We start from the raw sequence: 111712 nt of genomic DNA on the forward strand, positions 1-111712 counted from the left end.
CGACGACACCGTGTTCGAGAGCGCGGCGGGGGAGCACTACGACGTCTGGCTCAGCCTGCGCCTCGAGTCGGCGACTGCGCAGGACGTGCTGGCGATGGTCGATCAGAAGACAGCCGCCTACTCGTTCCAGGCACCGCTCACCCTCGCCGCGGTGCTCGCGGGTGCGCCGTCGGATCTCGTGGATGAGTTGACGGTGATCGCGCGTCATATCGGCGTGATCTACCAGTTGCGAGACGATGTCCTCGGCGTGTTCGGCGACGAACGCGAAACCGGCAAGTCCGCCTCCAGTGATCTGCGCGAGGGGAAGGAGACTCTTCTGATCTCCTACGCGCGCTCTGACGCCGCCTGGTCGACGGTGGCACCGTACTTCGGCGATGACGGGATGAGCGCTTCCGAGGGAGACGGCCTCCGTCGAGTCATCGAGGAATCCGGTGCGCTCCTGTTCGTCGAGTCGCTCATCTCCGAGCGCTGCGAGCAGGTGCAGCAGCTGATCGACGAGTCCCACCTGCCCTCCGCGGTTCACGTACTGCTGAGAGACCTGGCATCGACCTGCGGTTCGCGTACCTCATGAAGATGACCGACCTCGATCTCTACACGGCGACAGCGAACGCGAGTGCGCGCGTCGTCATACGTCGCTACTCGACGTCGTTCGGCTGGGCGAGCCGCCTTCTCCCTGCGCCGACGAGGGATCACATCGCTCGCATCTACGCACTCGTCCGGATAGCCGACGAGCTGGTCGACGGTCCGGCAGAGGCGGCCGGAGTCGACAAGGAGAATCGACGTGCTCTGCTCGACGACCTCGAAGCGGAGACGGAGCGCGGGCTGAGGCTGGGGTTCAGCACGAACCTGGTGGTGCACGCCTTCGCCACGACAGCGCGTGCGCATGGAATCGGCATGGAGTTGTGCACACCGTTCTTCACCTCGATGCGCAGAGATCTCGACCAGGCCGTGTTCGATGAATCCCAGCTCGACGAGTACATCTACGGATCCGCGGAAGTGGTCGGACTCATGTGCCTGGCCGTCTTCGATGCCGACAGCAACCGCGAGAGCAGTGAGCGCGAGCGGCTTCACGATGGAGCTCGCCGCCTCGGGGCCGCGTTCCAGAAGGTCAACTTCCTGCGGGACTTCGCGGGTGATCATGACGACCTCGGGCGCACATATCTCCCCGCTGAGACTGTTTCCGCCACCGCGCAGACACTCACGGACGAGTCCAAGAACGCCACCGTCGCATCGATCAGGGAGGATCTCCGCGCGGCGGATGCATCCATCCCGCTCCTGGCCTCCTCGTGCCGGCCGGCGGTATGGGCCGCTCGGGCGATGTTCGGGGAACTCACGGACCGCATCGAATCGACGCCGGCTTCTGTGCTGATGAGTACCAGGGTGCGTGTGCCGGACACTGTCAAGACGCGGATTCTGGTGCGGGCTCTGGCGATGAAGGCGCGACAGTGACGGCTCGGCGGGTCATCGTCATCGGTGGTGGTGTGAGCGGCCTGGCCACTGCATGCCTGCTCGCGCGGGACGGTCACGAGGTGACCCTGCTCGAGAAGAACAGCGAGTTCGGCGGCCGCGCAGGGGTGTGGGAGAGGGACGGTTTCACGTTCGACACCGGGCCGTCCTGGTACCTGATGCCCGAGGTGTTCGAGCACTTCTACCGGATGCTGGGAACGACGACCGCAGAGCAGCTGGACCTCGTGCCGCTGCAGCCCGGCTATCGCATCTACGGCGAGCCGACAGCGGATGAACCCGCAGCGGGTGAACCGAACGCGGCCATCGACGTCCCGTCAGGAGAAGACGCCGTCGCCGCGTTGTTCGAGAGCCGAGAGCAAGGCGCCGGCGGGCGGATCCGCACCTATCTCGCATCGGCGACGAAGACCTATCACGCGGCGGTGCGTTCCTTCCTCTACAACCCGTTCTCGTCCTGGCGCGACTTCGCGTCGACGGACGTGCTGACTTCCGCACCCGCGGTGATCCCGCTGCTGACCCGATCGCTGTGGTCGTTCGCCGCGCGTCGGTTCCGGGATCTGCGTCTCAGGCAGATCCTCGGGTACCCCGCCGTCTTCCTCGGTACTTCGCCGTTCGTCGCACCGGCGCTGTACCACCTCATGAGCCACATGGATCTGGTCGACGGGGTGAAGTACCCGGTCGGAGGCTTCCGTTCATTCGTCGCATCGCTCATCTCCATCTCACGCGAAAGCGGAGTCGAACTGCTCGCCGACTGCGATGTGCATGCGATCTCCACCGCGAGCGGCGCGGTGCGTTCGGTCGAGTTCACTCGAAACGGCGAGGCGCAGCGACTGTATGCCGACATCGTCGTCTCGGCGATCGATGAGCACCACACCGAGACGGTGCTGCTCGAACCCGCCGATCGCTCGTACGCGGACAAGCGCTGGGACGCTCAGATCTCCGGCCCTGGCGCCGTGCTCGTCATGCTCGGCGTCCGCGGAACGCTGCCGCAGCTTCGCCACCACACGCTGTTCTTCTCGAACGACTGGCATGACAACTTCGACGCGATCTTCGCATCGCCCAGTCGCATCCCCGAGGCGCCATCCCTTTACGTGTGCAAACCGAGCGCGACGGATGACGACGTGGCTCCGGCAGGATGCGAGAACCTGTTCGTGCTCGTGCCGCTCCCTGCCGACACGAAGATCGGGCGTGGCGGCATCGATGAAGCCGGTGACGAACTCGTCAGCCTGGTCGCGGATCGGGCCATCGCTCAGATCAGCTCGTGGGCGGGAATCCCCGATCTGAACTCGCGCATCATCGTGCGCCGGACATACGGCCCCGCCGACTTCGCCGAACAGTTCAACACCTTCCGCGGCAGTGCGCTGGGGCCGGCGCACACACTCGCTCAGAGCGCGTTCTTCCGCGGGGTCACGCGATCGCGGCGGGTCGACGGGCTCTACTACACGGGCGCGACCTCGGTTCCAGGAGTCGGCCTGCCCATGTGCCTCATCAGCGCGGAACTCGTGCTCAAGCACGTCAGGGGCGACCACTCGCCCGGACCGCTGGAGGAGCCGTGAACCTGGCGTACGCGGCCGCGCTGCTGGTCAGTCTCGCGTGTCTCGTCCTGCTCGATCTGCGCTTCGCGCTGGTCTTCAGGCGGAGACCGGCGATCGCCGCAGGCGTGCTGCTCATCGGTGTCGTGTTCTTCATCGCCTGGGATGCGGTGGGGATCAGCCTCGGCGTGTTCCGCCATGTCGACTCTCGCTGGGCCACCGGCATACTGCTCTCCTCTCAGTTCCCTCTCGAGGAGATGCTCTTCCTCGTCTTCCTCAGCTACCTCACCCTGGTGCTGCTCAGTGGCTGGCGGCACTTGCGAGCGAAGCGGAGGAGCCGATGACGTATCTGCTCATGTCTGTCCCGTTCATCGTGATCGCCCTCATCGTGTTCGGCCTCGGTGCCCTGCACGCTCGTCGCCGCGATGCGGTCGGGCTCTACCTGTCCGCTTGGGCGGTGGCGACGGCATCCCTCATCGTCCTCACCGTCATCTTCGACAACGTGATGATGGCGGCGGGCTTCTTCGACTACGGCGTCGAGCACATCTCGGGCGTACGACTGGGCCTCATCCCCGTCGAGGACCTGCTGTACCCCGTAGCGGGGGCCCTGCTGCTGAGCGGCACCTGGGAGATGCTCGGTGGCGCAGGCCGACGAGGGGAGACGCGTGATGCGTGAGACCATTTCGACGAGCCGTGCACTGCTCACGGCCTCGCGCCCGTTGAGCTGGATCAACACGGCGTATCCGTTCGCCGCGGTCTACCTGCTCACGACAGGACGCGTGGATGTCGCGCTGGTGGTGGGGACGCTGTTCTTCCTCGTGCCGTACAACCTGGCCATGTACGGCATCAACGACGTCTTCGACTACGAGTCCGACCTCGCAAATCCGCGAAAGGGCGGAGCAGAGGGGGCCAAGCTGCCGCCGCGCCTGCACCGCATCACCCTCCTCGCCTCCGGACTCCTGGCCGCGCCCTTCGTGGTCGCCCTGCTCATCCTCGGTGCGCACCGGCCGATGTCGTGGGTCGTACTCGCGGTGAGCCTGTTCGCCGTCGTCGCGTACTCCGTGCGGGGCCTGCGTTTCAAGGAGATCCCGGTACTCGACTCGATCACCTCGAGCACGCATTTCGTCACGCCGGCGCTCTACGCGATGGCGCTCGCAGGCACGACGATCACTCCGCCGATCGCCGTGACCATGGTCGCGTTCTTCTGCTGGGGCATGGCGAGCCACGCTTTCGGCGCGGTGCAGGACATCGTTCCGGATCGCGAAGCCGGCATCGGGTCGATCGCGACCGCGCTCGGCGCATCGAAGACCGTCTGGTTCTCGGTCCTGCTGTGGGCGGTCGCCGGAATCCTCATGCTCTTCACCCCGTGGCCGGCGAGCCTGGCGGCGTTGGCTGCGCTGCCGTATCTGATCAGCGCGGTGCCGTACCTCGGGGTGGATGACGCGCACTCGGGTGACGCCAACCGGGCCTGGCGGCGCTTTCTGATCATCAACTACGCCGTGGGGTTCGCGATCACGCTGCTGCTCATTCTCTGCGCGACGAGAGGACTGTTCGCATGACTCGCGTGCTCGTCACCGGTGCGACCGGTTACATCGGCGGTCGCCTCGTTCCCCAGCTTCTGGCGGCCGGTCACGAGGTGAGCGTGTACGTGCGATCGCCGTGGAAGCTGCGCGATGTGCCGTGGCGGCAGCAGGTCACGGTGTTCAAGGGCGACTTCGCGGATGCGATCGCCACGCGCCGTGCGCTGAACGCGGTCGATGTGGCCTTCTACCTCGTGCACTCGATGAGCGCCGGAGGCGACTTCGTGGATGCCGAGAAGCGCGACGCCCAGCAGTTCGCCGAGGTCGCGGTCGCGGCGAAGGTGGGCAGGATCGTGTATCTCGGGGGTCTGCACCCCGACGGCGCCGATCTGTCGAAGCATCTCGCATCGAGGGCGGCGGTCGGCCAGACGTTCCTGCACGGCGAAGTGCCCGCAATCGTGTTCCAGGCCGGCATCGTGATCGGTTCGGGTTCTGCGTCCTTCGAGATGATCCGCCACCTCACCGAAGTGCTGCCGTACATGCCGGCGCCGCGCTGGGTGCGCAACCACGTGCAGCCGATCGCGATCCGTGACGTGCTGCGCTATCTGGTTCGTGCCGTCGACCTTCCGGACGGACTCAATCGCACGTTCGACATCGGAGGCCCTGATGTCCTCCGCTACGGGCAGATGATGAACGGGTACGCCGTCGAAGCGGGTCTCCCTCAGCGCGGCATCGCTGCCCTCCCCGTGCTCACGCCGTGGCTCGCCTCTCAATGGGTGAGCCTGGTGAGCCCTGTCCCGCGCCAGATCGCGGTCCCCATCATCGCGTCGCTGCAGAACGACTGCGTCATGAGGGAGCACGACATCGACGAGTACATCGAACCTCCTGACGGCGGCTTGCTCCCGTATCGGACGGCCGTGAGGCTCGCCCTCAAGCGTGAGGAAGAGGGCGAGATCGAGACGAGTTGGCAGAGCGCCACAGTGCCGGGCGCACCGAGCGATCCGCTGCCGAGCGACCCGGACTGGGCAGGTCACACGGTCTTCACCGACCTGCGAGAACGCCGAACCGTCGCCTCGACGACCGCGGTCTGGGACGTCATCGAGTCGATCGGCGGTGAGAAGGGCTGGTACTCCTTCCCGCTGGCGTGGGCCGCGCGAGGCTGGATCGATCGGCTCGTCGGGGGCGTCGGCATGCGCCGCGGCCGTCGGCATCCCACTCGGGTGCACACCGGTGACGTCATCGACGTGTGGCGCGTGGAGGCGGTCGATCGCGGACGCACGCTTCGCCTGCGGGCGGAGATGAGGATGCCTGGGCGAGGCTGGCTCGAACTCGGCGTCCAACCGGCGGGCGGCGGGAGCCTCTACCGCCAGCGTGCGGTCTACTTCCCGAAGGGCCTGACGGGACGGCTGTACTGGGCGATGCTTCTGCCTTTTCACGGCGTGATATTCAACGGGATGGCTGCGAGCATCCTGCGTGAAGCCGAGCGCACCCCCGTGGAGCCACGATGAGGCTCTGGTCGGTGCATCCGATGTACTTCGATCGCCAGGCGCTCACCGCGTGCTGGCGCGAGGGACTGCTCGCGCAGGCCGTGATCGCGGAACCCGGGCGAGGGTACTCTCGTCATCCGCAGCTGCGCCGGTTCCAGGAGACCGACGATCCGCGCGCGGCGATCGGCGACTACCTGAGTGCGGTCGTCGACGAAGCGGACGCGCGGGGGTACCGCTTCAACAGGGACAAGATACGGACCACGGGATATCAGCGGAAGCTGCTCGTCAACAGCGGTCAGCTGGGCTACGAGTGGGGGCACCTGCTGGCCAAGCTCGAGCGACGCAGCCCCGTCGCCTGGCAGCGCTGGCGCGACCTGCGGGTGCCAGATCCGCATCCGAGTTTCACGGTCATCACCGGCCCGATAGCCGAGTGGGAGAAGATCGTGACGGATGACGTCGCGCACGGCAGTCGCAGAATCACCGGTCAACAGGAGGCATGAACATGAGCAGAGAACCAGAGCACCACGACCCCTCCGCCGGGGAGGGCGCGCTCGCAGCCTCCGGTCGTCGCGAGGTCAAACCCCCGAAGGCGTCGGGCGTCCATCTCGAGGACGGCGCGAAGGTGCCATCGGCCACGCCGGCGGCGCAGTCAGGGCCGGAGCATGTCGTCGAACCGGTCGCCTATGACGCCATCCTGCTGTCGGGCTTCGGTGGCCCGGAAGGACAGGACGATGTGCTGCCCTTCCTCCGCAACGTGACGAGAGGCAGGGGCATCCCCGATGAGCGCCTGGAGGAGGTCGCTCACCACTACCGTCGGTTCGGCGGAGTGAGTCCGATCAACGACCAGAACCGCAATCTCCGCCAGGCGCTGAAGTCGGCGCTCGCCGAAGCGGGTCTGGACCTGCCTGTGTACTGGGGCAACCGCAACTGGGCTCCCTATCTCGACGAGGCGCTCGCGAGCGCAGCCGAGGACGGCGTCCGCCGGATGCTCGCGATCCCGACCAGCGCGTACTCCTCGTACTCTTCGTGCCGGCAGTACCGGGAGGACTGGGCGGACGCACTGGAGGCGAGCGCGACGCAGGAGATCATCCAGATCGACAAGGTTCGGCAGTTCTTCTCTCATCCCGGCTTCATCCAGCCCTTCATCGACGGCGTGCGGGAGGCGATCGCAGAAGCGACACAGGCAGGCCACGACCCGTCGAGCATCGAGGTTCTGTTCTCGACGCACAGCATCCCGACTCAGGACGCGGAGCTGTCAGGGGCGGGCCTGTTCGCCGACGTCGAAGGTGGAGGCTATGCGGCACAGCACCTCGCTGTCGCAGAGGAGGTCATGGCCGCAGCGGCGCCCGGGATCTCATGGCAGCTCGTCTACCAGTCGCGGTCCGGCCCCGCATCCCAGCCCTGGCTCGAGCCGGACATCAATGACGCACTCGAGGGGCTCGAGGACCGCAGCGCCGTGCTGATCGTCCCGCTGGGGTTCGTGAGCGACCACATGGAGGTCATCTGGGATCTCGACACCGAAGCGGCCGAGACGGCGGAGCGTCTCGGCCTGTGGAGTCGTCGAACGCCCACACCGGGCACGCACCCGGCGTTCGTCGGCGCGCTCGTGGATCTGGTGCGCGAGCGCATCGCAGGACGTCCGGTCGGGGAGCGTGCGAACGCCACATCACTGGGGCCGTGGTTCGACGTGTGCCGCCCTGGATGCTGCGCGAATCGGCGCCTCGGGTTCGCGCCGGCGATAGCGGGGCTGCAGCCGTAGGGCCGGGCGAGGGGCAGGCGGGGAGGACTGATGATCCGATTGCGTAACATCATCCTCCCGATGGATGCGGATGCCGCGATTGCTACGTATCTTTGGGTTATACGGAGGCTGAACCGGGGGGTTTGGACGATATGTCGTCAATGAGTGCGTTACGTGAACTGGCAGCGTTCTTCCTGCCGTTGGGTCTCGTCGGGGCGAGCATCGCCGTGATCTGCGCGATCGTGGCCGGGGTCGCCCTCGCGCGCGGAGCAGCGGGTCTGTGCGGCGGAGCCACCGCGGTGTGGATCGTCGGCGCGCTGTTGAGCGTCGCCGCAGGATTCTCGGGCCAGTGGATCCCGATCGCCGCCGCTGGCGCGGCGTTGCTCGTGGCGCTCGTGCTCGGAGCGCTCGTCCGGCTGGCGTCGAACAGGCGGCCGGTCCGCCCCGAACGCACAGAGACGGCTCCGGTCGCGACCGTTCGTCCGCGACGTTCCGAGGGACTCGGCGGCGCGAGCCTCGGTACGGTGGTCGTTCAGAGGTAGCAGCGCTGGATCAGCGGTAGTCGCGGTCCAGGTGCTGCCCCGTGGTGTCTCCGCCCGCGACGCGTCCCGCTTCGCGCGCCCGCAACTCGACTCGGCGGATCTTGCCGGAGATGGTCTTGGGCAGCTCGGGTACGAACTCGATGATCCGCACCCACAGGTGCGCCGACAGCCGCTCCCTCGCGAAGTCGTAGATCGCCTTCGCCGCGTCGGCCTCGGTCGGAGCATCCGCCCGCAGGCACACATACGCCTTCGGCACCGCCAGACGGGTGGGGTCGGGGCTCGGAATCACCGCGGCTTCGACGACAAGGTCGTGCTCGAGCAGAACGGATTCGAGTTCGAAGGGCGAGATCTTGTAGTCCGACGCCTTGAACACGTCATCCGCTCGGCCGACGTACGTGAGGTAACCGTCCTCGTCGCGAGAGGCGATGTCACCGGTGTGATGGAAGCCGCCGGCGCGTGATTCGGCGGTCTTCTCCGGGTCCTCGTAGTACCCGGCCATCAGGCCGAGCGGCGATTGTGCGAGGTCAAGCGCGATCTCTCCTTCGCCATCGGTGACCTCGCCGGTGACCGGATCCAGCAGTACGACGGGGTAGCCGGGCAGGGGTCGGCCCATCGAACCGTCCTTGACGATCTGCCCGGGGGAGTTGCCGACGCACGCCGTCATCTCGGTCTGGCCGAAACCATCGCGGATCGTTCCGCCCCATGCGTCGCGCACCCGGCTGATCACCTCGGGGTTGAGGGGCTCGCCTGCGCCGACGAGTTCACGTGGCGGGTGCGCGAGACGTGACAGGTCGGCCTGGATCAGCATCCGCCACACAGTCGGCGGTGCGCAGAAGGTCGAGACGTGATGCGTGTCCATGACCTGCATCAGAGTGGTCGCGTCGAAACGGTCGTAGTTGTAGACGAACACGGTCGCCTCGGCGAGGAACGGCGAGTAGAAGCTCGACCAGGCGTGCTTCGCCCAACCGGGCGAGGAGATGTTCAGGTGCACGTCCCCGGGCTGCACGCCCAGCCACCACATGGTCGACAGGTGCCCGACCGGATATGACACGTGCGTGTGCTGCACGAGCTTCGGCCTGTTCGTGGTGCCAGAGGTGAAGTACAGCAGGCTCGTGTCGCCGGCCGGCGTCGGGCCGTCGGGTTCGAACTCCGTCGATGCGCTCGCCGAAGCCGTGAAGTCGTGCCATCCGGCTGGGATGTCTCCGATCCCGATCCGCTTCACCGAGTCGTCGATCGCGGTGAGGCGATCGTGCAGAGCGCCGAGCGTGACCACTGCGCCGGCATGGCTGTGCTCGACGCGGTACGCGAGGTCGGATGCCGATAGCAGGGTCGATGTGGGAACGGCCACCGCACCGATCTTCGTGATGGCGAGCATGACCTCCCAGAGCTCGATCGTGTTGTTCAGCATCACGATCAGATGGTCGCCTCGGCCGATCCCGAGGCTGCGCAGCCAGTTCGCCACCTGGTCGGAACGGGCGGAGAGCGTGGCGTAGCTCCAACTCGCGACGCTCAGATCCGAGGAGACGATCTGCACGGCAGGGCGATCCGGGTTCTCGCCCGCGACGACGTCGAACCACTCCAGGGCGAAGTTGAACTCGTCGAGTCGGGGCCAGCGGAATCCCGCGATGGCACCGTCATAGTCGGTGGCGTGGATGAAGAGGTGCTCTCGCATCTCCCGGATCGCGACGGTGGCGGCGGTGGCGGTGCGGCTCATCCATCCATCCTGCACCGTCGGACACGGATCCGGTGGGAGGTCTTCCCTTGCCGAATCGATTCGATAAACTGGATGCTTCGCCGGTTCTCGGCATCCGATCCCCCATCCTCCCCGCGTTCCGGAAGCTCTTCTCCGCATGGCCACCTCCCTTACCACGGGCCGCCCCTGGCGTGTCATCCTGTCGTTCTCCGTTCCGTTGCTCATCGGCAACGTCGTGCAGCAGCTCTACCAGGTCGTCGACACGATCGTCGTCGGACGTGAGCTCGGCGTGAACTCGCTCGCCGCCGTCGGCGCGACCGGCAGCCTGCTGTTCCTGCTGCTCGGCTTCGCCTGGGGCATGACGAGCGGATTCGCGATCCCGACGGCGCAGGCGTTCGGCGCACGGGATCAGGGTGCCGTTCGGCGCTCTGTGGCGACCGGAACAGTGCTCGCCGCGATCGCCAGTGTGATCATCACGGTTGCGGGCCCGCTGCTCGCCGAACCCGTGCTGGTGCTCATGCAGACGCCGCCCGAACTGCTCGCAGAAGCGGTGCTGTTCACGCAGATCAGCTTCCTCGGCGGTGGCGCGACGATGTTCTTCAACTACTTCTCGGCGATCATCCGTGCGATCGGAGACTCGAAGACGCCGCTCGTGTTCCTCACGATCGCGTGCGCGCTCAACGTCGTGCTCGTCATCGTGCTCGTCGGCCCCGTGGGCTGGGGCGTGGCAGGGGCCGCGCTGGCGACGGTCGTCTCGCAGGCGATCTCGGTGCTGCTGTGCCTCGTGTTCGTCAAGCTGCGGATGCCGGCACTGCACGTGCACCGCGCCGACTGGCGGATCAGCCGTGCCGATCTCGCCGAGCATCTGCGCCTCGGTCTGCCGATGGGCTTCCAGGCGTCGATCATCGCGATCGGCACACTGGTGGTCCAGGTCGCCCTGAACATGCTCGGCGCTGACGCGGTTGCGGCGTACACCACGGCATCCCGCGTCGACAGTCTCGCCACCGCGCTGCTGGCATCCCTGGGACTCGCCGTCTCGATGTACGTCGCGCAGAACTTCGGCGGGCGGCGCCCCGATCGCATCCGCGCCGGCGTCGTGCAGGCGACATGGATGGCGCTGATCGCGTCGCTCGTGCTGGGTGCGGTACTGATCGCGTTCGGAACCCACGTGGTCCGGCTGTTCGTCGGCGACGGTTCGGACGAGGTCGTGGAGCTCGCCCACCTCATGCTCATCATCAACGGTGCGACGTACATGCTGCTCGGCGTGCTGTTCGTGCTGCGCGGCGCGCTGCAGGGGCTCGGCCAGGCGCTGATCCCCACGATCACCGGCATCGTCGAACTGGTGATGCGCGTGGGTGCGGCAGTCGCGCTGGGAGCCGTGCTCGGCTTCGGGGGTGTCGCCGCGAGCAATCCGCTGGCCTGGGTCGGAGCGGTCGTGATCCTGATCCCGGCGTACATGCGGGCGCACCGTGCCCTGGCGCGCATGCCGATCGACCCGGACGAGCTCACCCTCACCACGCCGATCGCGATCGTCGGCCCCGACAACAGCTCTCTGAACGTGGATGCCGTGGTGACGGCGTCCGTGCCGATCATCGTGCAGCGCCGGTGGAAGAAGCTGCTGCGGCGCTAGTCGTCACGAGTCGTCGAGTGACCGGAGCGAGACGAAGCCGCTGGTACTGGGTCCGCTACCCGAGCACGCCGCGGCCGTCGCGCAGTTCGAAGACCAGCTGCGTCTCGGTGCCGCGCACGACGGGGTGCACGGTGATCTGCTCCAGGACGATGTCGCGGAGGGCCGTGGCATCCTGCACCGCGACATGCACGAGGAAGTCGTCGACACCGGCGACGTGGAACACCTGAAGAACGCGCGGCGTCGCTGCGAGTGCATCGAAGAGCGCGTTGACCTTCTCGCCGGTGTGGTTGGCGAGTCGCACCTTGATGATGGCCGCCAGCGGGTAGCCGAGCGCGGCAGCATCGAGCCTGACACGAGTGTCGCGTACGACTCCGCGATCCCGCAGACTTCGCACCCGATGCGCACACGTGGATTCCGCCAGCCCCAACTGCTGCGCGAGGGCCTTGTTGGTGAGGTCGGCGCGGGCGCTGAGCGCCGCGAGGATCTCCAGGTCGAGCTCGTCGAGTTGTGCTTTCGCCAATGTCGTCCCTCCCGAGTCGATTCCGGTTGCGGAAGAATGCAGATCGCGCCGCATCCGCGGCGGATCCAGTTGAATTCTCCCATTCTGATTGCGAATCCGGCAACGTGGAAGCATGAGCGACTCGAGTCTGCATCCCGACACCATCGCCGTCCACAGCGGCCGAGCAGACCTCGCCGAGCTCGGCGTCCATGCCCTGCCGATCGACCTGTCGACGACCAATCCGCTACCGGACGTCGAACGCGGCGGTGATTCCTATGAGGCGATGGCGACCGGCGGTCGCCCGCCCGCCGACGGCAGCATGGTCTACGCGCGACTGTGGAATCCGACAGTCGCGCGCTTCGAGGACGCGCTCGCCGAGATGGAGCACGCCGAAGCAGCTGTCGCGTTCTCGTCGGGCATGGCGGCGATGACCGCGGTCATCCTCGCGCAGACGGCATCCACCGGCCGTCGCCATGTCGTAGGGGCGCGTCCGCTGTACGGCGGCACCGATCATCTGCTCGGCTCCGGCCTTCTGGGCGTCGAGACCACGTACTGTCACGCATCGGAGGTGCGCTCGGCGATGCGCCACGACACCGGGCTCGTCGTCGTGGAGACTCCGGCCAACCCGACGCTCGAGCTGGTCGACATCGAAGAGATCGTGACTGCGGCTGGGGGTGTTCCTGTGGTGGTCGACAACACGTTCGCAACCCCCGTGCTGCAGAATCCGCTCGACCACGGTGCCGCGATGTCGCTGCACAGCGCGACCAAGTACCTCGGCGGGCACGGGGATGTGATCGCCGGCGTCGTCGCATGCAGCGAAGAGACCGCCGAGGCGCTGCGCCGGGTGCGTGCCGTGACGGGTGGGCTGCTGCATCCGCTCGGGGCATATCTGCTGCACCGCGGCCTCACCACGTTGCCGGTTCGGATGCGGCAGCAGCAGGAGAACGCGCGGCAGATCGTGCAGTGGCTGATCGACCGGCCTGAGGTCGACGAGGTGTTCTTCCCCGGACTCGACGGCGACCCGCAGGGAATCCTTCAACGTCAGATGCGCGGTACAGGCGCGATGATCGCGATGCGCCTCAGCGGCGGGTACGCCGCCGCGAGTGCCGTGGCTTCGACAGTGACGCTGTTCACCCATGCGGTGTCACTGGGCGGCGTCGATTCCCTGATCCAGCATCCGGCTGCGCTCACCCACCGTCCCGTACCGGCCGACGCGCGCCCTGATGCCGATGTGCTGAGACTGTCGATCGGGTTGGAGAACGCGGCTGATCTGATCGCCGACCTGGAGCAGGCGTTCCAAGCCCCGGCCGTTCAGAACCCCTCGCACCTGGTCGCAGCAGGATCCGAAGCCGCCCAACTCTGGTCGATCTGAGCGGTCGGCCCCGCATAACTCCGGAGAATCTGCGCGGTGCGGCATCATCGCCCGCGTTCCAGGCGCTCTACGGCGAATTTCTCCGGAGTTATGCGGCCACGCCCGTCGGTATCCGTCGCCGCAGGCGCTTGCCGATCACACCCTGACGCGGGCTGAACAAGTACACCAGTGCGAACACGCAGCCCTGCACGACGACGACGAGCCCGCCGGATGCCGCGTCGATCCAGTAGCTGAGATAGATCCCGATCACGCTGCACAACGCCGACATGACGGGCGCGATCACCAGCATCCGGCCGAAGCGATCCGTCAGCAGATATGCGGTGGCGCCGGGGATGATGAGCATCGCCACGACCAGAACGACGCCGACCACCTGCAGGGCGACGACCGAGGTCAGCGCGAGTACGCCGAGCAGCAGGGCGCCGAGCATGCGGGGTGAGAGGCCGATCGCGAACGCGTGCGTCGGGTCGAACGCGTACAGGGTGAGGTCGCGGCGCTTGACGATCAGCACACCGAACGCCACTGCGGCGAGGATTCCGATCTGCAGCAGGTCGCCCTCTGAGACGCCGAGGATGTTGCCGAAGATGATGTGGTTGAGGTCGGTCTGACTCGGAGTGACCGAGATCAGGACGAGTCCAAGGGCGAACAGCGTCGTGAAGACGATGCCTATCGCCGCATCCTCCTTGACCCTGCTCGTGCCGCGGATGAGGCCGATGAGCCCGACGGCGAGAAGCCCGAAGACCAGCGCCCCCAACGCGAAGGGCGCTCCGAAGATGTATGCGAGCACTACCCCTGGCAGCACCGCGTGCGATACGGCGTCGCCCATCAGTGACCATCCCACCAGCACCAGCCAGCACGACAGCACCGCGCACACGACTGCCGCGATGGCGGTCGTGATGAGCGCCCGCACCATGAAGTCATACTGCAGCGGCTCGAGGATCCAGTCCCAGATCATGGCGAACCCTCCGAGTCGGGGTCGCTCTCCAGCCCGAACGCGCGCGCGAGATTGCCGGGCTCGAGCGCCTCGGTCACCGAACCGTGGAACAGCACCCGGCGCAGCAGCAGGACCGCCTCGTCCGCGAGAGAGGGCAGCGCATGCAGGTCGTGCGTCGAGACGAGCACCGTGTCACCGGATGCCGCGAGCTCGCGCAGCAGCCTCACGATCGTGGCTTCGCTGCGCTTGTCCACCCCGGCGAACGGCTCGTCGAGCAGCAGGATGCCGGCGCCCTGGGCGATACCGCGGGCGACGAATGCGCGCTTGCGCTGCCCTCCGGAGAGCTGCCCGATCTGCCGCTCGGCGAGGTCGGTGAGCTCCACCCTCTCCAGTGCCTCATCGACTGCGTGCTTGTCCGCAGCCCGCGCTCGCCGCAGCGGGCCCTGAAGGCCGTAGCGGCCCATCATCACGACATCACGCACCGAGACGGGAAAGGTCCAGTCGACGTCCTCGCTCTGCGGCACGTAGCCGATCAGTCCGCGTCGACGAGCGGATGCCGGATCCGCCCCCTCAAGACGCACCTGTCCTGAGGTCGGTCGTACGAGACCGATGATCGTCTTGAACAGCGTCGACTTGCCCGATCCGTTCATGCCGATCAGGCCTGTCACGCGTCCTGGTTGCACTGTGAGGGAGACATCGTCCAGTGCGAGCACGTCCGAGTATCTGACGGTGAGGTCGCTGACGTCGATCGAGCTCACGATCCGCCCCCCGTCAGCCCGGCGACGATCACGTCGGCGTCGTGCCGGATCAGGTCGAGATACGTGGGCACAGGGCCGTCGGCCTCGGACAGCGAGTCCACGTAGAGCGTGCCGCCGAAAGTGACATCCGTCGCCTCGACGACCTGCTGCATCGCCTTGTCCGACACGGTCGATTCGCAGAACACCGCCGGTACCTCGTTGTCGTCCACGAACTCGATCGTCGCCGCGATCTGACGCGGCGTCGCCTGCTGTTCGGCGTTCACGGCCCAGATGTAGGCCTCGGTGAGGCCGGCGTCGCGAGCGAGGTACGAGAAGGCGCCCTCGCAGGTGACGAGTGCCCGTTCGTTCTCCGGCAGAGCGGCGAGATCCGCCGCGAGCTCGTCCTGCACCTGCTGCAGCTCGGCCTTGTACTCCTCGGCGTTCGCGGCGAAGTCATCGGCGTGTGCGGGATCGAGATCGCTGAACGCCGTGACCATGTTGTCCACGTAGACCAGCGCATTCGACGGACTCATCCACGCGTGCGGGTTGGGCTTGCCTTCGTACGCGTCCTCGGTGATGTCGATCACGTCGATGCCGTCCGAGACCACCACGTGCGGCACATCGACCGAGTCGACGAACTGGGCGAACCACACCTCGAGATTCAGCCCGTTGTCGAGGATCAGGTCGGCATCCGCGGCTTTGCGCACGTCGCCGGGCGTCGGCTCGTAGCCATGGATCTCGGCACCCGGTTTCGTGATCGACTCGACGCGCAGGTGTTCGCCAGCGATGTTCTCGGCGATGTCGGACAGCACTGTGAAGGTGGTCAGAACCACAGGGCGGTCATCGCCGATGACGGCATCCGGCCCCGCGCATCCCGAGAGCGCGACCGCGCCAGCGACGAACCCCGCGAGGGCGACGGCCGCGACAGCGCGGAGATTTTTAGGCACACCGAAAACGTACCTTTTAGGCGCACCGAAAACAACCGCTGACGCCGACGTCGGAGCGGAATCGGCGCCGGATGGTTCTGCCGTGGGCAGAGCCGCCGAGAGCAGATTCCCGACCGCCCGCTTCGCAGGCCGCGCAGGCTGAACGCATGAGCGAAGAGAACCCCCTTCCGCAGTTCGGCCCTGAGGCCAGACGCGCACTGTTCCACGACCGCATCCTGGTGCTCGACGGAGCCCTCGACGACGACAACGGCACGTTGCTGATGACGCAGCTGCTGACGTTGTCGGCCGAGGATCCCGTCGCCGACATCGCCTTGTGGATCCACTCGCCCGGCGGCTCGGTGCCCTCGATGCTGGCGATCCGCGACATCATGCGCCTCATCCCGAACGATGTGGCCACCCTCGCACTCGGGACCGCTGCCAGCGCGGGGCAGTTCCTGCTCTCCGCCGGAACGAAGGGCAAGCGCAGAGCTCTGCCTCACGCGCGCATCCTCATGCATCAGGGCTCGGCAGGAATCGGCGGTTCCGCCGTCGAGATCGAGGTGCAGGCCGACGACCTGCGGCAGATGCGCGACACCGTGCTGGGGCTGATCTCCGAAGACACCGGCCAGCCGGCCGAGCGCATCTTCGAGGACTCGCTGCACGACCGCTGGTACACGACCGCACAGGCAGAGGAGTACGGATTCATCGACGCGATCGTCTCGTCGATCGCAGAGGTCATGCCGCGCCGTAGGGCGCGGGTCGGGTTGGGGACGGATGCCACGACATCCGCCCAGGAAGGAGCGAAGTCATGAGCAGCTACACGATCCCGAACGTCATCGCCCAGCATCCGCGCGGTGAGCGCGTCATGGATGTCTACTCGCACCTTCTGGCCGAGAGGGTGATCTACCTCGGCACCGGGATCGACGCCGGCGTCGCGAACGCACTGATCGCGCAGCTGTTGCATCTCGACGCCGACAGCCCGGAGACCGGTATCCAGTTCTACATCAACAGCGAAGGCGGCGACCCCGGTGCGGCGCTGGCGATCTACGACACGCTGCAGCACATTCGCCCGAGCGTCGCGACGACGGTCGTCGGCCAGGCCATCGGGCCTGCGGCCCTCCTCGTCGCCGCCGGCGCGCAAGGCCAGCGAGCGGCGTTGACCCATGCGCGGATCGTGCTGCACCAGCCGGCAGGGCAGTCGCGCGGGGCGATTCCCGACCTCATCCTCGCGGCGGATGAGGTTGTCAGGGTGCGCGCCGACATGGAGGCCGTGCTCGCCCGGCACACCGGCCGTACCGTCGAGGCGCTGCGCGCCGACACCGACAGGGACCGCGTGTTCACGGCATCCGCCGCGTTGGACTACGGCCTGATCGACACCGTGCTGGGTGAGCGGGGCTAAGGCCCTGCTCTACCCCCGGCGCTCGGTGCCGCGCCGCGACCTGAGGCTCGCGATGAGCAGCAGTGTGGCGGGAATCAGCAGCAGCAGGAATCCGCTCGGGCCGACCATCCATATGCACAGGAGTGCCCAGGTGCCGAGTATGAGCGAGACGTAGAGCGGCGCGGTGTCGCCGCGTCGGCCGGCACGCAGGAGGAGAAGCGCGAGGAGCACTCCGGGAACGACGAAGCCGCCTGGGAGTCCCCAGAACTGCACCGCCGCGTCCAACGGCAACTGAGTGGTTCGGAATGGTCCGGCCATCCATGCGCCCCACCATGGGTGCAGAGCGAACGCCACGGTGTGAAGAGCCGAGATCGTCAGCAGCGCGATCGCGGCTGAGACAGTGAGCCGGTCGGGACGGACGGATGCTCCGTCGCGATGCGCGGCGTCGGCGACGGTGTACGAAGCGGAGGACGGGATGGATGCGGCGGTGTCGGGATGTGTCATGCCTCCATCGTGAGGCGGCTCCAGGCCCCGGCCATCCCCCCGAGGGGCGAACCGGCTCGCCCGAGCGGGTGAGGTGCGCGCCGGTTGCGGGACGCGCGTCGTCAGTGAGAACGAGCGTCAGGCGGCGAGGGCGAACGCTCCGCGAGCACCAGCGGACACGACGGCCGATGCCGGTGCCGAGGTCATGCGCAGCTCGTCCGCGACGCTGCTGGCGAGTTCGATGAGCGTCGTGTCGAGAGCCCCGGCCACCGCGGCGATCATCTCGCTCGACGGCTCCTTCAGCCCGCGCTCGATCTCGGAGAGGTACTGCGGTGAGACGCCGGCCTTGTCGGCAGTCTCGGTGAGGGTCTCTTCACGCTCATGCCGGCGGCGACGGAGCTGATCTCCGAGCAGGTGGCGCCAGAGCGGCTCCGGTCCGTTCTGCGGGCGCGGTCCGCGAGGCGGGTGAGGCGTACGGGGGAAGGGGACGATCTCGGCCATGGTTCACGGTAACTCCGCCGTGCGCCGGTGTCACCGTTGTTCTGCTCAGAGCAGAAAGCGACAGCCTCTGCGTGCCCGGCGGATGGGAGCACCGGCGCCGGTGCGGATCCGGAACTCAGGCGGAAGGGAGACTGATCGTTCCGGTGCCGGGGTGCTCGTGCGGCATGCGGTCGCGGTCATAGGTGATGTTCGAGTAGCCATGCGGCACGGGATGCCCGTCTTCACCGAGACTGACGAAGACGATCTTCTCGATCGTGAGGATGCGCTTGCGCGTGATCATGTTGCGCACCACTGCGCGCATCGTCAGGGAGGTGCGCCCGAAATGCGTCGCGGTCAGGCCCATCTCGATGAGATCTCCCTGCAGGGCGGATGCCTCGAAGTTGATCTCCGAGATGAGCTTCGTCACGACGCGGTAGTTGCCGAGCTGCACGATCGCGTAGATCGCCGCCTCCTCGTCGATCCACTTCAGCAGGCTTCCGCCGAACAGCGACCCGTTCGCGTTCAGATCCTCCGGGCGCACCCACTTGCGGGTGTGGAAGTTGATGCCGTCGTCAGAGGGGTTCCAACCGGATGCGTGCTTTGCCATTCCTCAAGCGTAAGAGCCCGATGATTCGGGAATGTTTCGTCCGGGCGCACCGGCACCTCCGCCACCGCATCCGTCGCCGACCAGCCGGCGAGTACCGCGACCACCGCCCGGCTTGCGGCCGGGAACTCACCCACCTAACCCGCGAGCTGCTCGGCGAGGAAGGCGGCCTGCTTCTGCCACTGCACACCCTGCCCGCCCTCGTGCTCGTTGAATGCGTACTCGGCGATCTCCGCCACGCCGCCCCAACTGTTGCGTGCGGCGAAGACCGTCGACGGCGGGCACACCGGATCCATCAGGGCGACCGAGAAGAGCGCAGGGGCGGTGGCCCGACGTGCGAGGTTCACGCCGTCGAAGTACGAAAGGGTCTCGAAAACGCGATCCTCCATCCCGCGGTGGACCGACAGATAGCGGGCGATCTCGTTATACGGGTCGCGCCCGGTGAAGCCCACCGCGCGCTCGAACTGGCACAGGAACGGAACATCGGGCATCGCCGCGATGAGTCCGGCGGAAAGCCCGGCAGCGGCGATCGCGATCCCGCCGCCCTGGCTTCCGCCGCACACGGCGACGCGTGCCGCATCGACCCGATCCAGCGAACGGACCGCGTCGATGGCGAGCACGGCGTCCGTGTAGACGCGTCGGTAGTAGTAGCTGCTCTGGTCTTCGATCCCACGGGTCATGAACCCGGAGACGGCCGGGCCTGAGCCATGCGGATCGGGTGTGACGCCACCAGTGCCGCCGTTGCTGCCCTGCCCGCGGGTGTCCATGAAGAAGTGCGCATACCCGGACGAGGCCCATCCCAACCGTTCATGCGGCAGGCCGCGTCCTCCGCCGTAGCCGTTGAACTCCACCACCGCGGGCAATGGCTCATCGGTGTCGGCCGGTAACAGCAGCCATCCGCCCACCGGGTCGCCGCCGAAGCCGCTGAAGGTCACGTCGTACACCTCGACCGACTGCAAGGGGGAGTCGATGCGGCGCAACTGGATCGGCTCTGCCGCCGCACGCGATTCCTCGAGAGTCTGCTCCCAGAAGTCGTCGAAGTCTGCGGGCTCCGCGACGTCGGGGCGATAGGAGCGGAGCTCCTCCACTGGCAGGTCGAAACGCGGCATCGCGGCATCCTTCTCTCGGGGGTCGGCGGCAGTTTATCCGCGCAGATGGCCGATGCCGCAACGGCGCACCAACGTGCGCGCCCGCATGAGCATCTCGCGGTTCCGCAGGACAGGCGAACTCATTAGGCTGAGTAACGAGTTCGCAGCTCGACTCCCTCCCCCAGAAATTGCAAGCCGTCACCTTTCTTCTCTGACGATCTGCGTCGTGAAGGCCGCCCGGTGAGCACCCTCCAGAAAGGCCCCCCTGTGAGCAACTCCGCCGAGAACAACGTCGACGAGCATGGGGCCGACTTCTTCGATCAACTGGCTCAGGGCCAGCCCAGGGAACAGGGCACCTTCACGATCGGCTTCCGCGGGTACGACCGCGGCGAGGTCGATGCCGCACTCGCCGGATTGCGGATGCAGGTGCAGCGAGCGGATGCGGAACTGGCCGAGGCTCGCGCTGGCGTGAGTCGGGACGTCGAATCGGTGCGATCCGAGGTCGAGTCTGCGCTCGCCGAGAGCGAGGCCCGCATCGCGGAGCTCGAGGCGCAGAACGAAGAGCGCGTCGCCGCGCTGGAAGCAGACCTCGCCGCCGCCCGTGCGCAGGCCGATGACGCAGAGCAGCAGGTCGCGACGCTGACGAGCGAACTCGTCGATGCGCCCAAGACCGGAGCGGACACCGAGGGCTCGCGCCTGCAGTTCGAGGCCGTGCTGAGAGTCGCCGAAGAGCAGGCGACGGTACTGATCCAGAACGCGGCAGTGCAGGCCGAGCGTCTGCTGGAGGCCGCCCGCGAGGAGGCGGAGTCGCGTCGGGTCGAGCTCGCCGCCGAGGTCGATCGCATCACCGCGCAGGCGCAGCATGACGCCGATCAGGTGCGTCTGCGCATCGACACCGAGTACACGGCGCACGAGGCGACCATCCAGCGCGAGGCAGCCCACGCGTCGGAGAAGGTCATCCAGGCCGAGCAGGAGGCCGCGACCGTTCGCACCGAGGCCGAGAAGGGCTCGGCGGCGCTGCGCTCCATGGTCACCCGCGAGACGAGCCAGCAGCGTTCGGATGCTGAGCGCGAGGTGCGCGAGATGAATGCTCGGGTGCTGGAGTTCGAGGAGACCCTGACACGTCGGCAGGACGACGCGCAGCAGGAGTTCCTGCTGCTGCACAACCAGGCCGTCGCCCACGCGGAGCGCATCACGACCGACGCGAACGAGCAGGTCGCGGCATCCCTTGAGCACTCCAAGCGCATCTCCGCGAAGGCCGACGACTACGAGCGTCTGATGCGCTCGCAGGCTCAGGCCATCGAGGCCGACGCGCAGGTGCGCGCCCGCGAGACGCTGGAGCGCGCACGCGTGAAGGCGCAGAAGATCGTCAGCACCGTCACCGGTCACACGACCGAGGTGCTGCGCGACGCCGAGGACCGCACACGTCAGCTGCGCTGGCAGCAGCAGCAGCTCAACAGTTTCATGGCCGAGGTGCGCGAGCTCATCCGCCCCGACGGGGTGCTCGGGTCGGATGCCGCCGACGAGGACGAAGCGGAAGACGCGGACGACATCGATGTGCTCGAAGAGGGCGACGAGGTCATCGAGCTGGTTCCCGACGTCGAAGAGGATGAGCTCGACGACGACGACGACGCATCCGACGACGAAGAGGACGAAGCAGTCAAGAACTGACTCCTCTCCGAGGCCGAACACTCCCGGACGCCCGTCGCGTCTTGCGCGTCAAAGGAGGAAAGTGCCGGTTCCCGACGTGCAGGACCGACACTTTCCTCCTTTCATCGCGTCGTCGCAGGGCGCGGCTCAGGCAGGAACCCTGTCGAGGAAGCCGACCACGGTACGGATGCGTCCGTCCTCGTCCTCGGTGATGACGTCGAAGCCGATGATGATCGGTTCTTCATCCGCGGGCCCGAGCCCCCACTGAAAGCGCGTCTGCGCGTGATGGCTGTCCGGCTCGGCCACCTGGCTGAACACGAAGTCGGGGAACTGCGCGTGGACCGCCTCGATGACACTGCCGATGCTCTCGCGTCCGGCGACCTCCGCCAGCGGGTCTACGTACGTCGCGTCTGCAGACCAGTGCCGCTCGAGGAGCGCTTTCTTGTCTGCATCCGTCCGTGCGTTCCACGTGTCGAGATATGCGTTCACGATGTCGTTCATGGTGTGACTCCTATCGGTGTTGTGATGTCCACAGTCGATCGCATCGAGGTCATCGCGTCGATTACCCCTGAGGTAATCGGTAGGGAACACGGAGTGGCTAGGGTCGGAGGCATGACGATGAAGGTGCAGGATGACGCCCCGGTCGGCGCGCTTCTCAAGAGATGGCGCGAGCGTCGACGACTGACGCAGATGCAGCTCGCGCTGGACACCGAGGTTTCAGCCAGACATCTGAGCTTCGTGGAGACGGGCCGATCCCGACCGACGCCGAACATGATCGATCGTCTCGCGGCGTCATTGGAGGTGCCGCTGCGAGAGCGGAACGAACTGTTCCTGGCCGCCGGATACGCACCGCAGTACCTGGAGCGGGACCTTCGATCGCCCGAACTGCATGCGATCGCCGACGCCTTTCGCGTGCTTCTCGACGCCCACATGCCCCATCCCGCCCTGGTCCTCGATCGATGGTGGAATGTGGTGGATCGCAACGCCGCCACCGATCTGCTCCTCGCCGGATGCGCCGATCACTTGCTCGAGCCGCCGGTGAACGCGGTCCGGCTGTCGTTGCACCCGGACGGGTTGGCGCCGCGCATCCGCAACCTCGGGCAGTGGAGGTCGTTCCTGCTCGGCCAGGTGCGGCATCGATTCGAGCGCACCGCCGACCCGCAACTGGGTGAGCTGCTCGAAGAGGCGGGCCGCTACCCTGGACCGGACGCGGAACGCGCCGCGCCGCGTGATGTCGTCGTGCCGTTGCGATTGAGCGTCGGAGACGAGGAGCTGTCCTTCTTCAGCATCGCCGCGTCCGTCGTCTCCGCGATGGACGTCACGGTCGACGACCTCCACATCGAGGCGTTCTATCCGGCCGATGCCACGACGGCGGCGGCATTCACGGGGTCGGGAATGGACCCGGGGTGCTCCCGAACTGACGGAAGTCGCGGGTGATGCGTCGTAGCCTGGAAACATGTCCCATCTGGTGAGCGTGACCGAGTTGGCCGAGTTGGTACGCGACGATGCCGTGCGCGTCATCGATGTGCGCTGGCGTCTGAGCATTCCCGGCGGCCGCGCGCAGCCCGACGGGCGAGAGGAATACCTCCAGGGACACATCCCCGGAGCGGTGTTCGTCGATCTCGAGCGCGAATTGTCGCGGCACGGCCGGCCCGATGAAGGGCGGCATCCGCTGCCCTCCACCGCGCAGGTGCAGGATGCTGCGCGCCAGTGGGGTCTCGATGACGGTGACGTGGTCGTCGCCTATGACGACGCAGGCGGGCTGCCTGCGGCTCGCGCGTGGTGGTTGTTGCGACACGGTGGCGTCGATGTGAAGGTTCTCGACGGCGGTTGGCAGGCCTGGAAGGATGCCGGCGGTGACATCGAGAGCGGTTCGATGGAGTACTCGCGTGGAACGGTGACGTTGACGGATGTCGCGGGCGACAGCCTGACGATCGACGAGGCAGCGGCGTTCCCGGCATCCGGTGTGCTGCTCGATGTGCGTGCGCCTGAGCGCTTCCGAGGCGAGACAGAACCGCTCGATCCGGTCGCAGGACACATTCCCGGAGCGGTCAACCTGCCGACCGGGAAGCACGTCGCGGGCGATGGCACCCTGCTCGATCTCGAGACGCTCAAGAAGAACTTTGCGGATGCCGGCATCGACGACGGCACCCCGGTCGCGGCGTATTGCGGATCAGGCATCACCGCCGCGCACACCGCTCTGGTGCTCGCTGAAGCGGGCATCGACGCGAAGATCTTCCACGGCTCCTGGAGCCAGTGGTCGAACACCCCCGGCCGTCCGGTCGCCACGGGCGAGTAGCCACGCGCGCGCGGTCTCACGTCGCAGCGTCGCACGGCGCTTTCAAAGGAGAAAAGTACCCGCTCCCATCGTGAATGACCGGCACTTTTCTCCTTTCAAGGGGGCGCGGCCTCGATCGGGTGCGTTGGAGGCGGTCAGCAGCCGTGACGCCACGTCACTGCCGTTCGCCGTACCCCCAGCGGAGCACCAGCATCCCAGGGCCCCAGGCCTGCCGCACCTGATGGATGGTCGTCGCGCCTTCGAGGAAGAGCGGAGTCACGATCGTCTCGGTCGGCGTCTCCTCGACCTCCTCGATCCAATCGGGAAGCGCGTCTGGACTGAATCTGGTCCACAGGACCAGCTCGCGGGCTCGACGGGCGACGCCGTGGCCGGTCTCGGAGTTCGGAGGATAGCCGGGAGGGAACTCCAGCTTCCATTCCAGCATCGTGGTCTGGGCCGGCCCCAGCGGGCGTTCGAGTTCGAACATCGCACCATGCACTTCGCCGCTCGGATGCGAGTGGAGTCGTGAGATGTGACCGCCGGAGACCACGCTGAAGATGGGCGCGGGCGTGCGGACGCCGGGCGTGAGGTCGAGGTACGGCACATTGGTGATCGTGCCGGAGGTGCACTGCAGCAGCGTGCGAGTCGTGCGCGAGATCACGGACCCGTCGGCGCCCACCTCTGTCACCGCTGTGGTCGAGACATCGCGTCCGGGGTCCATGACCGGTGCCCCCAGCGCGGTGAAGGTCTCGGCAGTCGCCTGCTCCAGGCGTGCAGCCTCGAGCGGATACTGCGGGGTACCGATGGGCCCGACGCGCTGACTCGGACCGACGAGCCGGCTCAGCGCACCGGCATCCATCTGCAGCAGCGATTCGATCTCATCGACCGCCGCGAGCGATTGCGGCCCTTCCGGACGCCTGGCGCCGGAACGCCAATAGCTGAGGGTCGCCGCAGACACGGGATTGCCGCTGGCCGCCAGGCGTTCCCGCAACCATGTGAGTGTGGCACCCCGTGCCCGGATCGTCGCCCGCAATGCGGTTGCGAAGTCGGTCGCGCGCTCGGCGCTCGCTGAATCTTCTTCGTACATCACAGACCTCCCCAGGTATGTGAAGAACCAGTCGGTACCTTGAGCATAGGGCCGGTCGCAGGCACCTCGGGCCCGAGGTGCCATGCGCAGGTCACGGGGTCAGATCGTCGCAGGCGGAGCTCGCATCTGCGTCGACGCATGACCTGACGCAGTGCCCCCTGCGTGGACTGCGGGGTTCGGCGACCGTTCTGGGGACGCCGCCGAACCCCGCAGTCGCACTGCACGCCGTCGGGCGCGTGCGCTGTTCGCCCACGCGTAGACTGGACACACCACCCCGGAAGACCGAGGAATCGTCATGTCTGCCCCAGCTCGCACCTTCACCGTGCGCCACATCCAATTGCTGCGCGCTCTTTTCGCGGCGGCAGCGGCACTCATGATCACCTTCTCGCCGGATCACTCGGCGGCCGTCGGGTTCGCCGTGTTCGGCGGATTCGTCGCGGCCAGCGGATTCATCTTCGTTCTCGGTGCCTGGCTCGCAGTGCCCTCAGGTTCACGGTGGCCGCTCATCATGCTCGGCGCCATCGATCTGCTCACGGCGATCGTCAGCGGTGTCCCGACGTGGCGCACCGACTCGGTGTTCTTCGTCGTCGTGATCATCTGGGCCGCGGCGACCGGTCTCGTCGAGCTCATCGCCGGGCTCCGCGTCCGACGCACCGACGCGACCGCGAAGGATGCGATCACCGTCGGTGCCCTCGGGCTCGTGCTCGCTGTGGTCCTGCTCATCATTCCCGCCGGGTACTCGCTGCAATACGCGGTCGGCGCTGAGGCACTGACGCTCACCGGCATCATTCTGGCGGTTGGCATGGTCGGCGGCTACACCGCGATCGTCGCCGTGTTCCTCGCGATCGCCGGCTTCTCCCCGAATCGCCCGAGCGCGACGGATGACGTGACGACCGAGCATGCCGACACCGATGGCGCCACGAACGCTTCGGCCGAGACTGGAGGAGCCGCGTGAACGAGAAGAAGACCAACCGTCGAGAGCTGCTGCGTCCACTGCACCTGCTCGGGATCGCACTCGCGTGCGGCATCTTCGCCGCAGTGGTCACGCTCGTGTCGACCGGTGCATTCACTTCTCGCGTCAACGTGGGGATCGCGAACGGCACGTATCAGGGCCTGACGCCGATCGCCCTCGGGCTGGTCATCGGCGGTGGCGCGTTCATCGTCACACTGCTCATCATGTCGATGCTGATACTCGCTGTGGACCCGCGCGAGTACCAGGACAAGACGCTCGATCGCCCGGTCCTCTACGACGAAGAGCCCGGCGACGGCACGTCGAACCCGAGCGACTCGGACACGTCGAACTCCGGCGACTCAGACTCCTCGAAGTCCTGAGCCGCCTGCGCCCTACTTCGCGAGGCGCTCGGCGATGCCGATGTACGTCGCGGGGGTGAGTTCGAGCAGCCGCTGCTTCGCGGCATCCCCGATCTCGAGACCCTCGACGAAGGATGCCAGCTCCGCCGCCCCCACACGGTGACCGCGGGTCAGCTCCTTGAGCAGCGCGTACGGATCGCTGATCGTCGAGCGCCCGGCGACGACCTCGGCGCGGATGACGGTCTGGATCGCCTCGGCGAGAACCTCCCAGTTCACGTCGAGGTCGGCCAGCAGCACGTCGCGGGCCAGTGAGATCTCGTTCAGGCCCCGACGCAGATTGTCGAGCGCGAGCAGCGAGTGCCCGAACGCGACGCCGATGTTGCGCTGAGTGGTCGAGTCGGTGAGATCGCGCTGCAGACGTGAGGTGACGAGCGTCTGCGAGAGCGATCCGAGCAGCGCAGCCGACAGCTCGAGGTTCGCCTCGGCGTTCTCGAAGCGGATCGGGTTGATCTTGTGCGGCATCGTCGACGAGCCGGTGGCGCCGGCGACCGGGATCTGCGTGAAGTAGCCGATCGAGATGTAGGTCCAGATGTCGGTCGCGAGGTTGTGCAGGATGCCGCCGGCATGACGGACCCGGTCGTAGAGCTCGACCTGCCAGTCATGCGACTCGATCTGCGTGGTCAGGTTATTGAACCCGAGGCCCAGACCCTCGACGTACTCGCGGGCGATCGTCGGCCAGTCGGCGTCGGGGTCGGCGGCGAGGTGAGCCGACCAAGTGCCGGTCGCGCCGGAGAACTTCGCGAGGTGGTCGGATGCGGCGATCTGCGCGCGCACGCGCTCGAGGCGCCAGGCGAAGACGGCCAGCTCCTTGCCCATCGTCGATGGCGTTGCGGGTTGGCCGTGCGTGCGGGAGAGCATCGCGGCATCCGCGTGCTCGATCGACAGTTCGCGCAGCTTGGCGATCAGGCCGTCGAACGCCGGCAGCCAGACGTTCTCGACCGCGCGCTTCACGGTGAGCGCGTACGAGACGGAGTTGATGTCCTCGCTGGTGCACGCGAAGTGCGTCAGCTCTGCGATCGAGTCGAGGCCGAGGGCGGACAGGCGGTCGCGCACGAGGTATTCCACGGCTTTCACATCGTGGCGAGTGACGGCTTCCTTCTCGGCGAGCCAGTCGATCTCGTTCTGTCCGAAGTCGCGATACAGGCCGCGAAGGCGATCTTTGTCCGCCTCAGCCAGCGGCGACGTGCCGAACAGCGAGTGATCCGTGAGTGCGATCAGCCACTCGACCTCGGCTTCGACGCGGGCGCGGTTGAGCCCCGCCTCGGAGAGGTAGTCGCCGAGCGGTGCGACCGCCGGGCGGTAGCGCCCGTCGAGGGGGCTCAGCGGCTGGACGGGGAAGGAGTTCGGGGAAGTCAGGGGAGTCCTCCTGATCGGGCCCCTCGATTGTGGGGCGACGTGCGGCTCTGACGCAGGGCGGGTTCGAGCTGGCGGAACAGGCCTCGGGTCGCGGTCTCAATCATAGCCAGCACGGCGTCGAACATCTCCGCCTCCGCATAGTACGGATCGGGCACGTCCAGGTTCTCGGCGTCACGATCGAACGACAGCAGCAAGGTGACCTTGCCCTCCTGATCCTCGTCGCGCGCCCATTCCCTGAGTATCCGCTCGTGAGTGCGATCCAACGCGACGACGAGGTCGTTGTCGGCGAAGGATGCTGCGGTGAACGGCTTCGCGCGATGACGGGATCCGTCGTACCCGCGGCGTTCGAGCGCCTCGATGGTTCGGGCGTCGGCGCGCTCGCCCACATGCCACTCACCGGTGCTGGCGCTGCTCGATGCGATGCGCGATCCGAGCCCCTGGCGCTCGGCGAGGTCACGGAACACCACCTCCGCCATCGGAGATCGGCAGATGTTGCCCGTGCACACGAAGATCACGCGGAAGGGCTCGGGCGATGTCACGGATCCATTCTGCCCGTCGGCATCCTTCCTGCACAGTCGTGATGCCCTCTTCTCGCCCCCCGACGCCGATCTCTTACCGCACGGCTTCACCGTTCTTCTCCTGCACTGCGTGACGATCGAGCCGACTCTGCACGGTTCGCGTTTCGGCCCGAATCTCGATCGGCTTCGCGCGGCATCCTTGGCGCATGCTGAACATCATCGGGGCTGCGGCCTGGAGCTCGAACGGCCTCTGGAAGCTGTTCTCGGCGCAGCGCGCCGTCGACGAGGCCATCATCGCCCTCGAAGATGCCGGAGCGGCGCTGCTGCCTCTCGTGGACGCCAGCGAGTGGCAGGCCGATGGCGTTCGTGCATTGCACGTGCTGATCGTCGACCTGAAGGAGCGCACCACAGCGGAGGTCGGCGTGGTGCGCAGTCGATCGTGCGAGATCGATGCGGCAGGACGATCATGAGCGATGGCGTCGACATCACTCACGGAGGGGCGATCGCCGTCGACCCCGACGCGCTGCGAGCCGTCGCGGCTGCGATGGGCAGAACAGCACCGATGTTCGCGGATGCCGCCGCTGCGATCCGCAACGCCCACGGCTTCATCGTGGCCACGCCGGAGCTCAGCGCCCGAGTGGACTCCGTGGCGCTGTGGGCGAGTGCAGATCGTGCCGACATGCTGCACGACGAATGCCGGTCGGCGTCCTCGAACACCATGCTCATGGCTGACGTCTACGAACTGGTCGAGCTGCGGGCGCAGCTGGCGGCGCTCGCGATCCAGGACAGCGCGCAGGCTTTCGCCCTCAATGCACGCATCGCACAGCTCGAGGCATCCGATCCGCGGGTGGCCGAGATGGAGCAATGGCTGCTGGCGGGATGGAAGGAGGGGAGGTTCGAAGGATTGACGGAGCAGCTCGATGCGGGTCGTTTCGGCCCCGCGGGCGCAGCGGGACCCGATCTGGCGATGATGTTGGGCGTGGTGGCGTTGGTCGGCTCATCAGGCGCCGGCAGGCTCGCACCGAACGCGACGTTGTCGGGGAGCGGTGGGCCGGTCTCGGTGACACCCGTGAAGACGGGCACGCCGATCGCTCCACCATCGAGCCTGGCTGAGGCGCTTCGGCGGTTCCCGACGGCGCCGAACGCGCAACTCAAGGTCGAGAGATACACCATGCCGAACGGGACGAACCGGTTCGTGCTCTATGCGAAGGGGACGCAGGTGAGCGTCGATCCGAAGGAGCCCTTCGACATGCGGTCCAATGTCGACCTGTACACCGGGCACGAATCAGCCTCGTACGTGGCGACGGTCGAGGCACTGGAGGCGGCCGGCGCCCGACCAGGCGACGAGGTGCAGGTCTACGCGCACTCGCAGTCAGCGATCAACGCCGCGTACCTGTCATCGCAGAGCGAGTTCGACGTGACCGTCCAGGTCACGGCGGGCAGTCCCGTGCATCCGACGGTCGGCGATGACCAGCTGCTGATCGAGCTTCGGCACACCGACGATGTGGTCAGCAGCCTCTCCGGAGGCGGGGCGCCGGGCGGCACCGGCTCGCCGGACAGCGTCGTCGTCACCCGAGACGGTGACGCTCTCGATCTGCTGCTGCCGGCGCATCTGATGGAGAGCTATACCGAGACCGCCGAGATGGTCGACGCATCAGGGGACGTGCGGCTGGAGGCGTGGATCGATAAGGCAAGGGAACTCGATGAAGCCTTGTCGATCGAATCGACGGAGTATGTGGCGCGCCGGCGATGACCGGCGTGGCGATCAGTCGCGGCGCTGCCGCTTCTGCGGACGAAGGATGCCGCCGAACACGGCGTTGATGATCGAGATGATGATCGCCGCCAGCACGCCCCACCAGAAGCTGCCGACCGTCAGGCCCCAGCCGAAGCCCGACGTGATCCACGCGGTCAGCCACAGCAGGAAGCCGTTGATGATGAAGCCGATGAGTCCGAGCGTGAGGATGTACAGCGGGAAGGCGACGATCTTGATGACCGTGCCGATGATCGTGTTGACCACTGCGAAGATCGCTCCGACCGCGAGCAGCGTGAGTACCAGCTGCAGGGTCTCCCCGGGAGGGAATGCGACGACCACGACCTGCAGCACAGGGATCAGGGTGACGACCCACAGGGCGAATGCGTTGATGATGACTCTGATGATGAAGCGCATGGTGGATTCAGTCTCCCATGAGGGGTCGCGGTTGTCACCGGACGAGGGATTCCTCCGCCCCGCTCGTAGACTGACGTCGTGACCGAGCCGATCCTTCCCCGCATCCGTCCAGAGATCGCCGCCCTCGCGCCGTACCGGCAGGGCAAGCAGGCGGGCCCGGATGCCTTCAAGCTCTCCAGCAACGAGAATCCGTTCGAGCCTCTGCCGGCCGTGCTCGAGGCACTCGCGCACACCACGCCGATCAATCGGTACCCCGATGCCTCGGCGACCCGCCTGCGCGAGCGACTGGCGGCGCGCTACGGCGTCGACCTCGACCAGGTGCACGTCGCCAGCGGCAGCGTCGCCATCCTGTACCAACTGGTGCAGGCCGCGGCATCCGTCGGCGATGAGGTCATCTACGCGTGGCGGTCCTTCGAGGCGTACCCCGGCCTGCCTCTCGTCGCCGGCGCGACCGGCGTGCAGGTGCCGCTGACCGCTGATGCACGCCACGATCTCGACGCGATGGCGGATGCCGTCACCGAGCACACCCGAGCGATTCTGCTGTGCACCCCGAACAACCCCACGGGGCCGATCATCACGAGCGACGAGTTCGCGGCATTCATCGCCAAGGTGCCCGCCGACGTGCTGGTCATCCTCGATGAGGCGTACGCCGAGTTCGTCACCGCGGAGGATGCGGTCGACGGTCTCGCCGGGCGCGTGTTCGAGAGTCATCCGAACGTCGTCGTGCTGCGCACCTTCTCCAAGGCGTACGGACTCGCCGGGCTCCGCGTCGGCTATGCGATCGGTCAGGCCAAGGTGCTCGATGCGGCCAGGGCCACCGGCATCCCGTTGTCCGTCACCGCCGCGGCCGAGACCGCAGCGATCGCGAGCCTCGACGCCGAGGGCGAGCTCCTCGACCGGGTCGCGGTGATCGTCGAGCGGCGCACGCGTCTGCTGGACGGACTGCGTGCGCACGGCTGGGACGTCCCGGACGCGCAGGGCAACTTCGTGTGGCTGCCCGCCGGCGAGCGCACCGACGAGATCGCCGCGTCTTTCGTGGCCGCCGACATCATCGTCAGGCCGTTCTCGGGTGACGGCATCCGGATCTCCGTCGGCGAGGAGACCTCCATCGACCGGGTGCTCCACGTCGCCTCCACCATGCGCTGACCAGCGGTTTCTCCGGGTTCCGGGCAGATACGAGGGTGTCCTAGGTATGCGTGACCGGGCATGTCGGCTCGGATAGCGTAGAACGGTGACCTCGTCAGAGACCGATCTCGTCCGCGTCCTCGAGGCGGATGGCCGCTTCGCGCCCAGCCCTGCCGCCGAGCAGTACCTGCCGCTGATCGAAGCGATCAGTGATGCAGAGCTCGAGCAGTTCTATCGCGACATGGTCGTCATCCGCGCCATCGACAATCAAGCCACGAACCTGCAGCGTCAGGGGCAGCTGGCGCTCTGGCCGCCGAGCCGGGGGCAGGAAGCGGCGCAGGTGGGCTCTGCGCGCGCCGCGCGTGCGCAGGACACGCTGTTCCCCTCGTATCGCGAGCACGCCGTCGCTCGCATCCGGGGCGTCGATCCGATCGGCATCATCAAGCTGATGCGCGGCATCTCGCATGGAGGCTGGGATCCGACCGACCCTGCGAACGGCAACACCCGGCTGTACACGCTGGTGCTCGGCTCGCAGGTGCTGCACGCGACCGGCTTCGCCATGGGCCTGAATTTCGGGGACCGTTCGGGGACGGGTGATCCTGAGCGTGACGAAGCGGTGATCGTCTACTACGGTGACGGCGCCTCGAGCCAGGGCGATGTGCATGAGGCGATGGTCTTCGCCGCCAGCTACCAGACCCCGACCGTCTTCTTCCTCCAGAACAACCAATGGGCGATCTCCGTGCCCGTCGCGACGCAGACGCGCGTGCCGTTCGCTCAGCGCAGCGCGGGTTACGGCATCGACAGCATCCGCGTCGACGGCAACGACGTGCTCGCCAGCTACGCCGTCTCTCGTGTCGCGCTCGATGAAGCGCGAGCGGGCAAGGGGCCTCGTGCGATCGAGGCCGAGACCTATCGCCTCGGTGCGCACACCACGAGCGACGATCCGACGAAGTACCGCACCAGCGACGAGGAGGAATCGTGGCAGCTGCGCGACCCGATCACGCGCATGCGCGCGTTCCTCGAGGGCCGTGGAGCCGCCTGCTCGTTCTTCGACGAGGTGGACGCGGAGGGAGCGGATGCCGCAGAAGACCTCCGCGTCCGCACCCTCACCCTGGAGCCGCCCCGTGCGAACAAGATCTTCGACCATGTGTACAGCGAGCCGCATCCGCTGATGGACGAGCAACGCGCGTGGCGCGAGCAGTACGAGTCATCGTTCGAACAGCCGACGCAGAACGGGGGAGGTCACGCATGACGCTCGAGACGATGCCGTTCAGCAAGGCACTCAACGCCGGCCTGCGCAAGGCAATGCAGGACGACCCGCGCGTCCTGCTGATGGGCGAGGACATCGGAAAGCTCGGTGGAGTGTTCCGCATCACCGAGCACCTGCAGCGCGACTTCGGTGAGAACCGCGTGCTCGACACCCCGCTCGCGGAGTCGGGCATCGTCGGTACGGCCATCGGCCTCGCGATGGGCGGGTTCCGTCCCGTCTGCGAGATCCAGTTCGACGGGTTCGTGTTCCCCGCATTCGATCAGATCACCACGCAGCTGGCGAAGATCACCAACCGGCACGAGGGCGCGCTGTCGATGCCGATCGTGATCCGCATCCCCTACGGCGGCCACATCGGCGCGGTCGAGCACCATCAGGAGAGTCCGGAGACCTACTTCGCGCACACTCCAGGGCTTCGGGTCGTCTCGCCGTCGACACCGAACGACGCGTACTGGATGATCCAGGAGGCGATCACCTCGAACGACCCGATCATCTTCCTCGAGCCGAAGAGCAAGTACTGGCAGAAGGGCGAGGTCGACATCGAGAAGTCCGCGGCGCCGCTGCACTCGTCACGTGTGGTGCGCACCGGCACTGATGTCACCTTGGTCGGACACGGCGCCATGGTCACGACCCTGCTGCAGGCCGCTGCGCTCGCCGAGAGCGAGGGTACGAGCTGCGAGGTCGTCGACGTGCGGTCATTGTCGCCGGTCGACTACGGACCCATCCTCGACTCCGCACGCAAGACCGGTCGCATGGTCTACGCGCAGGAGGCACCGAGCTTCAACAGCCTCGGCGGGGAGATCGCCGCCACCGTCATGGAGCGCGCGTTCTACGCCCTCGAGGCCCCGGTGCTTCGGGTGTCGGGGTACGACGCTCCGTTCCCGCCCGCAAAACTCGAGGGCACCTTCCTCCCGGATGCCGACCGCATCCTCGAGGCCGTCGACCGGTCACTGGCCTACTGACACTCGTTCCGAAAGGACTCGCAATGAGCACGCAGAACTTCAACCTCCCCGATGTCGGCGAGGGTCTGACCGAAGCCGAGATCGTCACGTGGAAGGTCGCCCCGGGTGACGACGTCGCGATCAACGACGTGATCTGCGAGATCGAGACGGCCAAATCGCTCGTCGAGCTTCCGTCGCCGTATGCCGGCGTCGTCGGCGATCTGCTGGTCGGCGAGGGCACGACGGTCGAGGTCGGCACGCCGATCATCAGCTTCGTGTCGGATGCTGCGCCCGCCGCCACCCCGCCGAACCCCGCGCCGGCAGGCGAAGAGACCGGCGGCTCGGTCCTGGTCGGCTACGGCACCGGTGCCGGTGCGACCTCTCGGCGCACGCGCCCGGCCGTTCGTCCGGTGCGCTCCTCGGTCGGCGTCATCGCGAAGCCGCCGATCCGCAAGCTCGCACGCGATCTCGGCGTCGACCTCTCCTCGATCACCCCGACCGGAGCAGACGGCGAGGTCACCCGCGACGACGTCGTGAAGGAGGCCTCGCAGGCGAGTGTCTTCCGCAACATCGAGACCCCGGAGTGGGGCGCGGTGCGCGAGGAGACGGTGCCGGCGCCGAAGAGCGCTCCGGTCGGCCTCGCTCGTGGGATCGCCGCTGCGCCGGCAACCGCCCAGGATGCGGATGCGCGCACCGAGTCGATCCCGGTCAAGGGCGTGCGCAAGGTCAGTGCCTCGGCCATGGTGCAGAGCGCGTACACCGCGCCGCACGTCACGGTGTGGAAGGAGGTCGACGCGACGCGCACGATGGAGCTTGTCAAGCGCCTGAAGACCTCGCCCGACTACGCCGACATCAAGGTGTCGCCGCTGCTCATCGTGGCTCGCGCCGTGATCTGGGCCGTGCGCCGCAATCCGATGGTCAACGCCGCCTGGTTCGAGACCGAGGGCGGTGCAGAGATCTCGGTGCGCCACTACGTCAACCTCGGAATCGCCGCGGCGACCCCGAGGGGCCTGCTCGTGCCGAACATCAAGGACGCGCAGGACCTCAACATGCGCGAGCTCGCCCGAGCGTTGAACCGCCTCACCCTGACGGCTCGAGAGGGCAAGACCCCGCCAGCCGATCAGCAGGGCGGAACGATCACGATCACCAACATCGGCGTGTTCGGGATGGATGCCGGAACCCCGATCATCAACCCCGGCGAGGCCGGCATCGTGGCGATGGGCACCATCAGCCAGAAGCCGTGGGTCGTCGACGGCGAGGTGCGTCCGCGGTTCGTCACCACGGTGGCAGGTTCCTTCGATCACCGCGTCATCGACGGCGACGGCATGAGCCGCTTCATCGCCGACGTCGCCTCGATTCTGGAAGAGCCCGCCCTGCTCGTCGACTGAGGACAGCCCGTGAAGTGTCGCGCGATGCCGCATCTTCGCGCTTGATGCGACCATCCGCGCCACCTTTCGGCGAGGACGTCCAGCGCCGGGGGCGTCTGGCGAGGATGTCTTCGCTAGGAGAGCGCGCTCAGCCGCCGCTCCGCGAGCTGAGGCACCGTCCGCTCGCGGGCGGCGCGGCGCGCCGTCGCGATTGCTCCGGCCGACACGACCGCGGCGCCCAGGGTCGAGGCCACGATCTCGGGCGCCGGGAGGTGGAGCTCCTCCGGGAGAATGCGCCGGGCGGCGGCGAGCACGGGTTCGATGCTCTCGGCGACCGCCCCGCACACGATCACGCGGGAAGGGTCGTACATGCTGCCGAGCACTCCGACGATGCGTGCGACAGTCGCGCCGACGCGGTCGGTGATGAGCACAGCATCCGCGTCTCCTGAGGCGGCGAGCGTCAGCACGACACGCGAGTCGATGCGCTCCTCTGCCACGAGCCTTCCGACCGCGCCGTCGACGGCGATCTCGCCGGCCTTCATCGCGGCCCTGGCTTGATTCTGCACCGAATACCTGAGCCCGAATGCCGAGCCGACGCCGACGATGTGATCGAAAACGATGCCCTCGCCGACTCCTCCGTGGGCACCGTGCAGCACGTGACCGTCGACGACCACTCCACCACCGAAGCGCTCGCTGGCGAGCAGGGCGACGTAGTCGCGGCATCCGATCGCGGCGCCGACCGCGCCCTCCGCGATCGCCGCCAATTGGGCGTCGTTCTTGATCTCGACCACGGGGGCCCAGTCGCGCAGCGCGTCGGCGAGGCCGGGATTCGTGCGCTCCCAGAAGCCGTCGGGATGCGGCGGCGAGATGCCGTCGCGATTCACAGGGGCTGCGACGCCGACGCAGAGCGCGAGCACGTCGTCTCGGGGAGTGCCGGACTCTTCCAGCGCTGCCCGCAGCTGCTCGACGATGGTCGCCCGACGCGCATCGGCAGACTGAGTGGAGTCCACCTCGACGCGGTGGTGCACGAGCGTGCGGTCGAGCGGGTCGGCCACGGTGACGGCGAGATGCGTGTCGCCGGCGTCGATCCCTATGACGACGCCGAGGTCGGATGAGAGGGTGAAGCGCCTGGCAGGGCGGCCGGAGCGATAGCTGCCGGCGGCGCGGGCGTTGGGGAGTTCGCGCAGGACCTCGGCACCGACGAGTGTGTCGATCGCATCGATGGCCGTCGACCGCGTGAGCGACGTGGCGGCCATGACGTCGGTGGCGGTGAACTGTCCTGCCCCCCAGGCGAAGTCGAGGACGGCCCCGACGCTCGCGCGTCCGGTTCCGAGTCCTGTGGAGACTTCTGTCACAGCCCTTGACCTTCCTCTCGTTCCAATGAGAGAGTACCTTCCGACAGTAAATTCGCCCACTAGATTTAATATGCGGATCTATCGGATCGGAAGGACGACGGTGTCTGAGAAACGAACACGCACGGCGCGGATGGTCGCGGGAGGCCTTGGCCTCGCGATGGTCGGCGCCGCCCTCACGAGCTGTGCTGCGGGATCGGGAGCGGAGACGATCCGCTTCACGTTCAACAAGCGCGAGGCGATCCCTTTCATGACCGAGCTCGTCGCCGAGTACAACTCTTCTCAGGACGACGTGCGGGTGGAGATCGATACCTCGGGGCCCGACGTCATCTCGGCCAGTTTCGTGCGGGGGAACCCGCCCGACCTCATCCTCGGCAACTACAACTACGAGATCGCGCGCTTCGTGCAGCGCTGCGCTCTCACCGATCTCTCCGAGACGGATGCGGCGGCCAGCATCCGCGACGACCTGCAGCCGCTCATGGAGCAGTACGGCTCTTGCGAGGGACGAACGAGCGCCCTGCCCTACTCGGTGATGGCGGCCTCCGTGATCTACAACAAGGAGATCTTCGAGGCCGAGGGGCTGGAGGTGCCGCAGACCTGGGACGAGCTGATCGCCCTGTGCGACCAGTTGAAGGATGCCGGGATCGACCCCTTCTACGCCACGTTCAAAGACGACTGGACCGTCGGGCAGGGCTGGTACGACTACTCGATCGGCGGCTCCGTCGACACGATCGACTTCTTCGACGCCATGGCCGTCGAGGGCGCCGCGGTCGGCCCTGACTCCGACGTCTCGTTCGAGAAGGACTTCGCCGACCCGATGGAGCAGATGATGCAGCTCGCGGACGACTACACGAACGAGGATGCGGCGAGCCGCGGATACGGCGACGGCAATCTCGCCTTCAGCGAGGGCGAGGCGGCGATGTACATGCAGGGGCCGTGGGCATTCAGCGAGATCGCGAAGACCGCACCCGACCTCGAGCTCGGCACCTTCCCGCTGCCCATGACCGACGACCCGGCCGACCTCGGCGTGCGCGTGAACATGGACCTCGGCGCGATGATCCCCGAGGGCTCGCGGCACCAGGAGGCCGCGCGTGACTTCCTCGAGTACCTGTACCTCCCCGAGAACATCGAGGAGTACAACGCGTCGCAGCTCGGCTTCACGCCTACGAAGGATGCCCCGGCGCCGAACGATCCGCGCATCGAGGGGATGATCGACTACTACGAGGACGGGCAGATCTACCAGGGGCCCTCGGTGCTCGTTCCCAAGACGATCCCGGTGATGAACTACGCACAGGCGATGGTGCTGGGAGCCTCGACCACCTCGATGCTGCGGACCATGGACGCGGATTGGGCTCGCATCGCCTTCCGCGCGCCGATCCCCACCACAGACGATGCGGCAGCAGGCGAGACAGAGGAGTCCGCACCGTGAGCACCACCGCACCCGCGAACACCACGCGGCCGAACAGCCCGACGACGGACACGACCTCCATCGTCACCGGACAGGGACGGAGGCTCCGTCGGCACACCCGACGGGTCGAGCCGATCTACTACCTGTTCCTTCTTCCGACGCTCGTGCTGTTCACCCTCGCGATCACCCTCCCGGCGGTGATGGGCATTTTCTTCAGCTTCACCGACTCGATCGGTATCGGCGAGTGGAGCTTCAACGGGGTGACCAACTACATCGCGCTGTTCAGCGACCCGGCGATCCTGCAGAGCTACCTGTTCACGTTCGGGTTCTCGATCGCGACGGTGATCGTCGTGAACGTCATCGCGTTCCTGCTCGCGGTGGGCCTCACCTCGCGCATCCGATTCAAGACGGGCCTGCGGACGATCTTCGTGATCCCGATGGTGATCTCGGGCATCATCATCGCGTACGTCTTCAACTTCCTGTTCTCGAACTCGATTCCTGCCGCTGGCGCGGCCACCGGCATCCCCTGGCTCGAGACGAGCCTGTTGGCGAACCCGGATCTCGCCTGGGTGGCGATCGTCATCGTGACCGCGTGGCAGGCCGTCCCAGGTGCTCTGCTGATCTACATCGCCGGCCTGCTCTCGGTGCCGAACGAGGTCTACGAGGCGGCGAGCATCGACGGTGCGAGCAAGACGCAGCAGCTCACGCGGATCACGATCCCGCTCGTCGCGGGGTACGTCGTGATCAACGTGATCCTCGGGTTCAAGGGCTTCCTGAACGCGTACGACATCATCGTCGGCCTCACCAACGGAGGGCCTGGGACGTCGACGCGCAGCGTCGCTATGACGATCATCGCGGGCTTCAACAGCGGCGACTACGCCTACCAGATGGCCAACGCGACGATCTTCTTCATCGTCGCCGTCCTGATCTCGCTCCTTCAACTCTCGCTGACTCGCGGAAGGAATGCCCTCTGATGTCGACGCAGACGATCACCACCCAGACTGCTGGGAAGAAGCCGCGCGTGCGCATGGAGCGGGTGAACTGGTCGGGCACGATCATCCTGATCCTGTGCGCCGTCACCGTGCTCCTGCCGCTCTACGTCACGATCTCGATGGCGTTCAAGACCACGGGGCAGGCGGTCGACGGCAACGCCTTCTCCCTGCCGGCACCGTTCAGCATCGACGGGTTCGTCGAGGCGTGGAATCTCACGAAGTTCCCGGTCGGCGCCGCGATCTCGCTGCTGGTCACCGCCGGCACAGTGATCGCGACGATCCTGCTCGCGGCCTTCGCGTCCTACGCGATCGTGCGCAACTGGGACCGGCGGTTGTTCCGCTACTCGTTCTTCTACCTGCTCGCGGCCATGTTCATCCCGTTCCCTGTGGTGGCACTGCCGCAGATCCAGCTCACCGGACGCGTCGGGCTCGACAACCCCTTGGGCGTGATCATCCTCGCGACGATGTTCCAGCTCAGCTTCAGCGTGCTGCTGTTCACCGCCTTCCTCCGGTCGATCCCGATCGAGCTGGAGGAGAGCGCGCGCATCGACGGAGCCACGACCTGGCAGACGTTCTGGCAGCTGATCTTCCCGCTGCTCGCGCCGATGAGCGCGACGGTGGGCATCTTTGCATTCCTGTATGCGTGGAACGACTTCATGATGCCGTCGCTCATCATCTCCGACCCGGCGATGCAGACGCTGCCGGTGCGGCAGAACCTGTTCCAGACCCAGTTCAGCAACAACTACAACGTGTCGTTCGCCTCGTACCTGATGGCGATGGCGCCCGCGATCCTGGCGTACCTGTTCACACAGCGCTTCGTCATGGAGGGCGTCACGCAGGGTGCAGTGAAGGGCTGAGCACGAAAGTCGCCCGATCCCTGAGCCCGTCGAAGAGCAACGCAAGAAAGAAGGAGCACCACCCCTCATGACCGATTCGCTTCTCACCGAGACCCGCGAAGACGACAAGACAGCAGCCTGGTGGCGTCAGGCCGTCGTCTACCAGATCTACCCCCGCAGCTTCGCCGACGCGAACGGTGACGGGCTCGGCGACATCCCTGGCATCGTGTCCCGCGCCGACTACCTCGCAGAGCTCGGGATCGATGCGGTGTGGCTCAGCCCGTTCTATCCCTCCGCGCTCGCCGACGGCGGCTACGACGTCGCCGATTACCGCGACGTCGATCCCCGACTCGGCACGCTTGACGACTTCGATGCGATGGTCGCTGCGCTGCATGAGCGCGGCATCCGCGTGGTCGTCGACATCGTCCCGAACCACACATCGAACCTGCACGAGTGGTTCCAGGAGGCGCTCGCCGCCGGTCGAGGCTCAGCCGCACGCGAGAGGTACATCTTCCGGGAGGGCAGCGGCCCTGACGGCGCGGAGCCGCCCACCGATTGGGGCGCGGCGTTCGGCGGCGGCGCGTGGGAGCGCGTCGAGGACGGACAGTGGTACCTCCACAGCTTCGCGCCCGAACAGCCGGACTTGAACTGGGATCACCCCGAAGTCCGCGAGGACTTCCTGACCACCCTGCGCTTCTGGTCGGACCGCGGGGTCGACGGGTTCCGCATCGACGTCGCGCATATGCTCACCAAAGACCTCACAGAGCCACTGCCGTCCAACGCGGAGCTGGAGCTGATCGACCGCACCTCCGGTCGTCACCCCCTGACCGATCGCGACGATGTGCACGAGATCTACGCCGAATGGCGAAAGGTGTTCAACGAGTACGATCCTCCACGCACCGCCGTCGCCGAAGCCTGGGTCGAGACCCCGGAGCGTCGCGCGAAGTACGCCTCGGCCGAGGGCCTCGGTCAGGCCTTCAACTTCGATCTCCTCGTCGCCGACTTCGACGCCGCCCAGTTCCGCCGCATCATCGCAGACAACCTCGAGCAGGCGCGTACGACCGGGTCGTCGACCACCTGGGTGCTCTCGAACCACGACGTCACCCGGCACGCCACTCGATACGGACTACCCGCGCTCGATGGGCGTCGGGTCAAGCAGGGCACCGAATGGGTGGCCGCAGGGGGGCCGGAGGATCAGCTCGATCGTGAGCGTGGCATCCGCCGTGCGCATGCGGCCACGCTGCTTCTTCTGGGTCTACCCGGCAGCACCTACCTCTATCAGGGCGAAGAACTCGGTCTGCAGGAGGTCGCCGAGATCTCGGCAGAGCAGCGGCAGGATCCGTCGTTCTTCCGCGGCGCGTCGTTCGACGGTCTCGGGCGAGACGGATGCCGTGTGCCGCTGCCGTGGACGGCATCCGGCCCCTCATTCGGATTCGGCTCGGCCGGTGCGCATCTGCCGCAACCGGAATGGTTCGCCGAGTACGCCGTCGACGTCGAAGCAGCAGACCCGTCGTCGACCCTGTCGCTGTATCGCGAGGCGCTGCGTCAGCGGCACATCCTTCAGGCTGATGAGAGCCTGGAGTGGATCGAGACCGGCCGGTCCGACGTGCTGCGCTTCAGGCGGCCGAATGGCTGGGAGGTTGTGACGAACTTCGGCGTCGAGCCGTTCGAGCTCGGTCTGGATTCCGCGCACGACGTGCTCGGTACCGCTGTGGACGGCGCCGTGCCGGGCGAGAGCACAGTCTGGATCGCGCCGGACGCCCTGCTCGGCTGAGCTCGGAAAACGGAGACCATTCTTCTGCGGCGTGGCGTGTCGAGCAGTGACGCGCCGCGCCGAGTGGGGTCCCCGTTTTCCCGGATGAAGCTTCACTGATCCTCCCGTCGAGTTGATAATGGTTCTCATTAGCCTTAGGCTGGGCGGATGAAGAAGTCCGTCGCCGCCGTTGCGCTCGCATCCGTCTCCGCTCTCGTCCTCGCCGGATGCTCGCCCACCGCCGCTTCGGAAGGCGCGGGTGAGGATGCGATCCAGGTGGTCGCCAGCACCAACATCTACGGGTCGCTCGCTGAGCAGATCGGCGGCGATCGCGTCGAGGTGACCTCGATCATCACCTCCGCCTCGCAGGATCCGCACTCCTACGAGGCATCCGCGCGTGACCGACTGAGCGTGCAGGACGCGGAACTGGTCATCGAGAACGGCGGAGGATACGACTCGTTCGTCGACACCCTGATCGGCGAATCCGACGTGCATGTCTTCACCGCAGCGTCGTTCTCGCACGACTATCCCGGCAACGAGGGCCACGAGGATGCCGAGGCGGAAGCGCACGCCGAGGACGACCATGCAGAAGAGGACCACGCTGAAGAAGGACACGACCACGCTGAGGAAGAGGGCCACGAAGGCCACGACCACATCGAGGGCTTCAACGAGCACGTCTGGTTCGACCCGCACACGATGATCCACGTCGTCGAGGGCATCGCGGCGGAGTTCAGCGAGATCGACCCTGACGGGGAAGCCGACTTCACCGCCGCGGCCGCCGAGATCGTCGCCGACCTCGAGGGCTTCGAAGCGGAGCTCGAGACGCTCGGCACCGAGACGGGCGGCGCATCCGTGTTCATCACCGAGCCGCTGCCCGGCTACATCGCCGCAGCCGCCGGCCTCACCGACGCGACTCCGGAGGGCTTCGCCGAAGCAGTGGAAGAGGGCGCCGACGTCGCACCAGCGACCCTGCTCGCCGCTCTGGACGTCATCGACAGCGGCGACGTGAAGGCGCTGCTCACCAACGCGCAGACCGGCGGAGCCGAGACCGAGCGCGTCGAGGAGGCTGCTGAGGCCGCGGGCATCCCCGTCGTCGCTTTCACTGAGTTGCTCGAGGACGGATCGTCGTACTCTGAGTGGATGCGTGATGCGATTCAGGACCTCGCCGCCGCACTCCAGCAGTGAGTGCGCCCGTTCGAGACGCTCAGGGGCCGGCTGGCGGGCCGGTGCTCGAGATCAAAGGCGCAGCCCTTCGTCGCGGACACCGTGAGCTGTGGGCCGGACTCGATCTGACGGTCGAACCCGGTGAGTTCATCGCCGTGCTCGGGCCGTCGGGCTCCGGCAAGACCACGCTCCTGCGTGCGATCCTCGGACTCCAGCCCCTGAGCTCAGGCAGCATCCGCGTCGCGGACCACCCGGTGCGCCGAGGCAATCCACGCATCGGTTACATCCCGCAGCAGCGCCCGCTCCCGCCGGAGACCAGCATGCGTGCTCGCGATGTCGTCGCCCTCGGCGTCAACGGCACCCGGTTCGGTCTGCCCATCCCTCGCCGCGGTGACAAGGCCAGGGTCGACGCCCTTCTCGAGGGCGTCGGTGCCTCGCACTTCGCCGATCGCCGTGTCGGCCTGCTTTCCGGCGGAGAGCAGCAGCGGCTTCGGGTCGGTCAGGCTCTCGCCGACGCGCCGACGCTGCTGCTCTGCGACGAGCCGCTGTCGAACCTCGATCTCGCCAACCAGCTCGGCATCACCGACATCATCGACCGTCAGCGCCGGGAGCGCGACGCCGCCGTGCTGTTCGTCACGCACGACATCAATCCGATCCTCGGCAGGGTCGACCGCATCCTGTACATCGCCGGAGGTCGCTTCGTGCTCGGCACCCCGGACGAGGTGCTGCAGAGCCGCGTGCTCACCGACCTGTACGGCACACCGGTCTTCGTGCTCCGTGCCGGCGACCGGCTGGTCGTCGTCGGAGTGCCGGATGCTGAGCCGCATCACGACCACGACGCAGGAGAAGTCGCATGATGGTGCTGAGCGGTGTGCAACAACTTCGGAGAACTGCACGTTCTTCGGAGAAATCGCACGAATCTCTCCGAGTTAGCTGCACTTCTCCGAAGTTGGTGCTCGGCCCCGCGCCGGCATCGGTGCTCGGATGCGACGCGGAGGTGCCCGCATGATGGTGCCGAGCCTCGACTGGGGCGACGTCTTCTCGTTCCGGGACTACGGCGCGCTCGTCGCGCTGCTCTCGAACTCGATCATCGCCGGCGCCGTGCTCGGCATCGTCGGCGGATTGATCGGCGTCTTCGTGATGCAGCGCGACCTCGCCTTCGCCGTGCACGGCGTGAGCGAGCTCTCATTCGCCGGTGCCGCCGCCGCCCTGCTGTTCGGCGGCAGCGTCGTGGCGGGGTCGATCGGTGGAGCCCTGGTCGCCGCGATACTGATCGGGATCCTCGGATCGAAAGCGCGCGATCGCAACTCGATCGTCGGAGTGCTGATGCCGTTCGGCCTGGGTCTCGGCATCCTGTTCCTGTCGCTCTACGACGGTCGAAGCGCGAACCGCTTCAGCCTGCTCACCGGGCAGATCGTCTCGGTGTCCAGCCCCGATCTCGGGTGGCTGATCGGCATCAGCGCGTTCGTGCTCATCGGGCTGCTGGTGATGTGGAACCCGCTGCGGTTCGACTCGCTCGACAACGTCGCAGCCAGTGCCCGCGGCATCCCGACCAGGGCGCTCAGTCTGGCTTTCATGGTGCTGCTCGGTCTCATCGTCGCGGTCAGCGTGCACATCATCGGCGCCCTGCTGGTCATGGCTCTGCTGGTCACACCTGCCGCTGCCGCCATGCGAGTGGCTGCCGGCCCGCTCACCGTGCCTCTGCTCGCGGCGCTGTTCGGCTTCGTCTCGGCGGTCGGGGGCATCCTGCTCGCGCTTGCCGGCACCCTGCCGGTCAGCCCATACATCACGACGATCTCGTTCCTCATCTACGCGGGATGCTGGCTGGTCCAGCGCGGGCGAGATCGGGTGCGTCGCCGTTCTCAGCCCCTGACAAGCGCCGCGGCCTAGACTCTCGGTATGGCTCAGCGCAATACCTGGCAGCGTGAGCGAGTGCGGGAAGCACTCGCGGATGCGCGCGGTTTCGTGAGCGCGCAGACTCTGCACGCCACGCTCCGTGACGAGAACACCGGCATCGGTCTCGCCACGGTCTATCGCGCGCTTTCCGGCCTCGCGACCTCCGGCGATGCCGACTCGCTGCAGAGCCCGGAGGGTGAGGCGCTGTATCGCGCCTGCTCGACCGAAGGACATCACCACCACCTGATCTGCCGATCATGCGGACTCACTGTCGAGATCGAGGCGAAGGACGTCGAGGCGTGGGCGCAACGCACGGCTTCGCTGCACGGCTTCAGCGAGGCGGAGCACGTCGTCGACATCTTCGGGCTGTGCACCCCGTGCGCGAGCCGGCGCGCAGCGGCTGAAGGAGCCGCATCCGCGTGAGCAACGTCACGTCGCCGCGCGTTTCGACGGGCTCAGGGCGCGGCCGCGTACCCGCTAGGCGCGGCACGCCTCGCTCGCCGTGGATCGGCGCCGCAATCGGCGTCGTCATCATCGCAGCGCTGTTCTTGATCGACAGGTTCGCCCCTGCGCTGTTCCCGGCGTCACTGCCCAGCCGCGCGCAGGACGGCCTCACGCTCGCGCTGAGCGTGCTCATCGAGGCGCTGCCGTTCGTCGTGCTCGGCGTCGTGCTGTCGATCGTGGTGCAGGTGTGGCTGCCGCCGGATCTCATCCAGCGCTGGCTGCCGACGCGCGGATGGGCCCGCCGCGCGGTGCTGTCGTTGTTGGGGATGCTCATCCCGGTGTGCGAGTGCGGCAACGTGCCGTTCGCCCGTGGCCTGATGATGCGCGGGCTTGCCCCGGCGGAAGCGATGACGTTCCTGATCGCCGCCCCGATCGTGAACCCGATCGTGATCATCACGACGCACGCCGCTTTCGGATGGGACGGCGGCATCCTGGTCGCACGCCTCGTCGGCGGATACCTGATCGCGAATCTGATCGGCTGGATCTACAGCCGTCATCCTTCACCTGATGCTCTGCTCACCCAGCAGTTCACCGCCACGTGCGAGCGGGTGCAGCACGAGCACGGCACTCCGACGCGTCGCAGCCTCACTCAGTTCCTGATCGAACTGCGCGCCGTGATGCCGGCGCTCGTGATCGGCTCCGCGCTCGCGGGGGCGGTGCAGGTGCTCGTTCCTCGCGACATGCTGCTCGCGATCGGTTCCAACCCTGTGCTCTCCATCGTCGCCATGATGGCGCTCGCGATGACGGTGGCGATCTGCTCGAACGTCGACGCGTTCTTCGCCCTGTCGTTCGCCTCGACCTTCTCGTCGGGTGCGCTGATCGCGTTCCTGCTCGTCGGACCGCTGGTCGACATCAAGATGCTCGCTCTGCTGCGCACGACGTTCACCACACGCACCCTCGTCGGAGTCGTCGCCGTCGTCGTGATGAGTGCGTTCGCGATCGGGATCGGGGTGAACGTCTTTGGCTGAGCAGTCGCGCGCACGCTGGCGCGCTCTCGCGACGCGTTGGCTCGGTCTCGGCCTGGCCGTGGTCATCTCGGTCGTCACACTCGGCCTCGGGGTCACCGGTCAGCTGACGCTCTACATCAGCCCCGAATCGATCTGGTTCGCATGCGCCGGTGCTGTCGTCGTGCTCGCCGGCGCGATCTGGTCGTGCACGCTTCCGCTGGGTGTCGAGACGGATCATGGGCACGATCACGGGGATGCGGATACCGCGGCATCCCCTCGACGTGCTCTCAAGATCGCCGGCACAGTCTCGGCGGGGATCGTCGCGAGTGGCGTCGTCCTCGCCGCTCTCGTGCTTCCGCCTGCGTCGCTGTCCGTGGAACTGGCGATGTCGCGGGCGGATGCCACTGGCGCCCTGTTCGCGGGTGCAGACACCCCGACGCTCGGAGTGGCCGACACGACGACCTTCGGGGTCGGTGAATGGTCGAGCGTCTTCGCCACCGCCACCCGCCCGGAGTCCTACGACGGTTCCACCGTCACGCTGACCGGGTTCGTCACACCCGGCGACGACGCGGATGCCGTGAACCTCACTCGCATGATCATCACGCACTGCGTGATCGACGCCCAGCCGGCCGCAGTGCCGGTGAGCGTCGACGCCGGCGAGACCGGCAAGGGGCAGTACAGCACCGGGCAGTGGATCGAGGTCACCGGCACGGTCACCGCCGATGACGACGGATCGCTTCGAGTCGTTCCCACCTCGGTGGTCGCGATCGACGAGCCCGGGGATCCTTATGAGTACTGAGGATCAGCCGGAGGCGCCGAAGACCCGCGCCGAAGCACGCGCCGCCCGCGAGGCCGCCGACCGGAAGGCTCCCGAGGTCCCACGTGCACCGGAGGGGGAGTGGCTTGGACTTCCCGCGGTCGCTGAGCCCGCGGATTCTGAGCCTGTGGTTCCTGAGCCCGTCAAAGTGTCGTCTTCGGCTGCCCCGCAGCCTGCGCTCAACGACCCGCCGCTGGAGCCAGGGCCGGATCACCCCAAGGACCGCCGGTTCCTGTACACGATCCTCGCCGTCGTCGCCGTTCTGGTGGTCGTGGTCGGCGGGCTCGGCGCGCTCAGCCTGTTCCAGGGCCCGCGCGTCAGCCAGGTGCAGGTCGATGCGGCTGAGGCGATCGACGTCTCGGGAAGCCGAGTCATCCTCACCGCGAACCAGGCGCTGCAGGAGATCGACGAGTCACAGGTCACGGTCGATCCCGCTGTGCCGTTCACGGTGGACGCCGCCGGCCGAAGCATCGGCATCCGCTTCACGGTCCCTCTCGACGACGCGACCGAGTACACGGTGAGCGTCGCCGGTGCCACCGGAGTCGGCGGAGGGCCGGCATCCGATCTCTCGACCACGTTCACGACGCCGGCCGCCAAGATCTTCCTGCTCAACCGCTCCGCCGAGGACGATTCGATCTTCCGCACCGACCTCGGCGGCGAGAACGCGGTGCCGGTGTTCACCCATCCGCGCATCAACGACTACCGTTCGACCTCGACCCGGCTCGTCGTCGCGGTCGAAGACGAAGACGAGTCACGGATCCTGGTGATGGATCATGACGGTGAGAACATCCGCGAGCTGACCCTGCCCGGCGACGGCTACGTCAGCTCCGTGCAGGTCTCCGAGCGAGGCGGGCTTGTCGGCTACACGTACTCCGATCGAGAGCTCACCGAAGACAGCGGGCGCGCGAGCGTGCTGGTCACCCAATCGCTCAGCGGCGACGATGAGCCGCACATCGCCGAGGTCGGAGATGCCGAGGCCAGCATCGCCGAGTGGCAGTTCGTCCCGGACTCGGCCGCAGTGCTGTTCATCGACTTCGCCGGCACGCTCTCCCTCGATGATCGATCCGGGGATGCGGGTGCGCAGAACATGGGCATCGCCACGAGCCTGCTCGGCATCTCGCGCGGCACGTACACGGCCATCGTCAGTCGCGCCGACGGCACGACCGTCGAGCTGAACCTCGCGGACGGTTCGGAGACTCCTCTCGCCGCATCCGAGCCCGACTTCGGCCCGGCGACGACGATCACCCCGTACCCCGGCGGCACTCTGCGGCACGTCGTCGCCCGCGACGCCGACGGCCTCCCCACCGGGCAGGCGATCATCAGAGTGGACGACGACGGCGCCGCGACCTCGCTGTTCGATGTCGCCTCTGGCAATGCGATCCTGCAGGCGTGCCCGTCGCCGAGCGGGCAGTACGCGGCCATCACGGTCGCCCCGAACCTCGTGGAGAACCCGTACGACGACATGCTCGTGCCGCTTCCTGGAACCCTGCAGACGCACCTGCTCGACCTGCGCTCCGGCGAGGAGATGGTCGTGCTCACCGGCTTCGACGCCTCGTGGTGCCAGATGGCGCCGCATTTCTGAACCATGACGCTGCATCGCGCGACCCGTACCGATCTCGAGGCCCTGCCGCTCGAGGTCGCACCGAGACTGCTCGGAGGAGAGCTGCGCACGGTGGTCGCCGGCCTCGAGGTGCGGCTGCGGATCACCGAGGTCGAGGCCTATCACGGCCGCGGCACGGGCGAGCTGGCCGACCCCGGGTCGCATGCACGCATGGGCAGAACCGCCCGCAACGCGACGATGTGGGGCGAGCCGGGGCACCTGTACGTGTACCTCAGTCACGGCATCCACTCCTGCGTCAACGTCGTGTGCGCACCTGACGGCATCGCCGGTGGTGTGCTGCTGCGCGCCGGGTCCGTCGTCGACGGGGTGGAGGCTGCGACCACTCGGTCAGGAAGATCGGGGCGCGACCTCGCCAGGGGGCCTGGCCGGTTCGGGCAGGTGTCCGGCCTGCGGCATCCGCTTCATGACGGTATCGACGCGATCACCGGAGCCGTGCTGCACGACGCCACTGCCGAACTGTGGTTGGCGGAAGGCGGATTCAACATCGCGACAGGACCGCGCGTCGGGGTGGCGGGCGTCGCAGGGACGCACGCGTTCCCCTGGAGGTTCTGGATCGAGGGCGATCCCTCCGTCTCGTCGTTCCGCTGGGGTCGGGGCGCGGCCGATGCTCAGGCCGTGCTAAACTGACTCCTTGTCTGCGCACACTCCTGTGCGTAGTTCGTGTGCTGTCTCCCTCTATTCGATCCCTGAGCAGGGTTCGGATCCAGGTGCGGCGCGCAGACAAGGGATCTTGGGTGAGGCCGTCCGGTCTCACGGTAATGAAGGAGTAATCACATGGCAGCAGTGTGCCAGGTGACAGGAGCTGTTCCCGGCTTCGGTCACAACATCTCGCACTCGCACCGCCGGACGAAGCGTCGCTTCGACCCGAACGTGCAGAAGAAGACCTATTTCGTGCCGTCGCTCGGTCGTAAGATCACGCTGAACGTCTCCGCGAAGGGCATCAAGGTCATCGACGTCCGCGGCATCGAGAACGTCGTCAAGGACCTCCAGTCGAAGGGTGTCAAGCTCTAATGGCCAAGAAGTCTCAGGACATCCGTCCGATCATCAAGCTGCGTTCGACGGCAGGCACTGGGTTCACGTACGTGACCAAGAAGAACCGTCGCAACACCCCCGACCGTCTCGTGCTGAAGAAGTACGACCCGGTCGTCCGCAAGCACGTCGATTTCCGCGAGGAGCGCTAAACATGGCGAAGAAGAGCAAGATCGCTCGCAACGAGCAGCGCAAGGTCGTCGTCGAGCGCTACGCTGCCCGTCGTGCCGAGCTGAAGAAGACCCTGGTCGACCCGACCGCGACCGACGAGGCCCGCGAGGCCGCTCGTCTCGGCCTGCAGAAGCTGCCCCGCAACGCTTCGCCGGTGCGCGTGCGTTCGCGTGACGCCATCGACGGCCGCCCCCGTGGCATGCTGACGAAGTTCGGCATCTCGCGTGTGCGCTTCCGCGACATGGCACACCGTGGCGAGCTGCCCGGTATCACCAAGTCGAGCTGGTAAGCAACGCTTTCAAGGGGCGAGGATCTTCGGATCCTCGCTCCTTTTGCGTGCCCGGCCTCTGCCGCCCCTGCGGACGGCGTAGACGTGAGGTGCCCGGGCGTCGCAACTGAGGTCGATGGGAGCTTTTCGCTCGTGCGAGGTGTTCGGAACGTGCGAGAACCTCCCATCGATGCGGGTAAGGCGAAGCGAAATCTGTGAACAGAGTGACCAAAGTGACACGACACGCGGGTGAAAAGCCCAAAACCCGCGAAATGACGCGGAAATGCGGGCAGTGGTTGATACATTCGAGGCGGTCACTCGACCAGCGGGCGGCATCCGCTTCCCGAACCACAACGATGCGACACTTTGTCGCTGGAGGATGACATGGCTGACAAGTCCATCACCAAGACCGAGCTCGTCGCGAGCATTGCAAGCGCCACCGGCCAGAGCCAGGCCACCGTCTCCGGTGTCCTCGACGCTCTCTTCGGCACCGTCTCCGACGCTGTCGCCAAGGGCAGCAAGGTCTCGATCCCGGGCTGGATCTCGTTCGAGCAGGTCGACACCGCAGCTCGCACGGGCCGCAACCCTCAGACCGGCGCCGAGATCAAGATCCCGGCAGGCAAGCGCGTCAAGGTGACCGCTGGTTCCAAGCTCAAGGCAGCCGTCAAGTAAGACCGCTCCTTTCGAAGGCCGTCCCTCAGGGGGCGGCCTTCGTGCTTTCCTCCGGCCGTGCGCGCTTAGGCTGGAAGGGTGACTTCTCCCGACCTGCGCACAACACGCTCGTCGGCGTACCGTGCGGCGGGTGTCGGCATCCTCGCGGTCACGGCCGTCATCGCGTTGGTGGTCGCCCTGCAGTTCGGCGGGGGAGCCGCTCCTCTGCTGCTCAGCGATCCGGGCGCCTTCGTGCGCTGGGGGCTTCCGTCCGCGCGGCTGGTGAACAACCTCAGCGCGGCCGTCATGATCGGCTCGATGGTTCTCGCCCTGTTCGCACTGCGGGCCGGCGAGAAGTCGTTCGAGACGGCACTGGATGTGGCATCCATCGGCGCAGCCGTATTCACCGTCTCCTCCGCCGTGACAGCGTTCCTGACCTTCCTCGGCGCGTTCAACGTGCAACTCAGCCTCGAGCAGCAGTTCGGAGAGCAGCTCGGCCGCTTCCTGCTCACGCTGCCCCTCGGTCAGGCATGGCTGATCACCACGATCATGGGGGCGCTGGTCACGATCCTCGCGTTCGCGTGGCGCAGCTGGACTCCCACCCTCATCACCGCGGGCATCGCCGCGGCGGCACTGCTCCCGATGGCGAACCAGGGGCACTCCGGCGAGCTCGCCGGGCACGTCGTCGCCGTCAATTCGATCCTTCTGCACACGGTCGGCGCCGCCGTCTGGCTGGGCGGCCTGTTCCTACTTGTCGTGCTGCGCCGCGCGAAGGGCATCGATCACACAGATCTGGTGCGCCGTTACTCCTCGCTCGCGATCGCCTCGTTCTTCGTCGTGGCGGTGTCCGGTGTGATGCGCTCCACCGTCGGGCTCGGTGGCTGGGACGGACTATGGACGCCGTACGGCCTCATCATCCTCGCCAAGGTGGTGCTGCTCGGCGGCATGGGGCTGCTGGGTGCCTGGTATCGCGCGCGCCTGATCCCCCGCCTCGGCGGCGAGAACGCATCGCGCTGGTTCTGGATGCTGGTGCTCTGCGAGGTCGCGCTGATGGGACTGGCGTCCGGTGCGGCCGCGGCGCTCGCGCGCACGCCTCCTCCGACCGGAGAGACCGCCGCGATCCTGAAGACGCCCGCCGAACTGCTCACCGACTCCCCGCTTCCGCCCGAGTTCACCATCGACATGTGGTTCGCCGGCTGGGACGTCGACATCCTCTGGGCGATGGGCGCGGCCCTCGGTCTGTTCTTCTACCTCGCCGGCGTCTGGCGCATGCACCGTCGCGGCGACGGCTGGCCGATCCATCGCACGGTGTTCTGGGTTCTCGGGTTGATCATGCTCGTCTGGGTGACGTGCGGACCGATCAACCTGTACCAGGACTACCTCTTCAGCGTCCACATGCTCGGGCACATGATGCTCACGATGGCGATACCGCTGCTGCTGGTCTCCGGAGCGCCGATCACCCTGGCGCTGCGCGCGATCCACAAGCGCGACGACGGCACCCGTGGAGGGCGTGAATGGATCATGTGGGCGGTGCATTCGCCGTTCTCGCGGGTCATCACCCATCCGTTCGTCGCCGCGGGGCTCTTCATCGGCTCGCTGTGGGCGTTCTACTTCACCGATCTCGTGCGGTGGTCGATGTACGAGCACCTCGGGCACGAATGGATGGTCATCCACTTCCTCATCACCGGCTACCTCTTCGTGATGAGCCTGGTCGGCGTCGACCCCGTCCCGTACCGGTTGCCGTACCCAGGCAGGCTGATCACCCTGATCGCGGTCATGGCGATGCACGCGTTCTTCGGCATCGCGATCATGATGCAGGAGGGGCTCATGGTCGCCGAATGGTTCGGGTCGATGGGTCGGACGTGGGGCCCGACGCCGATGGAGGACCAGTACCTCGGCGGTGGCATCGCATGGTCGATCGGCGAGATCCCCACCCTGATCGTCGCGATCACCGTGGCCATCCAGTGGAGCCGCGACGACACCAAGGTGCAGCGGCGAAACGATCGCCACGCTGACCGCACCGGCGACGCAGAGCTCGAGGAGTACAACGCCCAGCTCGCGGCCCTCGCCGATCGCGATGCTCGTCAGAAAGCCAGGGAGGGCTGACGGCTCACGCCCCCGCGGAGCCGACCCTGATCGATGCTGACCCGTCAGGGAGGATGGAGATCGTCCCGTTCACGCGGAACGGCACGTCCTCTGACACGTGCTCGATCGAGCCGTCGAAGAGCGAGCGGATGTCGACCTCGATGTGCGCGACGGCGTCGGTCGCGGGGATCTTCCACTGCGCGCCGTCCGGTTCGACAGTGACCTTCGGCTGCGCCGTGATCGTCCAGGTCGGCAGGTTCGCGATGCGGTTCTGCACCTCGAGTCCGAACGGGCAGGCCGTCGGCTGCAGTACCTGCTGCGTGGTGCATTCAGTGAGGAACTCCTCGACGCGCGTCTGCACCACCGCGAGGAACTCCTCTGTCGGCTCCGTCTGGATATCGACAGGGGTCTGGGTGAGCGGAGAGTCGGCGAGGATGCTGACGCCCGGGGAGGTCGAGATCGCGGTGTCGACCGTGACCGAGTAGACGCCTGGGGTGAACACGAGCATCGGCAGCGCGTCCAGCGGGGCCGCCTCCACCCCGGCGGATGACACCTGGCGACGATCGATCTCGAACCCGTTGACGGCGAACCTGTCGGCGCCGAGGACGTTGAGCGACACTGCAGCGAGAGGCGTGCGGGCGAACCGCCAGTTCGGGGTCACGCCCACCCAGCCGTCCTGCTTCACCTCGAAGGTGCTCGTACCAGGGTGGGAACCGGCGACGTAGGACACGGTCACCGACGTGACGCCGTCGAGCGTCACCTCTTCGACGACGTCGATCTCGGTGAGCGGCGCGAGCGCCGCCTGGCGCAGCAGCGCCTCGGATGCCGTGGCCTCGATCGCCGCTTCCTCGAGGGTGGCGCGATCGATGGCGACGCCAGGAACCCGAAGTGCGTCGGCGGCGCGACCGGATGCCAGCAGATCGAGATACCGCGTGACGAAGGCCCCGGGGCCGTAGTACTCCTTGTACAGCGCTGCCCCTCCGGCGCCGATCGCACCGATGAGGAGAACGCCGATGATCGCCAGTGCTGTGAGATCCACCCAGAGGCGGCGGCGCCGGGGCGACGTCGGCTGGGGCTGATCCATGGCGCAAGTCTAGGAGAGCGGCCTGAGACAGTGCCGAGCGTCGCGACCCTTCGACAGGCTCGGGGATCGTGACGTTCGGGATCGTGACGTTCGGGATCGTGACGTTCGACGCTCACGTACCATGAGAGTCGTGTCTGTCCCCGCCCTGTCCACCGAGCAGCAGGAGCTGTTCCGTCTCATCGAGGACACCAGGGAGCACGTCTTCATCACCGGCCGCGCCGGAACCGGCAAATCCACGCTGCTGCAGTACTTCGCCTGGAACACCGAGAAGCAGATCGCGATCTGCGCACCGACCGGCGTCGCTGCGCTGAATGTCGAGGGGCAGACGATCCACTCGCTGTTCCGTCTTCCGATCGGCCTCATCGCCGAGAGTGAGATCGAGCAGAACGATGCCACTCGCCGCATCCTCAACGCCATCGACACTCTGGTCATCGACGAGATCTCGATGGTGAACGCCGACCTCATGGATGGCATGGACAGGGCCCTGCGCCAGGCCAGAGGGCGGCGGGCAGAGCCGTTCGGCGGCGTGCAGGTCGTGATGTTCGGCGACCCGTACCAGCTCGCACCCGTGCCGCCGCGCGGCGACGAGCTGCGCTACGTGCAGGATCACTACCGATCATTCTGGTTCTTCGACGCGAAGGTGTGGGCGGGCGCGACGATGGGCGAGTCCGACGGACTCATCGATCTCGGCCGGCACGGCGCGGAGCTGCACGTGCGCGAGCTGGTGCAGATCCACCGGCAGTCGGATGACGGATTCAAGGCGATGCTGAACGCGGTGCGATACGGGCGGGTGACGGCGGAGATCGCCAAAGTGCTGAACGATCAGGGTGCGCGTACGCCTCCCGATCCGGAGCCGGGTGAGGTCCCGATGATCACGCTCGCGACGCGCAACGACATCGTCAACAACATCAATCGTCGCCACCTCGCCGCTCTCGCAGGCAAGGAGCAGACCGCAAGGGCCGAGATCAACGGCGACTTCGGACGAGGAGACGCCTCATATCCCGCCGATGCCGAGCTCAAGCTCAAGATCGGGGCCCAGGTCATGTTCCTGCGAAACGACGTCTCGATGACCGGCGAGCCTCCGCGCTGGGTGAACGGCACGATCGGCACAGTGAAGCGCATCCTCGGCGGGTCGGTGCGGGTGGAGATCGACGGTGAGGATGTCGACGTCGAGCCTGCGGTCTGGGAGAGGTTCCGCTACTCGTACGATCAGAACACCAAGACCCTCAGCCGTGATGTGATCGCGGAGTTCCTGCAGTTCCCGCTGCGGTTGGCGTGGGCCGTCACGATCCACAAATCGCAGGGGAAGACGTACGACCGGGCGGTCATCGACCTCGGCGGCGGGGCGTTCGCACCAGGACAGACCTATGTGGCCTTGTCGCGGCTGACCTCGCTGGACGGGCTGTACCTCTCTCGTCCCCTCCGCCCGAGCGACATCAGGGTCGATGAGGATGTGCGCCGCTTCATGCGCGAAGCGTGGGAGAGGGCGTCGACGCCAGAGGTCAAGGCTTAGGCTGCGGTCCTGGCCCGGTCGAGGTCCAGGAACAATTCGGTGTTGAACCGGTACGCCAGCAGCACCTCGTCGATGACGCGCTCGCGCTCGGCGTCGTCCCACGGCGCGGCGTCCAGCTGTTCGCGGTAGACGTCCTTGAACGCGTTGGGGTCGGCGATGTCGTCGAACAGGTAGAAGCCGACGCCGTTGGTCTCGAAGCCGAACCGGCGCTGCATGACGCGTCCGATGAAGATGCCGCCGGAGAGATCGCCGAGGTATCGGGTGTAGTGGTGTGCGACGAATCCGCCCACCCAGGTCGCGCCGACCTCGTTGATGCGGTCGACGTAGCGCTGGGTCGTCGGAAGCGGGGTGATGCTGCCCTGCCACTGCGGCCCGAGCAGGAATTCGAGATCGGCTTCGAGCGCGGGAAGGCGGGTCAGCTTGTCGCTGATGAAGACCGCAGCCACCGGATCCTTGCGCATGCGCTCGCCGACCGATTCCAGAGCCGCATAGATGAAGTAGTGCTGCGCGACGAGGGAGATGTAGTCCTCACGGGAGCCGTCGCCTTTGAGCAGGTCGGACATGAAGCCGGCGTGCTCGCTGCGTGAGTGCGAGCCAGCGGATCGCTCACGCAGTGCGGTGGAGAAGGAGAGGATTTCAGCCATGCCCACAGTGTAAGGGCAACCTAACCTTAGGAGAAGTGCGGATCTGTCAGGAGTGCGGGCGTGGCTCGACGCCGAGCCTCTCGCACGCGGCGTCGTACAGCGCCACGACCTCGCGGCGCACAGCCGCACGCTCGGAGATCTGCCCGCTCGGCCACGCGACACGCAGTTCCTCCGGGATGCCGGCGCGCGTGATCTGCCAGGAGCCGCCGTCACCGTCGACGTCCGTCATCACGGCGCTCGTGATCTCGACGTCGGATGCCGTGGCGAAGGCGCGAGCGATGAGCAGGTTGTCTTCGACGTGGTCGTTGTTCATGTGTCGGAGGATGGCGGCGACGACGTCGGGTTCGAAGATGTGAGGCACGTCATCACTGTACGTCTGCCTGATGTCGCCGTCACGGATGATGTGTTTCAGGATGTGCGCTTTAGACTCGTGAGCACAGATCTTCCGGGAGTCATCTTCATGCACCTTGTCTCGTCGCGCCGTTGGCGCGCCGCCGCCGCAGGCGCTGCTGCGCTCGCGCTCGTCCTCACCGGCTGTTCCCCAGAGGACTCCTTCTCCTACACCCCACCCGAGCAGGTCGACGCCGCTCTGCCGGACGAGACCGCAGCTCAACTGCAGGCAGCCGTCGAGAACGCGATGGTCACGACCGGCGCGACCGGCGCGATCGTCGGGGTGTGGGTGCCGTGGAGCGGCACCTGGGTCACCGGCCTCGGCACGCAGTCCGTCGAGGATCAGACCGAGATCACGACAGACATGACCTTCCGCATCGCGGACGTCACACGGATGATGACGTGCGATGTCCTCTACGGCCTCGTCGATGACGATGTGGTCGAACTCGACGCCTCGGTTCCCGAGTACGTCTCCGGAGTCGCGCACCTCGAGGACATCACGCTGCTCGACCTCTGCAACGGCACCAGTGGCGTCGGTTCCTCCGAGGCAGCGGTGAAGGGGATGTGGCTGAACACCCCCGAGCGGGTGTGGCCGGCGCTGGAGTTGGCGTCGTTCGGTCTCGGGCTTGATCCGGTCGCGCAGGGTACGACCTATCGCGATTCGGATGCCGGCTACCTGCTGCTCGGACTCGCGCTGGAGCGGGCATCCGGAAAGAGCGCCTCCGAGCTCATCGCCGAGTATGTGACGCGGCCGCTCGACCTCGCCGGAACATCCCTCCCGGGTTCGAAAGCGGCCACTCCGGGCGACATCGCACTCAGCGGCAACTATCTGCCGGCCATCGAGGGCGGATTCGAGTGCACGGCACCCTCTGACATCACGGTGCTGTCCTCGAGCACGGGTTTCACCGATTCCGGGGTCGTCTCCACGATCGATGATCTGGGTCGCTACGTTCAGGCGACATCGCGGCAGGCGCTGCGGGACGAGGGTGCTGAACCCGGCCGCTTCTCGGCGCCGCTGCCTGTGTCGCCGAAGGCCGAGTCCTGGTATCAGGCCACGGGAGGCGCCTACATGGTCGGCCCGCTCGTCGGTCAGCACGGCTGGACCCCGGGTTATGCGACCGCGGCGTACTCCGACCCGGAGACCGGCTTCACCGTCGCCGTCGTGCTGAACAACTCGACGGCGGGGGGCTCGCCCGCTGCCTATCTCGCATGGGAACTCGCCGCGATCGCATCGAAGGCACCTGCGGCGAGCGGTCAGACCGCGCCGGAGTTCGGTCTGCCGTTCACAGCAGAGCAGTATCACCAGGCCATCACCGACAGGGCCATCTGCGCCACGCCGCCGGCGGGGGAGTAGCCGCCTCGAGCTCCCGTCTAATGTGGGGGCATGTCACAGACGGAGAAGTCTGATCGCGTCCGCCGCATCGTCGTCGCACTGACCGTCGCGGGCGCCGTCATCGCTGCGGTCTTCGGGTCAGGGCTGCTCGGCGGCACACCCATGCCGGAGGCTGCCGGCGGCGCGTTCGCCGCAGACGCCACGGTGCTGGCACCCGCCGGTTTCGCGTTCGCGATCTGGTCGGTCATCTATCTGGGGCTGGTCGGGTACGCACTCTGGCAGCTGGTTCCCTCGCAGGGGGCGAAGCCGCTTCATCGCGCTGTCGGCTACGGCGTCGCAGCATCCGCTCTTCTGAATGCCGTCTGGATCATGTGCGTGCAGGCGTGGCGTATCGCGGAGTCGTTCGTGATCATCGTGATCCTGCTCGGGGTGCTGCTGGTGACGTTCGTGCGAGCGTGCCGTCGGCCGCGGCGCGGCACGATAGCCGAGATCGTGCTCGTCGACGGGATGATCGGCCTGTATCTCGGGTGGGTGACTGTCGCGGCCGCCGCGAATCTGGCAGCCTGGCTCGCGGCTGTCGGGATGAACGAGTGGGCAGAGGCGCCGGGGACCCCAGGGATGATCACGCTCATCGTCGCCGGTGTCGTCGCCGTGTTCACCGCGTGGCGGGGCGGCCGGTGGGCGCCGGCCGTGGCGACAGCGTGGGGGTTGGTCTGGATCGCGGTCGGACGCTGGTCGGAAGACCCGGCGGCGCCGGCCGTCGCGGCCACGGCCGTCATCCTGGCTGTCCTCGTGCTCGCCGTGACGGCGTGGCGGTTCCGCGCACGCCTGGCGCGGGTCAGTGCAGAAGATGGACTTCGCGTCGGGGGCTGATCACGCTCCTCCCAGGAAGCCACGTTCCGCATCGGCGGCGTGCGCGGCATCCTGTCGGCTGCGGACGTGCTGCACCCTGAGATCGCGCGCTCAGCCGACCGGCTCCTGGAGTGAGCCGCGAGCTTTCTCTTCCGGTCGGGGTTGTCAAGCCCCTGGGCGGCGCCGGCCGGTCGCGGCTAGCGTCGGGAACATGATGGCAACGAACAAGACGTCAAGCCCCAAGGCAACCCAGAAGAGCGCACGTGGCGGAACGGGCGAGAAGAGCACGCGTCGACAGAATGCCGAGAAGGGCTTCGTCGCGCCCAAGGAGCTCAGTGCGCACCTGCAGGCGGTGCTGGTCGACCTCGTCGAGCTTTCGCTTCAGGGAAAGCAGGCGCATTGGAATGTGGTCGGTCGCAACTTCCGCGATACGCACCGTCAACTCGACGAGATCATCGAGGCCGCGCGCGAGTTCAGCGACACGGTCGCCGAGCGGATGCGTGCGCTGCACGCCGTCCCGGACGGTCGAAGCGACGTCGTCGCGGCGACCACCACTCTCCCCGAGTATCCTCAGGGCGAGATCGACACGACGGAGACCGTCGACCTGATCACCGTCCGACTCGAAGCCGTCGTGCACACCATGCGCGACGTGCACGACGACGTCGATGAGGCAGACCCCACGAGCGCCGACATCCTGCACGCGGTCATCGAGAAGCTCGAGCAGTTCGCATGGATGGTGAGCGCGGAGAACCGTAAGCCCGCAGCCAAGTAGGACTACTCGAGCGGCCACCCGGTGTAGGCCTCGGCGAGGAACGTCCGGCCCGCCTCGGAGTCGACGACGGACCGAAGCTCTCCCGTCTGCCGGAGTCGGTCGAACTCGCTCGCGTCCGGAGCGGTGTGCAGCATGCTCGTCATCCACCATGAGAAGTGCTGCGCCTTCCAGATGCGACGAGATGCCAGTTCGGCGTATCCGTCGATGAGGCGTTCGTCGTTCTCGTTGAGCAGCGAGCGCAGGGCGCGAGCGAGCAGGACGACATCGGCGATGGCGAGGTTCATCCCCTTCGCCCCGGTCGGGGGTACCGTGTGGGCGGCGTCGCCGACGAGTGCTGCTCGTCCGTGGCGCAGTTCGTGCGCGACGAAGCTGCGGAAGCGCAGGACATCCCGCTGGAAGATCGTGCCCTCTTTGAGGGTGGTGCCAGGCACGCGCGACTGCAGCGTCTCCCAGATCTGCTCCTCGCTCAGAGCGCTGGGGTCGGCATCAGGGTCGCATTGGAAGTACATCCGCTGCACCTCGGGGCTGCGCTGACTGATCAGTGCGAAGCCGTTCGGTGAGTTGCTGTAGATCAGCTCCTCGGCAGAGGGTGGCGCTTCGGTCAGGATGCCGAACCACGCGAACGGGTACTCGCGGAAGAAGCCACCGGTCGACGAGCCTGTGACAGCCGGCCGCACGACCGAGCGGGAGCCGTCAGCGCCGACCACGAAGTCGGCCTCGATCGTGAGCTTCGTTCCTTCAGCGGTGGTCGCCGATACGCGAGGGCTGTCGGTCTCGACGTCGTCGATGCGGGTCGCGGTGACGCCGAAACGCAGGTCCTGGCCCGCGCTGAGGCGCAGCGCCAGCATGTCCTTGAGGACCTCGTGCTGCGGGTAGAGCCAGACGCTGCGACCGACGAGGCCGGGGAAGTCGATGCGATGCCCCTCGCCCTGGAACCGCAACTCGATGCCATCGTGCCGATGGCCGACGGTGTTGACACGGGTGCTCGGATCGATCGCGGTGAGCAGGTCGACGGTGCCCTGCTCGAGGATTCCGGCGCGGATCGTCGATTCGATCTCGTCGCGGGAGCGCTGATCGATCACCATCGAATCGATGCCGGCGTCCGCGAGCAGGTGGGAGAGGATGAGGCCGGCAGGCCCTGCTCCGACGATCGCGACCCTGGTGCGGATCTTCTGAGCCTGCGGTGCGGCTGCGCTCATGGCGTCTCCTTCGACGGGGTTCTGCAGGGTTCCGAGCGGGCGACGTTCATCATCCGCTTGTCGACCAGTGTGCAGCGCGCAGGTCTCTCAGTTGACACGAATCTCGTTGAATGGAAGTCAGCGCGATCGGTTGAGATCTTTCTCGATCGCCCTTGCTGCGTCGAGCAATGCGTCGATCGCCGCGGCTGTCGCGCTGTCGCGTGGCAGCACGACCGAGAGGGCGGCGACGACCTCGCCGTGGTCGCGCACCGGAACCGCGACCCCGGTGGAGACCGCCTCGATGGATCCCGGAGCGACGACATACCCGCGCCGCCGGATCGTCGTGAGCATCGCGCGCAGGGTGGCGGCACCCGTCACCGTCTCTCGGGCGACGGCACGCAACGGCCCGGCGAGAACACGCTCGCGAATCGGAGGATCGGCATGGGCGAGCAGCACGAGACCGGACGACGACGCGTGCACCGGAAGTCGGCCGGCGACGCGCGTGATGTTGGCGCCGGCATCCGGGTGTGAGAGTCGTTCGAGGAAGAGCGCCTCCTCGTGCTCCAGCACGGCGAGTTGGGTGTGTTCCCGGATCAGCGTCTGCACGCGTTCCATGTGCGGCAATGCGGCCTGGCGCAGTCGCAGTGCGCTCGAGCCGCGCAGGGCGAGCTCCCACAATCGCATGCCGAGACGGATGCGATTGTCCTCATCGCGCTCCAGCAGGCCCGCCGCGACGAGGTCGCCGACGATGCGATGCGCGCTGGATGCCGGCAGTCCGGTTCGCGCGGCGATCTCAGTGGCGGTCTGCATGGTGCGCTCGGTCGTGAACGTGTCGAGCACGCGCACGATCCGATCGGTCATCGAGTCGCCGGAGCGGGAGTTCGCCATGCGGCTAGCCTGCCACCTGTAGGTCGTGCGGTGCTGTCCGACCGGCGGCGGATGTCACGAGGGGAACGCGGTTCTCCGCAGCAGGTCGGTGAGCGTCGCGCGCTCGCTCGCGGAAAGGTCGCCGTGCAGTGAATCCGCCGCCGCGCGGACCCGCGTGCGCGCCTTCTCGAGCGTCTCGCGGCCGAGGGCGGTGGCGACGATCACGTTGGCGCGACGGTCGCGCTGGTCGGGCTCGCGATCGACGAGCTTCGCGCGCTGCAGTTTGTCGACCAGCACGACCACCTGACTCGGGTCGAGTCGGAGGAATTCGGCGATCTCACGCTGAGATGTGCGCCCACCGACCGCGGCGAGTTCGAGCACCGAGTACGAGCGCACCTTCAGGCCGAACTCCGCGAGGGCCGCATTGCCCGCGGCATTGGAGAGGGCGCTCGCCCGCGCGAGCAGGAAGCTCATGTCATCGATCAACGCCTGACTGCCCTGGGGCTGCACCGCGGGATTCGTCATGAGTTCATCCTAGGGTACCGTGATGCTATCAATAATTGAAGTTCTCAAGTAACGTGAGAGAACACCAACGAGGGAGTGCCATGTCATTGGTCGGCAAAGTCGCCATCGTCACGGGATCCGGTCGCGGACTCGGACTCGCCTACGCCCAGGAACTCGCCCGCCAAGGCGCGTCCGTCGTCGTCAACGACGTCTCATCGGACGCCGCGACGGAGGCGGTGGCCGCGATCGAGGCTGAGGGCGGCAAGGCTGTCGCTGTCGTAGCGCCGGTCGGTCCGACCGAGACCGCGAAGCAGCTCGTCCAGACTGCCGTCGACACCTACGGACGGCTCGACATCCTCGTCACGAATGCCGGCGTGCTGCGTGACACCGTGCTCTGGAAGATGAGTGACGACGACTTCGACACGGTCATCAACGTGCACCTGCGGGGAACGTTCACCTGTGTCCGCGAGGCAGCCACCTACATGCGCGCCAACGAGATCGCCGGCCGCATCATCTGCATCGGCTCTCCTACGGGTCAACGCGGCAACTTCGGCCAGACGAACTACGCGGCAGCGAAGGCCGGAATCGTCGGCATGGTGCGCACCTGGGCCATGGAGCTCAAGAAGGCCGGGATCACGGCCAACGCTGTCATCCCCGTAGCGGCAACCGCCATGACCGCCACGGTGCCGTACTTCGCCGCCGCCGTCGAGGCCGATGAGAAGGGCGAGGCGATGCCTGCGTTCTTCCGGCACGACCTCGGCTTCGGCACCTCGGGCGATGTCGCCGGGCTCATCTCGTACCTGGCATCGGATGCCGCGGCAGCCGTCACCGGCCAGGCGATCGGCATCGGCGGCGACCGCATCCAGCTGTGGTCTCACCCCGAAGCCGTCGTCACGGAGTACCAGGACGGCGGGTGGTCGTACGACGCGCTGGCCGCGCGGTTCGACGAGGTCATCGGAGGGCGGCAGCAGTCTGTGGGTGAGCGCTTCCCCGCGCTGCCGGAAGAGCTGCAGCGCTGACACGATGACCCGCTACGAGCAGAACCTCGACGTCGACGCCCTCGTGGCGATCGACATGCACGTGCACGTCGAGATCGACGACCACGGGCACGCGTCGCTTCCCGACGACCTCGTGGCGGCGGCCTCGAAGTACTTCGCGGCGGACGCGAGCCGCCCGGATCTCGACTCGATCGCCGCGCACTACCGGGAGCGTCGGATGGCGGCGGTGGTGTTCACCGTCGATGCCGAGACGCGGCTCGGCCACTCGCCGATCTCGAGCGCAGAGATCGCCGACGGCGCCGCGCGTCACAACGACGTGCTGATCCCGTTCGGATCGGTCGACCCGAACCGGGCGGATGCCGTCGACCGCGCTCGCCGGCTCATCGAGGACAGCGGCGTGCGAGGCTTCAAATTCCACCCCACCGTGCAGGGGTTCGACCCGAGCGACTCGGTTCATTTCCCCCTGTACGAGGTCCTGCAGAACGCCGGCGTGGTCGCGCTGTTCCACACCGGTCAGACCGGGATCGGGGCGGGGCTCCCCGGCGGACGCGGGATGCGTCTCGCGTTGTCGAACCCGATGCTGCTCGATGACGTCGCCGCCGAGCACCCCGAGCTGCAGATCATCATGGCGCACCCCTCGGTGCCGTGGCAGGACGAGGCGCTCTCCGTCGCGACGCACAAGCACAACACCTGGATCGACCTGTCGGGGTGGAGCCCGAAGTACTTCCCTGACGCGCTCGTACGCGCGGCGAACTCGTACCTCAAGAGCCGCGTGCTGTTCGGCTCGGACTACCCGTTGCTGACACCGGATCGCTGGCGGCGCGATGCCGACGCCACAGAGCGCTTCAAGCCGGAGGTGCTGCCCGGCATTCTCAAGGACAACGCCGCGCGGCTGCTCGGCCTCGCCGACTGACGATCTCTCGACCTACTGGAACACGAAAAGGAACTCACCATGACAACGACCGTCGCTTACGCGGACCTCGCAGGCGCCGCCGGCACCGACCTCGGCTACTCCGAATGGCTTGAGATCACCCAGGACCGCATCGACACCTTCGCGGATGCGGCAGATGATCACCAGTGGATCCACGTCGATCCAGAGCGGGCCGCGAGCGGCCCCTTCGGCGCACCGATCGCGCACGGCTTCCTGACTCTGTCGCTGGCGACGAAGTTCTGGAGCGAGCTGTTCGAGCCTGAGGGCGTCACGACCCGGGTCAACTACGGTCTCGACAAGGTGCGATTCGTCTCGCCGGTCACGGTGGGCTCCCGCGTGCGCATGAACGCCGTCATCGCCGAGGTGACCGAGGTGAAGGGCGGCTACCAGCTCGCCGTCGACCAGACCATCGAGATCGAGGGCGGCACGAAGCCCGCCGTCGTCGCTCGCGGAATCTACCGCTTCTACGCCTGAGCCGGACGGCGAGGGCGGGAACCATTGCGAAGAGGCTGTGGATGAAGAATCAAGGACTGGGCAGCTGGATCGCCCGCCGTCGGGTGAAGTCCGAGGGCGACATCGCCGTGATCCAGGGCGATCGCTCGTATCGCTATGAGGAGCTGGCGGACCGGATCGACCGGTTCGCCAGCGCCCTGGCCGAGCGCGGCGTCACCAAAGGCGACCGGGTGGCGTATCTGGGGAACAATCACCCCGATTTCCTCACCTCGTTCTTCGCCTGCGGCCTGATCGGGGCGATCTTCGTACCGTTGAACACCCGTCTCGCGCCGCGCGAGCTCGAGTACATGATCGATGACTGCGGTGCGCGTCTTCTCATCACCCATCAGGAGCTCCGCGATGTCGCACGAGCCGCGGCCTGGTCGAGCGCGATCGAGCGGCGCATCGTCGTCGACGGTCCGGCAGAGGTGCCTGCGGTGGAGAGTTTCGACGAGGTCATCGCCGCGGCATCCGACGATCCGCCCGTCGCCGCCGTCACGCTGGACGACCCGGCCATGATCCTCTACACGTCTGGGACGACCGGGCGCCCGAAGGGGGCCGTGCTCACGCACGGGAACTTCACCTGGAACTCGATGAACGTCCTCGTCGACTACGACCTCACATCCGACGAGCGCGCGCTCCTGATCGCGCCGATGTTCCACGTCGCCTCGCTCGGCATGGGGGCGCTGCCCACCCTGCTCAAGGGCGGCACCGTGGTGCTGCAGGAGAAGGTCGACCCCGGGGCCGTGCTCGCGGCCGTGCAGCAGCACGGCATCACGAGCCTGTCTGGTGTGCCGACGACGTTCCAGATGCTCGCCGAGCATCCGGACTGGGACTCAGCAGACCTGTCGACGCTGCGAAAGCTCACGTGCGGCGGATCGAGCGTGCCGCTCCGGGTCATCGAGGCCTACGAGAAGCGGGGCCTCAGCTTCTCCTCCGGATACGGGATGACCGAGACCTCACCCGGCACGACGTCGCTCCCGTATCGCAAGGCGAGGGAGCACGTCGGATCGTCCGGCATCGCGCACTTCTTCACCGACGTGCGCATCGTGTCGTCCGAGGGTGAGACGCTCCCCGCCGGCGAGACCGGCGAGATCGAGATCAGCGGGCCCAACGTCATGAAGGAGTACTGGCTGCGTCCGGATGCCACCCGCGATGCGCATCGTGGCGAATGGCTGCGTTCCGGCGACATCGGGGTCCTCGACGAGCAGGGCTATCTCACCATCAGCGATCGGGTGAAGGACATGATCATCTCGGGTGGGGAGAACATCTACCCGGCCGAGATCGAGCAGCTCATCATGGAGCGACCGGAGATCGAGTCCGTCGCGGTGATCGGTGTACCGGACGAGCGCTGGGGCGAGGTGCCGCTGGCGATCGCCGTGGCCCGCTCGGAGATCACGGCGGACGACGTGCTCGCCCACCTCTCCGGTCGCATCGCGAAGTACAAGATCCCGCGCGGCGTGCGGTTCGTGGACGAGCTGCCGCGCACCGCGAGCGGCAAGGTGCGCAAAACCGATCTGCGCGGGAAGTTCACGCTCCCCTGAGAGAGGCGCTTGTCGTCGCAGGCCCGCGCGCCCATGACAGGTGGTCGAGAAGCCGCAGGCCGTGCGCGCCGCCTCAGGTGGCGGCCTCTCTCGCCTCTGGTTGCGTTTGTGGCCGCCGACGACATACGATCAATTTACCTATCCGCATAGGTAAATGATCCGGCACGAAGGAGTGACGATGGCGGACACCACGACCGCGAAGATCTTCGACTACCCGCGCAACGCCTGGTACGTCGCCGCCTGGGACTACGAGGTGACTCGCAAGCCGCTCGCGCGTACGATCGCCGGCAGGCCACTGGCGATGTACCGCACGGAAGACGGCACGCCTGTCGCGCTCGCCGACGCGTGCTGGCACCGTCTGGCACCACTGTCGATGGGCAAGGTCATCGGCGACGATCTGCAGTGCCCGTACCACGGCATCCGTTACAACTCCGCAGGCCGGTGCACATCGATGCCGGCGCAGGAGACCATCAACCCGAGTGCGACGGTGGCGTCATTCCCGATGGTCGACCGCTACCGGTACGTCTGGGTCTGGGTGGGAGAGCCCGCTCTCGCCGATCCGTCCACGATCCCCGACATGCATCAGATGACGGATCCCGAGTGGACAGGTGACGGCGAGCTGATCCACGCCGACTGCAACTACCAGCTCGTGCTCGACAACCTCATGGACCTCACTCACGAGGAATTCGTGCACAGCTCGAGCATCGGCCAGGACGAGTTGAGCGAGTCGGAGTTCGTGACCAGTCACACCGACAACACCGTCACGGTCGAACGCTGGATGCTCGACATCGAGGCGCCCCCGTTCTGGCTGAAGAACATGCGTGACAAGTTCCCCGGATTCTCCGGCCGCGTCGATCGCTGGCAGATCATCCACTTCGAGGCGCCGTCGACCATCTGCCTCGACGTCGGCGTCGCGGCAGCAGGCACCGGCGCACGCGAGGGCGATCGCAGCGCCGGCGTCAACGGCTATGTGATGAACACGCTCAGCCCCGAGACCGATCGGACGTGCCACTACTTCTGGTCGTTCCAGCGCAACTATCGACTCGACAGTCAGCTCATCACCACGCAGCTGCGCAATGGCGTGCACGGGGTCTTCGGCGAGGACGAGCTGATGCTGCGCGCGCAACAGGAGGCCATCGACGCGAACCCCGACTACGAGTTCTACAGCCTCAACATCGACGCGGGCGGAATGTGGGTGCGTCGCCTTCTGGAGCGGATGCTGGCGGACGAGGGGCGTTCGGCCGTGGCGCCGGTCGCCGAGATCGTTGCGGCATCCGTGCCGATGGCATCCGCATCCCGGATCGCGTGACATGGCGACCTCGCACACGCTGACCTGGCAAGGCGCGACGGTCGTCGAGTCAGCACCCGTCACCGCCCGCATCCAGCGGATCGTGCTGTCGCCCGAGACGGCGCGACGCATCGACCCCGGCACGCACGTCGAGGTGCGCATGCGCATCGACGGCGAACCGGTGACGCGCTCGTACTCGATCGCGGAGTCCGTCGGCGACGACGGGTCGTTCGCGCTGTGCGTGCACCGCAGCGATGTCTCGCGCGGGGGCGCAGCGGTGATGCACGCGCTCCGCCCGGGCGAGCGGGTCGAGCTCACGCATCCGCTGCAGGACTTCCCGTTCGGATACGGTGCTCGCCGGTACGCGTTCCTCGCAGGCGGCGTCGGCATCACCGCCGTACTCGCGATGACGCGCGCGGCACGCCTGACGGGGAAGGAGTACACGGTCTCGTACTGCGGCCGGAGTCGGTCGCAGATGGCCTATCTCGACGCGCTCGCCGAGGAGCACGGCGACCGTCTGACGATGCACATCGGTGACGAGGGCACCTCGCTCGACGTCGAGGAGTTCGTCGGGCGGTTCGCGGACGACGTCGAACTCTACATGTGCGGCCCGATCCGCCTGATGGATGCCGTACGCAGGGCATGGGACGCGGCGGGCCTCCCACCCGCGAACCTGCGGTTCGAGACGTTCGGCAACAGCGGATGGTTCGAGCCGCAGCCCTTCCGGGTTCGCGTACCTGGCAGTGGGGTCGAATGCATCGTCGCGCCGACCCAGACGCTGTTGGAGGCTCTCGAGGATGCCGGGGCGGATGCCATGTTCGACTGTCGCAAGGGCGAATGCGGCATCTGCGAGGCGAGGGTCGTGCAGCTCACGGGTGCGATCGATCACCGCGACGTGTTCTACAGCGAGCGTCAGCGCGACGCCAACTCGAAGGTGTGCCCGTGCGTCTCGCGGGTGCGCGCCGCGGAAGACGGATCGATGGGAGAGATCGTGCTCGAGCTGTCGTGAGGGAGCTCACCGGGCGATCGTCGCCGGACGTGCGGTGAGGGCTGCGAACTCCGCCTCAGACGGGGGAGCGAGTTCGGCGCGGAGCCGGCGGTAGAGGGCGAAGGAATCCGGCGCCGGCCACTGCGCATCCATGAACTCCGGCGGCAGCCGCGGGTCGGCCCGCAGCAGCTCCAGCCAGTCCGCGACGAGCACGGTGCGCGTGACCACAGCCGACGACGACTCATCCACCGCGACATCGCACCAGGTCTCGATGAACGATCGGTGCGCCTCGCGGATGCCGTCGATGTCCCAGGCGTCGCGCACGCTCGACGCGATCGGGAATCCGTCGAGCTCCTGAGCATGGAACGCCATGACGGCCCCCTCAGGGAGTTCGGCCCGCAGGGGCTCGATGGCGGTCGCCAGTGCCGGGCGACCGGAGGCCAGCCAGAGTCCGTCGCGCAGAGGCGCGAAGCCGTGCCAGGTGAGTGTGGAGCGCAGGCGCCCGCGCAGCGTGCGCAACTCCTCCGGCAGTGAGAAGGTGACGAGGGTCCACCCGTCGCCGTTCGGATGAAACGGCGACGGTCCGCGCACGCGATCCGTCGCCTCGCCGAGCATCTTGCGCCCCGCAGGTGTCAGCGAGAACTCGAGATGGCGACCGTGCCGCTCACGGGACAGGACACCGCCCGTCACCAGTCGATCGAGTGTCGCCCGGGCCGCGGGAGCCGCGACCCCTGCCCCGTGCAGCACCTCGAGAAACACCCCGGTGCGCACCGGTGCGGCCCAATCCTGTCCCATGAACTCGCCGAGGAACGAGAGGATCAGTCGCTTCGGCTGCCGGCTGCGCGTCGGCTCGGTCCCAGTGCTCCCGGGGCTTCCGTCGTGACCGTGAGGGGTCATGCGCTCGGACGAACGGCTTCGCCGCGCTTGGCTCGCTGGATCTGCTCGTACACATGCGTGCGCAGCTCCGTGAACCGCGGAAGGGCCCTGGTCGTGATCTGATCGCGCTCCGGCGCCAGATCGATCGCGAGATCCTCCTGCACCCAGGTCGGCGACTTCGACAGCACGATCACGCGCTCGCCGAGATACACCGACTCGTCGATGTCGTGCGTGACGAAAAGGATCGACATGCCGCGCTCGGAGTGGAGCCTGCGCACCAGATCCTCGAGGTCGGCACGGGTCTGGGCATCGACCGCGGCGAAGGGCTCATCCATGATCAGCACTTCCGGCTGGTACGCGACTGCGCGCGCGATCGCGACGCGCTGCTGCATTCCGCCCGACAGCTGCCAGGGGTAGCTCTTGGCGGCGTGCTCGAGTCCGACGGCCAGGAGGGCGTCGTCGACGAGCTGAGTGCGCTCGGCCTTCGAGAGCTTCCTGTGCTTGAGGGGCAGCTCGACGTTCCCGCGCACGGTCAGCCACGGATACAGGCTGCGCCCGTACTCCTGAAAGACGAGTGCCATCTTCTCCGGCGGAGAGGTGACGCGCCTGCCGTCCAGCTGGACCTCGCCCGCCGTGGGGCGCAGGAGGCCAGCGACGCACTTCAGCAGCGTCGTCTTGCCGCAGCCGGACGGGCCGACGATGCACACGAGCTCTCCGCGATTCATCGTGAAGCTGATGTCGCCGATCGCCTCGACCCGGCCGGTGGCCGATTCGTAGACCTTGTTCAGGCTGTCCACCTGCAGAAGCGTCTCAGGCACGCTCGACCTCCTTGATTCCGTGGTACCAACGCAGCACCCGACGTTCGACGAAGCCGAACACGACTGCGAGCAGTACGCCGATGAGACCCAACAGCAGGATGCCACTCCACATCTGGGCGATGAGGTAATTCTGCTGGAAGTACTTGATCTGATATCCCAGGCCGGATGACGAGTAGAACAGCTCCGAGATGACCATCATGATCAGGGCCACCGACAGCGTCTGGCGCGCACCAGCCATGATCCGCGGGCTCGCGGCCGGAAGGACGAGGTCGAAAAGCCGCTGCGAGCGGGTGAGCGAGAACGAGCGAGCCGTCTCCGTCATCACCGAATCGGTCGCACGGACGCCCTCGATCGTGTTCAGCAGCACCGGCCAGATCGCGCCGAACGCGATGACGATGATCTGCATCGCGTCGGTCACGCCGAGGAACGCGACGAAGACCGGGATGAGGACGGGCGGCGGAATGGCGCGGAAGAACTCCAGGAGCGGTTCGAGCAGTTCGCGCAGCCACCGCGTGAGTCCGATGAGGGTGCCGGCGACGACGCCGACGACCACGGCGATGATGATCGCCACGGCCAGCCTGGCGAGGCTCGGGAGCACATCGTCGATGAACGCAGGTCCGATCCAGGTGTCGGAGAACGCTCCGGCGATCGTCTGCGGTGCAGGGAAGAATTTGGCCGGTGAGATCGTCGCGGCCACGCCCCAGATGAGCAGGAGTGCGAGGGGAAGGGCGACGGCGTAGAGCGTGTTCTCGCCCGCCTTCGCCCACAGGCGCGACTTCGGTGCCGGCGTGCGAACCGTACTGGTGTAGAGGGTCACGATGCCTCATCCCCTCTCACGGACTGGTGCCACGACAGCGTACGGCGCTCGATCGCACGGAATCCGATGTTGATCAGGAGGCCGAGCACTCCGGTGACGATCACGATGGCGTAGACGGTGGTGATGTTCCCGATCCCGGACGCCACGGTCAGCTGCCTTCCGAGTCCGGGGTTGCCGATCGTCATCTCCGCCGTCACGGCGAGGATCAGCGCAACGGCGGCTGCGAGACGCAGGCCTGTCATCAGATAAGGCAGCGCGGTGGGAAGGACGAGGTTTCGCAGTTGCGACCCCCTGGTGAGGCCGAAGCTGCGCGCCGTGTCACGCGCGACCGTGTCGATGTCGGCGACTCCGTACAGCACCTGCACGAAGACCTGCCAGAAGCTCGCGTACACGATGATGATCAGTGCGGCGGGCATCTGGAGCCCGTAGACGAGGATTGCCAGCGGGATCAGTGCGACCGATGGGATCGGTCGCAGGAACTCGACCACCGTGTGCGTCGCGCGGCGCAGGACCGGCACCATTCCGATGACGGTGCCCAGCGCGGTGCCGACGACCGTGGCGATGACCAGTCCGATGGCCCACGCCGTCATGGTGCGTCCGATGTTGCGCCAGAACTCCAGGTCACGCAGCAGGACACCGAGCTGGGTGAACGTGTCCGTCGCGGACGGCAGCTGCTCGGGGTTGAGGATTCTCAAGGTCGAGAGCAGCTGCCACACCGCGAGGAAGCCGACGACTCCGAGCGTGCCGAGCAGCACCCGGCGGAGCGTGCCGATGCGCTGGCGGCGACGGTGTCCGGAGAGCGAAGCCGAGGATGTCGCAGTCGTCATGCCGAGGTCACTGCTGCTGGATCAGTCGGTCGAAGTCCGGCAGCGACTCGATGTACTCGTACTCGACGGCAAGATCAGCGAGCGTCTTGATGCTGTCGACATCCATCTCGAACGTGAAGGTGGGCAGAGTGATCCCCTGTGCGGCCTCGAGCGGGATGTCGAGCCCCTCCGCGATCGCCGCGTAGACAGCGTCCTGATCGGAAGAGGCGAATTCCAGCGCCTCCGTCATCGCAGCCGAGTATGCGGCGACGAGATCGGGGTCGTTGTCGATGAGATCCTGCGTGGTGATGTTCGTCAGCACGGACAGGCCGGGGATGACTGATTGGTACGGGGCCATGACAGAGACGCCGCCCTCTCCCACGACCATGCCGCGGAACGGATCGGGTGCCCAGCCGGCGTCGATGGTGCCGGCATCGAGCTGTGCCTTCACATCGGGGAACGCCACCTCGATGAACTCGATGGTGGACGAGTCGCCGCCATCGGCGTCGACGGCTGCGCGGATCGTGAGGTCGCCGGCGGCGCCGAGGCTGTTCACCGACACCTTCTTGCCGCTGAGATCCTTCGGGCTCGAGATTCCGGAGTCGCCGAGCGCGACGACCGCGTTCACGTCGTCGCCCTCCGCCAGGCTGTCGGCGTAGTCGCCGATGATCGCGACGCCGAGATCCTGCAGGTCTGCACGGATGGGCCCGAACGGCTGGCCGATCGCGAACTGGATGTCGCCGCTGAGCAGTGCGGGGATCGCCTGGGCGCCACCCTGAGCCGGGACGACCTCGACGTCGAGCCCGTGATCGGCGAAGATGCCCTCGTCGATCGCGGCCCACAGGGCGCCGGTCTCGGCGATCGGCAGCGCTGCCACGCGGATCTTCGTCACTTCGTCGGGCGCGGATCCCGAGTCGGTCGGCTCGGTGGCAGGGTCGGCCGCGGAATCGGTGCAGCCGGACAGTGCGAGGGTGGCCACGGCCAGCAGGCCGAGCGCGGCAAGACTCTTCTTCATGGGTGGGCCTCTCATCGATGGGTTGTCGAGGCCGACCCTCATTGCGGTCTCTTCGGGGAGAACGCAACGGGACGCACATCGACGTGCTGTTAGTGCCCATCGTGTGGGAAGCGAACATGATTGTCAAGGATTTCCCGACGGGCGTCGAAAAATCATCGAACGAAGATGGTCAGCGCTTCGTGCTTACCGGCCAGGTCGTGTCACCTCCGCGTGCGCACCCTCAGAGGTTCCGACGATGTTCGAAGCCGTCACGGTCACCGCCTTCGGAGCCTTCCCACCGCGATCGATGACGAGACAACGCAGGTCGGTCGTCTCGCACAGGATCTCCCCGGACGGGTCGCGCACGGTGTACGTGACCGGCAGATCGGAATCGCTCACCGCCCAGCGGATGTGACGGGTCGCCCCCGCGGCGAACGCCGTGACCGATCCAGGAGCAGTCGGGCTCGCGACGCGGTGATCGCCAGCGGGAAGGGCGATCGTCGCGTGTTCGCCCGCGCGGGTCAGCTCCAGCTCGATCTCCCCATCCGTGTGAATGCGCACGTCTGCCGGGGTCGTCGCATCCAGCTCCGCGGCATCCAGGTCGACGGTCATCGTCCGGGAATTCTCCGCCCGCAGGTCGATCCCGTTATACGGAGCGACTGCTCCTTCGGCCTTGAGCCGCTGGTCCCGCACGCGCACCTCCCGGTCGTCGATCACCTGGACGTCATCGGTGAGACGCGGCTCGAAGCGTGTCGTCTGCAGGGCGTGAGAAGTCGCGGTGACTCTGCTCCAGCGTGCAGCATCATCGCGCGGTTCCAGGCCGCTGAGCCAGTACGCGCGGTTCACCGGCATTCCGAGATCCTCCCGCTCATCACCGGGCTCCCAGCGGAACGTGACCGTGCTGGGGCTGGTCACGCGGTCGGGTGCGTCGTTGAGATACTCGGCCGCGTCGCTCCAGCCGAGCCACGAGCCGAGCATCCCATGGTCGGCTCCGTCGTAGTAGTGGGCTCGGTACGGGATCCCGGCGTCTTCCGCGGTGCGGTCCCAGTGCTCTGTGTTCGCCAGGGCGATGTCATTGCTGCCTGACTCCATGTACGTGCGGACGCTGCCCAGGTTCTCGACTCTCAGCTCGGCACCCTCGCGGTCTCGCTGCTCAGCGGTGTTGTAGTAGCCCGCGCCAGAGACGATCGCGGCTCCGGCGAACAGATCGGGATGGTTGGTGAGGAAGTGCGTGGCGCCGACGCCCCCCATCGAGAATCCGCCGATGACCGTGCGCTCGCTGTCGAGCGAGTAGGACGTCGCGACCCGGTTCCATGCCTCCCAGACATCGAGCTCGGCGTGGTTGATGTACCACGACGAGAGGCCCCGACCGAGGGGTGTGACGCAGATCGAGCCTCTTTCCTCGCACATCGGCAGGTAGACATCGTCCTTCCTGTCGCCGATGAAACCGTTGTGGTTGGAGTTGCCGCCGTGCAGCAGGATGGTCAGCGGCGCCGGAGTCTCCGGCGTGTACTGCGTCGGCACGTATACCGTGTACGGCTGCACTCGACCCCAGAACGTCGCGGGCAACACCGCAGGACCCGGGCTCCTGCGGGCCCCTTCTGCGAAACCCTGGGCGATCTCTACCGATGATACGAACCATCTGGTGGAGTACCCGGTGGGCATCGCCTCGGGGGTGGTGACGTCCGAGAGCAGGTCGTCCCAGTCCACCGCGATGACGAATCCGCTCATGTCGCCCTCGGTGAGACGCTGTGACTGTCGTCCGTTGTTCCACTGGCTGGATGCGTCGGCATTGCCATCCACCACCGGCGGTTCGTCCGCCATGTCGCGGAACGCTGCGTTGTACACGCGCGTGCCGTCGGGCACTCCGGTGCCGCGGCGAATCCGGTGCCATCCGAGTCGGCGACGCCTGCGGCCAGCCGAATGTTCCAGACCTCGTCGACGGGCAGTGCGCTCCGGGGAACCGTGACCACGAACGACTTCGCGTCCATGTCCAGGGCGACGGCGCCGCCGAAGGAGGTGACGTCCTCCTGCTCGCCCGTTGTGAGGTCGATCACCCATGCGCCTCGAGAAGAGACCACGAGCGCGGAGTCGATTCCCGGCGACGTCACACCGGCGTCCGCCGGCCACTCGGCGACGCCTGTTCCGGCATCCGAGTCGGTGTCGAACGTCCACGCGGCGATGGAAACGTCCGCGTCGACGAGTGTGTTCCAGTCGATGCGCCAATACGTGTTGTCTTCGTCGGCCGCCACGCCTGCACGGAAGATGTCCGCACCGTTGGAGGCCGCCTCCGCGGCGTTGTACGTGTAGTCGCCCGCTCCGGTGTCGTCGTAGAGCCAGTCGGCCCAGAGCAGAGCCCCGTCGATGAGGCGGCTTGTTCCCGACGTGCGTGGGAACTCAGCGGAGAATTCCCAGCCCTGCGCGTCCGGAAGAGTCGGTTCCGCCGCAGACGCTGCCGCCGGCACGCCGTCCGGCATCCCGGAATCAGCGCGGGAGTCGGCGGCGACGCTCGCGTCGTCCGCGGAACCCGTGCCGAAGGTTTCGGGGTGGCCGGCGCCGGCCGTGAGTGATCCGATGCCGACGGCACCGATCGTCAGAGTGACCAGGGCGTCGCGCAGGTGGCGCGAGTGCTGCCGTGTGCTCGAACCGGCACGTTTCACCGGTCTGATCGGTGTGCGCAGCAGAGGGTCCACGGCTTCTCCTTCGAAGCATAAAATCAATCAGAATGATATTCTTGCGTCGAAAGCTAACAGCTTCATCGCGCCGTCGTCAACTGCGGCTCCGAGCCTTGGAGCCGGGAGAGCGCGCGCTTCAGGTCACGATCTGGATTCCGGATGCGCCGTACGATCGGCGCGAAGGCGCGCGGCTGCAAGTCGCGAGGGGATGTGCCGCGGGCGGATGTCGTTCGTTCGCCTGCTGATGGCGGCGGCCTCGGCCTCGTCGTCGCCGAAGTACCCTCCGGCAAGCACCTGGGCGGCGCGGTCGAGGAGTTCGGCGAGGGTCTCGCCGAACTCGTCTCCGAGTGCAGCGGCCAGCCGGTCCTCGTGCTCGCGCAGTTCCGCATGACAGGCTTCCAGCACCGCCCAGCCGCGTTCGGTCAGCCGAACCAATCTCACGCGACGGTTCGTCGGGTGGTCGCCGCGCTCCACCAGGCCGGTCTCGATGAGCTCGTTCGACACGGTGTGCGCCGCCTGTGAGCTGACGAATGTGCGTCGGGCGAGCTGCGCGTTCGACAGCGGCAGCCCCTCGCCGAGGACCTGCAGCACGAACAGTTGCGAGAGCGTCACGCCATGGGAGAGTGCGGAGTTCTCTGCGAAGCGGTTGAACGCACGCCCCAGACGGTACGAGCTGTAGTTCAGACGCGACGTTGCTGGCTCACCGCGCGGGTCCCGTGTGATCTCCTCCACATTGACCGACACTACAGCCCCCGTCGGCGTCATCGGTTGAGGAATATCATTCGGCATGATACTTTTCTTCTCGCATGGACCACCTGCCTGTTCACAACGATGTGGAGATCATCATGAAACTCAACCGCTTGGGCACGGCCCTGATCGCGGCAGTCGGGGTGCTCGCGCTCGCCTCCTGCAGCGCGGGATCCGCTGACGACGATGGCGCCGGAGGAACCGACGGCGTCAGCGAGGTCAACACCGATGCGCCCCTCTACGATCAGCTCCCGCAGGGGATCAAAGATGCCGGCGTCATCACGATCGCCGGTGACACCCACCCGCCGTATCGCACGGTCGAGGAAGGTGGGGACATCACCGGAATCGATCCCGATCTTCAGGCGGCGTTGTCAGAGCAGCTCGGCGTGCCGTTCCAGATCAAATCCGTCTCGGGCATGGAAGCGATCCTGACCGGAATGCTCTCCGGTCGTTACGACGGGTTCAACGGCCCGCTGCGAACCACCCCGGAGCGTGAAGCGGACTTCGACGCGATCGTCTGGATGACGACCATCACGTCCTACGTGTATCTCGCCGAGCGCGAGGATGAACTCGCCGATCCTGAGGCGCTCTGCGGTGCTCGCGTGGCCGGCGTGGGCGGTTCCGTCACTGAGAGTCAGCTGGAGCGCTACGGGGAATGGTGCGTTGCGGAGGGGCTGGAGCAGCCGGAGTTCATCGGCCTCGACGACACCAACTCGACCTTCCTCGCGGTCAACTCCGACCGGGCCGACTATGCGGGCACGACGCAGACGGCAGCGATCGATCTGCAGGCGACCGACCCGGGACGCTACGAATATCTCGTGCAGTCCGAGGATCAGGGAGCGGGCATCGATCAGCTCGCCTTCTTCGTGCCCAAGGGAAGCGACATGGCCGAGCCGATGTTCGCCGCGTTCGAGGCGATCTTCGACAACGGCGAATACGAGCGGATCATGTCCGAGTGGGACCTTACCGAGGTCGCCGTGGATGAACCCGTCCTCAACCCGATGACCAGCCAGTGACGACGACGGAGGCAATCGTGACGACCGATTCTGTGGAGACCGCGGCGGTGGTCGATGTCGAGAACGCTCGAGCGCGCGTCCAACCGCTGCGGATCATCGGCGGCGTTCTGCTTGCCTCCGTCGTGCTCGCAGCGCTGTGGTTCCTCGTCAGCAACGAGCGCTTCGAGTGGCCCGTCGTCGCCGAGTATCTCTTCAATGGCAGCGTGCTGGTGGGGCTCGGGATGAGCCTGATGCTCACCGCGATAGGAATGGTGCTGGGGTCGGCGCTCGGCACGTTCCTGGCCGCTGGTCAGCTCAGCGACTTCTGGCCGCTCCGCATGGCGTGCATGGGATTCGTGGGCCTCTTCCGCGGCATCCCCCCGCTCGTGCAACTCATCTTCTGGTACAACCTCGCCTACCTGCTGCCGCGCATATCGGTGGGCGTGCCGTTCGGGCCCGAGCTGTTCAGTTGGTCGACGAATGACCTCATCACGCCGATCACGGCGGCGATCATCGGGCTCTCCCTGCACGAGGCCGCCTACATGGCCGAGATCATCCGGGCCGGCATCCTGTCAGTGGATCAGGGGCAGCGCGATGCGGCGTCCGCCATGGGCTTCAGCCGCTGGCACACATTCACGCGCATCATCCTCCCGCAGGCGATGCGCGTCATCATCCCGCCGACCGGATCACAGGTGATCGCCCTCCTCAAGGGCACGTCGCTCGTCAGCGTGATCGCCATGGGCGATCTGCTGCATGCGGTCCAGGTCATCTACAACCGCACGTACGACGTGGTCCCGATGCTCATCGTCGCCGTGATCTGGTACCTCGCCGTCGTCACCGTTCTCACGGTGATCCAGCGTCGCGTCGAGGAGCACTTCGGCCGCGGCACCTCGCGAGTGACCGTCAAACGCACCGCCCGAGTGAAGGAGCGACAGCTATGACCATGGAATCGTCCGGGCTGATCGTTCAGCCGAGAATGGCTGACGGGTCACCCCTGCTGCGGGTCTCCAACGTGCGCAAGCGCTTCGGTGACCAGGTGGCGCTGGACGGAGCGAGCCTGGACGTGTACGAAGGCGAGGTCGTCGCGATTCTCGGACCGTCCGGCTCGGGAAAGTCCACGCTCGTGCGCTGCATCGACCAGTTGGAGTCGATCGACGGCGGATCGATGTCCTTCGAGGGCGACCTGCTCGGCTTCGAGGAGACTCGCGGGCACCTGAGGCCGCTCACGGATGCTGGGCGCAGGCGGCAGCGTCGTCGTATGAGTATGGTCTTCCAGCAGTTCAACCTGTTTCCGCACTGGACCGTGCTGCGCAACATCACCGAAGCGCCGATGCGTGTGCACGGCGTCTCCGCGGCCGAGGCCCGCCAGCGTGCGCTCGAGCTGCTCGAGCGCATCGGCCTCGCCGACAAGGCGGACGCGTATCCGCGGCATCTGTCCGGCGGACAGCAGCAGCGGGTCGCCATCGCGCGCGCCGTCGCAGTGCGTCCGCGGATTCTGCTCTTCGACGAACCGACGAGCGCACTCGATCCTGAGCTGGTCGACGAAGTGCTGCAGACCATGAAATCGCTCGCGGCGGCCGGGCACACGATGGTCGTCGTCACCCATGAGGTCGCGTTCGCTCGTGAGGTCGCCGATCGGTGCGTGTTCATGGCGGACGGGCGAGTCGTCGAAGACCGCCCAGCAGACGACTTCTTCACGGACCCGCGGTCCGAGCGACTGCGCACGTTCCTCACTCGGTCAGGGAGATCGCAGAACGAAGTCGCGGACTGATGCCCGCGCGTGACCGCCCCATTCCCCCACAACGAGGAGCAGCTATGAGCACAGCACCACTTGCAGGCAAGACCGTCATCGATCTCACGACGGCACTTGCGGGGCCATATGCCACGCTCCTGCTCGCTGGGCTGGGTGCTCGAGTGATCAAGGTCGAGAACCCCACCCGCGGAGGAGACTCCTCGCGCAACAACTCGCCGTATGTCACGGCGGACGGCCTGAGCCTGAAGCGGATGTCATCCGACGACATGTCAGTGTCGATGATGCTCCGCGGTCGTGGCAAGGAGTCCATCACTCTCAATCTGAAGCAGCCCGAGAGCCGTGAGGTGCTCTTCGACCTGATCCGCGAAGCAGATGTCGTCGTGGAGAACTACAGCTCCGGTGTCACCAAGCGACTCGGGATCGACTACGGCTCGGTCCGTGAACTGAACCCGCGACTTGTCTACACCTCGATCAGCGGCTTCGGGGCGACCGGTGACCACGGTGATCGCAAAGCGATGGACACGATCATCCAGGCGCTCAGCGGTGTGATGATGACCGCCGGCGAACCCGGTGACCCGCCCGTGCGGTTCGGGCTGCCGATCGGAGACCTCGTTGCGCCGCTGTTCAGCGTGATCGGCACGCTCTCCGCTGTCATGCACGCCGAGCACACCGGGCAAGGTCAGCATGTCGATGTCTCGATGCTCGGTGCGCTGACATCGCTGGTCGCCTGCGAGCCCTTTGATGCGCTGGAGTCGATCGGATTCCCGCTGCGCACCGGGGCGTACGTGCCGCGCCTCGCCCCGTTCGGCAACTTCCGTGCGGCCGATGGCTGGTTCGCCATCTGCGCGCCGACGGATCAGTTCGCGGCCGGAGTGCTTCGTGCGATCGGGCGGGAGAATCTGCTCGCCGGAAACGACTTCGGCACCCGCGACGCGCGGGTGGCCAACGCCGACCGACTGCACGGTCTCATCGCCGGCTGGGCTGCCGAGCACACTCTCGCAGAGGTGCTGACAGCGCTGGAGCAAAACGGCGCCCCGGCCGCGGAGGTGCGAACGACCGCTGAAGCGGTACGCGATCCCCAAGTGACGAGTCGCGGTGAAGTGGTGCCGCTCGTTCACCCGAAATTCGGGCACTTCGACGGGCTCTTCGGATCAGGCATTCCCGTGCTCTTCTCGGAGAGCCGCACCGACCTGACCGCGCCGGCTCCCGGGCTCGGTGAGCACACCGACGCGATCCTGGGAAAGCTCGGCTACGACGCCGACCGCATCGCACAGCTGCGCCAGGCCGGAGTGTTGTGATGCAGAGCGCGCACAGTCTGCCGGGCTTCGGCGACGCGCGTGCGCAGAACAGCCCGCGAATCGGCGTGGTCGGCGCGGATCTGCCGCGGCAGATCGTGCTCGCCGCCGACGCGGTTCCCGTGCGCCTGTTCGGCTCATGGTCGGGTGCGGTGTCGCGTCGTGCGTCCGAGCTGCTCGGCGCGGTGGATGCGGTGGCCGGCCGTATTCTGGACGCCATCCTGGCAGGAGATCACGATGATCTCGCAGGGCTCGTGATCTGCAACGACTCCCAGGCGAATCTTCGGATGTTCTACGTGTTGAGAGTGCTCGCCCAACGGGGCGAGGTTCCGTTCCCCGTGCAGCTGCTCGATGCCCTACGTGGACCCGGGACGGCGAAGAAGACGTTCGTCGTCGCCCAGTACGTGCGGCTCGTCGAGTTCTGCAGAGCGGTGACCGGCGCCGAAGTGGGGGTCGATGACCTGCGTCGAGCGGGTGCCGCCGAGCAGAGCGTGGCCGTCGCCCTTGACCGGATGCGTGAGCGCCGAGCAGAGGGACGCTGCACCGGTGTCTCTGCGTTGAACGCGTACCGCACTGCGGCCTGCTCTCCGCCGGAAGCCGCCGTCGCGGCCATCGACGACGCGCAGGTGTCGACAGGGGAAGGTGAACGCATCTTCGTCACGGGCAGCGCGCATCCCGATTCTCGCGTCTATCAAGTACTGGAGAGCACCGGAGCCACCATCGTCGCGGAAGATCACGATGCGGGCGACGGCGGCTGGTTCGCAGCCTGCACCACGGGCGATTCTGCAGCAGACATCCTCGACGGTCTCGTGTCGCTGCACGCGGACCGCCCGCCGTCTGCTGCCCGTGGCGCCACCGCTGAGCGCGTCACAGCTCTACGCCGGAAGGTCATCGAGACGCGGGCTGCTGCGGTGATCGCTCTGGTCCGCGACCTGGACGACGCTCCTGCCTGGGAGCTCGCCGCGGTTCGCGAGGCACTGGACACATTGCGCGTGCCCTTCGTGTCGCGCACACGGATCACCGCGGAGGAGGCGATCTCGGCGTCGTCGGACGTCGTGACCGCACGTGCGGTGAGGGAAGGAGCCTACGGATGAGTGAGAACAGACTCGACACCGCGGCGATGGCCACTCGCCACCAGAAGGCGTGGTTCGCCGAGACCGCCCAGCGAGCCCGGGAGGGCGAACCGATCGCGCTCGTCAACGCGGATGCTCCGCACGAGGTGCTGCGGGCGATGGGCATCCCGTATGTCGTCAATCAGTGGTGGGCATCGATCATCTCCGCCAAACGGCTCGGCCCGGCGAGTTTGGAGCACCTCGCAGCACGGGGTCTTCCGGATTTCAGTCAGCAGTACGACGCGATACCTCTCGGCGCGCAGGACCTGCCGGTGGAGCAGAGAGCATGGGGAGGACTGCCTGAGCCGGCCTTCGCGATCGCGGAGCGCAGCGGCGACGTCACGCAGAAGATCTTCGAACTGTGGGGGGAGCGTGAAGGCACGCAGGCGTTCCTGCTCTCTCGCACCGGCGCCGACCCGGTGCCATCTGCCTGGTGGGAGAAAGTCACCCACGATTGGGAGGACGCGTTCGGCGCCGACCGACTTGATCTGCTGCAGGCGGAGATAGAGGAACTCGTCGCCTGGCTGAGCGAGCGCACGGGGCGGACGCTCGACCGTGATCGTCTCGCGCAGATCATGGACCTCGGAAACCAGCAGGCGGAGTGGAACAGGCGTACGCGAGATCTGATCGCCACAGCGCGTCCGACTCCTGTGCTGGTGAATGACACGATGCCCGCGGTCATGGTGCCGCAGTGGCATCGAGGCACGCAGTGGGCTGTGGACACCGCGCGAGCGCTGCACGACGAAGTCGCTCGTCGCATCGACGACGGGGTCGCAGTCTGTTCGGACGAGAGGCGCCGGCTCATGTGGGTGGGACGCGGGCTGTGGTCCGACCTCGACATGTATCGACGGTTCCATGAGGAGTTCGGCGCCGTATTCGTCTGGTCGATGTACCTTGCGATCGCGGCGGACGGCTATCCCCGATATGGCGATGACCCTGTGCGTGCCCTCGCCGCGCGGTTCGTCGGATTCACCGATCAGCTCTACGTGCCTCCATGGTCTGCGCAGTGGTACGTGAAGGAAGCCCTCGCGCATGGCGTCGACGGCGTCGTGCATCTGGTCGCGGACGACACCCCGGGGGCGGGGTTCATCTCCGAGGCGCTCGAGGCGGAGGGCATCCCGGTCCTGGAGATCCGCGCGAACAACGCGGACTCGCGCTCGAGCGGCAGCGCCCGCATCCCCGAGCGCATCGAGGAGTTCCTCCGCGAGCGCGTGCCTGCGCGAGCCTGACGGGTGGGCCTCGGAGGCGTCTTCGAACCGTTTCGTGAACGGAACTACTCGCTGTACTTTGCCGGCCAGACACTGTCGCTGACCGGAACCTGGTTCCAGAATCTTGCGCTCTCGCTCGTCGTGCTCGACCTCACCGGGAGCGCGCGGGCGCTGAGCGGCGTCACGATCGCGCAGTTCCTGCCGATGCTGTTGTTCAGCATTCCTGCCGGGCGGATCGCCGACCGGTTCCGGCCGCGCACAGTTCTGATGACGACATCCCTGATCTCTGCCGCCCTCGTGGCAGTGCTCGCCGTGATCGTGGCGTCACCGGATCCGGCACTTCCCGCGCTGTACGGAATCGTCGCGGCGCTCGGCAGCACCCAGGCCTTCGAGCGGGTCGCGGCGCAGACCATCATCTTCGAACTGGTCGGTCCTCACCTGTTCTCGAGGGGTGTCGCGTTGAGCACTGTCACGGTCGCTGTGTCGCGCTCGATCGGCCCCGGCCTCGCCGGCATCCTCTTCCAGGCCTTCGGCGCTGTTCCGGGAATGGTCGTGAACTCGGTGTCGTTCCTGCTCGTGTTCGGAATGCTCGCGCTCATCCGACCCCAGCGGTTCCACTCTCGGCGTACGAGCGGAGCCGCAGAGCGGCTGCCGATGATGCGGTTCCTGCGCAACCGCATCATCGTCACCCTCCTGATCACGAACGTCTTCATCGCACTGCTGTCGCTGAACTTCATGGTGACATTGACGTCGATCGTGACCATCGACTTCAACGGCGACGGTGCCGCGGCCGGGATGGCGCACGCGCTCAATGCGGTCGGCGGAATCGTCGGCGGTTTCGTGGCCGCGTCGATCGTCCGGCTCCGCCCCGTCATGGTCGCCGTCGCGCTGGTGGGGTTCGGCGCCACCGTGCTCATCAACGCCGCAGCGCCTTCGCTCATGTCGTTCCTCATCGCCGCTCCACTGCTGGGGCTCGGCATCGGCTTCTACAACAGCGTGCTCAACGCCACCGCTCAGCTGGCGGTGGCGCCATCGAACATCGGTCAGATGATGTCGCTGATGAACATCGGCAACTACGGCGTCGTGCCGTTCGGTGCGCTCCTTCTCGGCTGGATCATCGACCTCAGCTCCGGTCGTCTCGCCTTGGCGGTCGGCGGTGTGGCAGCGCTTCTCGCCGCCGGATGGGTGTGGTCGAGAGTGCGTGGGGAGCCGTCTGAGGGTGAGGGATAGCGGAGACGGCGTCCTCAGGAAAGCCGTACGACGTCCCCGTCCCACGTGAACCGGGTGTCCAGGCCGGCGCGACGGGAGATGTCCTCGATATAGGCGAGCACGGAATCGCGATCGCCCTCGGCGAGCGGTACGGGAGATGCGCTGTCATCGATCCAGCACGGGATCACGCCGGCATGGATCTCGGTGCCGTCGAAGTCGAGCACAGCGATCGCCGTGTTGCGGCTCTCCGGGTGGAACGGATAGCCGGGCATCTTCGGGTCCGGAGCGAATCCGTACAGTTCGATGCGGCGCTTGGCCCACGCCTTCAACTCCTCGGAATCATTGTCCTCTGCGGGGGTGAGCGCGTCGGTCACGGTGACGAAGTTTCCGAGACCATGGAAGATCGGTTTGCCCTGGTACATCTCGATGCCGCGCATGATGTGCGAATGATGTCCGACGACCGCGTCGGCGCCCGCGTCGATCGCAGCGTGCGCGATCTCGTACTCGTAGTCGTCGATGCGCGCCGGCGTGTGGCCGTATCCCTTATGCAAGGCGACGACCACGACGTCGACATCCGCCGCGAGCGCCGTGACGGCATCCGTCATCTGGCCCAACGATGTGCGGTCGGCGAAGGTGTAGATCTGCGGCGGGTTACCGGGATTGAGGTCGTCGAGGTCGTAGTGGGTGAGCACCTTGACGAATGCCGCTCCGGCTTTTCTGCTGGTGGCCCACGACTCGCGAGGGCCGACGCAGTTGAAGCTCAGCACGCCGACGCGGATGCCGCCCCGTTCGACGATCGCGGGTACCATCGCAGCCGCGAGATTCGCGCCCGTCCCGGTCGTGACCATGCCGTACGACTGTGCGGCGGCGAGCGTGTCGATGACGCCGCGCTCGCCGAGGTCGAATGCGTGGTTGCCTGCGACGGTCGCGATGTCATATCCGGCGCGAGACATCGCTTCTAGGTCTTCCGGTTTCGCGGGTGGTGCCGGAACAGTGAGCGCCGTCACCGCGGTCTCGGTGGTGTGGGGCACTTCGATCTGGCCGATGGCCACATCGGCATTACGGGTCACGGGCGCGCTGGCGGCGAAGTAGGGGTTGGGGTCGTCGTACTGAAGAACGATGTCGCCGACCGCGACGATGCGTGTGTTCATGAACATCCTTAAATCAAGTTGCTTGATATTACTGTGATGTGGGCAGTGGCACAAGGATGACCAGCGTCAGCGTAGATCGGGTCGGTTGTATCCAGCGGACGCGGCCGATGTGCGGCGCTTGCGACGTACGGCGGCTGAACAATGCTTTGATCGATTTATGTCTCGTCGACTGCTCGCGTCCCCATCTGTCAGTCCTGACCCGACGCTCAGGCATGTCCTGCGTCATGTCGCGAGGACCTACCAAGCGCAGCTGACCGAGCAGTTCCAGCAGTACGGCATCAGCGACGCGGAGTACACCGTGCTGTTCGTGCTCAAGCGGATGCCCGGCCTGTCCAGTGCCGAGATCTCGCGCTGGACGGCTGTCACGGCGCAGGGCGGCAATCAGATCGTGAAGAGCCTTCTGACGCAGGGGCTCGTGTCGCGCCGACCATCGAGCGATCACGGGCGAGTGCTCCTCATCGAGCTCACGCCCGAGGGCCGCCGGATAGTCGACGCCTGCGAGGGGCACGCCAACGCGCTCGAGGATCAGATGTGCGAAGCGATGGCACCGCAAGAGCGTGCTGACTTCATGAGGCTTCTGCGCCTGGCTGCGGACGGCCTCGGGAGCCCGATCTCCACGGTGTCGCGTCGGAGCTGACCCGCGTCGCGCCGTTCGTCCGCGGGAATCTTCTCGCGATGTCTTGACTCAGCGCATTCAATAGTATCTAGTTACTTGATACACGTGTTCGAAGTGGTGAGCACGGCAAGTCGGCAAGGAGGCTGATTCGTGATCCCGATGCTGGTACGGCGACTCGTGCTCGTGATCCCGATGATCATCGTCGTCTCGGTGATCATGTTCGTACTCGCCTCGCTTGTGCCGGGTGACCAGGCCAGAGCGATCCTCGGAGAGACGGCGACGCCGGAGTCGATCGCTGCTCTCCGCGAGCAGCTCGGCCTGAACCTGCCGTGGTACCAGCAGTACCTGAACTGGGCGTTGAGCGCGGTGCGGGGCGACCTCGGAGCGTCGATCTACAGCGGCGAACCCGTCGTGAGCATCCTCGCGGGAAGATTCCCTGTGACAGCTTCGCTCGCGCTGCTGTCGACACTCGTGATCGCGGCGGCCGGGATCTCACTCGGTCTGCTGAGCGCGCTTCGCGGCGGCGTCGTGGGGCGCGTTCTCGATGCGGTGTCGCTGTTCGGCCTCGCGGTGCCGAGCTTTGCCATCGCCATCCTGCTCGTCTCGCTCTTCGCCGTCACCGTGCGAATCTTCCCCGCCACGGGATACACGCCCATCGAGAACGGGGTCGGGCCCTGGATATGGGCACTGGTGCTGCCGGTCATCGCGCTCAGCCTCGGCGGGACCACGCTGGTGGCGAAGCAGATGCGCGACTCGGCGAAGGAGGCGCTCAACAAGGACTTCGTGCGCTTTCTGCGAGCGAACGGTGTCGGGGAGACGTCGATCCTCGTCCGCCACGTCCTGAAGAACGCGGCGATCCCCTCGATCACGATCCTCGGCATCGGCGCCGTCGCGGCGTTGACAGGAACCGTCTTCATCGAGAACGTCTTCGTCCTTCCCGGCCTCGGTTCCCTGGCGACCCAGGTCACGCTCAACCACGATCTGCCCGTCCTTCTCGGCATCGGGGTGCTCTTCACCCTGATCGCCGTCGTCATCAGTCTCGTCGTCGACGTGCTCTATGGCGTGCTCAATCCGAAGGTGAGGACCGCCTGATGACTTCTCGTCAAGGCTCGCCCCGTGTCATCGCGAGCAATCGCCGCAGTCTCTTCGTCGACGTGCTGCGCAAGCCCATGGGGGCGGTATCGATCGCGTACCTGCTGGTGGTGATCGCGATGTCGCTGATGGCGCCCGTGCTCGCGACTCACAATCCGCTGACGCAGAATCTTGATTCGGTGCGACTGACGCCGTCCGCCGAGTACTGGCTCGGAACCGACGCGCTCGGTCGCGACATCTACAGCCGACTGCTTTACGGCGGTCAGGAATCGCTTCTCGGAGTCGCGCAGGCGCTCATCGTCGCCCTGGCACTCGCGGTGCCGATCGGCATCGCGGCCGGGTACTTCGGCGGATGGTTCGACTGGCTGGTGATGCGGAGCATCGACATCAGCCTCGCCATTCCGGGGATCATCGTGACGCTCGCTGTGCTCGCCATCTTCCAGAACAGCATGTTCGCCGCCATGGTCGTCTACGGCGTACTCGTCTCGGCGAGTGCCGCGCGCGTGATCCGCAGCGTCGTGCTGGGCGTCCGCGAAGAGCTCTACATGGACTCAGCGCGCACGACCGGCCTCACGAACGCGCAGATCCTGGTGCGCCATGTTCTGCCACGCACGCTCGGAGTGATCATCGTCCAGGCGGCCATGCTGGGCGCGATCGCCCTCGGGGTGCAGACCGGCCTGGCGTTCCTCGGTTTCGGTCCCCAACCACCGGCGCCGACTTGGGGCGGAATGGTCGGCGAGGCCTCGTCGATGCTGCAGTACTTCAGCTGGATGATCGTCCCGACATCGGGGATCATCGTGCTCACGACCCTCGCCTTCGGCCTTCTCGGGGATGCTGTCCGCGATGCGAACGCCGAGAGGATCGAGCGACCGGTGCGCGGCACCAGAAGCCCCGTGATCCGCCCTGCCGCAGAGGTGATGACCCCGGCAGCGGATGCCGTACCGGATGAGACCGTCATGCCGGCCGACGAGACGGCTCTTCTCTCCGTGAGGGATCTCACCGTGGCATTCGGTGCCGGTGAGAACGAGGTCGTGGTGCTCGACCGTGTGGGCTTCGACATCCGCAAGGGTGAGACGGTCGGGCTCGTCGGCGAGTCGGGATCGGGGAAGACCGTGACCGCGATGGCCGTGCTGGGCTTGCTCGCCGAGGGCGGCCGAGTCGTCTCCGGGCAGATCTGGTTCGATGGCGTCGACATCTCGGACTACACGCGCCGGCAGTACCGCGCGCTCCGAGGCACGAAGATGGCGATGATCTCGCAGGAGCCCATGGTCGCTCTCGATCCGACGTTCCGGATCGGGTTCCAGATCGCCGAAGTGGTGCGCGCGCAGCACAAGGTCAGCTGGCGTGCAGCACGCCGTCGTGCGCTGGAGCTGCTCGAGGCTGTGCGCCTGCCGAATCCCCCAGAGGTCGCCAAACTCTATCCGCACCAGGTGTCCGGTGGCATGGCGCAGCGCATCGCGATCGCGATCGCACTGGCCGGACGTCCGCAGCTCCTGGTCGCCGACGAGCCGACGACGGCGCTCGACGTCACCGTGCAGGCGGAGATCCTGGATCTGCTCCGTGCGCTGCAGAACCGGCTCGGAATGGCGATCCTGTTCGTCACGCACGACTGGGGTGTGGTCGCTGACATCTGCGACCACGCGGTGGTCATGTACGCCGGACAGGTGGTGGAACGCACCACCGTCGAACGCGCGTTCAGCGACCCCCTGCACCCGTACAGCCAAGCCCTGCAACGCTCGAACCCGCACGATGCGCCCAAGGGCGTCCCGCTCCCCACCATCGGAGGGATGGTGCCACCCGCAGGACGATGGCCGATCGGGTGCCATTTCGCGCCGCGCTGCGCACTGGCGACCGAGGCCTGCCGTGATGGTCGGATTCCACTGGTGAGCGTGCAGGAGGATCACACGGCGAGATGCATCCGGATCGATGCCGCTCGCGTCGCTCGTGAAGAGGCGCTGGAGGTGGCCAGGTGAGCGCTGAACAGCACCCTGTGCTCGAAGTCGAGAATCTCGCGGTGGAGTATCGGCGAGGCCGTCGGCGCACGCGCGCAGTCGAGAACGTCAGCTTCGACATCGCCGACGGCGAGACGCTGGGGCTCGTCGGTGAGTCGGGCTCCGGTAAATCGACGATCGGGAAGGCGATCCTCGGGCTCGCTCCGGTGACCGAGGGGATCATCCGGTACCGCGGCACCGATGTCAGTTCGCTGACGAGAGCGCAGCGGCGCGCGCTGACGCGAGACGTGCAGGTCATCTTCCAGGACCCGCACAGTTCGCTCGATCCGACGAAGCCCATCGGATACTCCATCGCCGAGCCCGTGCAGATCCATGAACCGGCGCCAAAGGCGGTGGTGCGTGAGCGCGTGTACGAGATGCTGTGCCGCGTGGGGCTCTCCGAAGATGCCGCCCAGCGGTTTCCGGCGCAGTTCTCCGGTGGTCAGAAGCAGCGCATAGCCATCGCCAGGGCGCTGATCCTCGCGCCGAAGCTCGTCGTATGCGACGAGCCGGTCAGCGCTCTCGATCTCTCGATCCAGGCCGAGGTCATCAACCTCATGGCCGAGCTCCAGCGCGAGACCGGAGCGAGCTACCTCTTCATCTCGCACGACCTGTCGATCGTCCACTACCTCTCCGATCGCATCGTCGTGCTCAAGGGCGGCCACGTGGTCGAGCGGGGGAGTGCCGAAGAGATCTATCGCGATCCTCAGCAGGATTACACGCGCCTGCTTCTGGATGCCGCGCCCGTTCCTGATCCCGTCGTGCAGGCGCGACGGACAGCCGCCCGAGAGAAGGCCGGTCTGTCGGCCCGCACCGACGCGATCGCCAGCAGTATTCGATGACCACGGGCTCAGCCCGCAAGGAGGTTCCATGCCCATTCAGAAGCTCGCCGATGTCGAACTCTGGTTCGACGAGTACGGCCCCGACGATGCATCCGAGATCATCCTGTCCAGCGCGATGGGATATTCGGGACTCGACGGATACCCCGAACGACTCTCCGAGGCTCCGACGGAGTACAAGGTCTTCACGATCCAAGCCCGCGGCTTCGGCCGATCCTCCCGGGCGGACGGGATACCCGCCGAAGGGTGGTTGGCGCAGTGGGCGGATGACGTCGTCGCCTTCGCCGATGCGAAGGGCATAGACAAGTTCGTCTACACCGGCGCTTCGCACTCGGCGGGTATCGGCTGGTACATCGCCGTCCGGCACCCGGAGCGACTGAAGGCGTTCGTCTCCGTCGTCGGGACGCCGCACGACCGCTTCGGTGTGACCGACTCCTCCGAGGGGCGTCGTGAGGCCATCCGTGCGCGCATGGAGGGCGATGTCGACGCCATGCGGGTGCAGTTCGAGAAGCTCGGCGGCTGGTTGCACGAAGACGAGACCGAGCGCCGCCGTGAACGCGACCGGCTCATCGACGGCGCGATCGAGAGTGCGATGGCGCGAGACGACGACGAGTCGCAGATCAATCAGGGGATGCCGTTCCCCGAGGCGAAGACGAACGATGAGCTCGCCGCCGTGCTGCGCACCATCACCGTTCCGACCCTCATGCTCGCCGGGATGCGCGACGGCATCGTCTCGCCCGAGTCGTCGCTCCGCGGCGTCATGAACGTCCGAGATTCCAAGGCCGTTCTCTTCGAGAGTGAGGGGCATTACATGACCAGGGAGATCCCCGAACGCCTCATTCGCGAAGTTCGTCTCTACATGGACGAAGTCAACGGCACCGCCCTACCCGAGCGGCGACCGATCATCGATCACACGAAAGTAGACACAGTATGAGAAAGCTGACATGGGATCAGCGCCGGGGTCTGCGGTGGGGGGCGGTCGCCGCATCCCTCGCCCTGATCGCAGGCCTCACCGCATGTGGTCCCGCCACCAGTGCCGACGACGCTGCCGGCAACGACGAACCGGTGGCAGAGCGGGGCGAAGAGCTCGCTCTGCAGTTCCGAGGAGCTCCGATCAGCCTTGATCCTGCCCTGCAGGGCACGGCCAGCGGTTCGATCTTCACCGTGCTCGCCTATGACCCGATCATCTATCAGGCCCCCGACGGGAGTCTGCAGCCGTCTCTCGCGACGGAGTGGGACTTCGTCGACGACGACTACCGCCAATTCGAGTTCACGCTGAGAGAAGGGCTCGAGTTCGCCAGCGGCGAGCCGCTCGACGCTGAAGCCGTGAAGGCATCGATGGAGTACTTCCTGGGCGCGGGCGGAGGACAGATTCCTCGCGTCGGCCCGATCTCGAGCATCGAAGCCGTCGACGAGCAGACGGTGCGGATCAGCTATGAGCAGCCATGGGCTGATGCGGCGTTCTCGCTGACGCAGACGGTGATGTTCGGGAACGTCATCGGTCCCGACGGGCTCGCGGATCCGGATTCCCTTCTCCAGGTCATGGATGGGGCCGGCCAGTACATCTACGATGCCGAGGCATCCGTGCCTGACTCGGAGTACGTGTACACGCTCAACCCCAACTACTGGAACCCCGACGCACAGATGTGGGATCGGGTGACCATCGAGATCATCACCGATCCGAACGCCGTGCTCAATGCGGCATCGACCGGCCAGATCGACTTCGGCCTCGGTTCGCCGCTCTTCGCCGACGCGGCGGAAGCCGCGGGCCTCACCGTGGCGGCAGCGCCGTTCTACAACTGGGAACTGCGACTGCACGACGTCAACGGCGAAGTGAACCCGGCCCTCGCCGATCCGCGTGTGAGAGAAGCGATCGGCCTCGCAATCGATCGCGAATCGATCGTGGCGGCGCTGGGTGGCGAGTACATGTCTCCGAGTGACCAGTTCGTCGTCGAGGGCCTTGAGGGGCACGACCCCGATATCGGGTGGGAGTTCGATCTCGATCGCGCGAAGGAGCTGATGGCTGAGGCGGGCTACGAGGACGGCTTCACGATGTCGGTGCTCGACAGCAGCGTGCAGGACAACCAGTCGCAGATCGCGCAGGCGGTGGCGAGCTCTCTTGCAGAGATCGGCATCGACGTGAATCTCGTCGTGGATGCCGTGAGCATCCCTTCGTTCAGCGAGAAGCTCGAATCCAAGGAGTACGAGGCGAGCTTCTGGGCGTCGAACGGTGACGTCGCCAACTCGTATCGGCCGTTCCGCAGCGCCGGATCGATGAACAATCCGTTCGGAGTCATGGACGAGGAGATGGAGGCGCTGTACGCCGAGAGCCTCACCGTCGGCGGCGAGGAACGCGAGAAGATCTACCAGCAGATGAGCGAACGCTGGCAGGAGGCATCGTTCTCGATCCCGATCCTCACCGGCTATTTCGTGAACTACATCGGGCAGAAGGTCACGAACGTGAACTCCTCGGCCAAGAACCCGGTGATGCTGCCGGTCGGGCCTGAGCCCGAATACAACTGGCAGCCCGTGCAGTAAGACAGGGGAGGGGACCGTAGCGGAAGGCGCGCCGCGGTCCTCTCCTGGCACGACCGGTGAGGGGCGGGCCTCCGGATGATCGCCTGCGGGTAACCTCGTCCCATGCCCTCCTCCGCACCCACCACGTCGACGCCTTGGGCGCCGCTCGATCCTCAGGCGGTCGTGCGGCTCCTCGCCGCAGCATCCGTCCGCTGGTGGCTGTCGGGCGGCGTCGCGCTCGACCGCTGGGTCGGCCATCCGATCCGCGACCGCGAGAACATCGACGTCAGCGTCATCGCCGCGGATCTCGCAGAGTTGGTCGCGAGCCTTCCGAAGGGGTTCAGCGCGTGGGTACCCGGCGAGGACGAGATAGTGCCGTTCGCGGATGCTCCCGAAGATGCCGATCTGCAGCCGGTGCTCATCTGCGACGATGCCAAGGAATCCTGGGTGCTCCAGGTCAACGCCGAAGACGGGGCCCCACGGGCCTGGGTCTACAAGCGCGACCCTCGACTCACTCTGCCGTGGGATCGCGCTGTGCTCGACATCGACGGCATCCCCACCGGCTCCCCGGAGGTGCAGCTGGTGTGGAAGGCCCTGCGTCCTCGCGCCGAGGACACCGTGGACAAGGATGCGGTCCTGCCGACTCTTTCCGCAGCCGCGATGTCGTTCTACGAGACAGCGCTGCTGCGCATCCACCCCCACTCGACCTGGGCGATCCACGTTCGGAGCCCCTTCGCTCCTGCGAAGGCCAGCTGGAACCGCAAGAAGCTCTAGCCCGCGCGTGACGTGCGGTACTCACCCGCCGCAACGGCATCCAGCACCACAGACCTGAACCACCGCTGCGCTGGCGACAGGCTGGCTTCGCGTCGCGTGTAGAGCGACACCGGCGTGCTCTGGCCCGGCCAGGGGAGCTCGGCGATCCGCAGCCCGGGGAACCAGCCGCTGAACACCTCGGCGACGTGCCGCGGCAGCAGCACGACCAGATCCGTCGCCTCGAGCACCGCCGGCACCGTCGCATACTCCTCGACCGTCAGAGCGACCTGAGGCATGAGTGCGTGCTCTGTCAGCACCTGCAGCGGGAACACGTGTCCGCCGCGTGCCGAGACGCGCACGAAGCGACGGCCGTCGAACATGTCCGGCCGTGTGTCGGGGAGCGGATGCTCTCCCGAGGAGAGCGCCACGTACTCGACCGCGCGCACGTGCGTGCGCCACAGCCGCGGGCTGCCGATCATCGACACGGTCATCGCCAGGTCGATCGTGCCGCGGATGAGACCGTCCTCGACCTGATCGGAGTCCAGGCGCGCCACCTGCAGATGCGGACTCGATGCTGCGCGAGCGAGCGCCGCCATGATCGGAGGCAGGAACGTCTGCTCACCGATCGAGGTGAGCCCGAGCGAGAGCTCGCCGCTGAAGCCGGCCGGCTCGAACGCCTCCGGATCGCTCACCGTCTCGTCGATCTGGGCAAGGGCCTCATGCAGCGGCGCGAACAGGGCGGTAGCCTTCGCTGTCGGCACCATATCGTGCCCCTCCCGGCGGAACAGGTCGTCACCGAACTTCTCGCGCAGCCTCCGCAGCGTGTAGCTGACGGTCGGCTGTGTGACGTGCAGCCGCTCTGCTGCAGCCGTCACGCTGCGCAGTTCGTAGAGCACGACGAAGGTCCGCAGCTGGTTCAGATCCGCCAGTGACATCTATCGATCCTCTCTATGGGGAACGTCCTTCACATCTATTGGACTATATACAGCACCCGACCTAGAGTCGGGAACAGCAGCACCTGTGCGACAGCCTCCGAGTGACAAGGACGACACGCGTTGATCATCGACATCCACGGCCACTACACGACCGCCCCCGCACAACTGGGCGACTGGCGTGACCTGCAGATCGCGTTCACCAAGGGCAATGGCGAGGCGCCGGATCCGGCATCCCTGCACATCAGCGACGACGACATCCGCGAGACGATCGAAGCCAACCAGCTCAAGCTCATGAACGAGCGGGGCAGCGACATCACCGTCTTCAGCCCTCGCGCCTCCTTCATGGCCCACCACATCGGCGACTTCGCGGTCAGCGAGACGTGGGCGCGCATCTGCAACGACCTCGTCGCCCGCGTCCGCGAACTGTTCCCCGACCGCTTCCTCATGGGCGCAATGCTGCCGCAGTCGCCCGGCGTCGACCCGAAGACGACGGTCGCCGAACTGACCCGCGCCGTCGAGGAACTCGGTGCCGTCACAGTCAACCTCAACCCCGACCCTTCTGGCGGCAAGTGGTCCGCGCCCGCGCTCACCGACCGCTCCTGGTACCCGATCTACGAGAAGCTCGTCGAGTACGAGATCCCCGCGATGGTGCACGTCAGCACGACGTGCCGCCCCGATGTGTTCCACACCACCGGCGACCACTACCTGGGTGCAGACACGACCGCGTTCATGCAGCTGCTCAAGGGTGACCTGTTCAGGGACTTCCCCGACCTCAAGCTCGTCATCCCGCACGGCGGCGGCGCGGTGCCCTATCACTGGGGTCGGTTCCGCGGGCTCGCGATGGCACTGGGCCGGCCAGAGCTCGAGACGCACCTGCTGAACAACGTGTACTTCGACACCTGCGTGTACCACCAGCCAGGAATCGACCTGCTGACGGATGTCATCCCCACCGACAACATCCTGTTCGCCAGCGAGATGATCGGCGCTGTCCGCGACATAGACCCGCGCACCGGCCACTACTTCGACGACACCAAACGCTACGTCGACGCGACTCCGAATCTGACCGAGGAAGAGCGCCGGCAGGTGTTCGAGGGCAACGCCCGCCGCGTATACCCGCGCCTCGACCGCGCACTCTCCGCGCGCGGGCTGTGAAAGGAACACCATGCGACTGAACAACCTCGGCATCGTCCGCACGAACATCGAGCGACCCGACCCGGACGACGTCGCGCGCCTTTCGCAGTTCGGCGTCGCGACCGTCCACGAGGCGATGGGTCGTGTCGGCCTCATGCGCCCGTACATCCGCCCGGCCTACAACGGTGCGAAGCTGTGCGGCCCCGCCGTCACCGTGCTGCTGCAGCCGGGTGACAACTGGATGTTCCACGTCGCCGCCGAGCAGGTGCAGGAGGGCGACGTGATCGTCGCCGGCTGCACCACCGAGAGCGAAGACGGGTTCTTCGGCGAGCTGTTGGCCACCTCGCTCACCGCCCGCGGATGCAAGGGCCTGGTGATCGACGGCGGCGTCCGCGACGTCGCCGACCTCGAGAAGATGGACTTCCCTGTGTTCTCCCGCGCCATCAACTCCAAGGGCACGGTCAAGGCGACCCTCGGCTCCGTGAACGTCCCGGTCGTCGCAGCGAACGCGCTTGTCCACCCGGGTGATGTGGTCGTCGCCGATGTCGACGGCGTCGTCGTGGTGCCGCGCGAGCTCGTCGGCGCGGTGGCGGATGCCAGCCAGAAGCGCGAGGACAACGAAGAGTCCAAGCGCCAGAAGTTCCGCGAGGGCGTGCTCGGACTCGACCTGTACGGCATGCGCGAGCCGCTGGCCGCCGCAGGCCTGGAATACGTGGAGGACTGACGATGGCGCACGGCGAAACCACGGGTGACTTCACCAAGAGCGAAGGCTGGCTGGACTGGTACGAGGGCCCGACGAAGCCGACGTTCCGCCTGCCGGCCGGCGCGGTGGACGCGCACTGCCACGTCTTCGGGCCGGGCGAGCAGTTCCCCTACGCCCCTGAGCGCAAGTACACACCCTGCGACGCATCGGCGGATCAGCTCTTCGCCCTGCGCGACCACCTCGGGTTCGATCGCAACGTGATCGTGCAGGCGACCTGCCACGGTGCCGACAACAGCGCTCTGGTCGACGCACTGCTCCGCAGCGGTGGCCGCGCCCGTGGCGTTGCGACCGTGCGACGCGACATCACCGACGAACAGCTCGCAGAGCTCCACGAGGCTGGTGTGCGCGGAGTGCGCTTCAACTTCGTCAAGCGTCTCGTCGACCGGGTGCCGACCGATTCGCTTCAGGAGATCGTCGCGAAGATCGCCGCGCTCGGATGGCACGTCGTCATCTACTTCGAGGCGGAAGACCTTCCAGAGCTCTACGACTTCTTCTCCAGCATCCCTACCGACGTCGTCGTCGACCACATGGGCCGGCCCGACGTGACCAAAGACCCGAACGGCCCGGAGTTCGAGCTGTTCATGCGGTTCATGCGTGAGAACCCCAACGTGTGGACCAAGGTCTCGTGCCCCGAGCGCCTGAGCGTCACCGGCCCGCGCGCCCTGGATGGTGAGCAGCACGCCTACACCGACGTCGTGCCGTTCGCCCGTCGCGTGGTCGAGGAATTTCCCGACCACGTGCTGTGGGGAACCGACTGGCCCCACCCCAACCTCAAGGACCACATGCCCGACGACGGGCTACTGGTCGACTACATCCCTCAGATCGCGACGACGCCCGACCTGCAGCAGAAGCTGCTCGTCGACAATCCGCGCCGCCTCTACTGGCAAGAAGGAGCATGATCATGGCACTCGACAAGCCGTACAAGAACGTCCCAGGCACCACCATCTACGACGCAGAACAGGCTCGTAAGGGCTACCACCTGAACCAGTTCGCGATGTCGCTGATGAAGCCGGAGAACCGCGTGCGCTTCCTCGCCGACCAGGCGGCCTACCTCGATGAATGGCCGCTCAACCCGCGGCAGCGGCAGGCCGTGCTCGACATGGACATGAACACCATGATCGACGAGGGCGGCAACATCTACTTCCTGGCCAAGATCGGTGCCACGCATGGGATGAGCTTCCAGCAGATGGCCGGATCCATGACCGGCATGAGCGAGGCCGCCTACCGCGACATGATGGTCGGCGGCGGACGCCGCCCGGAGGGCAACCGCCTCAAGGACCTCGACGGCTGGACCCCTCCCGCCCCCGGTGAGAAAGCCGACACATTCCGGCCGAACGCACCGGCCAAGTACACCTCGGCCCTGTTCACGTCGCACGTTCCGGCGATCGGTGCGGCGATGGACCTCGGCAAGACCGAGGAGCCGTACTGGAAGAAGGTGTTCGACGGTTACCAGTGGACCCGCAAGTGGGCCAAGGAGCAGAAGCCCGACGTCGTCATCCTCGTCTACAACGACCACGCCACCGCGTTCGACGCCTCGATCATCCCGACCTTCGTGCTCGGCACCGGAGCGGACTACCCGGTCGCAGATGAGGGCTACGGACCGCGTCCGGTTCCAGCGGTCAAGGGGTATCCCGAGCTGGCCGCGCACATCGCGCAGTCGGTGATCCAGGATGACTTCGACCTCACACTCGTCAACGAGATGGTCGTCGACCACGGCCTCACGGTGCCGCTGTCGCTGGTCTTCGGCGAGATCGGTCCTGATGAGCAGTGGCCGGTCAAGGTCATCCCGCTCGCCGTCAACGTCGTCCAGTACCCGGTGCCCTCCGGCCGTCGCTGCTACGAGCTCGGCCGTGCGCTGCGCCGTGCACTCGACAAGTGGGACGGCGAAGAGCTCAACGTGCAGATCTGGGGCACCGGAGGCATGAGCCACCAGCTGCAGGGTCCGCGTGCCGGCCTCATCAACGAGGAGTGGGACAACGCGTTCCTCGATCACCTCATCGAGGACCCGCTCGGCCTGACCGAATGGCAGCACATGGAGTACGTCGATGAGGCGGGATCCGAGGGCATCGAGCTCGTCGACTGGCTCATCGCCCGCGGCGCGATGGATGACCAGTTCGGCGGAGAGGCACCGGAGATGAACCACCGGTTCTATCATGTGCCGGCATCCAACACCGCCGTCGGGCATCTCGTTCTCAGCAACCCGGTCGGCAAGACCACCATCGCCGATGACGAGGCGGGCGTGGCCGAGCCCGCGGAGTCGGTGCTTGCCCCCGAGCCCGCGGAGACCGCGGCCGTGGCGAACGCCTGACATCCTGATACCGGACTGCGAAAGGGAGAGCGAATGACCGACCAGATCCGCGTCGCCGTCGTCGGCGCCAACGGTGCCTTCGGAATGAAGCACCTCGACGGCTTGAAGAACATCGAGGGCGCCGAGGTGACCGTCGTCAGCGCCACCTCGCAGGAGAAGGCGGATGCTGTCGCCGCGCAGTACGGCGTCGCGAACGCGGTCGTCGGGCTCGAGGGAGTTCTCGAGCGAGACGACGTGGATGCCGTGATCCTCGCCACACCGACCGGCCTGCATGCCGAGCAGACGCAGGCCGTGCTCGCTGCCGGCAAGCATGTGCAGGTCGAGATACCGCTGGCGGATTCGCTGGCGGATGCCGAAGCAACCCTCGCCGTGGCGGAAGCGACTGACCGTGTGGCCATGGTCGGTCACACGCGCCGCTTCAACCCGTCGCACCAGCTCGTCCACGACAAGATCGCTGCCGGCGAGTTCAACGTGCAGCAGATGGATGTGCAGACGTATTTCTTCCGGCGCACGAACACGAACGCCAAGGGTGAGGCGCGCTCATGGACCGACCACCTGCTGTGGCACCATGCCGCGCATACGGTCGATCTGTTCGCGTACCAGGCGGGCAAGATCGTGCAGGCGAACGCGATCCAGGGGCCGATCCACCCCGAGCTCGGCATCGCGATGGACATGTCGATCCAGTTGAAGAGCGAGTCCGGCGCGATCTGCACCCTGTCGCTGTCGTTCAACAACGACGGGCCGTTCGGCACGTTCTTCCGTTACATCGGCGACACGGCGACCTACATCGCCCGCTACGACGACCTCTTCAACGGCAAAGAGGAGCAGATCGACGTTTCGCACGTGGCTGTGAGCATGAACGGCATCGAGTTGCAGGACCGCGAGTTCATCGCCGCGATCCGCGAGGGCCGCGAGCTGAACTCATCGCTGCGCCAGGTCATCGACTGCTACCGCGTGCTCGGTCAACTGGAGGAGCAGCTCGCGTGATGCTTCCCCGCATGGGCCTGGGGTGCATGAACCTCAGTCACGCTTACGGCATCCCGCCGTCCGAGGAAGAGGGCCTCGCGCTCTTGCGCGCGGCCCTCGACAGCGGCGTGACGCACCTCGACACCGCGACGCTGTACGGCGGCGGCCGCAATGAAGAGCTCGTGTGCAAGGCTCTGAAGGGACGACGCGACGAGGTCGTGCTCGCCAGCAAAGGTGGGCTGGCGATGGTCGATGGCGTGCGCGTGATCGACGGGCGACCCGAGACTCTGCGCGCGCAAGTGGACGCTTCGCTCGCGCGGCTGGGTGTCGACCACATCGACCTGTACTACCTGCACCGCTGGGACAAGAAGGTGCCGATCGGAGACAGTGTCAGGGCGCTGGCCGACGCGGTCGAGGCGGGGAAGATCGGAGCCATCGGACTGTCCGAGGTGTCGGTCGCCCGACTCGGGGAAGCACAGGAAGTCGCGCCGATCGCGGCAGTGCAGAACGAGTATTCGCTGTGGAGCCGTAACCCGGAACTCGGAATGCTGGAGGCCACGCGTGCGGCGGGGGTCGCACTCGTCGCGTTCTCGCCTGTGGCCCGCGGGTTCCTCAGCGACTCGGTCGCAGACCCCTCCGATCTGGTGGAGAAGGACATCCGTCGAGCGATGCCCCGCTTCCTGCCGGATAACTGGCCGGCCAACGCCGCGCTGCTGCCGGCGTGGCGTGAACTCGCCGCAGAGGCCGGATGCACTCCGGCGCAACTCGCCCTCGCCTGGCTGCTCTCGCGTGGTGAGCATGTCGTGCCGATCCCGGGAACGACGAGCATCGATCATGTGCGTGAGAACGAGGCCGCCATCGCCATGTCTGTGCACGAGGGATTGCTGTCACGAGCGGGCGAACTGATCGACACGACGACCGTCTCCGGCCCGCGATACGCGCCAGGGCCGGCATCCGAGGTCGACACCGAATCCTTCGAGGACGCCGCGTGAAGGCGATTTCGTCGATGGCGACTCGGCACGTGCTCGCCGACCTGACGGCACTGGCCGTCAGCGCCGGGCTGCCTGAAGTGACCGTCGAGTCCGTCGGCGGGGTGGATGCCGTGCAGCGCGTGGCCGCGGGGGAGTCGTTCGATCTGGTGGTCCTCGCCGACGGCGCGCTCGCGAAGCTGGCGGATGCCGGGCATGTGGATGCTGCGACAGTCACCCCACTGGTGCTCTCACAGGTCGCGGTGGCCGTGAGATCTGACGCGTCCGATCCCGCCGCGCGGCCAGACGGCCCGGCGTTCGCCGTCGAATCCGGTGTACGCGAGGCGCTGCGCGCAGCGAATCGAATCGGCTACTCGACAGGACCCAGCGGCACTGCGCTGGTGAAGATGATCGACGACTGGGGGCTCACGTCCGAGCTGGGCGACCGCCTCGTGCAGGCGAAGCCGGGCGTCCCGGTGGCCAGGTCTCTCGCCGACGGCGATGTCGATCTCGGCTTTCAGCAGCTCAGCGAACTCGTCGGACAGCCGGGTGTCCGCATCCTCGGCGTCATGCCAGACGGCTGCGCGATCGACACGGTCTTCGCGGGCGCCGTCGCGACGGCATCCTCCCAGCCGACGCGCGCCGCCGAGGTCCTCGCATTCTTCGCCTCCGACGACGCCGCACGCACCAAAGCCGCCCACGCTTTCACGGCGCTCTGACCCCTGACGCGGTAGCGTCGCTCGAGGAGCAGACTGTACCCGGAGGAACCACATGACCCCCACCTACATCTACGACGCAGTGCGCACTCCGTTCGGACGTGCGGGTGGTGCGCTCGCCGGCGTCCGCCCCGATGATCTGGCCGCGCTCGTGATGCGGTCGAGTGTCGAGCGCACGGGCCTCGACCCCGCGCGTGTCGACGACGTCATCTTCGGAGCCGCGAACCAGGCCGGTGAGGACAACCGCAACGTCGCACGGTTGGGCGCGCTGCTCGCGGGGTTCCCGACGACCGTCACCGGCGTCACCGTGAATCGGCTCTGCGCCTCCAGCGTCGAGGCGGTCATCCAGGGCGCGAGGGCGATCGAATCGGGGGATGCGGAGATCATCCTCGCGGGCGGCGTGGAATCGATGAGTCGCGCCCCGTTCGTCGTCGAGAAGTCGGCGAAGCCGTACCCCGCGACCGGCAACCAGACGATGTGGAACACCGCGATCGGATGGCGGATGACGAACACCGCGCTGCCGACGCACTGGACGATATCCAACGGCGAGGCCGCGGAGAAGGCGGCACGGGTGGCCGGGATCAGCCGCGAAGATCAGGACGCATTCGCGGTGCGCTCGCACGAACTCGCCGCCGAAGCCTGGGCAGACGGCGTCTACGCGGAGGAGATCGTGCAGGTTCCCGGGGCCGAGATGACGCGTGACGAGGGCATCCGCGACGGGTCGACCGTGGAGAAGCTCGCTGGGCTTCGTGCACTGTTCGCCGAAGACGGTACCGTCACGGCAGGCAACTCCTCATCGATCAACGACGGTGCCTCGGCGGTGCTGCTCGGCGGGGAAGGCGCGCTGCCCATCGAGCCTCTCGCTCGCATCACAGGCCGTGCGGCGCACGGCGTCGACCCTGACGACTTTCCGATCGCGCCGATCGAAGCCGCGAACAAGGCGCTTGCCCGCGCCGGTCGCACCTGGGCCGACGTGGACTTCGTCGAGCTCAACGAGGCGTTCGCCTCGCAGTCGATCGCCTGCCTGCGCGGCTGGCCGGATCTCGATCCGGCGAAACTCAACATCCACGGCGGGGCCATTGCGATCGGCCATCCGCTCGGCGCATCGGGCGGCCGCATCGTCGGCCACGCCGCCCACGAACTGCGTCGTCGAGGCAGAGGCGTCGCGGTCGTCGCGATCTGCATCGGCGTCGGTCAAGGGCTTGCGCTCGTGCTGGAGCGCTAGGACGACGCGCGCTCGAGAACGAAACGGTCGCGTGCGGCGAAGACGCCGATCACCGCCTGCAGCGTCATCGCCACCAGCAGGATCGTGAGCGGCACGGTCCAACTGCCGGTGGCCGCGTGCATCGCACCGAAAAGCACCGGACCGATCGCGGCGATGGCATATCCCACGGACTGCGACATGCCTGACAGTGCGGATGACGTGCTGTGGTCACGTGCGCGCTGCGCCATCAAAGTCAGAGAGATCCCGAGCGATGCGCCGGAGAACAGGCCGAGCGGCACGACCCAGAATCCGATCGTTCCCGGCCAGATCATGAGCCCGGCGATCCCGGAGATACCCAGGGCTGGCAGCAAGGCCGGCGCGATGCGCTCGCCGCGGCCGCGCATGGCGAGCGGAAGGGCGAGGGCTCCGACCAGCGAGAACAGCTGATAGACCATGACGTCGACGCCCGCGATCGCGGCACCGCGCCCGGTCGAGAGCGACACCGAGGCGAGCCAGGTCACCAGCACGTAGAAGCTCGTCGACTGCACGCCCATGTAGCCGGCCACCAGCCATGCGACCGGGTCGCGCCAGATTCCGAGCCGCGGGGCACGCCCGACCGTCGGCACTCGCACCGAGCGTCGGCTCGCGAGCCACCAGGTGATCATCGCGAGGGGGAGCACGGCGCCGCCGGTGAGGAGGAGCGACATCCGCCACCCCGTCCCGATGTCGCCGCCGCTGAGTTCTGCGAGTGGAACGGCGAGCCCCGATGCCACGGCGCCTGCTCCGCCCAGAAGCGCCGAGTACACGCCCATCATCATCGGCACGCGCAACGGGAAATCCCGCTTGATCACGGCGGGCATCAGGACGTTGCCGATCGCGAGTGCGATGCCGATGAGACCGGTGCCGACCCACAGCCACACGCTCGAGCCAGGCAGCGATCGCACGATCAGGCCGACGGCGAGCAAGCCGAGCGCCGCGAGCACGGCACCTCCCAGCCCGAGACGCCGCCCGATGCCGTGTGCGAACGGTGACACCACGGCCCACGTGATCAGGACGATCGTCGAAAGCGCGCCCAGGAGCGCGAGAGGGATGCCGGTGTCCGCGGACATCCGGTCGATCAGTGGACCGACGGCCGATATCGCCGGCCGCATCATCACCGCGACGAGGCACAGAGCGACGATGGCGAGGATGCTGTGCAGCATCCGGGGCCGTTCAGAATCGGGAATGATCGGTCCTCTCAAGTGGCATGCTCACATATTCGCCCGTTGAATCTCACCGTAGATGTGCAGACGCAACTCCGCGAATCGCGCGTCCGAGCGCGTTGTGAGTTACCCCTCCTCGCTCACCCCGTATCGATGCGCGAGGATCACGGCGTGGATCCGATCTCGCGCCTCGAGCTTCATCAGCACCCGACTCACGTGCGTCTTGACGGTCGATTCGCTCAGATGCAGCTCCTGAGCGATCTCTGTATTGGTGAGGCCGCGGGCGATCGCCCGGAACACATCGCGTTCGCGATCAGTGAGAGCGGCCGTGGGATCAGACGCTGTTTCTGCCGCGGGCAGGCGCGGCCCGAGATGCTCGAGGAGTCGGCGCGTGACGCGCGGCGACAGCGCGGCGTCCCCGCGGTGCACCGCCCTCACGGCAGAGGTCATCTCGTGCCGCTGGGCATCTTTGAGGAGGAAACCGCTCGCTCCGGCGCGGATCGCTCCGAATGCGTACTCGTCGAGATCGAACGTGGTGAGCACGAGCACGCGGGTGTCGGGCATCGCACTGACGATCGTCTCTGTCGCGGCGATCCCGTCGACGCCGGGCATCCGGATGTCCATGAGGACGACGTCAGGGCGAAGCTCCTTCGTCCGTCTGACGGCCTCGTCGCCGTCCCCGGCCTCGCCCACGACGGTCATGTCGGCCTCGGCCTCGAGGACGAGGCGGAACCCGACCCGGATCAGCTCCTGATCGTCGACGAGAAGTACACGGATCGGGTCTGTCACTGGGCATCCTCGGGTCGGTCGGACGTGGTCGATTCGGATGCCGCGGGCAGCTCGGCGCGCAGCATCCAACGGTGGTCGCCGGCCGGTCCAGAGCGGAACGAGCCGCTCACATGCGCGGCGCGCTCACTGAGACCACGGAGTCCGAAGCCGGTCGTGCCGATCAGACCGGTGACGCCGTCGTTCTCGATCTCTATGACGACCGGGTCGGTGGAGTAGTCGATGTGCACGGCGATCCTGGTCGCACCGCGAGCGTGGCGCATGGCATTCGTGATCCCCTCCTGCACGATCCTGCCCACCGCGAAGCTCACGGCCGCTGACATGTTCGGCTCCCCGATGGTCGTGAGGGTGACCGGATACCCCGCGTTCTGCGCGGTTGCGACGGTGGCATGTGGAGCCACAGACTCCATCGGAGCGAGGGGCACATCGCCGGTGCCGTCTCGCAGAACTCCGAGCATCGATCTCATCTCCGTCAGGGCGCCGCGCGCAGTAGCGGCCGCTGCGGTAGCGGCATCCCTCGCGCGCTCCTGATCTCCGGTGGCCGCCGCGCCCTCGGACAACGCGACGATGACGGTCAGGGAGTGCGAGACGATGTCATGCATCTCTCGCGCGATGCGGGCGCGTTCTGCGGATGCCGCGAGCTGAGCCTGCTGGTCGCGTTCGACGAGAAGCTGACGTGATCTGTCGATCACCGCTTCGAGATAGCGCTTGCGACCTCCGACGTTCACCCCGATGAGCGTGCCGATCAACGCGAGCGTGAGCTGCCCGATCACGGCGTTCAACGCGGACTGGAGCGTGACGACGCCGGTGAGCTGGAGCACGGCGGCGATCAGGGTCAGCGAGCCCATGCCGACCCCGAATCCGATCCACGCCGCACGTGTCGAACGGTAGACCGCGATCGCATAGCTCGTGACCAGGAGAAGCGGACCGCCGGCGGGGTCGAGCAGGAACAGATAGGCGACGGCCACCGCGTAGGCCGCGACGAAGGCCACGACCGGCCACTGCCGCCGCCGCAGCAGCAAGGCGCACGCACCGAGGACCAGGATCGAGATGGTCACGCCGGCGACGATCGAGGATCCGTCCGACTCCGATCCGTACGGCCCGAAGACCGTGGCCGGCGCGATCGAGAGCAGCAGGCAGATGAGTGCGATGAGGACGTCTGCGAGTATCGGATGCCGTGCCCAGAAGCGGCGGATGATCCCGGGGGGACGCGGAAGCCGCAGCTCCTCCTCATTAGAGGAGGTGCTGCGGCTGCGCTGGTTCGACACGGCCTCGACTCTACGCGTCACCCGTGCATCTCTGCGTGACCCGTTCTCACGCGTCACGGGTTCGCAGAACGGCCCAGGCCGAGAGCATCCCGGCCGCGACCCACGCGCTCAGTGTCAGATATGCCTCGCCGACGGGCAGCCCCCAGCCATCCTGAGGCAGGATCGCACTCTGCGCTGCCGACATCGGCAGATGGTTGGACACATCGGTGATCCATCGCCACTCTTCGCCCGGCATCGCGAAGATGGTCATCACGATCGGAAGGACGAACAACAGGCCGACGGTCGCCGCTATGGCTCCGGCACCGGAGCGCAGGATGAAACCGAACGCGACGCCGATCAGTGCGAACACCGCCATCGAGACGGCTGCCGCGATGATCGGAAGGAACGAGTCCGCCGGTGTGTCCCAGGGGAACGGCATATCCCTGGAGCCGAAGATCGGCGACACCGCGAGCGCTGCGGCGAGCGAGATGACCAGCGATGCGATGAAGAGGAACACCGCGATGACGATCGCCTTGGCCGCGAGAACCGAACCCCGGATGGGGTCGGCAGTGAGGGTGGAACGGATCATTCCGGTGGAGTACTCGCCGGTGACGGAGATGACTCCGAGCACACCGGCGAGCAGCATCGTGAACTGCACGGGCGAGACGACGGCCTGGATCGGCTCGAAGCCGGGAACATCCATCGACTGCGCGATCAGCAATGCGACACCGATCGTGATGACCGCCGTGATGCCGATCGACCACCAGGTGGAGCGGAGGGTCGAGAGCTTGATCCATTCGCTGCGCAGCGCGCGGACGAACGTGAGGCTGTGCGGCGAGGCTGCTGTGGAGCGCATCGCCGGTGCGGCTGTGGTGGTCATGCGAGTTCCTTTGCGGGATATTCAGCGGATCGGTACTCGACCGATTCGCCGGTGAGTGCGAGATAGGCATCCTCTAGTGAGCCGTTCGACGGTGTGAGCTCGTGCAGTGGGATGCCGCGGTCGGCGGCGATGTCGCCGATACGGGATGCGGGGAGCCCGACGATGTCGAGCGAATCGGGGCTCGTGCTGACGATCTCGACGTCAGCGGCAGCGACCGCCGATGCAAGATCCGCCACTCGGGGGCTCCGCACCCTGACGGTCGTGGTGGTCCACGCCCGGACGAGTTCGCCGAGCGGGGCATCCGCCAGTACCTGGCCGCGACCCATGACGATCACGTGGTCGGCTGTCTGCGCCATCTCGCTCATGAGATGGCTGGACAGGAGAACGGTCCGACCCTCGGATGCCGCGAATCGGACGAACTGGCGCACCCAGCGCACACCCTCCGGGTCGAGCCCGTTGACCGGCTCGTCGAGGATCAGCGTATGCGGATCGCCGAGCAGCGCCGAGGCGATGCCGAGGCGCTGGCCCATGCCGAGCGAGAACTTCCCCGCTCGTTTGCGGGCGACCGAGCCGATCCCTGCGAGGTCGATGACCTCGTCGACCCGCGACGTGGGGATGCCGTGGGTCGCGGCCATCGCGCGCAGGTGGTTCCTTGCGGTGCGCCCGGTGTGCACCGCCTTCGCGTCGAGGAGCACCCCGACTTCGGTGAGAGGTGCGCGCAGTCGTCGGTACTCCTGACCGTTGACTGTCGTCCGGCCCGACGTGGGCTTGTCGAGGCCCACGATCATGCGCATCGTGGTGGATTTGCCTGCACCGTTGGGGCCGAGGAAGCCTGTGACGGTTCCCGGCTGCACCGTGAACGAGACGTCCTGCACCGCGGTCTTGTCTCCGAACCTCTTCGTGAGGCCTTCTGCTGTGATCATGTCGTCAACGCTACGAAGCGCAGGCGTTGCGCGCGTCCTCCCCAGGTGCCGATCAATGGCGCGAATGGTGGCACCTTGGACTCATCTTCAGCTCGTGGCCTTCGAATCGGATGACCGACAACTCCGCCTCAGCTGCCGTCGACGAGGTCAGTCGGTGAGTATCGTGAAGGGCGCAAAGTCGGCGATCAGGGTCATCGGACCATGATCCGAACCGGCTCGGACCGAAGGAATCATCCCCATGTCCAACATCACACCTGCCCCCGACTCCGCTGCGGAGTCCACGTCCGGATCCGGGCTGCGCCCCGCAAAGGCGAAGAGATCACTTGTACGCCGTCGAAGGCTTGAAGTCGATGACGTCCTCGTCGTGAAGAAGTCGAAGCTGCGCACGGCGATCTCCGGCACTGTGGTCGGCAACTTCATGGAGTGGTTCGACTTCGGCGTATACGGGTACCTCGCCGTCACGCTGACGACGGTGTTCACCGGCGATGCGCCCGGGGGACTCGGGCTGCTGTTGACGCTTTTCGGCTTCGCGATCTCGTTCCTGGTTCGCCCGCTCGGCGGCATCGTCCTGGGGCCGCTAGGGGACAGGATCGGGCGTCAGAAGGTGCTCTTCTTCACGATGGCCATGATGGCGATCGCGACGGCGCTCATCGGTGTGCTGCCGACCTCGGCGCAGATCGGCCTCTGGGCGATCGTTCCGCTGTACCTGCTGAAGATGGTGCAGGGCTTCTCCACCGGAGGAGAGTACGCCGGAGCGACCACATACGTTTCCGAGTTCTCGCCCGACCGTTCGCGCGGCTATTGGTCTTCGTTCCTCGACGTGGGCTCGTACATCGGCTTCGCCGCAGGGGCATCGGTGGTCGCGTTGACCACCTGGATCACCGAGGCGAACGCGGGCCCGGACGCCATGACCGAGTTCGGCTGGCGTATCCCGTTCCTGATAGCCATTCCGCTGGGAATCGTCGCGATCTGGTTCCGACTGAAGATCCCGGAGACTCCGGTGTTCGAGGCCGAACCAGAGGAGGAGCGCGAGGGAAACCCCGACGATCCGCTGGCGCGGCAGGGGATCGTCGGCATCTTCCGCCACTACTGGCGCGAAGTGCTGATCGGCATCGCCCTCGTCTCGGCGACCAACACCGCGGGCTATGCGCTGACCAGCTACATGCCGACCTACCTCGAGACCGAGGTCGGAGTGTCCAATCTGATGGCCGCGGTCGCCACTGTGCCGGTGCTCGTGGTGATGAGCGCCTGTCTGCCGCTGATCGGGAAGCTGTCCGACCGCATCGGGCGCAAGCCCGTGTACGGGATCGCGGTGATCTCCACGATCGTCCTGATGGTCCCTGCGTTCGCGGTCATGCAGATCGGCCAGGAGTGGGCGGTCATCGTCGCGCTGGCGATGGTCGCGATCCCGGTCGCGTTCTATGTCGCGATCGCCGCATCCGCTCTGCCCGCGCTCTTCCCGACAGCATCCCGATTCGGAGCCATGGCGATCGCCTACAACGTGGCGGTATCGCTGTTCGGCGGCACGACGCCGCTGTTCAGTCAGGCGCTGATCGATCTGACGGGCAACACGTACATGCCGGCGTTCTACATCATGTTCTTCGCGGCGCTCGGCGGCGTAGCGATGCTCTCGATGAAGGAGACGGCGAAGCGACCGCTGAAGGGGTCGTTCCCATCGGTGGAGACGCGCGCCGAGGCCAAGGAGCTCGTCGCCGAGCAGGACGAGAACGAGCTGATCGACACCAGCACCATGCCGCTGCCGATCATCCAGAACTGAGGCGGTCGAACCACGGGATGCGAGTACCGTGGGGGCATGCCGCACCACTCGCAGAAGACGCAGACGGATTCGATGGCTGGCAGCCTCAGCCGGGAGCTGATCGTCGAGGCAGCGCTGGCGCAGATCGATGCCGTCGGACCCCAGGGATTGTCGATGCGATCCCTCGGACCGGACCTGGGTGTGGAGCCGATGTCGCTCTACCGGTATGTGAACGGCAAGGAAGACCTTCTGGAGGGTGTCGTCACCCTTCTCATGGGGAACCTGACCACGAGCCTCGACGACGAACTCGCAGAGCACTGGCAAGGGTTCCTGCAGACCCTGGCTCACCACGTCCGCCGTATCGCGATCGACCATCCGAGAGCATTCCCCCTGGTGGCCACCCGGCATCCCGCGGCACCGTGGCTGAGACCTCCCCTGCGCAGCGTGGAAGTCGTCGAGGCGTTCCTGAGCGCGCTGATCGGGTTCGGCTTCACGGACGAGCAAGCCGTCGATGTCTACCGGTCGTTCACCAGCTTCCTCCTCGGAAACCTGCTGCTGGAGGCTGCGGTACGCGGTGCAGACACCGGTCCGGTGTCAGAACCACTCGACGAAGGCGGAGCGGACATCCCTGAGCGCGATGGACTGATGGACTTGGGTGACGCACCTCAGGTTCTACGGTTACGCGACCTGCTGAGCGACGATCGCAGCGACGACGAGTTCGAGGCATCGCTGGAATCTCTTCTCGATCGTCTGGGCAGCACGCTCAGCCAGTAGCGGCTGCGGGGCCGCGAGGAGCCGCGGACTCATCGAAGGGGCGAACCCACCTCGCGGTGGATCCGCCCCTTTCCGTGCGAGGTCAGCTCTCCGTGATGTTCTCGCGAGCGTGCTGGGCCTGGTCCTTCACCTCACCGGCCGTAGTCTGCGCTTCTTCCGTGACTGCGCTCACGGAATCCTGCGCCTGATCCTTCACGGATTCGACGGATGCCTGCACAGGCTCCTTCAGGTGCTCCCCGACCTCCTTCGCCGCATCGGTGACCTCGTCGACTAGCGGCTGCGCCTGGTCCTTCACGGTCGCCGCGAGATCCTTCTCCTTCGACGACGCGGGAATCAGTGACGCGAGCAGGAGGCCGGCACCGAAGGCGATCAGCCCCACGGCCATCGGATTGCCTTCGGCTTTCGCCACGACGCGATCCTTGACTTCGCCGACGTGAGATCCGGCATCGGTCGCGGAGGAGGCCGCGTCATCGGCGGCGCCCATCACGCGATCGCGGACCGAACCGAACGCGCCGCGCACTTTGCCCATCTGCCGGTCGACGATCTTCGACGGAGAGACTTTGTCGGCCAGGGCGTCCACGTCCAGGCCGAGCTCTCTCCGTGTCCGCTCGATGTCGGCACGGATCTCATCGGGTGAATCAGTCATCGGTTCTCCTCATTTCTTTTGAGCGTTTCGGGTATCTCCTTCAGGGTGTCCACCGTCTGCGGCGCACCCTCGACCTGCTGGAACTGGCCGCGGCCGACCATGAACAGGATCAGAGCTATGACCGCCCAGATCACCGCCACGATCACACCGGCCCAACCGCCGCCCACGAGGGTGCCCAGAGCCCACCACAGGGCGACGGACAGGAAGAACACCGCCATGAGCGCGCCGTACCCGGCGGCCCCCATGAGGCCCGCACCCTTGGCGGACTTCGTCGCGGATTCCTTCAGCTCGGTCTTCGCAAGGGTCACCTCCTGTCGCATCAGCGTGGAGATGTCCCTCGAGACCTCGCCGAGCAGGTCCCCCAGCGAAGTGGAGGCGGCCTTCTGCTCAGACGGCGTTGGGTCGGTCATAGCCGTCCTCCCCGAGAATGTCCGGACGGGTCGACGCGGTCTGCGCATACAGCGGCGACTCGCCCGCCACATCCGCAGGCGTGCCGACCGGCACAGGCACCGACGGATCCGGTCGGACCTGAGCCGGAGCGGGAACGGGCGCGGGGGAGGCATCCTTCTCATCGGACGCGTTCGCGGCCAGGGCGCGGGTCAACCGACCGACGGCCACGCCGATGACGCCGGCAGCAAGGATGAATGTGCCGGGCTTGCGCCGTGCATACCTCTTGACCTCGCTCAGTACAGCACTCGGGTCGCGGTCACCGAGCCACGCGGACGCAGCGGAGAGACGCCCGGAGACCTGCTGGACGAGGTCGGCGGCGACGCCGGTGCCCGTGGAAGTCGACGCCATCGAATCGAGCTCGTCGCTGACGGAGCGGAGCCCGCCGGCGATCCGCTGCTGCTGCGAGGCGGCCTGCTCCTTCAACTCGCGCTGCGTCTGCGCGTACAGGTCTTTCGCCTGGGTCTTCACCTCTCCGACGACGGTGGCCGCTTCATCCTTCGCGGTACCGAGGACATTTTTCGCCTGTGTCGTGGCGGTGTCTTTCAGATCAGCGGCTTCCTGCTTGGCAGTGTCCACCGTGCCTGATGATTCTGGGGATTGCGCGTCCGAGCCACTCGGGCTGGTCGTCTGATAACTGTCCGACATTAGTGCTCCTTTTCGCGGACCGATCGGTGGGATCGGTTCCCCATGTCTAGCCCTCTCCAGAGTTCTGGCCACGTCCCTTGCGCAATACGGGGCTTACGGTGTAAACGCAATTCTGGTTTACGCCGTAAGGGCCGCGACATTTACGCTGTAAGGCCGCAGAGAATACGCGCAATCCACGCACGAGACAACCACCTTCGGTGAGGCGCTCGGAACGCCTACCGTCAAGGGATGAGCCCCACCGACAACACTCCGGAGCCGTACGAGGCCCGAGACAGCACCACCCGGATGCCCGAGGCGGACACCCGCGAAGAGACCGCAGTCACTCGTGCGGAAACGGACCCTGACGTCGGGACGCGGACGCTTCGAGATGATGTCCATGCGCGTGAGAAGGCGGAGTTCGGGGGCTTCAAGTTCGGATCCGCCTTCTTCGGCTGGCTGACTGCGATGGGGACCACGGTGCTCCTCACCGCCCTCGTCGCAGCGATCGGCGCAGCAATCGGCGCGAACACCGGCATGGATGGCGAAGACGCATCGGATTCCGTGTTCGGCGCCCTCGGCATCGTCGCCGCGATCGTCCTCGCCCTTGTGCTGTTGGTCTCGTACTTCGCAGGCGGTTACGTCGCCGGCAGAATGGCACGCTTCAGCGGAGCGAAGCAAGGCATCGCCGTCTGGATCTGGGCGATCGTGATCGCCATCATCGTTGCCACGGTCACGGCGATCGCCGGCTCGCAGTGGGACATCCTCGGCACCCTTCAAGGATTCCCGCGGATTCCCGTCACGCCGGAGACGGCGACGACGACGAGCATCCTCACCGCGATCGGCGCCGCCATCGTGACCCTTGTGGGCGCGATCCTCGGCGGTCTCGCCGGGATGCGCTATCACCGCAAGATCGACCGCGTCGGGCTCGGCCGCTGACCATCATCCGCACGAAACCACATCCCTACAACCGGAGGATCCCATGTACTTCCACGTTCAAGAGTTCATCAACGAGATCGCCCAGGACGAGCCGGATCCGGCCGCGGCGAACGCTCTGCAGGAGGGACTC

Annotated in this window: 117 protein-coding genes (2 of these 117 cut by a window edge); 78 read left to right on the top strand and 39 right to left on the bottom strand. The window is 66.7% G+C overall.

What is annotated here, in order from left to right; translation table 11 throughout:
- From ACP7AR_RS14030 to ACP7AR_RS14075, 10 genes are all read left to right on the top strand, one after another.
- Positions 1–571, top strand: the 3' portion of a protein-coding gene (locus ACP7AR_RS14030) for a polyprenyl synthetase family protein (protein ID WP_426186982.1). Its footprint begins 494 nt before the window's first position; 571 of the gene's 1065 nt are visible here — the last part of the coding sequence; its start codon lies off the left edge, out of view; its stop codon occupies positions 569–571.
- Complete coding sequence (locus ACP7AR_RS14035) at positions 568–1449, top strand: phytoene/squalene synthase family protein (protein ID WP_426186986.1); 882 nt, start codon at positions 568–570, stop codon at positions 1447–1449. The genes ACP7AR_RS14030 and ACP7AR_RS14035 overlap by 4 nt, the downstream gene beginning before the upstream one ends.
- Positions 1446–3020, top strand: a complete 1575-nt coding sequence (crtI, locus tag ACP7AR_RS14040) for a phytoene desaturase family protein (RefSeq protein WP_426186989.1) — start codon at positions 1446–1448, stop codon at positions 3018–3020. The genes ACP7AR_RS14035 and crtI overlap by 4 nt, the downstream gene beginning before the upstream one ends.
- Positions 3017–3340 carry a lycopene cyclase domain-containing protein gene (locus ACP7AR_RS14045; protein WP_426186992.1) on the top strand — a complete coding sequence of 108 codons (324 nt, stop codon included), beginning with the start codon at positions 3017–3019 and terminating at the stop codon, positions 3338–3340. Before crtI ends, ACP7AR_RS14045 begins: the two co-directional genes overlap by 4 nt.
- Positions 3337–3672, top strand: a complete 336-nt coding sequence (locus ACP7AR_RS14050) for a lycopene cyclase domain-containing protein (protein ID WP_426186995.1) — start codon at positions 3337–3339, stop codon at positions 3670–3672. Before ACP7AR_RS14045 ends, ACP7AR_RS14050 begins: the two co-directional genes overlap by 4 nt.
- Complete coding sequence (locus tag ACP7AR_RS14055; RefSeq protein WP_426186998.1) at positions 3665–4555, top strand: prenyltransferase; 891 nt, start codon at positions 3665–3667, stop codon at positions 4553–4555. Before ACP7AR_RS14050 ends, ACP7AR_RS14055 begins: the two co-directional genes overlap by 8 nt.
- Positions 4552–6024, top strand: a complete 1473-nt coding sequence (locus ACP7AR_RS14060) for an SDR family oxidoreductase (RefSeq protein WP_426187001.1) — start codon at positions 4552–4554, stop codon at positions 6022–6024. The genes ACP7AR_RS14055 and ACP7AR_RS14060 overlap by 4 nt, the downstream gene beginning before the upstream one ends.
- Positions 6021–6503 carry a pyrimidine dimer DNA glycosylase/endonuclease V gene (locus ACP7AR_RS14065; protein ID WP_426187004.1) on the top strand — a complete coding sequence of 161 codons (483 nt, stop codon included), beginning with the start codon at positions 6021–6023 and terminating at the stop codon, positions 6501–6503. The genes ACP7AR_RS14060 and ACP7AR_RS14065 overlap by 4 nt, the downstream gene beginning before the upstream one ends.
- Positions 6504–6505: 2 nt before the next feature.
- Positions 6506–7762: a ferrochelatase gene (locus tag ACP7AR_RS14070; protein ID WP_426187007.1), complete on the top strand. Its 1257-nt coding sequence runs from the start codon at positions 6506–6508 to the stop codon at positions 7760–7762.
- A 140-nt stretch (positions 7763–7902) separates the two neighbouring features.
- A complete protein-coding gene (locus ACP7AR_RS14075; RefSeq protein WP_426187010.1) occupies positions 7903–8283 on the top strand; it encodes a hypothetical protein in 381 nt (126 codons plus the stop codon).
- 10 nt (positions 8284–8293) lie between these two features.
- Here the strand turns inward: ACP7AR_RS14075 and ACP7AR_RS14080 are convergent, their stop codons facing one another.
- The gene (locus tag ACP7AR_RS14080; RefSeq protein ID WP_426187013.1) at positions 8294–9997 is read right to left on the bottom strand and encodes an AMP-binding protein; all 1704 of its coding nucleotides are present in this window, start codon (positions 9995–9997) and stop codon (positions 8294–8296) included.
- Positions 9998–10133: 136 nt separating this feature from the next.
- On the opposite strand from ACP7AR_RS14080, the gene ACP7AR_RS14085 reads away from it, so the two are divergent.
- Positions 10134–11606 (top strand): MATE family efflux transporter, encoded by a 1473-nt coding sequence (locus ACP7AR_RS14085; protein WP_426187016.1) that lies wholly within the window; start codon positions 10134–10136, stop codon positions 11604–11606.
- 55 nt (positions 11607–11661) lie between these two features.
- Here the strand turns inward: ACP7AR_RS14085 and ACP7AR_RS14090 are convergent, their stop codons facing one another.
- Entirely contained in the window at positions 11662–12126 is a 465-nt protein-coding gene (locus ACP7AR_RS14090; protein ID WP_426187019.1) for an Lrp/AsnC family transcriptional regulator, read from the bottom strand.
- 112 nt (positions 12127–12238) lie between these two features.
- On the opposite strand from ACP7AR_RS14090, the gene ACP7AR_RS14095 reads away from it, so the two are divergent.
- On the top strand, positions 12239–13477 hold the full coding sequence (locus ACP7AR_RS14095; RefSeq protein ID WP_426187022.1) for a trans-sulfuration enzyme family protein: 1239 nt from the start codon (positions 12239–12241) through the stop codon (positions 13475–13477).
- Positions 13478–13565: 88 nt separating this feature from the next.
- On the opposite strand, the gene ACP7AR_RS14100 is transcribed toward ACP7AR_RS14095, so the two are convergent.
- The 3 genes from ACP7AR_RS14100 to ACP7AR_RS14110 are packed head-to-tail and all read right to left on the bottom strand — an operon-like array spanning position 13566 to position 16092.
- Positions 13566–14429, bottom strand: a complete 864-nt coding sequence (locus tag ACP7AR_RS14100) for a metal ABC transporter permease (RefSeq protein WP_426187025.1) — start codon at positions 14427–14429, stop codon at positions 13566–13568.
- Positions 14426–15169 (bottom strand): metal ABC transporter ATP-binding protein, encoded by a 744-nt coding sequence (locus ACP7AR_RS14105; RefSeq protein ID WP_426187765.1) that lies wholly within the window; start codon positions 15167–15169, stop codon positions 14426–14428. Before ACP7AR_RS14105 ends, ACP7AR_RS14100 begins: the two co-directional genes overlap by 4 nt.
- The gene (locus tag ACP7AR_RS14110; RefSeq protein ID WP_426187028.1) at positions 15163–16092 is read right to left on the bottom strand and encodes a metal ABC transporter substrate-binding protein; all 930 of its coding nucleotides are present in this window, start codon (positions 16090–16092) and stop codon (positions 15163–15165) included. The genes ACP7AR_RS14105 and ACP7AR_RS14110 overlap by 7 nt, the downstream gene beginning before the upstream one ends.
- Before the next feature lie 146 nt (positions 16093–16238).
- On the opposite strand from ACP7AR_RS14110, the gene ACP7AR_RS14115 reads away from it, so the two are divergent.
- Positions 16239–16883 carry a ClpP family protease gene (locus ACP7AR_RS14115; protein ID WP_426187031.1) on the top strand — a complete coding sequence of 215 codons (645 nt, stop codon included), beginning with the start codon at positions 16239–16241 and terminating at the stop codon, positions 16881–16883.
- Positions 16880–17470 (top strand): ClpP family protease, encoded by a 591-nt coding sequence (locus tag ACP7AR_RS14120; protein WP_426187034.1) that lies wholly within the window; start codon positions 16880–16882, stop codon positions 17468–17470. Before ACP7AR_RS14115 ends, ACP7AR_RS14120 begins: the two co-directional genes overlap by 4 nt.
- A 9-nt stretch (positions 17471–17479) precedes the next feature.
- Here ACP7AR_RS14120 and ACP7AR_RS14125 read toward each other — a convergent pair whose 3' ends face one another.
- The 4 genes from ACP7AR_RS14125 to ACP7AR_RS14140 all read right to left on the bottom strand — a co-directional run bounded on the left by ACP7AR_RS14125 (position 17480) and on the right by ACP7AR_RS14140 (position 20125).
- Positions 17480–17953, bottom strand: coding sequence for a hypothetical protein (locus ACP7AR_RS14125; protein ID WP_426187037.1), 474 nt, complete (start codon positions 17951–17953; stop codon positions 17480–17482).
- A gap of 117 nt (positions 17954–18070) precedes the next feature.
- Positions 18071–18433, bottom strand: coding sequence for a helix-turn-helix domain-containing protein (locus ACP7AR_RS14130; RefSeq protein ID WP_426187040.1), 363 nt, complete (start codon positions 18431–18433; stop codon positions 18071–18073).
- Between the two features lie 115 nt (positions 18434–18548).
- Positions 18549–19019 (bottom strand): acyl-CoA thioesterase, encoded by a 471-nt coding sequence (locus ACP7AR_RS14135; RefSeq protein ID WP_426187043.1) that lies wholly within the window; start codon positions 19017–19019, stop codon positions 18549–18551.
- Between the two features lie 134 nt (positions 19020–19153).
- A complete protein-coding gene (locus ACP7AR_RS14140; RefSeq protein WP_426187046.1) occupies positions 19154–20125 on the bottom strand; it encodes an acetylxylan esterase in 972 nt (323 codons plus the stop codon).
- A gap of 246 nt (positions 20126–20371) precedes the next feature.
- On the opposite strand from ACP7AR_RS14140, the gene ACP7AR_RS14145 reads away from it, so the two are divergent.
- Positions 20372–21775: a cell division initiation protein gene (locus tag ACP7AR_RS14145; RefSeq protein ID WP_426187049.1), complete on the top strand. Its 1404-nt coding sequence runs from the start codon at positions 20372–20374 to the stop codon at positions 21773–21775.
- 126 nt (positions 21776–21901) lie between these two features.
- Here the strand turns inward: ACP7AR_RS14145 and ACP7AR_RS14150 are convergent, their stop codons facing one another.
- The gene (locus tag ACP7AR_RS14150) at positions 21902–22255 is read right to left on the bottom strand and encodes a nuclear transport factor 2 family protein (protein WP_426187052.1); all 354 of its coding nucleotides are present in this window, start codon (positions 22253–22255) and stop codon (positions 21902–21904) included.
- A gap of 111 nt (positions 22256–22366) precedes the next feature.
- Between ACP7AR_RS14150 and ACP7AR_RS14155 the strand changes: the two genes are divergently transcribed.
- A complete protein-coding gene (locus ACP7AR_RS14155; protein WP_426187055.1) occupies positions 22367–23191 on the top strand; it encodes a helix-turn-helix domain-containing protein in 825 nt (274 codons plus the stop codon).
- Between the two features lie 19 nt (positions 23192–23210).
- On the top strand, positions 23211–24053 hold the full coding sequence (locus ACP7AR_RS14160) for a sulfurtransferase (protein WP_426187058.1): 843 nt from the start codon (positions 23211–23213) through the stop codon (positions 24051–24053).
- A gap of 154 nt (positions 24054–24207) precedes the next feature.
- Here ACP7AR_RS14160 and ACP7AR_RS14165 read toward each other — a convergent pair whose 3' ends face one another.
- Positions 24208–25119, bottom strand: coding sequence for a hypothetical protein (locus ACP7AR_RS14165; RefSeq protein WP_426187061.1), 912 nt, complete (start codon positions 25117–25119; stop codon positions 24208–24210).
- Between the two features lie 295 nt (positions 25120–25414).
- Here ACP7AR_RS14165 and ACP7AR_RS14170 point away from each other — a divergent pair, with 295 nt between their 5' ends.
- Complete coding sequence (locus ACP7AR_RS14170) at positions 25415–26074, top strand: acyl-CoA synthetase (RefSeq protein ID WP_426187064.1); 660 nt, start codon at positions 25415–25417, stop codon at positions 26072–26074.
- Positions 26071–26451: a hypothetical protein gene (locus tag ACP7AR_RS14175; RefSeq protein ID WP_426187067.1), complete on the top strand. Its 381-nt coding sequence runs from the start codon at positions 26071–26073 to the stop codon at positions 26449–26451. Before ACP7AR_RS14170 ends, ACP7AR_RS14175 begins: the two co-directional genes overlap by 4 nt.
- A 12-nt stretch (positions 26452–26463) precedes the next feature.
- On the opposite strand, the gene purB is transcribed toward ACP7AR_RS14175, so the two are convergent.
- Together purB and ACP7AR_RS14185 are read right to left on the bottom strand one after the other, a co-directional pair.
- Positions 26464–27846 carry an adenylosuccinate lyase gene (gene purB, locus ACP7AR_RS14180; protein ID WP_426187767.1) on the bottom strand — a complete coding sequence of 461 codons (1383 nt, stop codon included), beginning with the start codon at positions 27844–27846 and terminating at the stop codon, positions 26464–26466.
- The gene (locus tag ACP7AR_RS14185) at positions 27843–28385 is read right to left on the bottom strand and encodes a low molecular weight protein-tyrosine-phosphatase (RefSeq protein WP_426187070.1); all 543 of its coding nucleotides are present in this window, start codon (positions 28383–28385) and stop codon (positions 27843–27845) included. Before ACP7AR_RS14185 ends, purB begins: the two co-directional genes overlap by 4 nt.
- Before the next feature lie 185 nt (positions 28386–28570).
- On the opposite strand from ACP7AR_RS14185, the gene ACP7AR_RS14190 reads away from it, so the two are divergent.
- Together ACP7AR_RS14190 and ACP7AR_RS14195 are read left to right on the top strand one after the other, a co-directional pair.
- Positions 28571–28834 (top strand): hypothetical protein, encoded by a 264-nt coding sequence (locus ACP7AR_RS14190; RefSeq protein WP_426187073.1) that lies wholly within the window; start codon positions 28571–28573, stop codon positions 28832–28834.
- Positions 28831–30117, top strand: a complete 1287-nt coding sequence (locus ACP7AR_RS14195) for a hypothetical protein (protein ID WP_426187076.1) — start codon at positions 28831–28833, stop codon at positions 30115–30117. The genes ACP7AR_RS14190 and ACP7AR_RS14195 overlap by 4 nt, the downstream gene beginning before the upstream one ends.
- 12 nt (positions 30118–30129) lie before the next feature.
- On the opposite strand, the gene ACP7AR_RS14200 is transcribed toward ACP7AR_RS14195, so the two are convergent.
- Positions 30130–30531: a phage holin family protein gene (locus ACP7AR_RS14200; protein ID WP_426187078.1), complete on the bottom strand. Its 402-nt coding sequence runs from the start codon at positions 30529–30531 to the stop codon at positions 30130–30132.
- Positions 30532–30609: 78 nt separating this feature from the next.
- Here ACP7AR_RS14200 and ACP7AR_RS14205 point away from each other — a divergent pair, with 78 nt between their 5' ends.
- The 4 genes from ACP7AR_RS14205 (at position 30610) to ACP7AR_RS14220 (ending at position 35252) form a co-directional block, all read left to right on the top strand.
- Positions 30610–31677 carry a histidinol-phosphate transaminase gene (locus ACP7AR_RS14205; protein WP_426187080.1) on the top strand — a complete coding sequence of 356 codons (1068 nt, stop codon included), beginning with the start codon at positions 30610–30612 and terminating at the stop codon, positions 31675–31677.
- 85 nt (positions 31678–31762) lie between these two features.
- A complete protein-coding gene (locus ACP7AR_RS14210) occupies positions 31763–32908 on the top strand; it encodes a thiamine pyrophosphate-dependent dehydrogenase E1 component subunit alpha (RefSeq protein WP_426187082.1) in 1146 nt (381 codons plus the stop codon).
- The gene (locus ACP7AR_RS14215) at positions 32905–33885 is read left to right on the top strand and encodes an alpha-ketoacid dehydrogenase subunit beta (protein ID WP_426187084.1); all 981 of its coding nucleotides are present in this window, start codon (positions 32905–32907) and stop codon (positions 33883–33885) included. Before ACP7AR_RS14210 ends, ACP7AR_RS14215 begins: the two co-directional genes overlap by 4 nt.
- Positions 33886–33908: 23 nt before the next feature.
- Positions 33909–35252, top strand: coding sequence for a dihydrolipoamide acetyltransferase family protein (locus tag ACP7AR_RS14220; RefSeq protein WP_426187086.1), 1344 nt, complete (start codon positions 33909–33911; stop codon positions 35250–35252).
- 113 nt (positions 35253–35365) lie between these two features.
- On the opposite strand, the gene ACP7AR_RS14225 is transcribed toward ACP7AR_RS14220, so the two are convergent.
- On the bottom strand, positions 35366–36586 hold the full coding sequence (locus ACP7AR_RS14225; RefSeq protein WP_426187088.1) for an ROK family protein: 1221 nt from the start codon (positions 36584–36586) through the stop codon (positions 35366–35368).
- Positions 36587–36686: 100 nt separating this feature from the next.
- Here ACP7AR_RS14225 and ACP7AR_RS14230 point away from each other — a divergent pair, with 100 nt between their 5' ends.
- The 17 genes from ACP7AR_RS14230 to ACP7AR_RS14310 all read left to right on the top strand — a co-directional run bounded on the left by ACP7AR_RS14230 (position 36687) and on the right by ACP7AR_RS14310 (position 52746).
- Complete coding sequence (locus ACP7AR_RS14230; RefSeq protein ID WP_426187090.1) at positions 36687–38012, top strand: ABC transporter substrate-binding protein; 1326 nt, start codon at positions 36687–36689, stop codon at positions 38010–38012.
- Positions 38013–38071: 59 nt separating this feature from the next.
- On the top strand, positions 38072–38965 hold the full coding sequence (locus tag ACP7AR_RS14235; RefSeq protein ID WP_426187769.1) for a carbohydrate ABC transporter permease: 894 nt from the start codon (positions 38072–38074) through the stop codon (positions 38963–38965).
- The gene (locus ACP7AR_RS14240) at positions 38965–39840 is read left to right on the top strand and encodes a carbohydrate ABC transporter permease (protein WP_426187092.1); all 876 of its coding nucleotides are present in this window, start codon (positions 38965–38967) and stop codon (positions 39838–39840) included. The genes ACP7AR_RS14235 and ACP7AR_RS14240 overlap by 1 nt, the downstream gene beginning before the upstream one ends.
- A 67-nt stretch (positions 39841–39907) precedes the next feature.
- The gene (locus tag ACP7AR_RS14245; RefSeq protein WP_426187094.1) at positions 39908–41593 is read left to right on the top strand and encodes a glycoside hydrolase family 13 protein; all 1686 of its coding nucleotides are present in this window, start codon (positions 39908–39910) and stop codon (positions 41591–41593) included.
- A 147-nt stretch (positions 41594–41740) separates the two neighbouring features.
- The gene (locus ACP7AR_RS14250) at positions 41741–42757 is read left to right on the top strand and encodes a metal ABC transporter solute-binding protein, Zn/Mn family (RefSeq protein ID WP_426187096.1); all 1017 of its coding nucleotides are present in this window, start codon (positions 41741–41743) and stop codon (positions 42755–42757) included.
- Positions 42754–43593 (top strand): metal ABC transporter ATP-binding protein, encoded by an 840-nt coding sequence (locus ACP7AR_RS14255; RefSeq protein WP_426187098.1) that lies wholly within the window; start codon positions 42754–42756, stop codon positions 43591–43593. Before ACP7AR_RS14250 ends, ACP7AR_RS14255 begins: the two co-directional genes overlap by 4 nt.
- Positions 43594–43741: 148 nt before the next feature.
- Complete coding sequence (locus tag ACP7AR_RS14260) at positions 43742–44626, top strand: metal ABC transporter permease (RefSeq protein WP_426187100.1); 885 nt, start codon at positions 43742–43744, stop codon at positions 44624–44626.
- 9 nt (positions 44627–44635) lie between these two features.
- Entirely contained in the window at positions 44636–45055 is a 420-nt protein-coding gene (locus ACP7AR_RS14265; RefSeq protein WP_426187102.1) for a Fur family transcriptional regulator, read from the top strand.
- A 107-nt stretch (positions 45056–45162) separates the two neighbouring features.
- Positions 45163–46104 (top strand): permease, encoded by a 942-nt coding sequence (locus tag ACP7AR_RS14270; protein ID WP_426187771.1) that lies wholly within the window; start codon positions 45163–45165, stop codon positions 46102–46104.
- Positions 46097–46882, top strand: a complete 786-nt coding sequence (locus tag ACP7AR_RS14275) for a TIGR03943 family putative permease subunit (protein WP_426187104.1) — start codon at positions 46097–46099, stop codon at positions 46880–46882. Before ACP7AR_RS14270 ends, ACP7AR_RS14275 begins: the two co-directional genes overlap by 8 nt.
- Positions 46872–48482: a hypothetical protein gene (locus ACP7AR_RS14280; protein WP_426187106.1), complete on the top strand. Its 1611-nt coding sequence runs from the start codon at positions 46872–46874 to the stop codon at positions 48480–48482. The genes ACP7AR_RS14275 and ACP7AR_RS14280 overlap by 11 nt, the downstream gene beginning before the upstream one ends.
- A 3-nt stretch (positions 48483–48485) precedes the next feature.
- Positions 48486–49148 carry a DNA-3-methyladenine glycosylase gene (locus ACP7AR_RS14285; protein WP_426187108.1) on the top strand — a complete coding sequence of 221 codons (663 nt, stop codon included), beginning with the start codon at positions 48486–48488 and terminating at the stop codon, positions 49146–49148.
- A gap of 147 nt (positions 49149–49295) precedes the next feature.
- Complete coding sequence (gene rpmB / locus ACP7AR_RS14290) at positions 49296–49532, top strand: 50S ribosomal protein L28 (protein WP_426187110.1); 237 nt, start codon at positions 49296–49298, stop codon at positions 49530–49532.
- Positions 49532–49702 carry a 50S ribosomal protein L33 gene (rpmG, locus tag ACP7AR_RS14295; RefSeq protein WP_036280872.1) on the top strand — a complete coding sequence of 57 codons (171 nt, stop codon included), beginning with the start codon at positions 49532–49534 and terminating at the stop codon, positions 49700–49702. The genes rpmB and rpmG overlap by 1 nt, the downstream gene beginning before the upstream one ends.
- 2 nt (positions 49703–49704) lie before the next feature.
- Positions 49705–50010: a 30S ribosomal protein S14 gene (gene rpsN, locus ACP7AR_RS14300; protein ID WP_259064002.1), complete on the top strand. Its 306-nt coding sequence runs from the start codon at positions 49705–49707 to the stop codon at positions 50008–50010.
- A 363-nt stretch (positions 50011–50373) separates the two neighbouring features.
- A complete protein-coding gene (locus ACP7AR_RS14305) occupies positions 50374–50661 on the top strand; it encodes an HU family DNA-binding protein (RefSeq protein WP_033105720.1) in 288 nt (95 codons plus the stop codon).
- 78 nt (positions 50662–50739) lie between these two features.
- Positions 50740–52746 (top strand): cytochrome c oxidase assembly protein, encoded by a 2007-nt coding sequence (locus ACP7AR_RS14310; RefSeq protein ID WP_426187113.1) that lies wholly within the window; start codon positions 50740–50742, stop codon positions 52744–52746.
- A gap of 4 nt (positions 52747–52750) precedes the next feature.
- On the opposite strand, the gene ACP7AR_RS14315 is transcribed toward ACP7AR_RS14310, so the two are convergent.
- Positions 52751–53809 carry a hypothetical protein gene (locus ACP7AR_RS14315; protein ID WP_426187115.1) on the bottom strand — a complete coding sequence of 353 codons (1059 nt, stop codon included), beginning with the start codon at positions 53807–53809 and terminating at the stop codon, positions 52751–52753.
- A 121-nt stretch (positions 53810–53930) separates the two neighbouring features.
- Here ACP7AR_RS14315 and ACP7AR_RS14320 point away from each other — a divergent pair, with 121 nt between their 5' ends.
- Positions 53931–55322 (top strand): ATP-dependent DNA helicase, encoded by a 1392-nt coding sequence (locus ACP7AR_RS14320; RefSeq protein ID WP_426187117.1) that lies wholly within the window; start codon positions 53931–53933, stop codon positions 55320–55322.
- Here the strand turns inward: ACP7AR_RS14320 and ACP7AR_RS14325 are convergent.
- Both ACP7AR_RS14325 and ACP7AR_RS14330 read right to left on the bottom strand, forming a co-directional pair.
- Positions 55319–55966 carry a heme oxygenase (biliverdin-producing) gene (locus ACP7AR_RS14325; RefSeq protein ID WP_426187119.1) on the bottom strand — a complete coding sequence of 216 codons (648 nt, stop codon included), beginning with the start codon at positions 55964–55966 and terminating at the stop codon, positions 55319–55321. The genes ACP7AR_RS14320 and ACP7AR_RS14325 overlap by 4 nt on opposite strands.
- Before the next feature lie 46 nt (positions 55967–56012).
- Entirely contained in the window at positions 56013–56327 is a 315-nt protein-coding gene (locus ACP7AR_RS14330; RefSeq protein ID WP_426187121.1) for a DUF2470 domain-containing protein, read from the bottom strand.
- Positions 56328–56396: 69 nt separating this feature from the next.
- On the opposite strand from ACP7AR_RS14330, the gene ACP7AR_RS14335 reads away from it, so the two are divergent.
- The 3 genes from ACP7AR_RS14335 (at position 56397) to ACP7AR_RS14345 (ending at position 59313) form a co-directional block, all read left to right on the top strand.
- Complete coding sequence (locus ACP7AR_RS14335; protein ID WP_426187123.1) at positions 56397–57710, top strand: serine hydrolase domain-containing protein; 1314 nt, start codon at positions 56397–56399, stop codon at positions 57708–57710.
- Between the two features lie 30 nt (positions 57711–57740).
- The gene (locus tag ACP7AR_RS14340; protein WP_426187125.1) at positions 57741–58562 is read left to right on the top strand and encodes a tryptophan-rich sensory protein; all 822 of its coding nucleotides are present in this window, start codon (positions 57741–57743) and stop codon (positions 58560–58562) included.
- Positions 58563–58755: 193 nt separating this feature from the next.
- Positions 58756–59313, top strand: coding sequence for a Dps family protein (locus tag ACP7AR_RS14345; protein WP_426187773.1), 558 nt, complete (start codon positions 58756–58758; stop codon positions 59311–59313).
- Between the two features lie 2 nt (positions 59314–59315).
- Here the strand turns inward: ACP7AR_RS14345 and ACP7AR_RS14350 are convergent, their stop codons facing one another.
- From ACP7AR_RS14350 to ACP7AR_RS14360, 3 genes are all read right to left on the bottom strand, one after another.
- The gene (locus ACP7AR_RS14350) at positions 59316–60512 is read right to left on the bottom strand and encodes a 4-hydroxybenzoate 3-monooxygenase (RefSeq protein WP_426187127.1); all 1197 of its coding nucleotides are present in this window, start codon (positions 60510–60512) and stop codon (positions 59316–59318) included.
- 117 nt (positions 60513–60629) lie between these two features.
- Positions 60630–61379 (bottom strand): IclR family transcriptional regulator, encoded by a 750-nt coding sequence (locus ACP7AR_RS14355; RefSeq protein WP_426187129.1) that lies wholly within the window; start codon positions 61377–61379, stop codon positions 60630–60632.
- 54 nt (positions 61380–61433) lie between these two features.
- A complete protein-coding gene (locus tag ACP7AR_RS14360; RefSeq protein WP_426187131.1) occupies positions 61434–61883 on the bottom strand; it encodes a MarR family winged helix-turn-helix transcriptional regulator in 450 nt (149 codons plus the stop codon).
- 80 nt (positions 61884–61963) lie between these two features.
- Between ACP7AR_RS14360 and ACP7AR_RS14365 the strand changes: the two genes are divergently transcribed.
- From ACP7AR_RS14365 to ACP7AR_RS14390, 6 genes are all read left to right on the top strand, one after another.
- Complete coding sequence (locus ACP7AR_RS14365) at positions 61964–62881, top strand: SDR family oxidoreductase (RefSeq protein WP_426187133.1); 918 nt, start codon at positions 61964–61966, stop codon at positions 62879–62881.
- 4 nt (positions 62882–62885) lie between these two features.
- On the top strand, positions 62886–63773 hold the full coding sequence (locus ACP7AR_RS14370) for an amidohydrolase family protein (protein WP_426187135.1): 888 nt from the start codon (positions 62886–62888) through the stop codon (positions 63771–63773).
- A gap of 39 nt (positions 63774–63812) precedes the next feature.
- Positions 63813–64265 carry a MaoC family dehydratase gene (locus ACP7AR_RS14375; RefSeq protein WP_426187137.1) on the top strand — a complete coding sequence of 151 codons (453 nt, stop codon included), beginning with the start codon at positions 63813–63815 and terminating at the stop codon, positions 64263–64265.
- A 41-nt stretch (positions 64266–64306) separates the two neighbouring features.
- Positions 64307–65827, top strand: a complete 1521-nt coding sequence (gene menE / locus ACP7AR_RS14380; protein ID WP_426187139.1) for an o-succinylbenzoate--CoA ligase — start codon at positions 64307–64309, stop codon at positions 65825–65827.
- Positions 65828–66005: 178 nt separating this feature from the next.
- Positions 66006–67136 carry a Rieske 2Fe-2S domain-containing protein gene (locus tag ACP7AR_RS14385; RefSeq protein WP_426187141.1) on the top strand — a complete coding sequence of 377 codons (1131 nt, stop codon included), beginning with the start codon at positions 66006–66008 and terminating at the stop codon, positions 67134–67136.
- Between the two features lies 1 nt (position 67137).
- Entirely contained in the window at positions 67138–68124 is a 987-nt protein-coding gene (locus ACP7AR_RS14390; protein WP_426187143.1) for a PDR/VanB family oxidoreductase, read from the top strand.
- A gap of 6 nt (positions 68125–68130) precedes the next feature.
- Here the strand turns inward: ACP7AR_RS14390 and ACP7AR_RS14395 are convergent, their stop codons facing one another.
- The 8 genes from ACP7AR_RS14395 to ACP7AR_RS14430 all read right to left on the bottom strand — a co-directional run bounded on the left by ACP7AR_RS14395 (position 68131) and on the right by ACP7AR_RS14430 (position 75878).
- A complete protein-coding gene (locus ACP7AR_RS14395) occupies positions 68131–69000 on the bottom strand; it encodes a PaaX family transcriptional regulator C-terminal domain-containing protein (RefSeq protein ID WP_426187145.1) in 870 nt (289 codons plus the stop codon).
- Positions 68997–69797 carry an ABC transporter ATP-binding protein gene (locus tag ACP7AR_RS14400; protein WP_426187147.1) on the bottom strand — a complete coding sequence of 267 codons (801 nt, stop codon included), beginning with the start codon at positions 69795–69797 and terminating at the stop codon, positions 68997–68999. The genes ACP7AR_RS14395 and ACP7AR_RS14400 overlap by 4 nt, the downstream gene beginning before the upstream one ends.
- Positions 69790–70614 carry an ABC transporter permease gene (locus ACP7AR_RS14405; protein WP_426187149.1) on the bottom strand — a complete coding sequence of 275 codons (825 nt, stop codon included), beginning with the start codon at positions 70612–70614 and terminating at the stop codon, positions 69790–69792. The genes ACP7AR_RS14400 and ACP7AR_RS14405 overlap by 8 nt, the downstream gene beginning before the upstream one ends.
- On the bottom strand, positions 70611–71441 hold the full coding sequence (locus tag ACP7AR_RS14410) for an ABC transporter permease (protein WP_426187151.1): 831 nt from the start codon (positions 71439–71441) through the stop codon (positions 70611–70613). The genes ACP7AR_RS14405 and ACP7AR_RS14410 overlap by 4 nt, the downstream gene beginning before the upstream one ends.
- 7 nt (positions 71442–71448) lie before the next feature.
- Complete coding sequence (locus ACP7AR_RS14415) at positions 71449–72435, bottom strand: ABC transporter substrate-binding protein (RefSeq protein WP_426187153.1); 987 nt, start codon at positions 72433–72435, stop codon at positions 71449–71451.
- Between the two features lie 183 nt (positions 72436–72618).
- A complete protein-coding gene (locus ACP7AR_RS14420; protein WP_426187155.1) occupies positions 72619–74238 on the bottom strand; it encodes an alpha/beta hydrolase-fold protein in 1620 nt (539 codons plus the stop codon).
- Positions 74142–75107, bottom strand: coding sequence for a hypothetical protein (locus ACP7AR_RS14425; RefSeq protein WP_426187157.1), 966 nt, complete (start codon positions 75105–75107; stop codon positions 74142–74144). Before ACP7AR_RS14425 ends, ACP7AR_RS14420 begins: the two co-directional genes overlap by 97 nt.
- Positions 75108–75230: 123 nt before the next feature.
- On the bottom strand, positions 75231–75878 hold the full coding sequence (locus ACP7AR_RS14430) for a MarR family winged helix-turn-helix transcriptional regulator (protein WP_426187159.1): 648 nt from the start codon (positions 75876–75878) through the stop codon (positions 75231–75233).
- A 56-nt stretch (positions 75879–75934) separates the two neighbouring features.
- Between ACP7AR_RS14430 and ACP7AR_RS14435 the strand changes: the two genes are divergently transcribed.
- From ACP7AR_RS14435 to ACP7AR_RS14465, 7 genes are read left to right on the top strand one after another with little or no spacing between them, the layout of a single operon-like run.
- Positions 75935–76852, top strand: a complete 918-nt coding sequence (locus ACP7AR_RS14435) for a transporter substrate-binding domain-containing protein (protein WP_426187161.1) — start codon at positions 75935–75937, stop codon at positions 76850–76852.
- A gap of 17 nt (positions 76853–76869) precedes the next feature.
- Positions 76870–77772, top strand: coding sequence for an amino acid ABC transporter permease (locus ACP7AR_RS14440; RefSeq protein ID WP_426187163.1), 903 nt, complete (start codon positions 76870–76872; stop codon positions 77770–77772).
- A complete protein-coding gene (locus tag ACP7AR_RS14445) occupies positions 77769–78602 on the top strand; it encodes an amino acid ABC transporter ATP-binding protein (RefSeq protein WP_426187165.1) in 834 nt (277 codons plus the stop codon). The genes ACP7AR_RS14440 and ACP7AR_RS14445 overlap by 4 nt, the downstream gene beginning before the upstream one ends.
- Before the next feature lie 44 nt (positions 78603–78646).
- Positions 78647–79882: a CaiB/BaiF CoA transferase family protein gene (locus ACP7AR_RS14450; RefSeq protein WP_426187167.1), complete on the top strand. Its 1236-nt coding sequence runs from the start codon at positions 78647–78649 to the stop codon at positions 79880–79882.
- Positions 79882–80973 carry a 2-hydroxyacyl-CoA dehydratase gene (locus ACP7AR_RS14455; RefSeq protein WP_426187169.1) on the top strand — a complete coding sequence of 364 codons (1092 nt, stop codon included), beginning with the start codon at positions 79882–79884 and terminating at the stop codon, positions 80971–80973. Before ACP7AR_RS14450 ends, ACP7AR_RS14455 begins: the two co-directional genes overlap by 1 nt.
- The gene (locus ACP7AR_RS14460; protein WP_426187171.1) at positions 80970–82220 is read left to right on the top strand and encodes a 2-hydroxyacyl-CoA dehydratase; all 1251 of its coding nucleotides are present in this window, start codon (positions 80970–80972) and stop codon (positions 82218–82220) included. Before ACP7AR_RS14455 ends, ACP7AR_RS14460 begins: the two co-directional genes overlap by 4 nt.
- Positions 82221–82223: 3 nt before the next feature.
- Positions 82224–83429 (top strand): MFS transporter, encoded by a 1206-nt coding sequence (locus tag ACP7AR_RS14465; RefSeq protein ID WP_426187173.1) that lies wholly within the window; start codon positions 82224–82226, stop codon positions 83427–83429.
- Between the two features lie 14 nt (positions 83430–83443).
- On the opposite strand, the gene ACP7AR_RS14470 is transcribed toward ACP7AR_RS14465, so the two are convergent.
- The gene (locus ACP7AR_RS14470; RefSeq protein ID WP_426187175.1) at positions 83444–84559 is read right to left on the bottom strand and encodes a CapA family protein; all 1116 of its coding nucleotides are present in this window, start codon (positions 84557–84559) and stop codon (positions 83444–83446) included.
- A gap of 157 nt (positions 84560–84716) precedes the next feature.
- Between ACP7AR_RS14470 and ACP7AR_RS14475 the strand changes: the two genes are divergently transcribed.
- The 7 genes from ACP7AR_RS14475 (at position 84717) to ACP7AR_RS14505 (ending at position 92388) form a co-directional block, all read left to right on the top strand.
- Positions 84717–85196: a MarR family winged helix-turn-helix transcriptional regulator gene (locus ACP7AR_RS14475; RefSeq protein WP_426187177.1), complete on the top strand. Its 480-nt coding sequence runs from the start codon at positions 84717–84719 to the stop codon at positions 85194–85196.
- Positions 85197–85334: 138 nt separating this feature from the next.
- The gene (locus ACP7AR_RS14480; RefSeq protein WP_426187775.1) at positions 85335–86267 is read left to right on the top strand and encodes an ABC transporter permease; all 933 of its coding nucleotides are present in this window, start codon (positions 85335–85337) and stop codon (positions 86265–86267) included.
- Complete coding sequence (locus ACP7AR_RS14485; RefSeq protein ID WP_426187179.1) at positions 86267–88240, top strand: dipeptide/oligopeptide/nickel ABC transporter permease/ATP-binding protein; 1974 nt, start codon at positions 86267–86269, stop codon at positions 88238–88240. Before ACP7AR_RS14480 ends, ACP7AR_RS14485 begins: the two co-directional genes overlap by 1 nt.
- Positions 88237–89100: an ATP-binding cassette domain-containing protein gene (locus ACP7AR_RS14490; protein ID WP_426187181.1), complete on the top strand. Its 864-nt coding sequence runs from the start codon at positions 88237–88239 to the stop codon at positions 89098–89100. Before ACP7AR_RS14485 ends, ACP7AR_RS14490 begins: the two co-directional genes overlap by 4 nt.
- Positions 89101–89128: 28 nt before the next feature.
- Entirely contained in the window at positions 89129–90031 is a 903-nt protein-coding gene (locus tag ACP7AR_RS14495; RefSeq protein ID WP_426187183.1) for an alpha/beta fold hydrolase, read from the top strand.
- Positions 90028–91635, top strand: coding sequence for an ABC transporter substrate-binding protein (locus tag ACP7AR_RS14500; protein WP_426187185.1), 1608 nt, complete (start codon positions 90028–90030; stop codon positions 91633–91635). The genes ACP7AR_RS14495 and ACP7AR_RS14500 overlap by 4 nt, the downstream gene beginning before the upstream one ends.
- Before the next feature lie 102 nt (positions 91636–91737).
- Positions 91738–92388 (top strand): nucleotidyltransferase domain-containing protein, encoded by a 651-nt coding sequence (locus ACP7AR_RS14505; protein WP_426187187.1) that lies wholly within the window; start codon positions 91738–91740, stop codon positions 92386–92388.
- On the opposite strand, the gene ACP7AR_RS14510 is transcribed toward ACP7AR_RS14505, so the two are convergent.
- Entirely contained in the window at positions 92385–93302 is a 918-nt protein-coding gene (locus ACP7AR_RS14510) for a LysR family transcriptional regulator (RefSeq protein WP_426187189.1), read from the bottom strand. The genes ACP7AR_RS14505 and ACP7AR_RS14510 overlap by 4 nt on opposite strands.
- Before the next feature lie 120 nt (positions 93303–93422).
- Between ACP7AR_RS14510 and ACP7AR_RS14515 the strand changes: the two genes are divergently transcribed.
- Genes ACP7AR_RS14515 through ACP7AR_RS14550 form a run of 8 tightly spaced genes read left to right on the top strand, consistent with a single transcriptional unit; the run spans position 93423 to position 101379 of the window.
- A complete protein-coding gene (locus ACP7AR_RS14515) occupies positions 93423–94454 on the top strand; it encodes an amidohydrolase family protein (RefSeq protein WP_426187191.1) in 1032 nt (343 codons plus the stop codon).
- Positions 94455–94464: 10 nt separating this feature from the next.
- The gene (gene ligK / locus ACP7AR_RS14520) at positions 94465–95157 is read left to right on the top strand and encodes a 4-carboxy-4-hydroxy-2-oxoadipate aldolase/oxaloacetate decarboxylase (RefSeq protein ID WP_426187193.1); all 693 of its coding nucleotides are present in this window, start codon (positions 94465–94467) and stop codon (positions 95155–95157) included.
- Between the two features lie 2 nt (positions 95158–95159).
- A complete protein-coding gene (locus ACP7AR_RS14525; RefSeq protein WP_426187195.1) occupies positions 95160–96095 on the top strand; it encodes an amidohydrolase family protein in 936 nt (311 codons plus the stop codon).
- Between the two features lie 2 nt (positions 96096–96097).
- On the top strand, positions 96098–97504 hold the full coding sequence (locus ACP7AR_RS14530) for a protocatechuate 4,5-dioxygenase subunit alpha/beta (RefSeq protein ID WP_426187197.1): 1407 nt from the start codon (positions 96098–96100) through the stop codon (positions 97502–97504).
- A gap of 33 nt (positions 97505–97537) precedes the next feature.
- Positions 97538–98491, top strand: coding sequence for a Gfo/Idh/MocA family oxidoreductase (locus ACP7AR_RS14535; RefSeq protein WP_426187199.1), 954 nt, complete (start codon positions 97538–97540; stop codon positions 98489–98491).
- On the top strand, positions 98491–99462 hold the full coding sequence (locus tag ACP7AR_RS14540; RefSeq protein ID WP_426187777.1) for an aldo/keto reductase: 972 nt from the start codon (positions 98491–98493) through the stop codon (positions 99460–99462). Before ACP7AR_RS14535 ends, ACP7AR_RS14540 begins: the two co-directional genes overlap by 1 nt.
- Before the next feature lie 14 nt (positions 99463–99476).
- On the top strand, positions 99477–100157 hold the full coding sequence (locus ACP7AR_RS14545; RefSeq protein WP_426187201.1) for a substrate-binding domain-containing protein: 681 nt from the start codon (positions 99477–99479) through the stop codon (positions 100155–100157).
- 52 nt (positions 100158–100209) lie between these two features.
- On the top strand, positions 100210–101379 hold the full coding sequence (locus tag ACP7AR_RS14550) for a thiolase family protein (RefSeq protein WP_426187203.1): 1170 nt from the start codon (positions 100210–100212) through the stop codon (positions 101377–101379).
- On the opposite strand, the gene ACP7AR_RS14555 is transcribed toward ACP7AR_RS14550, so the two are convergent.
- The 5 genes from ACP7AR_RS14555 to ACP7AR_RS14575 form a co-directional block, all read right to left on the bottom strand.
- Positions 101376–102560, bottom strand: a complete 1185-nt coding sequence (locus ACP7AR_RS14555) for an MFS transporter (protein WP_426187205.1) — start codon at positions 102558–102560, stop codon at positions 101376–101378. The two genes, ACP7AR_RS14550 and ACP7AR_RS14555, sit on opposite strands and share 4 nt — an antisense overlap.
- 126 nt (positions 102561–102686) lie before the next feature.
- Positions 102687–103349 (bottom strand): response regulator, encoded by a 663-nt coding sequence (locus ACP7AR_RS14560; protein WP_426187207.1) that lies wholly within the window; start codon positions 103347–103349, stop codon positions 102687–102689.
- Positions 103346–104614, bottom strand: a complete 1269-nt coding sequence (locus ACP7AR_RS14565; RefSeq protein WP_426187209.1) for a sensor histidine kinase — start codon at positions 104612–104614, stop codon at positions 103346–103348. The genes ACP7AR_RS14560 and ACP7AR_RS14565 overlap by 4 nt, the downstream gene beginning before the upstream one ends.
- A gap of 46 nt (positions 104615–104660) precedes the next feature.
- Positions 104661–105473, bottom strand: coding sequence for an ABC transporter permease subunit (locus ACP7AR_RS14570; RefSeq protein WP_426187212.1), 813 nt, complete (start codon positions 105471–105473; stop codon positions 104661–104663).
- Entirely contained in the window at positions 105470–106396 is a 927-nt protein-coding gene (locus tag ACP7AR_RS14575; protein ID WP_426187214.1) for an ABC transporter ATP-binding protein, read from the bottom strand. Before ACP7AR_RS14575 ends, ACP7AR_RS14570 begins: the two co-directional genes overlap by 4 nt.
- Positions 106397–106634: 238 nt before the next feature.
- Here ACP7AR_RS14575 and ACP7AR_RS14580 point away from each other — a divergent pair, with 238 nt between their 5' ends.
- Both ACP7AR_RS14580 and ACP7AR_RS14585 read left to right on the top strand, forming a co-directional pair.
- Positions 106635–108173, top strand: coding sequence for an MFS transporter (locus ACP7AR_RS14580; protein ID WP_426187216.1), 1539 nt, complete (start codon positions 106635–106637; stop codon positions 108171–108173).
- Positions 108174–108209: 36 nt separating this feature from the next.
- The gene (locus tag ACP7AR_RS14585) at positions 108210–108926 is read left to right on the top strand and encodes a TetR/AcrR family transcriptional regulator (protein WP_426187218.1); all 717 of its coding nucleotides are present in this window, start codon (positions 108210–108212) and stop codon (positions 108924–108926) included.
- An 82-nt stretch (positions 108927–109008) separates the two neighbouring features.
- On the opposite strand, the gene ACP7AR_RS14590 is transcribed toward ACP7AR_RS14585, so the two are convergent.
- From ACP7AR_RS14590 to ACP7AR_RS14600, 3 genes are read right to left on the bottom strand one after another with little or no spacing between them, the layout of a single operon-like run.
- The gene (locus tag ACP7AR_RS14590) at positions 109009–109572 is read right to left on the bottom strand and encodes a DUF3618 domain-containing protein (protein ID WP_426187220.1); all 564 of its coding nucleotides are present in this window, start codon (positions 109570–109572) and stop codon (positions 109009–109011) included.
- Positions 109569–109982 carry a phage holin family protein gene (locus ACP7AR_RS14595; protein ID WP_426187222.1) on the bottom strand — a complete coding sequence of 138 codons (414 nt, stop codon included), beginning with the start codon at positions 109980–109982 and terminating at the stop codon, positions 109569–109571. Before ACP7AR_RS14595 ends, ACP7AR_RS14590 begins: the two co-directional genes overlap by 4 nt.
- On the bottom strand, positions 109960–110598 hold the full coding sequence (locus ACP7AR_RS14600; RefSeq protein ID WP_426187224.1) for a hypothetical protein: 639 nt from the start codon (positions 110596–110598) through the stop codon (positions 109960–109962). Before ACP7AR_RS14600 ends, ACP7AR_RS14595 begins: the two co-directional genes overlap by 23 nt.
- Before the next feature lie 297 nt (positions 110599–110895).
- Here ACP7AR_RS14600 and ACP7AR_RS14605 point away from each other — a divergent pair, with 297 nt between their 5' ends.
- Both ACP7AR_RS14605 and ACP7AR_RS14610 read left to right on the top strand, forming a co-directional pair.
- Positions 110896–111582, top strand: coding sequence for a hypothetical protein (locus ACP7AR_RS14605; RefSeq protein ID WP_426187226.1), 687 nt, complete (start codon positions 110896–110898; stop codon positions 111580–111582).
- Positions 111583–111625: 43 nt separating this feature from the next.
- Positions 111626–111712, top strand: the beginning of a protein-coding gene (locus tag ACP7AR_RS14610) for a manganese catalase family protein (protein ID WP_426187228.1). It continues 864 nt past the right edge of the window; the window shows 87 of its 951 coding nt (coding positions 1–87); it begins with the start codon at positions 111626–111628; its stop codon lies off the right edge, out of view.

It is taken from the genome of Microbacterium sp. TWP3-1-2b2, assembly GCF_049896145.1.
GTDB lineage: Bacteria > Actinomycetota > Actinomycetes > Actinomycetales > Microbacteriaceae > Microbacterium.

Bases quoted from the DNA above. Each gene is read 5' to 3' on its own strand.
- ACP7AR_RS14035 (WP_426186986.1), top strand. From the start codon at position 568: ATGAAGATGACCGACCTCGATCTCTACACGGCGACAGCGAACGCGAGT.
- ACP7AR_RS14050 (WP_426186995.1), top strand. From the start codon at position 3,337: ATGACGTATCTGCTCATGTCTGTCCCGTTCATCGTGATCGCCCTCATC.
- ACP7AR_RS14055 (WP_426186998.1), top strand. From the start codon at position 3,665: ATGCGTGAGACCATTTCGACGAGCCGTGCACTGCTCACGGCCTCGCGC.
- ACP7AR_RS14060 (WP_426187001.1), top strand. From the start codon at position 4,552: ATGACTCGCGTGCTCGTCACCGGTGCGACCGGTTACATCGGCGGTCGC.
- ACP7AR_RS14065 (WP_426187004.1), top strand. From the start codon at position 6,021: ATGAGGCTCTGGTCGGTGCATCCGATGTACTTCGATCGCCAGGCGCTC.
- ACP7AR_RS14070 (WP_426187007.1), top strand. From the start codon at position 6,506: ATGAGCAGAGAACCAGAGCACCACGACCCCTCCGCCGGGGAGGGCGCG.
- ACP7AR_RS14075 (WP_426187010.1), top strand. From the start codon at position 7,903: ATGAGTGCGTTACGTGAACTGGCAGCGTTCTTCCTGCCGTTGGGTCTC.
- ACP7AR_RS14080 (WP_426187013.1), bottom strand. From the start codon at position 9,997: ATGAGCCGCACCGCCACCGCCGCCACCGTCGCGATCCGGGAGATGCGA.
- ACP7AR_RS14085 (WP_426187016.1), top strand. From the start codon at position 10,134: ATGGCCACCTCCCTTACCACGGGCCGCCCCTGGCGTGTCATCCTGTCG.
- ACP7AR_RS14095 (WP_426187022.1), top strand. From the start codon at position 12,239: ATGAGCGACTCGAGTCTGCATCCCGACACCATCGCCGTCCACAGCGGC.
- ACP7AR_RS14100 (WP_426187025.1), bottom strand. From the start codon at position 14,429: ATGATCTGGGACTGGATCCTCGAGCCGCTGCAGTATGACTTCATGGTG.
- ACP7AR_RS14115 (WP_426187031.1), top strand. From the start codon at position 16,239: ATGAGCGAAGAGAACCCCCTTCCGCAGTTCGGCCCTGAGGCCAGACGC.
- ACP7AR_RS14120 (WP_426187034.1), top strand. From the start codon at position 16,880: ATGAGCAGCTACACGATCCCGAACGTCATCGCCCAGCATCCGCGCGGT.
- ACP7AR_RS14125 (WP_426187037.1), bottom strand. From the start codon at position 17,953: ATGACACATCCCGACACCGCCGCATCCATCCCGTCCTCCGCTTCGTAC.
- ACP7AR_RS14130 (WP_426187040.1), bottom strand. From the start codon at position 18,433: ATGGCCGAGATCGTCCCCTTCCCCCGTACGCCTCACCCGCCTCGCGGA.
- ACP7AR_RS14135 (WP_426187043.1), bottom strand. From the start codon at position 19,019: ATGGCAAAGCACGCATCCGGTTGGAACCCCTCTGACGACGGCATCAAC.
- ACP7AR_RS14140 (WP_426187046.1), bottom strand. From the start codon at position 20,125: ATGCCGCGTTTCGACCTGCCAGTGGAGGAGCTCCGCTCCTATCGCCCC.
- ACP7AR_RS14150 (WP_426187052.1), bottom strand. From the start codon at position 22,255: ATGAACGACATCGTGAACGCATATCTCGACACGTGGAACGCACGGACG.
- ACP7AR_RS14155 (WP_426187055.1), top strand. From the start codon at position 22,367: ATGACGATGAAGGTGCAGGATGACGCCCCGGTCGGCGCGCTTCTCAAG.
- ACP7AR_RS14160 (WP_426187058.1), top strand. From the start codon at position 23,211: ATGTCCCATCTGGTGAGCGTGACCGAGTTGGCCGAGTTGGTACGCGAC.
- ACP7AR_RS14165 (WP_426187061.1), bottom strand. From the start codon at position 25,119: ATGTACGAAGAAGATTCAGCGAGCGCCGAGCGCGCGACCGACTTCGCA.
- ACP7AR_RS14170 (WP_426187064.1), top strand. From the start codon at position 25,415: ATGTCTGCCCCAGCTCGCACCTTCACCGTGCGCCACATCCAATTGCTG.
- ACP7AR_RS14190 (WP_426187073.1), top strand. From the start codon at position 28,571: ATGCTGAACATCATCGGGGCTGCGGCCTGGAGCTCGAACGGCCTCTGG.
- ACP7AR_RS14195 (WP_426187076.1), top strand. From the start codon at position 28,831: ATGAGCGATGGCGTCGACATCACTCACGGAGGGGCGATCGCCGTCGAC.
- ACP7AR_RS14200 (WP_426187078.1), bottom strand. From the start codon at position 30,531: ATGCGCTTCATCATCAGAGTCATCATCAACGCATTCGCCCTGTGGGTC.
- ACP7AR_RS14215 (WP_426187084.1), top strand. From the start codon at position 32,905: ATGACGCTCGAGACGATGCCGTTCAGCAAGGCACTCAACGCCGGCCTG.
- ACP7AR_RS14220 (WP_426187086.1), top strand. From the start codon at position 33,909: ATGAGCACGCAGAACTTCAACCTCCCCGATGTCGGCGAGGGTCTGACC.
- ACP7AR_RS14240 (WP_426187092.1), top strand. From the start codon at position 38,965: ATGTCGACGCAGACGATCACCACCCAGACTGCTGGGAAGAAGCCGCGC.
- ACP7AR_RS14245 (WP_426187094.1), top strand. From the start codon at position 39,908: ATGACCGATTCGCTTCTCACCGAGACCCGCGAAGACGACAAGACAGCA.
- ACP7AR_RS14250 (WP_426187096.1), top strand. From the start codon at position 41,741: ATGAAGAAGTCCGTCGCCGCCGTTGCGCTCGCATCCGTCTCCGCTCTC.
- ACP7AR_RS14260 (WP_426187100.1), top strand. From the start codon at position 43,742: ATGATGGTGCCGAGCCTCGACTGGGGCGACGTCTTCTCGTTCCGGGAC.
- ACP7AR_RS14265 (WP_426187102.1), top strand. From the start codon at position 44,636: ATGGCTCAGCGCAATACCTGGCAGCGTGAGCGAGTGCGGGAAGCACTC.
- ACP7AR_RS14280 (WP_426187106.1), top strand. From the start codon at position 46,872: ATGAGTACTGAGGATCAGCCGGAGGCGCCGAAGACCCGCGCCGAAGCA.
- ACP7AR_RS14285 (WP_426187108.1), top strand. From the start codon at position 48,486: ATGACGCTGCATCGCGCGACCCGTACCGATCTCGAGGCCCTGCCGCTC.
- rpmB (WP_426187110.1), top strand. From the start codon at position 49,296: ATGGCAGCAGTGTGCCAGGTGACAGGAGCTGTTCCCGGCTTCGGTCAC.
- rpmG (WP_036280872.1), top strand. From the start codon at position 49,532: ATGGCCAAGAAGTCTCAGGACATCCGTCCGATCATCAAGCTGCGTTCG.
- rpsN (WP_259064002.1), top strand. From the start codon at position 49,705: ATGGCGAAGAAGAGCAAGATCGCTCGCAACGAGCAGCGCAAGGTCGTC.
- ACP7AR_RS14305 (WP_033105720.1), top strand. From the start codon at position 50,374: ATGGCTGACAAGTCCATCACCAAGACCGAGCTCGTCGCGAGCATTGCA.
- ACP7AR_RS14315 (WP_426187115.1), bottom strand. From the start codon at position 53,809: ATGGATCAGCCCCAGCCGACGTCGCCCCGGCGCCGCCGCCTCTGGGTG.
- ACP7AR_RS14320 (WP_426187117.1), top strand. From the start codon at position 53,931: ATGAGAGTCGTGTCTGTCCCCGCCCTGTCCACCGAGCAGCAGGAGCTG.
- ACP7AR_RS14325 (WP_426187119.1), bottom strand. From the start codon at position 55,966: ATGGCTGAAATCCTCTCCTTCTCCACCGCACTGCGTGAGCGATCCGCT.
- ACP7AR_RS14340 (WP_426187125.1), top strand. From the start codon at position 57,741: ATGTCACAGACGGAGAAGTCTGATCGCGTCCGCCGCATCGTCGTCGCA.
- ACP7AR_RS14345 (WP_426187773.1), top strand. From the start codon at position 58,756: ATGGCAACGAACAAGACGTCAAGCCCCAAGGCAACCCAGAAGAGCGCA.
- ACP7AR_RS14350 (WP_426187127.1), bottom strand. From the start codon at position 60,512: ATGAGCGCAGCCGCACCGCAGGCTCAGAAGATCCGCACCAGGGTCGCG.
- ACP7AR_RS14355 (WP_426187129.1), bottom strand. From the start codon at position 61,379: ATGGCGAACTCCCGCTCCGGCGACTCGATGACCGATCGGATCGTGCGC.
- ACP7AR_RS14360 (WP_426187131.1), bottom strand. From the start codon at position 61,883: ATGACGAATCCCGCGGTGCAGCCCCAGGGCAGTCAGGCGTTGATCGAT.
- ACP7AR_RS14365 (WP_426187133.1), top strand. From the start codon at position 61,964: ATGTCATTGGTCGGCAAAGTCGCCATCGTCACGGGATCCGGTCGCGGA.
- ACP7AR_RS14370 (WP_426187135.1), top strand. From the start codon at position 62,886: ATGACCCGCTACGAGCAGAACCTCGACGTCGACGCCCTCGTGGCGATC.
- ACP7AR_RS14375 (WP_426187137.1), top strand. From the start codon at position 63,813: ATGACAACGACCGTCGCTTACGCGGACCTCGCAGGCGCCGCCGGCACC.
- menE (WP_426187139.1), top strand. From the start codon at position 64,307: ATGAAGAATCAAGGACTGGGCAGCTGGATCGCCCGCCGTCGGGTGAAG.
- ACP7AR_RS14385 (WP_426187141.1), top strand. From the start codon at position 66,006: ATGGCGGACACCACGACCGCGAAGATCTTCGACTACCCGCGCAACGCC.
- ACP7AR_RS14390 (WP_426187143.1), top strand. From the start codon at position 67,138: ATGGCGACCTCGCACACGCTGACCTGGCAAGGCGCGACGGTCGTCGAG.
- ACP7AR_RS14395 (WP_426187145.1), bottom strand. From the start codon at position 69,000: ATGACCCCTCACGGTCACGACGGAAGCCCCGGGAGCACTGGGACCGAG.
- ACP7AR_RS14410 (WP_426187151.1), bottom strand. From the start codon at position 71,441: ATGACGACTGCGACATCCTCGGCTTCGCTCTCCGGACACCGTCGCCGC.
- ACP7AR_RS14415 (WP_426187153.1), bottom strand. From the start codon at position 72,435: ATGAAGAAGAGTCTTGCCGCGCTCGGCCTGCTGGCCGTGGCCACCCTC.
- ACP7AR_RS14420 (WP_426187155.1), bottom strand. From the start codon at position 74,238: ATGGCGGACGAACCGCCGGTGGTGGATGGCAATGCCGACGCATCCAGC.
- ACP7AR_RS14430 (WP_426187159.1), bottom strand. From the start codon at position 75,878: ATGCCGAATGATATTCCTCAACCGATGACGCCGACGGGGGCTGTAGTG.
- ACP7AR_RS14435 (WP_426187161.1), top strand. From the start codon at position 75,935: ATGAAACTCAACCGCTTGGGCACGGCCCTGATCGCGGCAGTCGGGGTG.
- ACP7AR_RS14445 (WP_426187165.1), top strand. From the start codon at position 77,769: ATGACCATGGAATCGTCCGGGCTGATCGTTCAGCCGAGAATGGCTGAC.
- ACP7AR_RS14450 (WP_426187167.1), top strand. From the start codon at position 78,647: ATGAGCACAGCACCACTTGCAGGCAAGACCGTCATCGATCTCACGACG.
- ACP7AR_RS14455 (WP_426187169.1), top strand. From the start codon at position 79,882: ATGCAGAGCGCGCACAGTCTGCCGGGCTTCGGCGACGCGCGTGCGCAG.
- ACP7AR_RS14460 (WP_426187171.1), top strand. From the start codon at position 80,970: ATGAGTGAGAACAGACTCGACACCGCGGCGATGGCCACTCGCCACCAG.
- ACP7AR_RS14470 (WP_426187175.1), bottom strand. From the start codon at position 84,559: ATGAACACACGCATCGTCGCGGTCGGCGACATCGTTCTTCAGTACGAC.
- ACP7AR_RS14475 (WP_426187177.1), top strand. From the start codon at position 84,717: ATGTCTCGTCGACTGCTCGCGTCCCCATCTGTCAGTCCTGACCCGACG.
- ACP7AR_RS14480 (WP_426187775.1), top strand. From the start codon at position 85,335: ATGCTGGTACGGCGACTCGTGCTCGTGATCCCGATGATCATCGTCGTC.
- ACP7AR_RS14485 (WP_426187179.1), top strand. From the start codon at position 86,267: ATGACTTCTCGTCAAGGCTCGCCCCGTGTCATCGCGAGCAATCGCCGC.
- ACP7AR_RS14495 (WP_426187183.1), top strand. From the start codon at position 89,129: ATGCCCATTCAGAAGCTCGCCGATGTCGAACTCTGGTTCGACGAGTAC.
- ACP7AR_RS14500 (WP_426187185.1), top strand. From the start codon at position 90,028: ATGAGAAAGCTGACATGGGATCAGCGCCGGGGTCTGCGGTGGGGGGCG.
- ACP7AR_RS14505 (WP_426187187.1), top strand. From the start codon at position 91,738: ATGCCCTCCTCCGCACCCACCACGTCGACGCCTTGGGCGCCGCTCGAT.
- ACP7AR_RS14510 (WP_426187189.1), bottom strand. From the start codon at position 93,302: ATGTCACTGGCGGATCTGAACCAGCTGCGGACCTTCGTCGTGCTCTAC.
- ligK (WP_426187193.1), top strand. From the start codon at position 94,465: ATGCGACTGAACAACCTCGGCATCGTCCGCACGAACATCGAGCGACCC.
- ACP7AR_RS14525 (WP_426187195.1), top strand. From the start codon at position 95,160: ATGGCGCACGGCGAAACCACGGGTGACTTCACCAAGAGCGAAGGCTGG.
- ACP7AR_RS14530 (WP_426187197.1), top strand. From the start codon at position 96,098: ATGGCACTCGACAAGCCGTACAAGAACGTCCCAGGCACCACCATCTAC.
- ACP7AR_RS14535 (WP_426187199.1), top strand. From the start codon at position 97,538: ATGACCGACCAGATCCGCGTCGCCGTCGTCGGCGCCAACGGTGCCTTC.
- ACP7AR_RS14540 (WP_426187777.1), top strand. From the start codon at position 98,491: ATGCTTCCCCGCATGGGCCTGGGGTGCATGAACCTCAGTCACGCTTAC.
- ACP7AR_RS14545 (WP_426187201.1), top strand. From the start codon at position 99,477: ATGGCGACTCGGCACGTGCTCGCCGACCTGACGGCACTGGCCGTCAGC.
- ACP7AR_RS14550 (WP_426187203.1), top strand. From the start codon at position 100,210: ATGACCCCCACCTACATCTACGACGCAGTGCGCACTCCGTTCGGACGT.
- ACP7AR_RS14555 (WP_426187205.1), bottom strand. From the start codon at position 102,560: ATGCTGCACAGCATCCTCGCCATCGTCGCTCTGTGCCTCGTCGCGGTG.
- ACP7AR_RS14570 (WP_426187212.1), bottom strand. From the start codon at position 105,473: ATGACCACCACAGCCGCACCGGCGATGCGCTCCACAGCAGCCTCGCCG.
- ACP7AR_RS14575 (WP_426187214.1), bottom strand. From the start codon at position 106,396: ATGATCACAGCAGAAGGCCTCACGAAGAGGTTCGGAGACAAGACCGCG.
- ACP7AR_RS14580 (WP_426187216.1), top strand. From the start codon at position 106,635: ATGTCCAACATCACACCTGCCCCCGACTCCGCTGCGGAGTCCACGTCC.
- ACP7AR_RS14585 (WP_426187218.1), top strand. From the start codon at position 108,210: ATGCCGCACCACTCGCAGAAGACGCAGACGGATTCGATGGCTGGCAGC.
- ACP7AR_RS14590 (WP_426187220.1), bottom strand. From the start codon at position 109,572: ATGACTGATTCACCCGATGAGATCCGTGCCGACATCGAGCGGACACGG.
- ACP7AR_RS14595 (WP_426187222.1), bottom strand. From the start codon at position 109,982: ATGACCGACCCAACGCCGTCTGAGCAGAAGGCCGCCTCCACTTCGCTG.
- ACP7AR_RS14605 (WP_426187226.1), top strand. From the start codon at position 110,896: ATGAGCCCCACCGACAACACTCCGGAGCCGTACGAGGCCCGAGACAGC.